Here is a 115343-nt window from a genome sequence, read left to right on the forward strand (position 1 = left end):
AATCGACGCTTACAATCTTTTAACGAACACACGTCCAGAGCGTTCAGGTCCAAAAGACAATTCATGGAAGTCTCGTTCAATGGTTATTGAGTCAGCTCACCCATACGTAGACAATGCTAATGACTCTCAGACAATCACAGTTCCAGGTGCTAAATACATCAGAGTAAAATTTGCTAAGTATGAACTTGAGCAAGGATACGATTATGTAAGAGTGGCGGATTCAGCTGGTAACACTGTTGAAAAAGTTACTGGTACAGGAACAAACTATACGACTGATTATGTTGAAGGGGATTCTCTGACAATTAACTTCGTATCAGATCGTTCAATGTCAAAATGGGGATATTTAATTCAAGAAATTGAAGTTCAATAGTCACTGTTGATGAAATCTTAAAATAGAAGGCCTGCTCTTATGAGCGGGCCTTTTTATATTTGAAGGTCAAAATAAATTGAGTGTTGGGATAGTCAGGATTATAAACCAGATCTCCAGCGTGCTCTTTCATGATTTTTTTAGAGATGCTTAGTCCTAAACCTGTTCCTTCACTTGATCCTTTCGTTGAATAAAATGGCTCAAAGATATCTACATCGTGTTCAGTTGAAATTCCAGGCCCGCTATCAGTGACATAAATAATAATATGATCGCCTCTGATTTTTGTTTCAAGTCTGATCCACGGGTCATCCAAACGTTTAACAGCGTCCATTGAATTGTTAATCAAGTTGGTAAGCACCTGAACGATTTGAATCCTGCGTGCTTCAATCCAATAGTCAGAATTGACATCACTAATGATCAACTCAATATGTTCATCAGATAACTTTGGCATGACCAGGTCTTCAACTTCTTCGAAGATCACACCTAACTCAATGGGCTCAAAGGGATCTTTTTCGCCGCTCTTAGATAGGGTTTTAAAACTTTTGATGATCCCTTGAATACGGTGTGAGCTGCGCTTAATGATCTCGACATTTTTAAGCATTTTCTCTGTCGCATGAGAGCTGGTAATTAAATCGTTCTGTAGAATTTTTAGGCGGCCATCAAGAACCATGAGTGGAGAGTTAATTTCGTGAGCAAGTTCCGCACTCATCATCCCTAGAGTCGAAAGCCTGGTTTGTAAAACAAGCCTTTCATGCTGAAGATTAATTTGCTTATTCATACGGTATCTTAAAATCGTAAAATAAATAAACATACCCTGGATGAAAATAAATGAAACAGTCAGTCCGTAAAATATATGCTTATTGCGCTCTTTAACTTTTGAGAAATTGTGAAGTTTTAAGGCCTCATCAACCCAGAGTGTGCTTTCTTCATCGTGCATTTTATCAACTAAGATTGTGGTCTTCGTGATGATTGTTTTTAGAATGTCGGGCGACTTTAAGTAATTGCTCTCATCTGTAAAAACCTTGTCATAAAGGTCTCTGATTTCAGCAAAGCTTGATTTGAACTGGGAAGAAATTCTTCCGTGATTGAGTTCCTGCTCAGAAAGCAGCATATGATAATTCGACTGGGCCCCAAGAACATTGTCTTCAGCTTCAGTGATGTTGATCTGATTTTTATTTATTAAACCTAGTAGGATGTCGGCCCTTGAGTGGTTGAGGCCATTGATGACTTTCAAAATAAGACGAGATTGAAAGTGAGTTCTGAAAGTGTCATCCTGGATGGCCGCATTTTCAGTCGTGCTTTTATACCCCAAGATAATGAAGACGATAAAAACTATCGAGACAGCAAGATTAATGAGTACCCCAGCAAAGATAGAGCTGCGGTTATAGTTATTATGTTTGATCATTATTTTATGAACTCAATGGTCTTGATTTGCCAAACCCAATACACACCAATTTTAAGTAAGAGATCTTTATTCACAATTCCATCAACCGGCGCAATGATACGAGCAGGACCCATGCGATCGACTGTTAAGTATCCAAGATTATCTTTATAGGTATAAAAAAGATTTCCTTTCATGATTTCTTCTTTGGGGATATCAACTTTATAACCATCAATCGCACCAACTCTTAAAACTTTAAAGTCAGGTGATCCATAGGCCAGTACCAGGTCTTTTAGATAAAAACCAAAAAATGTAGATTTCGTATTTTTGTCGTATGGATCGAAGATCGTAATTGAAATGGAGTTCTTAAAGTCTTCCATGTCTTTTACTGAAATAACTTTTGGGGCCGTTGGAAGTAAACTTCCTGAGAGAATAATTTTTTGTCTTGGATAAGGTGACTTGGCAGAGGCCGATACGGACAAAATGAGAATAAAAAAGAGGATAAAAAGTTGTTTCATGCGAGATCTCCAGGAAGCAACTTATACATAAAAAAAAAGGCTTCCGTAAGGAAGCCTTTTTTAATTTTAAATTAAGTTTTTTGAGGACTATTCAAAAAGGTGTGCGTTTTTCTTCACATACTTAGAGATTGATCCAACTTTATCAAGAGTACGGATTGCACTAGCAGAAAGTCTTAAACGGATAACTGAGTTTGTCTCAGGATCGAAAACTTTTTTAGTGTGAAGGTTAACTTGCTTCATAGTCTTAGTTTTATTGTTAGCATGAGAAACTTTGTTCGCTGCTAATCTTCTTTTTCCAGTTAAATCACATGTGCGTGCCATAAAAAATCCTTATAAAGATAATAGTTAATTATATAAATTCTTAAAAAGTTTCGAAAGATTAACTCAGTAGGGGCAATAAGACAAGGATCTTTCTTAATTCCTTCTCTTGACGGGCCGCAAAGGCCTTAAAATCCTTGGAAAACTACGAACACCAACCCGCAATTAAGACTCGTTTTCCCTCTGTCACAGCGCTTACCATGTGCTCAAACCCATAAATTCCGGTCTTGAAGATCAACATTTCGCCCAATGGCCTGGTCGGCAGTGAGACGAAATCGCGATTTCCTTTTTTGCGGAATCTAAGATGCCCGCCGATAATTTTATCAGGATTTTCAGTCAGAGAAAGAGTAAATCCTAAAATTCTTGAACCGTCGTCGTGCCAGATACCATCTTCATCGTCAGGAGTCGTTCTGATGGAGATGATGTGTTCGATGCTGGTGAAGGTCAGAAACGTTTTCATAAACTCGAATAAAGCGCCACCAGGTCGTTCAGCTTCCAGGAAATATCGATCGATCGCTAACCAATTTTCAGATCTCGCGTATTCGATGATATCAGGGGGAAGCGGGTAGGTTTTTTGGATGATATCCTGGTTGTTGAGTTCTGAATCGAGGATCATTCTTCCTCCATACACTCATAGATTTTATCCAGGGGAACACCAGCTTCAAAAAGCAGGTTTTTAACTTTGCCGAGAATCCACAACCTGGTCGGTTTGTTATAGCGGATTTTGTTGTCGAAGCTTTTTACAAAGTCGTCGGCAAGGAAATCTGAATCGGGATAATTTTTAATCACCTGATGGTAAACATTTTTTGTGAACCTTACGACGCCGATTGAAATATACCTGATTGCTTCCGGCGGAAGACTCATCGACATTTGGTAAATCAGATCTGTGTAGGATTCAACCAGTTTGTCGTCGTAGATAATTGGATCGAAGTGAATTCCAATCGGGAAGCCACGTTCGTGCAGGTCTCTGATGGCCGCAAGTCTGGCCTTAAGGCCTGGAGTTTTTAAATCGTTGAGCTTGGTTCTGTGCTCGGGAGCAAGAGAGAAACTCACGACGATATTTTCTGAAGGCTCAAGCTTGATGAGCTCTTTTATATTTACTGATTTGGTTCTTAGTTCCAGATAAGCATTCGGTAAACTTTTAAAAAGTTCGAAGTAGTGTGGAAGCTCACCTGTTAAGTGAGTCAGTGCCAGTGAGTCGCTATATTCACCAGCGTGGAACCAGATTTTTTCGCCAGGGTTTGTCTTAGCAAAATCATCAGCGAGTCTTTTTATTTCCGCGCCAATTTCATCGTGATTTAAAAATAAAACGATGTCAGGGGACTGGAAGTATCCTTGAAGGTAACAATAATTACATTCGTAAATGCAGTTGTAAGCGTGAACGAAATAATAATGAGGTTCACCTGATAATCCGTAAGCAGGAGGTGCTGGTTTTACCAGTTGTCCTTTTTTCTCACCGATAAACAGATTTAGATTCGTACGTTTTTGCAGATAAGGTTTTTTGACTCTGCCAAAAACGTCTTCAACTTTTTTAATGAGCTTAAATTCACTCGCTGGAAATCTCTGTTGGATCTCTAAGACTTTCGGATGATTTAAAAGGTGTTCTTCAATGAAGATTTTTTCAAACATCATCGCCTAGATTTCCTGAGAAGATGTCTTTGATTTTTTGGTAGTTGAATTGCTCAAGGGCAAGGATCAGTTTCTTTTGATCTTTGGTGCTTCTGATTTGATAGTTTAGTTGGATGTAATCTTGCTCTAATTCGGGATCGAAGTTCGCTTGAGCTCCAGTATCCGTCAGAGGGGCCAAAACTTCAGCGATCTTATTTTTAATCTGAGTGTTGAGTGGATTTAGTTTTTCACCTAAAAGATTTAAGAGCATTTTGCTGATTTCTTTAGAGGTTTTTTCTTCTGCAGTTGATTCGATTAAATTTTGTGTGAAAGTTTTAATTTCTTCATCAGTGAGAATTTTCTTTAAAGCAAGTCCACGAAGGAGAGTTGTCAATTTCCTTGCTTGAGAAGTCGTGAAGTAAAGTTTTGGATGAGTCAGAATGAAATCTTCAATTGTATTTGATTTCGGTGCGACTAATGCCACAGGGGCAACTGATTCTTGTTTCTTTAAATAGTTTTGGTATTCGGTGAAAAGTTTTTTAGATAGAGCAGGAGCTTCATCTTTAACTAGCTGACAAATGTCAGTTGAATCACTTTCATCTGAAATTAATTTTAATGCTAGAACATCGACTCTGAATAAATGGCCGGCACTGGCAATTGACCACAATTCACGATCGACAATGTCAGCGAAGCTTGAAAGGATCTTTTTTTCTTCAGGTGTTGTCACGCGAGAGTAGGCAGTAATGCAGTCAATGTTATCGTGAGTTTTAGTCGTAAAAGATTTGAACTCGCATCTCTCAGCATTTTGCGCGTAAGAAGATCTTACCCAAACATGATCTCCAACTTTTAATTTTGGTGTTAGGCTTCCAGCGATACCAATGTTTACGACTTCAGTGATTTCCTGTTTCAAGCTTGAAAGGACAGCGACAGATTTTTCACTGGCCTCTTTGGGGCCTTCGCCTGTGATCAAAACAAAGTGGTCTTTGTTTTTGAATAGTCCTGTGAAATAAAAATTCACTGGGATTAGATCCCACTCGTTGAAGAAAGCTTGCGCTTCTCCGCGATGGGCGAATATTAGGAGTCTGGCCATTGGCAATCCATATTGTGCACGTTGTTTTGAGGCTAGTCATACACACATTAACGCGAGATTTAAAGTTTAAAAAGACCTCTGGCATCCTATACAGATTTAGAAAGAGCGCTTATTAATATAAGTATTAGAAATCTTCATCAGGATGCCTTTAATGACGCAATTACTAAAGACAGTTAGTTCTCTTCCCATCGCTTTTGGTGGCGCTGCGATTAGTGGTGAAGGTGGTGGTTATGGATTCGGTGAAATCAGCGAAAACGCTTCGATTGATTTATTACTTGAAGCTGTTCATGGTGGGATAACGATTTTTGATACAGCTCCTATTTATGGTTTTGGAACATCAGAAATCAGAATGGGAAAAGCATTTAAAAATATGCGTGAGAAAGTTTTTTTAGTGTCGAAGTGTGGAGTCACTTGGCATGAAAATAAACGTGTTGATATGAACAATGATCCTAAAGTTTCTCAGAAAATGTTAGAGCAGTCGTTGCGTGATTTAAACACAGACTTCATTGATTTATACATGGTTCACTGGCCGGACGCGCGAGTGGATATCAGAAGGACAATGGAAGTTTTATCGAAAGCAAAACACGAAGGAAAAATCAAACACATTGGTTTATGTAATACGAATTTGGATGAATTAAATAAAGCATTCGAAATTGACCGCGTAGAAGTTGTGCAATCTGAATTTAATCTTTTCACCAATAAATTTGTCAGCGAACAATTATTTCCATATTTAACTGAAAAAAATATCAGCTTCATGAGCTGGGGAACGTTAGATAAAGGGATCATCACTGGTCGTGTAGATGAAAAAAGAAAAGCTTATGATAAAAGTGACTGCCGTTCATGGGCACCATGGTGGAAAGATGCAGACAACTCTGCAAAGTTTGAATCGATGAAAAAACTTTGGCCGGTGTTGGATCAAAATCACCACACAGGTTTAGAATTGGCACTTGCACATAACCTTAGTTACTCTGAACTGTCTGTTGCGATTTGTGGGGCGAAGAGCTCTGAGCAACTGCAATCATTGTTAAAAGCTGTTAAAAATTTACCAAAAAATGAAGAGTTACAAGAGTATGTCGCACTTGCTAAACCAGCTCAAAAATGATTAAAAAGGCAGACTTTGTATCTAATTAAATTGGGAGATTTACAATGAAAAAGTTAATCCTTTCAGCTGTTGCAGCTTTAACTCTGTCAGCTTCTGCTCACGCATTTATTCCTCAAACAGAAACTTTCGTTAACCGCGAAGTTGCAGTTGTTCGTGTATGGAATACATCTTTCCGTCCAATAGTTTGTTCTGGATACGCTTTCGGAAGAACTTGGAATGGTGTTGTATTAAACGCATGGGCAAATCAAGTTCTAGTTTACCCAAGTGCTTCAGTAGATATTTATGTTCACTCAAATTTCTACGATCCAATGGTACAAGCTTGGGCACAAATAGACTGTGGTTGGTTCTAGGATTTACACTCTATGATTTTCTATCATCCTGATTGTGATCTTCGATTTAGCGAATTTGGAATCGAGATCCCAATCGTGGATGATCGTGCTGCTCATGTTTTTTCTTCTCTTCAATATCTTTATCCGTTTCTGGAATACACTAATCTTTCAAAAATAGCTCCCATCACACGCGCTGATTTAGAACGCGTGCACACTCATGAATTTCTCAATCATATTTTCGGCACGCCTGCTGAATTACAAGAAGAGATTTATCAGTGTTATGAATTGAAAAATTCTGAGGGACAGTTTGAAAGATATAATCCTAAGAATCAGAAAAAAGACTGGAAGGAATTAGTTAATATCATCTTGCTTCAGACCTCGATGACTTATGCTTCTTCAAAGTATGCACTTCAAAACGGATTTAGTTATTACCTAGGCGGTGGAATGCACCACTCGATGAGTTTTGCCGGACGTGGATTTTGTCTGGTGAACGATATGGTGATCACACTGAGAAAAATGCAGGCCGAAGGTTTAATCAAAACGGCATGGATTGTGGACGTTGATGTCCATAAAGGTGACGGTGCTCCGGAAATTTTACAAAACGATCCTACGATCAAAACGTTTTCAATTCATATGAAAGAAGGCTGGCCACTTAACTCGGGAACACTGAGAGACCCTTGGTTTATTCCATCAACGGTTGATGTGGGAATTGAGGTTGGAGAAGAAGACCAGTACCTTGCTCGCCTGGAAGCAGGACTGCTGGAGCTGGAAGAGATCGCTCCTAAGCCTGACATGGTGATCGTGGTGAATGGTGCTGACCCTTATGAGTTTGATGAACTCCCAAGTGCTTCGTTTTTAAACTTATCAAAAGAGCAAATGATCGCTCGTGATAAGTTTCTTTATCAGTTTTTCAAATCAAGAAGCATCCCTCAATCTTATGTTATGGCCGGAGGTTACGGTGAGAAGTCGTGGGAGATTTACCTGCAATTTTTAAAATTCGTAGGTGAGAACTCTTCGTTCAAAAATAGTTAAGGCATTTTTCCCCAATTTTTATTTCAAATCATGCTTATCGGCCGTTTATTTGACCAAAATTCTGGCATGGGGTTTGTATATCTCCTGTAGCAACTATCAATGGGGGATTTATGAATTTATGTTTGGCCGTTATTTTATCTGCATTTTTATCAACTTCGTTTGCGCAGACTCCTGAGGATATGCAAACGACAACAACAACTACTGAAACACACACAACAAGAGAAATTAAGCCTGCGGCCATGATGAAAAAGAAAAAGACTGTGAAAACAGTAAAATCGACAGGAGTGATTTCAACTTCTGGTTGTGAAACGGTTGACGGAAGAAAACTTAATGAAGGGGATGCCGGATATCACGATTGTTTAAGACAAGTTGGAACTAAAAAATAGATTTATGGTGTTACACCATATCTGTACTCAATTGATTTAAATTCTTTTGAGTGTCTGAACATTGTAAGAAGCTTATTAATTTCAGTTATAGTCGGGCGAATATCTTTTCTCACAATAATTGTGTGAGAGTAGTTTTGATCGACTTTTTTTGAAATTAATAACTTCGCACGAGCTTCAGGATGGCGACCTAGATACCAGTTTAAAAAAGCATCAGAGACGACTGCAATATCTCCGCGCTCATATAAAATCATTTTAATGCTGCTTTCATTACTGGTTGATGACTGCATATTAAAAGTTTTACGAAGATAGGCCGGGTCAGAATTGAAGTTGGCAAATCCGTAATGGTAACCAAGCATTCCAACCATGGTTTTATTTTTAAAGTCTTTAAAATACTCTTCGGCACGGCCTTTTTTTGCTCTGGCAATGTAGACTTCTTTACCTCGCATAAAAACTTTAGAAGCGTCAGCTTTGGTTTTATCCCAGCCCCATTCAATGTTGTCGTAAAAGCTTACGTCGAAGAATTTCTTTTTGAAGTTTTCGTGGCGTCTCATGGCAGAGGCAGGGATTGCAACAAACTTATAGTCATTTTGAGCAGCATTCATGTAATCAATCGTTTCTTTGATAATTCCTGTGACTTTTCCGTCGCTACTCACCTCGATGTAAGGAGGGAATTCTGTTGCTCCGACTTTCACCACAAGAGGCCCTTTGGCCCACGATGAATTGAAAATCAAGACGTAGCTGACGAATAAGAATTTAATGAAAAGTAATTTCATGGATATCCTATCTTAACTAAAGTGAATCTATTTGCAACCTTATAGAAATATTTGCATGTAAGAAATGTTGTATTAGGGAAGTTGTTGCGGCGAGTAGGAGGTAAGATATAAAAAAGGCCGGATTTTACCGGCCTTTAGGATTTTATAATTCGTGTGGAAGAACTCTGCGATTTGGTCGGAAATAAGTACGTGGAGAATACTCAATTAAGTCCGAAACCTTTGTCATGTAGATACAAGCGTACTTTTCAACCTGATCAGCAAAGCGAGACTCTTCAAGTCCAGCTCTCATCATCTCGCCCCAGTGAGGGTTAAAGAATTTACGGTGCTGCTCTAGTAGGTCAGAAATAATAGTGTTCACTTTATCAACTTCCGCAAAAAGAGCATTGAGTTCTTCTTTTGGAACTTCTTCATTGAATTCATGCTTTCTTAAATCAAGGTGATTCAATTTTGTTTCTAAAGCTTCTTTGATAAACATTTGCTTATCGATTTCAGCTTGAATCGGTGCACTTGCTTTAATGGCATCGATTTCTTCTTTTAATGGCTCAAGCACAAGTGCTGTTCTCCAGTTAAAAGTTTTCTTGATACTCACAACGTCACCGTAAATATGATCCCCAAGATAAAGGATTTCATCACCTTCAAGACCTAAGTCTTTTTGAAGTTTACCAGCATATCCACCTTGGTAGATACCTTTTGTGATTTTACCTTCGTGGTTAGTCATGAAACCAGTTGCCGGATCAATGGCAAGGAAAGGAGTCTTCGTTGTGAAGAATCTTGGCTTGCTCGATAACGTAACAGTGATCTCGAATAACTCCGACCAGTCCTTGTTTTCTTTTAAGAAAGGATTGATTGTGTAATCAAGAAGAAGTTTTGTGTAATTGAAATCAGAGTTTGTGATAACTAATAATTTTTTACCATAACGCTTGTAGCGTTCTAGTAGAGCAACCACTTCTGGATCCTGAACAATAAATTTATCGATGTTTGCTCTTACATGGTTTTTTAAAGTTCCATCAGAGTGAGCAACGTCTAGTGCATCTTTGATTTCGATAGCAAGTGTATCGAAGTCGGGAAGAGCTACACCTTTTTCTTTCAGGTCTACAAGTTGTGAGTAAAGAACTCCGTTTGATACAGCAAAGTTTGTATCTAAACTTTGAATGTGTGGATCACTAAGATCAATCACACCGTTTCCGTACATGCGTTGTTGTTCTTTGAAATCAAGTGGAGTTAATCCGTGATAAGAAGACTTAACTTTTCCAAAGCGAGAAACTTTTAAAAGATTCCCTTTTGACTTGTCGATAACAAGACCTTGAATAACTCGTTTGAAATCAAATTCTAACTTCAGAATTTCTGCTGGATAGTTTTTATCGTTAACAAGTTTTTTTAATGTTTCTTGATGCGTGTATTGTTCAAACGCCTCAGAGTTGTAACGGACGATCGTATAATCCATGTCAAAGCCAATTGCTTTGATTTTCTTTAGATTAAGAGTACGATTAATGAAAATTCCCATCGTGGGTACCTCGTGTATTTTAGCTTTATAGGACAGCATTATATCTTATCAGGAAGGGAATATCGAAGTCAATTTCTGTCAGGAATTCATTGGAGATCACACATGCGTTTAGCAATAGGATTACTACTTTTCATTATAAGTTTTGGCTCATTTGCGGCCAGCAAGGATACTTCTTCATTAAAAGTTTTGTTAGAAACAGCGCCGATACTTAATACAAAATCACCTATTAAAGTGAAGGATCTCCAGGGGAAAATCGTTTTAGTCGACTTTTGGACATACGGCTGCATCAACTGTCAGCAGGTTATTCCAGATCTAAAATACTTAGAGAATAAATACGCGTCAGAGCTGGTGGTCCTTGGGGTGCACTCTGCGAAGTTTGAAAACGAGAAAGGAAGTTTCGAGATTAAGAAGGCGATTGCCCGTTATGGGATCAATCACCCGGTTATCAATGACTCGAAGTTTGAGATTTGGAATGCGTTTGGAGTCACTGCCTGGCCTACATTGGTTTTAATTGATCCGGATGGAAAAGTGGCCAAGGCCTATGCTGGAGAAGGGCATAGAGGTGATCTTGACCGCGATATTTTTTCGATCTCGAATAAGTTTAAAGGAAAGATTAGTAATACAAAAATTCAGATGGCCGTTGAAGATCATAAGATGGCTTTTAAGTTTCCATCGAAGATAAGTGAAGTTCAAAATTTTTCTAGTGACGGGAAACCTGCACGTGCCGTTTATTTTTTAACTGATTCAAGTCATCACCAGATTGTTGGATTAGAAAAAAATGGAAAAGAGTTTTTAAGAATTGGTAGTGGGAAAGAAGGCTTTGATGAGAAGACACTTTCGCGCCCTCAAGGTGTGGCGTTTAAAGATGGACTTCTTTATATTGCGGACACTGCTAACAATGCTCTTCGTGCTTATGATTTTAAAACGAAGAAGATTGCAACTGTTGCTGGAGATGGATCGCGAGGGTCTGTGTGGGCATCGCCTTGGGCACTTGCTGTAACGTCGCCGGATGAGATTACTGTTGCGATGGCCGGGACTCATCAGTTGGCAGGCTACAATACGAAAACGAAACAGACGAGAATAGTTGCTGGTAGTGGTGAAGAATCGATTAATGATGGGCCGTTGCCTGGGAATTCGCTGTCTCAGCCTTCTGGGTTGTCGTTAGTGGGTAATAAGTTATATTTCGTTGATGCAGAGACGAGTTCGTTGCGTGTGCTAGAAAACGGGAAGATTACGACATTGATTGGGACGGGATTGTTTGATTTTGGACTGAAAGATGGCGATAAGAAGACGGCGTTGATGCAACATACGACTGGCGTGTTTGCGACTGCTGATAAAGTTTATCTGGCCGATACCTATAATCATGCCGTGAGAGTTTACGATGTGAAGTCGGGGAAGCTGTCGACGCTAGCGACAGGGTTTAAAGAACCGAATGATGTGCTCGTATCTGATGGAAAGTTGATTGTTGTGAGTACTGGTGAGCATGCGTTGAAGAAAGTTGATTTGAAAACTGGTAAAGTTGAAAAGTTTATTCCATAATTTGATTCATTATGGGGGCTAGTAGCTCAATTGGTAGAGCGTCTCGCTGGCAGTGAGAAGGTAGCTGGTTCGATCCCAGTCTGGTCCACCATTTATTACAACAGGCGAACCATTGGACACAAGAAAGCCTGTTGGCTTTTGCAAACCAAAAAAACGGCCATCGGGTTTTGATCCCAATGGCTTAGACTGAGAGCCTTTAGTGCAAGCCCTTGGAAGTGACTACCTTTATAAGTTCAAGATTTCCAGCAATTCTAACTTTTTGACCAATCGCCAATCCACCAGCTTCAAGAACAGAATTATATTTTAATCCATAATCATATCGATCTACTTCTCCTTGAAACTTTAATCCAGCTCTTATTCCGCCCCATGGATCTTTAATAATTCCTCCAAATATCCCGTTGAAGACAACTTCTTTTTTTACTCCATGCATATCAAGAATTCCGTAAATTTTATATTTCCCATTTTTTAATTTTTCAAATTTCTTTCCAACAAACATAATTTGAGGAAATTTTTCAGCATCAAAAAACTCAGAACTTCGTAAATGCTCATCTCTTTTGCTATCATTTGTATTTATACTTTTAGTTTCTAGGACTATATTAAAAATTGCGTCTGTAAAATCTAGCTTATCTGATTTTATATCTGACTTAACATCATCAAATTTTCCTGAAACTTCTGAGACAACTAAGTGGTCAATATCAAATTTAATTATAGAATGTGATTTATCTAAACCCCAGACGATTTCTGCTGCAGAGACATTAAATGTTAAAAGTATTGTTAAAAATAAAATTTTCATATTTCCTCTTCTGGTTATTTAATTAATGGTAAATTTGCTTCGGCCCAGTCTTGTTTTCCACCTATATAACAATAGACGTTTTTGAAGCCCTTTTGAGTAAGCATGTCGGCAACTGTATGTGAGTTTTTACATGTTCTGCCTGCGCAATAAGTAATAATAGTTTGGTTTTCCTGAAGTCCTAATTTTTTATATAGCTCTTCAACTTCCCGCACATCAATATTAATGGCACCAGGGATATGACCATCGTCATAGTAATTTTTTGGAAGTGTCTCAATAAGTATTAAATCTTTGGTGCTACCCATCGAAATAATAAGTTCATTGCGGTTTATTTCTTTCATTAGTCCTCTTTGAAATGTAGTTGCAGGTGCAACTATATCATAACAGGTCTTGTTGCAAATGCAACTAAATCTGGTAAAATGAAGGAATGAGTAATAAACTATCTAAAACAGATTCATGGGCCATTCTATTAATAACTTATAACCGTGTGATTAAGGCCATCGAGAAAGAATTGAAGGATCATAATTTTCCTAACCTCGAATGGTACGATGTACTTTGGGCATTGGAACGATCTGCTGATGGTAAATTGAGATTTAATGAATTAGGTGAAAAAATTGATCTTGCCAAATATAATGTTTCTCGACTTGCTGAAAAATTGAGCAAGGAGGGCCTTATCAGAATCGAATCTTCTCTAGAAGATAAAAGAGGTCTTTTTGCAGTTATTACTGCAAAAGGGCTTAAGACTAGAATGAATATTTGGCAGGTTTACGAATCGGCCATTTTGAAAAATTTTGGAAGTAAACTTACTAATGAAGAACATTTACAATTAAAAAAAATATTATTAAAAATATAATTTTTATTTTAAAATTTAAAAGCTAAAGTTTTCTATTTTGAAAGTCAAGATGGGCGCATTGAACTTGAGCGATTGATAAAAAGTAAAGCGTCCGTCGATTTTCTAAGTCGATGGCCGGTTGTTATCTGCTTATTTTTTAATATGCCTTTTGAGAATGAACCTAGTTATTTGGAAGCAATTTTTCATAAACAAGAAACTGGCGATTATTTCTAATCCAATCTCTCTTTGTGTTTCGTTGGTACCCCAGCCTTTCATACAATCTGTGAGCACTCAGCATTTCAGGGTGAGTTGAAAGAACCAATTTTGAATATCCTAATGATTTAGCCTTTCTTTCGAATTCCATACATAACTTCTGTGCCAAGCCTACTCTTCGAGCTGAAGGATCAACTGCAAGTAGATGCGTCTCTGCTTCGTCACACTCGGCAACCTTTCGAAATAAATTATCAGGATGGGCACAAATAATTATTCCTAATAATTTTCCATTTTGTTCTCGAGCCAGAACAATCTCGCCTCTTTTTTTTACTTCATCTAGTATAAAAAATCTTTGCCCAACGGCAGGTTCAGTGAAGCCCTCTTCGCAGTAAACTTTAATAAGAAGGGAAAAAAATTCGTTCTCATCATTCTCGAAACCTTGATAGTTTTCTATATTTACATTTATTAAAACCTCTTAACTCATTATATACCAATCTCATAAAGGAACGATTGAAAACTAATTGATTAAATTCGGTTTCTGCTTTTGCCTTCTTAGCTTTTCAAAACGAAGATGCGAATAGAACTAAGTTAACGACTTTTTCCGTCGTATTCCTTAATGGTAATTGTCTTCAAATTGATCCCTTCAAGACATCTAAGATTGATGGCAACCACCTCCTTTGTCCCACCAGGGGCAATACCTTTACCAAATGAGAGTATCCCACAATTTTTGCAAAAATAATGATGAATCAATTTTTTATTGAATAAGTAATCTTGAAGTTCATTTTCTCCACATAGTAACTTGAATTGTGATTCAGGTATAAAATCGAGTAAACTACCACGCTTCATACATATTGAACAATTGCAGGAGATTGCATTTTTTAAATTCAATTCTACTTCATATTGCACTTTGCCGCAGTGACAGCCACCAAGATATTTTTTCATCCGATAATCTCCATTAATTTTTTTCCAGCGATTTGTTTCCAAGGCAAAAGCTAGAAATTTCATCTATAACCATCTGATCTGCTAATATTCTATTGTGACCTAAGCCTTGGGTCTTAATAAACCTAGCTTCTCGCCAGATTTTTTTCATTTCTTCAGCCTGACTTACTAATACCTCTTTATCATTTTGGTCATGGAAAATGAGGACGCTTTTTGAATCTATGCTTGCCATGTGGTGAGTATCGAGTTGAGTTTTGGCGTCGACCACTCCAGCTCTTTTGTCGACGATTTTCCAAAGCTCAGGAATAAGACGGGAAGAAAAACGAATTTTCTCCTCGAAAACTTCGATTAAATAATCAAATTTGGCAGGGGAGTTAATTGTTACTAGTTTCGATAGGGGGAATCCTTTAGTAAGTTTGGCGAGTGCAATAGTTAGGAATCCAGCTGAATGGCAAATGACGATTGGAGACAACAGATTCAATTTTTCATCTACTAACTTCAAAAATTCAGAGAATTCAAAAATATCGGATTCATCCCCAATGTTCTCTCCATGAGATGGCAAATCAAAGAAGACAATTTCGAATCCTTTTTGATGAAGAGCATCTCCAATTTTAATGAGTTGATCCCATCTTCCAGACCATCCATGAATGAGAACAACTTGGCCAATAAATGCTTCGTGCCGACGAACGTAAACCGGAAGTTTTTTTCCGCGATGTGAAACCTCAAATGGGATAGATTTTGAAATCCATTCGTCTCGCTTAGGATTCAGATTCGGCCTTGAAACCTTGAACCAAATGCCAGAAAAAATATGAGCAGCTACTTTTGGAAAATATTCACTTAAATATCTAATGGAAATGAGCTTAGCTAAAATTAAATTGCGATTAAAAAATGTATGAATACCGTTTCGCTTCATGTCTGCTCCTCAGATGGACTTCTTATTTGATACTGAATGAGTCCGAATTAATGTAACTATCATATCTCCGGAATCTAAAGTCAGAGAGGCATCGTTTTTTATTCGCGCTTGAAATTGAGAGCCCATTCCTTGGCTATAGATGAATGTCGATAAGGCCTTTGGATCAAAGTCCTTTCGGATTTCACCAATCTCTTGCCCTTCTACAATCTGTTGCTCGAGCCATAAAAGCCATTTTTCGACAAACTGTCGCATGCTTTTTTGAATCTCTCGTGACAAGACATGAGTATCCGTCGTTAATGCGAGCACAGGACAAACCTTTCGCTTGTCAGAAGTAAACGCATAAAAAACATCGAAAACTTTTCTGATTTTTTCAATAGGGGACAAAGAATGCACACTTTGAGACCACTCATCAAACATATTCCCATAGTTTTGAAGAATTGCGATCACCAACTTTTCTTTGCTGGCGAAGTGATCGTAAAGGCTAGGCTTTTTGATTTTCAAAATGTCTGCGATATCTTGAAAGCTAAATCCGTTGTATCCATGTTGTTGGATTAGCGCCCGACCTTCTTTTAGAATTTTTTCTTTGGTGTTGCCTCTTTTCATTTCTTGCCTACCTTTAGGAAGGATGATATCCTACCTAAAGGTAGGGGGCAATGTCTGATTTAAATTTTGATCATAAGGTAAATACGATGAACATACAAAAAATTGCGGCTTTCTCAGATGAAAATCAAGGTGGAAATCCTGCAGGAGTTTTAATCTCTGATCAATTATCTACTAACGCCGAAATGCAAAAGATTGCCTTAGACGTCGGGTTTTCAGAAACTGTTTTTGCAACTCCTATCTCTGAAGGGTGGAAAGTGCATTATTTCTCACCCGAATCAGAAGTCCCATTTTGTGGTCATGCCACAATTGCTCTTGGTGCAGCTCTTGCTTTGAGATACGGTAATGGCATATTTTCATTAACGCTCACTAATCAAACAAAGATCACTGTTGAAGGAACAATTGATGGATCTACAATTATGGCCGCACTACAATCACCTCCGACAAATAGTTTTAAAGCTGATCCATTATTAATTGCTGATGCTCTTTCTCTTTTTGGATATATGGAAAGTGATCTCGATTATCGAATACCGCCAGCTCTTATTCATGGTGGCTCTAATCATCTTGTTTTGGCCTTAAATTCTCGTTCTAAGCTGAAGTCAATGAAGTATGATCTTGATAAAGGCCGAACTCTTATGAATGAAAATTCTCTTGTTACTATTTTATTAGTTTATGCTGAAAGTGATCAGCTCTTTCATACACGTAATCCATTTGCCTCTGGTGGGATCTATGAAGATTCAGCGACAGGAGCAGCTACAGCAGCGTTGGGAGGTTATCTACGAGACTTAAACTGGCCTCACAAGGGGCACATCGACATAGTTCAAGGTGAGGATATGGGAATGCGTTCTAAGTTAAGAGCTGAAATTGGAAATATTGCTGGTAGTTCGATACGTGTATCTGGAACTGCTAGGATTATGTAATCTACAATTTAAGACATGCTAAACTGCTAAACTTCTTAAGAAAGCCCATCCATATTTAAAAATGTCGTTAATAACTCTACTTATGTCTTTTTTGACACTCGGAGAAGATCTTTCAATCGGATACAATGTAGGTACCTGGAGGTTTGAGATGTTAAAAATTCATCAAATTAGAAATGCAACAGTTGTTATTGAATGGAAAGAAAATTTTTTATTAGTCGATCCCATGCTTTCTCCGAAAGGAAAATTACCTAGCTTTAAGTATTTTACATTAAACCGACGAAGAAATCCTTTGGTTGAACTGCCAGATCTATTTCATCAATTAAAACCAAAAATTAATTCGGTACTCATTACTCATTGTCAAAAAGGGCATTTTGATCACCTCGATAGCTATGGATATAAATATCTGAATGAGACAGGTCTTCTAACTTATTGCTCTAAAAAAGATGAAAAGTTTTTATCTAAAAAAAATGTAAACGTTAAGAGTATTCAAGACAATGTTATAGCTCCTTTCCTAGGGGGGAGTATTGAAACAGTTGAAGCCCTTCATGGTAGAGGATTTATGGGAGCATTAATGGAACATGGGCGAGGCTACTTTATTCAATTTCCTGATGGGCCAGGATTATATATTATGGGTGATACTGTTTTAACCTCTGAAATAAAAAAATTTGTATTGGATAAAAAACCAGACATTATTATTGCACCAGCTGGCTCTGCCCGATTTGATATTGGTGACGAAATTATAATGACTCCAGTAGAATTAAAGGAGCTAGCGAATATTACTAGTGGAACTATTATCGCAAATCACTTGGAAGCCATTGATCATTGTAGACAGACACGATCGTCATTAAAAGAGTTTATTGATAATGAAAAATTAAGCCAAAGAATTTTAATTTTAGATGATGGTGAGACATATAGTTATCAGAAATAATCAAACTGAATTTCTAAACTCAGTTGGAGTAAGACCTGTAGATTTTCTGAAATTTCTTCTAAAGGAGCTGGTATCAAGGTACCCAACCTCGTGACAAATTTCATCAACTGTCAGCTTACTCTTTTGTAGAAAAGACTTTGCTCTGTCCATGCGGGCATCATTGATAAATTTAAGAGGGGTGGTTTTAAACTGAGTTTTAAACCATCTCAGAAATGTCCGTTCATGCATTCCTAAAAGTTTTGACATTGTTTTTATTGTTAACTCTTTTGCCAGATTGGTCTCTATTAGATCAATTAATTCATTTTCCTGATCATTCTTTGATTTAATGAGTGAGTTATCCATATAGGGAGACTGTTTGGTTCGCTGGCCATTAAAAAGAATTATTTTAGCGCATTTTTGGGCCATGGTGGGGGATAAAGATTGCTTTATGATATACAGACAAAGATCAATATAGGCCATAATTCCGGCAGCTGTAATAATTGATCGATCTTCAGTAATCATTTCATTTATGTCTAACTTAATCGAAGGAAACAATTCTTTAAATTCTTTTCTGTACCCCCAGTGGGTTGTTAGTTTTCGTGAACCAACTAATCCTGAAAAGGCGATTTGAAAGCTACCTGAACACACAGAGCAGATCTTTGTCTTGCTTAAATTGACTTTTTTTAACAGACTAATAATGGCCGGTCTCATCGTAAATGGCGCATCGATGATGGGAGGAATTATGAGATAGTCCGCATCTGAAATTTGACTAATTTTTTGAGGTTGGATAATTTTTACTTTAAAATAATCGCAACCAGTGAAGCGATTTAGGAGATTGAAAATATCTGCTATTCCCAAAACAGCTGATTCCATACACCCATCAATATTGAGCACGTAAATTGAAATTGGAAGTTTGTCTTTATTTGCACTCATAATGTCTTTTATGCCATTTTTTCCAATAGTTGTAAAGTGATAGAATAGATACATTAGAAATTGCACCCTTTAAATGGGCAACATTTGTTTTGGGGGTAGTTTTAACATGAAGCTTGAGACACTGAAAGTCTCGGTTTTGCTCAAGTAGCGAATTTTAGAGATGCTGGTTTTAAACTTAGTAAATGGTGGGATGTCGGCTATTGGCAGCTACAATTTCAAAAAACAATTAATCCCGAGCCATTAAAAAAAATTATTGTTTTTAATCCTCTAAGTGAAAATTCAAAGTTTACATAATCATATATATTAGTGAAAAATAAGGAGGTTCAAAATTAATATTTACCATAAAAACCACGCTCTTGTCTTGATTGATGCTCAAAAGGGATTTCTTGAATCTGATTACTGGGGAAAGCGCAATAATCCAAATTTGGAAAAAAATATTGAACATCTTTTGAAAATTTATCGTGAGTTAAAACTACCGGTGCTACACGTCCAGCATCTTTCGACTGAAGAAAAATCGCCTTTAAGTCCAGGTCAAAAAGGAGTCGAATTTATCTCGGAACTTGAGCCAGAATTCGGTGAACGTATTTTTCAAAAATCTGTGAATAGCGCATTTATCGGAACAAATTTAGAAAAATATTTAAAGTCTAATAAAATTAAGTCTCTCACAATGGCAGGCTTCACATCCGATCATTGCGTTTCCACCACTGCAAGGATGGCATCTAATTTGGGTTTCGATGTCTTGATTGCTCATGATGCTACAGCAACATTTGACCGAATTGGAATTGATGGAGCTATTCATCCTGCAGAGCTTGTTCATCAGATAAGTTTAGCCAGCCTCGATAAAGAATTTGCCAATATTTTATCTTGCTATGAGCTTGAAACAAATTTATTTTTCCCTACAAAATTCTAACCAACTGAAGGTCTTTAGAGATATCTTGTAAAGTGGAAAAAGTAAAAAAGATAGAATGCATGTGATAGTTTAAAAGGGGCCTTTGGGCCCCTTTTGTTTTTAGATTATATTCTTAAGAGTTTGTGAGCATGATAAGAATTGAAAGCATTTGTCTTGGAGTGACAAGTTCCCAAAATTTAGTAGATAGGCCCCCACCTAGGTGGAGGCAAGACCCTGTCGCACTAAAGTTTCAAACTGCTCGGTAACAAACATTGCTTGGCCCCAAGTCGATGACTGTGAATCTTTGATGAGATGTAATTGAGCCACATGCAGTTTGTGAAGAACCTTGGGAAGTTGTCCACTTCCTACGGCTAGTACTGCTAATGTTGCGGCGATTGCGATTAATTTGTCCATGTTATCCTTCTAAGGATCAAGTTTATTTTCTCTTATAATAATGGTGAGGATAGGGTGGTTTTCCTGTTGTATCGCGACGTCAACCATTTAACTAGATTCTTTTTAGTACTTAAGAAAATAATCATAAACATGTGAATATATTATTACCCGGGTAATATTGACAATCTAATATTACCCGGGTAATATTGGTCCATGAATAACGACAAAACGACATTTACAGCTTTTGAAGGTCACTCTCTAATTGCCTATGGAGACCTGGCAGAGGTTGTACTCAAAATTAAAAGTTCCATTGGTAAAGCATCAATCAGTACAATACTAATTTTCAGCGATATTACCGGTAAAACTATTGATTTCAATTTTCATGGAAGCAAGCAGGAAATTCTTAAAAGGCTGGAAGTCTATACGTCTGTTCAAGATGCCGGTCTTTCAAGCGGACCAGGAAGACCTAAACTTGGAGTGGTTTCAAGAGAAGTTTCTTTATTACCTCGTCACTGGGAGTGGTTGGCAACTCAACGTGGTGGAGCATCAGCAACGATTCGAATGCTAGTTGAAGATGCAATGAAAAAAGCTTCCAGTGGGCAGAGTGCTAAACAGGTTCAGGATAGGGTCTATCAGATCATGTCTGTTCTGGCCGGTGATTTAAGTGACTATGAAGAAGCTTTAAGAGCAATGTATAAAAAAGATAAAAAATCTTTTTTAGGGTTTATCGGGAATTGGCCTAACGATGTTCAGAATTATTTGTTGAAATCTTCTAAGGAAATTTTCGAGGTATAAAATGATAAAACATGTATCAGACACTTCTGCATGGGTTGCTTATTATAGAGCACTTGAAACAGAGAGAAGTGATTCCATTTTTAAGGACAATTTTGCAAGACTCCTTCTTGGATACAGATCAACTGAATTTGCAAGGGTGCAGTCTAACGTGAATAAGTGGACGAACTGGACTGTTGTCATGAGAACTTTCATTATTGATAACATGATCAGAGATTTAATCTCACAAGGTCATACAACTTTTGTGAACCTTGGGGCAGGTCTCGATAGCAGACCATATAGAATGCAGTTGGATTCAAAAATTAAATGGATTGAAGTAGATTTTCCACATTTGATTGAAGAAAAAAATAAGGTTCTATCAATCTTTAATCCAAGTTGTGATCTGGAAAGAGTTGCCCTGGATTTATCAAAACACGATGAAAGAATTGCATTACTTGAATCTTTAAGTGAGAGATTTGAAACGATTGTGGTTTTAACAGAAGGTGTTTTGCCATATTTAAGTGAAGAAGAGGTATCAGAGTTATCTGACGACATGATGAGGTTTCCATCTTTTAAATTCTGGATTTGCGAATACTTTTCACCAAAGTCTTATCATGTCTTAAAAAATCCAAAACAAATGAAAGTTCTTAAGCACACTCCGTTTAAATTTTTTCCGGAAGTATGGATGGATTTTTTTAAGAGCAGGGGATGGAAATTAGTAGAGATAAAATATTATGTTGATACCTCAGAGCAGCTTGGAAGAGCGACTCCGCTTCCAGCGATTTTTAAACTAATTTCTTTTTTTATGGGAAAAAAATGGGCACTGCCCTTTAGAAGAATGTCCGGTTATATAATGTGGAAAAGATAAACGTTTAAGAATTAAAGCTAAGAAGGTTTGGGCATTAGCATAAATCCTTTCAGTATGAAATAATGATTAAGCTCAAGAAATGACTAATTACTAATGAGAATCAAGATGATCGTTTTTAAAACAGCTCTACTATTTATTTTTACAGCTATCGCAGAAATTATTGGTTGTTATTACCAGCAAGCTTGAGTCTTGCTTTGTTTGCTTTGCTACTGACTCTTCATGATACGAGTGCTGGTAGAACATACGCTGTTTATGGGCTTTGAGGTTGGCTTGAAGAAAAATTAAGGTTTTTCTGCTGGTCAAATTTTAGTAGGTATATGGCGCAATAAGGAAACCATAAGATTCAAAGATTGAGTAAAAGTATGATGCTTATTAATTTTTCATGTGAAACAATTTTAATGAATGATTGTTAGATTAAACATTAGAGTTAACTGGTGAGCGGGAAAAATGACAAAAAATTTTATTAAAATTTTCATATTCAGTATCATTTTTATTATTGGAACATATTTTTACACAAGAAGTTCTATCTACCCAAATCTATTCGCAGTTTATGACATTACAGCTAAAATTAAAACCGATGTAAAACAAGACTTTTCAGGTGCAGTACTTATTAATTTAGATGAAGATCCTGACAATGAAATTTTCATCGCAGGTCATGGCAGCAGTAATCTTTTTCTCAAGTCCGTTAAAGATGAATTGATACCCATTAATATCCCCGAGCTTGAGGATTCAAAAGGACTTTCATTTTCTGTCACTGCTTGTGATTTAGACTATGATGGAAGAGATGAACTTTTAGTTATTAACCACTCACCTCTGGAAAATAGTGAATCGCAAAGTAAGGTGTTTAAATATTCCAACGGTAAGTGGGAAAATTTATTAACGGCGAGCGATCCTATTACATCGATTCTCAATAAAGGTTACTCTTCTACATGCATAGACAGAAAAGGTGACGGGAGATATGGCGTAGCCGTGGCCAGTGAAAATGGTAAGATCGCTTATATAGAAATGCAGAATTCTAAGTTTGTAGATATTGCTTCAGAGATTGGATTAGGTTTAACTTCAAAAGGAAGAAGTATTCTGGGTGTACCGGGGCCACTAGGATTTACAAATATTTTTGTCGGTAATGAAGGACCAAATTTTTATTTTAAAAATAATGGAGCAGGTTTTTTTACAGAAGTTGCTGAAAAAGTGGGATTAAGCGATCCTTTTCTAAATGCTCGAGGCATAAGCCTCATTGATCATAATAACGATGAAATAATAGACATCGTTTATGGAAATGATAAAGGACCTACAAGGCTTTATGAGCAAACTAGAGATGGTAAATTTATAGAGGTTACACCGGAAATAATGAAAAGGACTTATGCAGTCAATTCAGCAGTTGTAGGAGATTTTAATCTGGATGGTTTTGAAGATCTCTATTTAAATAATATTCGCGGACATAATAAAATATTTTCTCATTTCAAAGATAAATGGTTTGAACTGGATCGAGAAATATTTGAAGAAAAAGAATTATTTGGTATATCGACTATTGCTGGAGATTTAAATCATGATGGCAGCTATGATATACTTAATACTCATGGTGATAAAATTCTCTCCCCGATAACTCTGTATACAATAAAACCTGAAGGTGAGTGGATAAAGTTTTCTGCAAATTATCAATCAGGAACGATACCGAGAGGTATGACTATTGTTTTGAGAACCAATAAGCGTGTACAGGTTCGTGCCATTAGTTCAGGCTCGGGGAGATTTGCCAATTATGATCAGGAGGTCATTTTCGGTTTACTGAAAGATGAATCTGCTCAATCAGTGGAGGTCATTTTACCTTCAGGTAAAAGAGTAGAATATGGTGGGAAACTAGTTCAATCAAAGACAAATCATATGATAATTCCGTAAAAGCTTTTTACAAACAGATACGGCGCTATCCTATTGTCTTTTTTTAGTAGAGGCCGGAGTAGTGCCTTCGTCTTGATCTAGACTATCAATGGTTTTAATTTCAGATTTGTTTCGCATATCGATTTGGTTTTTAGCGTAAAGCATTCCTATAACAGCTAAAGCAATTCCAATATATCTAATGTATTTCATATTATTTTATAAACCCAGTAACTACAGCATCATCGCTTTAAACAACTCTTTTAATACTCTCATAGTTCGATAAAAAATTGATTTATTTTATCCATCTTCGTCGTTCCTTCCTTGTCTCGACACTCGGACAGGCCATGTACTTGTTTATATAGAAACTTTTAACCTATGAATAAAATTCAACATACTACATAAAATTTATCACTATGATATATAGGAAGCACTAACATACTATCTTTGGAGAATTTATGAAAAAGTTAACAACTCTTTTCTTTGCGTTCCTTATTTCAACTGGAGCTTATGCCGGGTGCTTACAAAAGGTAAAAGAAGAAATCAATAATACAAACACAACTCAGAATAAAAATATCAAATTGGTTACTCTGAAGAGTCAAATTTTAAAACCAGGTCAGGACAGTCTTGCTTACGGTGGAGAGTTTTATAATAATACAAACTCAAATGTAGAAGTGTTTTTTTTAACTGAATCAAATGGCTACTATAATAACTTTTCAGCTCTTCTTCTTGATGCTCAATCATGTACTATTGTTGCGAAACAATCACTTGGGGATGATGCCTAATTCTGTTTATAAAAGCTAAGACTTCATAACTAAACCGAGAATCTGTTGATTTAGTTATGAAGTGGTCTTAGTGTTAAGTTTGTCGGCCGCGCGACACAACCTGCAAGTGGAATATCTCATCCGTTATAATTTAATCATGCTTAAACCTATTCTTGACAAAAACCTCAATAAACTGTCAATTCAATAGGATAACTTTTTCATACCCTTTTAAAAAACTACCAAAACGTATTTTTCGGTCTTAAAAGAACTGCGTTTCGTAAACCTTAAAGGAGACGCATATGAAAACTAAAGTAAAACCCTTACTGCTTCTATCTCTAATGTCTATTTCACCACTTTCAGGACTCCACGCTCAAGAATTAGGTTCAGAACCAGTTGTGCTAACAACTAGTGCAAATGAATTTTTCGTGGCCTTAAATGGATTGAGAGTTCGCTCAACTCCTGAAGATGCCGGTAAAACAATGGGCGTATTAAGTCTGAATGAAAAAGTTCGTGTTGTAAGTCCTGAGCTTATTAATGGTAAGTATGTTCAAATCGAAATCATTGCAACTGCAAATAAAATTATTTCGGCAGAAAGATATTATGTTGTCCAAGAATATCTTTCTGCAAAAGTTATCGACTATAAAGAATTCGTTGGAAAATATTTTGTTGTCGTAAACGTTGCAACTGAAACTCTTAGACTTTATGAAAGACAATGTTTAGATAATTCTTGCCCAAGCAAGATGGTAATGGAAACTGAAGTCGTAGTAGGAGAAGACCGCGACCATCCAGCTGCTGAAAAAGGAAAAGGGCGATCAATTGTTGGTTCGTACCGTGTAACAGGTTGGACAAAATTCTATCAAGATGGCGGGGGACATTACCCATCATGGTATAAAGATGGATATCCGATGCCTCCAGAGATTGGAAATAACAATTGGAACGATTGGTTTAAGAAAAAATACATGCCAGAAGATGCTAACGGTGACAAACATGGGGCCATGAGAGGGGCCTTTGGTTGGTACACTGCTTTTGTTGCACCTGGGGCATTTGGGCAGTGGACTCATGGAACAATTGGTTGGGGAGAAAACAAAGATGAGTTTATCCAGCAAACTAAGAAATTTGTGGCAAACGTTGTTTCAAATCCAAGAAGCTCTGGATGCACAAGAAACAATAATGAAGCGATCGCTTTTCTAAGAGAGATGATTGAGACAGGAACGCCGATTATTAAAATTTATGCAAAAGAAGAACTTCTTGATAAAAAATTATCTGATTACACAGAAGAAACAAAGCCGTGGCAGTATATTTTAACTAAGAAAGCAGGAGAGAGATCTGGACGTGCAAGCGTTTTAAAATCTCTTGGAGTAACTGGCGCTGAAGCAGATATGTTCTGGAGCGCGAAGCGTGCTGGAAGCGACATGATTATTGATCCGGCAAGTTCGCTAAACCAGATTTTAGAAGTTGGAACTTATGATGTAGATGTAATGCCTACAGTGATTAAATACACTCCAGGTGAAGACATGGGAAAAATCAAGAGATCTGTAGGAAGAAAAGGGAATGTTTATGGAGTTAAATCTAAAGACATGTCTTCTGGTGTTTTTTATGTAGATGCTGGAGTTCTTGCTGATTATCATCACCCGAAAACGATCTTAGAAGTTTCTGGATTTGAAGATGAAGAAACTCCACCGTGGATGGATTCAAAAAATATTAAATAGTTAGTCAAAAGACCTGTTATCCAAGTGTAAAGAATACTTTGCACTTGGATTATTCGGAAGTTCGAAGCTTGTTCTATTTTTTAGTAACAGTCTCTTCTCTGAGAACTAATTTCGAGATGAAGAAAACGACAAGAGCGACAATAATAAAATCGACCAATGTACCTAATACTTTTCCATAGAAAATGCCGTTGTAACTTAGCTTTCTCACGTCATCGACATTGGCAGCTTTAAGGGCCGGTTGGAAAATAAGAGGCATAAGCAAATCATTAACAAGACTACTGATGAGGTCATTGAGTTTTCCTCCAATGACAACAGCGATGGCCAGGCCGATTACACTATACGCTTTTAGAAAATTATAAAATTCTTTTACCATACCATAAATCCTTAGAATAAAATTGAAGCTAATTTTAATATTGCTTGGACGCTTTTTAAATCCTTATCAGTCTATCGCTGGTGAAGGGGAAGCAAAAGAATATTATCAATTGAATTTTGATTTATTTCCTTGGAGTATTACTTTTTGGGGAGATGAGTTAAATTTGTCGATCACGCCCAGTTGAAAATCCATTCACTGCCTTTAACAGTGCCGGCACGACACAAACTACGACAACATTTAAATGTGCTCTTTGGAATAAATCCTATTTCTTTCTATTACAATTTAGTAATGATCAAAATCCCGTTTGAGAATAAAGACTATTAATGCTTTAATTCGCTAGAACTAATTAATACTTGTTCTGGAGATAATCATGAACACTGAAATTGATTCTAATAAACTTCCGCCGGTTGATATTTACTTTTGGATTATGATTATCACTGCGACGACTTTAGGTGAAACAGCAGGGGACTTACTTTCAATGACGATGAAAGTTGGATATGCATGGAGTTCGGTTATTTTAATTGCCCTCTTTGTTATTGCTTTAGGTGTCCAGCTTGTTTCAAAGAGCAAACACCGTGGTCTTTTTTGGACAGTTATTATTCTTACTAGTACAGCTGGAACTACGGTTTCAGACTATATAACAAGAAGTCTGGAACTGGGCTATACGCAGGGGTCATTACTCCTTTTGGCAATTCTAGTGGCAGTCTTTGGTTTATGGCGAATCAAAGCTAAAACACTTTCTATAGATAGTGTGAAAACTGTTCAGGTTGAAGCACTTTATTGGGCGGCGATTTTATTCTCCAGTACTCTTGGGACATCATTAGGAGATTTTTTATCTGATGATACCGGATTAAATCTTGGGTTTGGAGCAGGGACGGCATTGCTTGCTGCTTTATTGCTTTTGATTGCAGTCTTAACCCTTTTTACTAAAATGTCCCGCGTATTTTTATTCTGGGCCGCTATCATTGTGACTCACCCAATTGGTGCGTGTATGGGGGATTATCTCACTAAACCAACTGCCCTAGGGTTTGGACCTTTGTCATCTACCATTGGGCTGCTGCTATTATTTATTATGGTTGCTACAGCTATTGGGTATAAAAATAAAACAGTATAAGTTACTTCATTTAAATTAGATGGCCATGAGAACTGCACCGATGCCCACGAATAAAGTTCCTAGCCCCACTTTCCATGTTAATTTTTCTCCCAAGAAAAGTAATGCAAAAATGACTACAAAGACTACGCTTAGTTTATCGATAGGGGCCACTTTTGAAGCTGGCCCCATTTGTAAAGCTCGGTAATAGCATAACCATGAAAAGCCTGTAGCAATACCTGATAACACTAAAAAAATAATACTCTTAGTAGGCAGTGTATCTGGTTTAACCCATTCATTACGAGAGGTAATAAGCAAAGCACTCATTATGAGAATGACGATTGTTCTCAAAAATGTAGCAAGATTAGAATTCATATCATGAACTCCAATCTTTCCAAAGATTGCTGTAAGAGCTGCAAAAAAAGCAGAACCAAATGCAAATAGTTGCCATGAAAGTATCATGTGAGCTCCTTTGATTATTCTCAGTATAGTTTAAGTAATTTTATAGATAAGTAAATCTTCATATAACTACATTGCTTTCATTACAAGAATGCCATCTTTGTAGAAAAAAGAAGTAAATTTTTCTAAGCATGTTTAAAATATATTATTAATAGATCAGGAGTCATTATGAAATTTTTTAGCTTGCTATTATTTTTGAGTATCTCTGGGACAGCATTTGGGCAATTTGATTTCATGGATAACGGCGATCAACTCGGTCCATATCCGGTACTTGATTCAGTTGAAAATAAACAAGAAGTCGAACAGATGCTCTACCTTCAAAAAGTAAGAACCGGTGCCGATTGTGCAGAAGCTCAAGTGCAGGCCACGGCCAATCTGGCAACTTTGTTTGGTGGGAAAAATGGAGTGCTAAGTGACAATGAAATTGCTAAAGTTAAAAAGAAATTAACTATGGTTACTATTAAGACTGGTACTGAAATTTATTTTTCAAAGTCAGAGTTTAAACGTCCAAGGCCTTATTTAACTCATCCTGAAATTAAGCCTTGTGTAGACCTGGAAAGCAGTACCGCCTATCCAAGCGGACATTCAGCACTTGCTAGGGTTTATGCACGTATGCTGTCCGTTATTTATCCGGAAAGAAGCCTGCAATTTTTTGAAAGAGCCGATAAAGCGGCCTTCAATAGAGTGTTAGGTGGAGTTCATTACCCAAGCGATATTGTTGCTGGAAAAAAGTTAGGGGATGTTTTGGCCGATGGATATCTTTCAGACAGTGGATTACGCGAAGAGCTTGAAAGATTGGGCAGATAATTAACATTGCACGTTTGTAATTTATAATACCTAATTTTATTAATGAAAATTAGGTATAGTTTTACCAGCGTAAGCAATTTCAAAACCACAATTTACCATCCGGTTTAAATGCTGGCCTTATTTTTGGAATGGTCCATCAAATTTGTGATGCTCCTTCATGTTTTATGATTTTGCTGAAGTTTTGATAAGTATTTTGTCTTCACTCATTACAATGTTAATTTATTCCTACTATAATAAAAATATGAAACTAAAAATTACCCAATTTAAGCTTACCCTTCTTATCTCTATCTTGTTCACGTTATTTTATAACTTTACCTTCTTTAAGAAAACGCTGGCAATTTATCCTTTGACTCTACACAATGCTTTTTTTCTGGCTTCATTAGTCATTATTCTTACTACCGCTACAAATTTGATTTTTACTTTGCTCCTTTTAATTATGAATTCGGTTTTGAGACTGTTTAAAATTAAAGTGATCTATAAAAGATTTTTTTTGGTTATATTTTTCCTGGCAATGGCTGCAGCTTATGTAATGGATAGTTATGGAGTCGTCATAGATGACACGATGTTGTTAAATATCGTTAGAACTGATGCTAAAGAATCTTTGGACCTAATCACCTATAAACTATTATTTTACACTATTTTCCTTTTAATCATGCCAACGATCTTGATTTATAAAACTAAGATTGAAGAGCAATCGTTTAAAGAAGATGTCATTATACGATTAAAAACTCTAAGTATTTCTCTTATTCTTGTTTTTGTCATGCTCGTTGCGAATGGGAAGTTCTATGCTTCTTTTTTTCGTGAGCAAAAGCCATTGAGATATTATACCAATCCGACATATTGGATATATTCGATGGGAAAATTTGGAAGCAGCCTTTTTAAAAATCCAAACAAAGTTCTTCAGGCATTAGCTAGGGAATCAGTGATTTCTGCCCATGATCTTGACCGTGACTTGGTCATTCTTGTTGTTGGTGAAACTGCAAGAAGAGATAGATTTTCATTAAATGGCCATAAAAATGAGACAAATCCACTTCTTAAGAAGGAGGATGCTATAAGTTTTACAAATGTAACTTCATGTGGAACTTCAACGGCCATTTCTGTTCCTTGTATGTTTTCTCATTTTGGACGTACTAAATTTTCAGCGGATGAAGCAAACTCCACAGAAAATCTTTTAGACGTATTATCTCATACCAAAGATGTAAGTATCCTTTGGCGAGATAACAATTCCGATTCTAAAGGGGTTGCCTCTAGAGTTCAGTATGAAGATTATAAATCAGCGGCCACTAATAGTATTTGCGATCCAGAGTGCCGTGATGAGGGAATGCTGGTTGGTCTTCAGGATTATATTGATAAGACCAAGGAGAAGGATATTTTGATTGTTCTTCATCAAATGGGAAATCATGGTCCTGCCTATTATAAACGTTATCCTAAAAAATTTGAAATATTTACTCCCGTGTGTCAAACAAGTGAATTAGAGAAATGTACTAATGAAGAGATTGGTAATGCTTATGATAATGCAATTTTATACACGGATTTTTTCTTATCCAAAGTGATTAGTTTATTAAAAGATAATTCGGTTAAATTTAGTACATCGATGTTTTATATCAGTGATCATGGTGAATCTTTAGGGGAAAATGGAATTTATCTTCATGGTCTTCCTTATATGATGGCCCCAGATGTTCAAAAAGAAGTCGCTATGATTATGTGGTTTGGTGGAAAAATGGCCATAGAAACGGATTATGTTTCTCTTAAGAAGATCCTAAATGCCCCATATTCCCATGATAATGTTTTCCACACAGTTTTGGGAATGATGGAAGTTGAATCTTCTGCTTACAAACCGGAATTGGATATCTTACATGGAATTCATGTTCAACCAAGGGCAGAGGTTAAAAATTAGATCGTTGAAATTTGAATTTGTTAAAGCATAAAGCTACAATCCAAAATGAGGGATCATGAAAATACTATTTATTGAAGATGATATAAAATTATCAAGTTTTGTCATTCAAGCTTTGAGTGATGAGGGCTTCAGTGTAGATCATGCTAGCGATGGAGAATTAGGCCTTAAAATGATTGATGATCATGCTTATGACACAATCATTTTGGATTTGATGTTACCAAAGGTGGATGGCTCAAGCATTCTTGCTCACTTGCAGACAAAAACGAATCCACCTCCTGTTTTAATTTTAAGTGCAAAGCAATCAGTTGCCGATCGAGTAAAAGGCCTAAGAGAAGGCGGAGATGACTATCTAGTGAAGCCTTTTTCATTCACTGAACTTTTGGCCAGAGTTGAAGTCCTTCTCAGAAGAAACCATCGCAATATTCGTACAGCTCATTTAAGTTTCGAAGATATCGAGATTGATATTGATACACGCGAAGTAAAACGAGGTAATGTCAAAATTGAACTTCATCCAAGAGAGTTTGTTTTGTTGCACTACTTTATGACTCGACCAAATATTGTTGTAACTAAAACACAAATTCTCGAAAAGGCATGGGGTTATAATTTTGAACCTCAAACTAACGTAGTTGATGTGCTTGTTTGCAGACTAAGAAATAAGCTCGATAAGGACTTTGATATAAAAACGATACATACAATTCGTGGCGTGGGTTATGTTCTTAAAAAGGGTTAAGGCCCGCTTCAGTCAACTCAGTTATCGATTGGCCTTGACCTATCTGTTATTTTTCATTCCCTGTTATCTCATCACATTCGGTATTTTTTATGCATGGACTTCTGATTTTCTTCAAACGAGAGATCGTGACTTAATTGAGTCGAGAATGGGGCAGTATCAAGAAATTGTTGAAAGAGAAGGGATTGTAGGGCTAAAAAAGATCTATTTTGATACAAAGATGCGTTCTGGTTCTTCAAGATATCTTATTCAGCTCTACGACTTAAAAGGAAATGATTTATTTCTACATATGAGTGAGGAGCTTAATAAAGAATTTTCTAATATTGATTTTCAGTTGAAAAAATCTCTTGATTTAAAAAATGACAGCTGGTTTTACCTAGAATCTAAGGATCATGATGAAGATGCTGTTGAAGTTAAAACAGTTCTTCTGGCTAACGATCTTAGATTAAATGTAGGAGCTAGCACTGAAGAAAGAGATGAACTACTAGAAAAATTTCAAGTCATTTTTTTAACGATCTTTATACCTTTGCTTATTTCTTCAATTATATGCTCAATTCTAATCGCACAAAAATTTCTCAAACCAATTAGTAATCTTTCAGGACTCATAAAAAAAATTAAAGATGGCAACTTATCTCAAAGAGCAGTTGTCCCTAAGTTTAAAGACGAATTACATGAACTTGCAACTGCTTTCAATGATATGCTTTCCCAGATAGAATTTTTAATCGAGGCCATGAAAGACACTCTGGATAATGTGGCCCATGACTTGAGAACACCTATCGCCAGAGTAAGACTTGCAGCAGAGCTTGCATTAAAAAGTGAATCTCCTGAACAGTTAAAAATTGCAGCAGAAGAGAGTGTTGAAAATCTTGATGTCATTTTGAATATGATTCAAACGATTATGACAATGTCTGGATTAAATTCAAAAACTTTACAGTTAAAGAAAGAGCATTTTTATGCACTTCATATTATTGAAGAAGTGGTGGATTTATATCTTTTTGTTGCAGAAGAAAAACAAATTACGATATCAATTGAGTGCTCAGACAGTATTCAGGTTTTCGCAGACCGCTTTATGATACGGCAGGCCCTTGCTAATCTTATCGATAATGCAATTAAGTATTCATCAACTAATACCCATATTTCGATAGTGTGTTACGAAGAAGATCAAAGAATAATTTTTTTAATTAAAGATCAAGGCACAGGAATTTCAAGTGATGATACTCCTCGTATCTGGGAGAGACTATACCGCGGTGATAAGAGTCGCAGTGAAAAAGGTTTTGGCCTGGGACTAAGTCTCGTTAAGATCTTTATTGAATCAAATGACGGCAACGTCTCTTTAGAAAGTACTTCAGATAAAGGTAGTGTTTTTAAATTTTCTCTTCCTAATGACTAGAGTGACGATTACTGCACAATACTCACAAAAAGCTTAGATGCAATAAAGAGCACCCTTCTTTAAACTTGCGAGTAATAAATTTGATTGAGAAAAAGAAATTGCTGCGCAGACTTTTTACATGTTTAATAAAATCAATAGATTGAGGTCTGGCTTTAGATAACACCTTCATTGACAAGAATCCTTCTTAGTTTAAAATTATGGAATGAAGCGATTAAAATTTTCAGCGGCACTATTCATCTTATCTACAACTGCTTATTCTCAGCATTTTGATCCAGGAGTTATCCATCTCTTAAATCCTGAAAATTATCCGTCTCCGCAAGCGATCCGTTGTAATCTTCTTGGAGATAGCACTGATAAAAATAAAACAGCTTCCAGAGATTTAAACGATTGTGCCATGGCCCTTTGTGGTCTTCCGTCAAAAAATCCGAACGTGTTTATCACAAATAATAATTTTCAAAATTACGTCACTCCTGAATTGGAAAAAACACTCAGCAAGAAAATTAACCCGAAACTTGACCTTGCTTTAAAGAGAATTAAAAAAGACAGGATTGAGCAGATTAAGAATATTGAAAAGAAGCTTCTTTCAAATGGAGTGGTGAAAATCAATATGAAGGGGATGGATCCATTATTTAATACCTCTTTGTCAGATGAAGTTTTTTTTCCCTATGTGAAAAAAGATATAAGTATGAAGCGTCCTCTCAAAGAGAGAGTGAAGGTCATAGTCACTCCTCCTCAGGATGCTTCTGAAGAATTCAAGAATCAGTTGAATAAGTATGCTCAGGGGTATGAAAAATTTATTAAGTACAATTCGGGATCAGTGCAAGAGTATGCAAATGAGAAAGAAGAGTCTGTTATCGCAAAAGAGTACTACTCATTAGTTAAAAAATCTTATATGGATATCAGGAAATCGATTCCAGCTGATCAAAGAAAAGAATTGGATGAAAGAGTTAAGGATTTTGATCGCAGAGATATTTCGCTTTATGATGTGAGTGATTTTGAAGTTGGGCTAAGTAATAGCAGTGCCGGATACAAAACAGTCAATGCTCCTGCCACTTGTAAAGACGAAGTGGCCTGCCAGAAAATATTTGAGGACTACTTATCTTCTAATAAAAATATTAGCAATATCCTTTCATCGTTAAAAAAAGATTTAAATGACCCTGAAGTGCTTAAACAAGAAAAGTTAAAATGCAATGCCGGGATTATCAATGCATCTTCAAATGCTTCTAATGAAAAAAATGCCAAGGCCATATTTGCTAAAGTAAAAAAGCAGATGGAAGAAAAAGTTTTCTCAAAATTTTCAGCTCATTCAAGAGGCATTATTAAAAGACATTTTGATAATAGTATCAATGCCAATAACGAAAAATCGGATCCACTCCACAGAGAAGAAGGAGAGGACGATTCTACTTTAAGAGAGCTTGACGTTGCGGCGAACGAAAATCTCACACAAAATATTGCAACTCAGGAAGATGCCTATAATGAATTGGTAAAACTCCAAGACTCTGGCGTCTATGATGTGGGGATGAGTTTATGTCAGGGGGCACAGAATATCGCTTGGGATGCCTTTATGCCTTATAAGAACTTTGAGGAAGACGAGACACTTTCTTCAGTTTATGGAGGGATGGATCAGATGTTTGTTTCTCCTTTTACAACTCTTAATGAAAAAGCGGGTAGAGCTATTGTGGCCCATGAATTAGGGCATGCTATGTCTTATGTTTTTCAGGATGCTGACATGAGTGAATCATCGGCAGCAACCTATAAAAAAATCAGAATGTGTGCGACAGAAAATTACCTGGAAAATACTAAAAAAGATGGAAGCGAAGGGCGCAATACTGAAGAGGACACTGCCGACTTAATTGCTTACATGACTTATCAAAATGAAAAAGAAGTTTTTCTCTGTGCACTTTTACAACCGTCTAGTGATGCAAAGTCATATGTTAATTTAGAGTTTTTGGAAAAAAATACTCAAGATACACATTCAACAAGTTTGTACCGCGCTTACCTTGAAGCGATTAATAAAGGTCTGCCAACTCCTATTTCCTGCCAAAAATCGTTTGAACGCCATGCTGATGTGTTGAGTGCAAAAAAATGTATATAAATAAATTTTTGATCTTTTGTTTTTTTTCACTTTTTTCATGGACGATAATGGCCCATGAGCTTGAAGTTAAAGATAAGTTTTTCACTTACAATTTAAGTGTTGAAGAAGGTTTTATTCGTTTTAAGACGGTAAATAGCAATGTTTCAATCGAAAGGCAAAAGTGCAGTGCTCATATTGTTGATAGATTTGGAAAGTTGTTTGATCGTACTATGAAAGATCCATTGGCCCAGGCCCAACGTTCAGGTTCGCTTGAAGTAAAATTCGATTCGACTTCAGGTTATGTTCATCCAAAAGGGCAGCGCGCGAAGTTTCTAAGATCGATGCCTAATCAGATTAAGCAACTGAAGATTGAAGAAGGACTTAATTGTCGTAAGTAGCTCTGAGATGGATCAAATATGAAAAATAATAAATACATTCAAATGGTAAAGTCACTTATGTCTATACCACTTTTCTTTGGAGTTTCTGCTTTAGTCGCAAGCTATTTAAAGAAATTTGATATTGTCGGTCCAGTTGGTAGCAATGGTAAGCCAATCTTTTCTCATTACTCTCATTTCGTTTCTTATGGTTTACTTGCTTTAATAGGGATCAGTTTAATTTACTGCCTCTTCCAAGCACTGAAAGTTAAGGGGTGGCAGAAATATGCACTAATAACTTTTATTGTTTTATTACTACCGGTTCAATATATATGGGTAATTGCTATGCAAGTATCTATCTTTGGAAAATAACTGGTCCATTTCACACTTAGGTTGCTTTAGAACGAGTTTTAGATTTGTGATCTAAGACTTCTTTTAAAACGACAGCATGATTGATTTTTTCATCATGAGCAGCATAAAGCAAAGTGACATTTCGTTTTGATGCGAGTTTTGCCAAGAATTCAATTTCTTTTTTTGCTTCTTCACTTTTCAATTCTTTTTTATAATCTTCTTTAAATTCACTAAACTTCGCTGGATCATGTGCAAAAGTTTTTCTAAGCTCCGAACTTGGACAAATTTCTTTTGGCCATTCATCAAAACTTAATTCGGTTTTTTTCATTCCTCTTGGCCATAGACGATCAACTAAGACGCGGTAGCCATCACTTTTATCTTGTGCTTCATAGACGCGTTTAATTTTTATCATAATAAACTCCATCGTTGAAAAACGAGACTATGCCATAGGCACAAGTCTCGTCCTCTAATAAATTATATTAAGAATTTTGTTCTTTAAATTTTCTCAGAATAGTTGGGTAAAGAACAAATGATAAACCAAAAATTAAGTGAGCAACCCAGTCCCAAAGAATGGGAACTTCACGATTCCAAATATCCACTCCCTGAAGAGTGTGGAAGACGGAAGGAATGACAACGTAAGGACCTACCATGGCCACAATTCCGAGAATAAGACCTGCAAAGAGTGCAGATTTAGGAATGGATAAATCCACCTTACTCGCAACCACGGCAAAGACAATACTCCAAAGAAGTGTTGGGCCGAGCTGGTGAAGAACAAGTCCGACTAAAACGGCCTTGAAGTTAAATCCTTGTAATGCGCTTTCTCCTAAAAGAGATGAGCCAATAACTTGAACTGGAAAAAGTGGGTTTTTTCCATAGACGAGCGCGAAGACGGCCATCATAGCGACGGCCATAACAAGACCTGCAATTTGTCCCGTCACGATAGATGATATAAATGCTTTTTTCTCAGTATGACTTTCTATTCTTGTCATCGTACCTGTATGCATAATTTTCTCCTGTTAAGTTCTATATAATTCTTTTGCAAATTAAGGACCGAGTTTAGATTCTGTCTTTTGAATATTAGCGAAGTATTCCTTCGCCAGTGTCTTCTATCTTCTGTAAAATTAGTGAAGCATGGATATTTTTTGAGGACAGGGTTTGGCCATTCATTTGCTTTTATTTTTATCTTTAATCAGTGCGAGTGCCTTCGCATTACCTGTTTATACAGTCGGCGTTGAAGACATTGATTATATGCCTATCTTTTCAAGCACACATAATCCAGAAAACTTTAAAGGTTATGCTCGTGACGTTCTCGACAGATTTGCGAAGTCAGAAAAAATTGAATTTCGATATGTTGCTCTTCCTGTCAAAAGGTTTATTTATGTTTATCAATCTGGAAAACTAGATTTTGCTTTCCCTGATAATCCCAACTGGAATCTTCCTAAAAAGGATAATTTAAATATCATTTACTCTAATCCTATTATTACTTTTCAGGATGCTATTTTTGTACGCCCGGAAAAACTAGGATTAGGAATAGAAAAAATGAAAGTATTGGGAACCTTAAAAGGTTTTAGTGCTTGGAAATTTCAGAAGTATATTGACTCAGGCAAAATGAGGGTAGAAAGCACCCATGCTCCAGAAAGTCTTATTCATATGGCCCTGCTTGGAAGAGTTGACGGAATCAATATGGCCCAGCAAGTAGCTCGTTATCATTTAAAAAAGATAGGTAATGAAAAAGGTCTCGTGCCTGATCCTCAACTTTTACCATCACAAGATAGTTATTATTATTTTTCGACTTTACATCATCCTGAAATTATCAAAAAACTAAACCTTTTTTTAAAAAAAGATGCGGCCAATATCCATGAGCTAAAAAATAAATATGGTCTTTGATCTAAAAAGTTCCAGCAGCTTTATTAGCGTTCTTCAATCTTTTTGAAAGAGTTTGCATAAGTGCTTTCGACCAGGCAGGTCTCTTATAAAGAATTTTATCTACCAACTCAATAGGGACTTCGATAAGTTGAGCATTAGAAGTTGCTTCAATCGTCGCTGAACGAGGTTCGTTATTGATGTAGGCCATTTCACCTACAAATTCCCCCGATTCAACATTACCCAAAATAACTTTTTTATCATTGATATAGTTAAAGGCCTGAAGGTGTCCGTGTTTTAAAATGTAGACGAACTTGGCTTCTTCTCCTTCTTTGATAAGGATGTCCCCTGTGGCAAGATAACGAAGTTGAAAGGAAGCTGGTTCTGTGTGAGTTGTATAGTTTAAGGCCTTGGCCAGGAGATGTGAAAATTCACTTTCTTGAAAGTTCTCATCAAGGAAATAAATTTTTCCCATAACAAGTTCATCGATAAATTTTTCTTCTGGTGGAATCCCTACAATCAATAAGGCCTGGTATGGATTTTTGTTTTCATGCAAAATCACATCGACCATATTATAAATATCGGTTGTGAAATGTTCTGAGTCAGCTATGACGATATCAACGTTTGCATTTCTTGTTTTCAGCAGCCCGACGTTCCCGCTAGGGGCCGTGTAAATGACAACATCTTTATGATGACGTCTTATCATTTCACTGATGAGTTCCAAGCGAGCGGGTTTCCCCGATACTATAAGATAGACATTTTTTTTATTTAAGTTGGCCATATTTGAATATTATGCCAGTTGGCGAGAGAGATGCAATATTTTTTATCGAAGTGAAATTGTCAGTTAGTAGGGAGCAATTTGGTGTACTTACAAAGTTGGCCTGGACTGCTCCAGGCCAAACGGTACTAGTCTTCTTGTTCTTCAAATTCTTTCAACACAATCTTATGTAACTTATGTTTTTTATCGTAATCTATTTTATATTCTTGAGGAAAGTATCCACCGACATAGGGGAACATTGCTGGTTGTCTAATTTGCAACTCACTTTCTTCTTTGGACTGTAAGTATTCAAGAGTCACCATTGGTTCAAGAAAAGTGGTCTTGCCTCCATAATAACCATAGATAAAAGTTCGTGTAAAAATGCCCCCGTTAAATTCAGGTGAGAGTAAATCTACCCAATGCCATCCCATCTTTGGAACGCCTGCTGGTGTTGGCGCGTAGTCTGATACTAAATACTCCTCTGGAATAGTTTGCATACAGATAGGAAGATCATCATCCATGCAAGTGATCGCTTGTTGCTCTTGTGCAGATATAAAGTAGAAGTGGATATCAAAGTGCGGTTTATCGTAAACACCATCTGGTTCATGACCGTGTGGGTTCCAGTCGAAAGTGACATGCTTATATGGAAAGATTGCGACCTCGGTTGGCATTGGCAGAATATACTCTTTCATGTCGTGCATCGGAAGGTTTGTGAGTCCGTCTTCAGAAACAACAACACCAATCTCTTCTGGTTTGGTGTGATGCATTTTTATAAAGGTTTGAGCATAACCATTACCGACATCAACCTTGGCACCCCAATAGGTTTTTGAATGACTGGCGAGAGCGACACTTAAATTTAAACTTAAGATAAGAGATAAAAATAATTTCACAAATCCTCCTTTAGGTTTGATTTTTTAAATTAGGATTGCAAGTTGAAGGCCTCATAAAGAAAGGGTCTATCTCCGATAAAGACAGTCAGAAAATGATTTTTTTTTGAATAGATTAATATTAAATTTGTAATACGGCCGATACTTTTTGATTCAAGACGTTCTGTTGGTGGGGCCAAAAAAGTGATAAGGCTATGCCTTTTGCAACTTCCCAGCTCTGAAATTTTTCTTCCTAACAAATTCATCGAAAACATAATGGGTAAAGTTTGAAGAAAGCATAAGTGCAAGACTCAAAGGAAGAAACATATCGCGATGAAGAATGAAATAAAAACCGGCCGCGAGTAAAACGTATAATCAATATATCGTTCCTTGGTCGTTCTATCTTTTGTTCTCCAAATCCTAATCCCCATATTCTGTTTGGTGTAATGAAACTGTTGCCAGTAAAAATAAAAAGAGTAGATAGTCACAAATCCAATTCGTGCCATCATCTCCTTTAGTAAAAAAAAAGACTAAAAAAAGGAGGGAAGTTCTATGCCCCTTCGAGAATGGGATATTTTATTATTGAATAATCGCTCATTTTACCTGTCATATCTTACTTCGCCGCTGAGTATATTTGCCTTTAATTGAGGTGTTTATGTACTCGGCAATAATGATCATTTCGATCAAGTCACAGGGATTACACAACTTATATGCCCAATCGAATAATCACTCTCAGGCTGAGTTCTTGCACTCTATGACTGAGAAGGGAATATTTTATACCAACATATTTCACTTCACTGAGGTCGTATTAATAAAATATTTTTTTTATTATCTATTCTTCTTTTCACTTCAACAAGCTTCGTAAAAGCTTCAGCTGCCATTTCGTTTCAATTAAGGGGAGTCGTTCATTCCAGCATGAGAGTGAGAGTTAACCACGAAGCAGTTGCAGAAGCTCTGGATTTAAAAACTTCGCAAATTGATTTAAAGATCGCCACCATAAAAGAAGATTCAGCTTCAAGAGGTGGATATAAAGTAACGATCACTTCTTTAAATAAAGGAGTCATGGTTGCTGAGAATGCTCCAGAGGCCGCAACTCATGCCTATGAAATAAAATATAATGGAAGATCTATTAATTTAGAAAATCATTCCGGTACAACAATTCACTTAGTAAACAATGCTTCGGGAAAGGATAAAGAGCTTAGCATCTCTTATAGAGGTTCTGACAAAATCTCTAGGGATTCATATTCAGATACAGTGAAGTTAACTTATACGGCCAACTAGACCGCTTTAAGGATCTGTTTAGAAAGCTTCCCAATTCGCTCCAGAGCATTTTGAATACTTTCATTCCATTCAGTAATATTTAAACGAATACAGTTTTGGTATTTACCCGTGCACGAAAAAACAGGCCCTGGAATAATACTGATCTTATGCTTAAGTGCTCTCTGATGTAATTCCAGCGTATCAACCCCTTTTGGAAATTCAACCCACAATAAACAACCACCAGATGGTGCTGTTAATTTTGTTCCTTCAGGAAAGCATTCCAGAACTTTCTGAGAGTAAAGATGCATGTTTTGCGAAAGGATCTGTCTGATCTTTCGAAGATGGCGGTCATAGTTACTGTTTTTTAAGTGATCAGCAATGGCCATCTGTGCAGCTGAATTGGCCGATACTGTGTTGGAGAATCTTAACATCTCAATTCTATCTGAAATTTTCGCCGGAGGAATGATCCATCCAATTCGAAATCCAGGAGCAAGTGTTTTAGAAAAAGAAGAGCAGTAAATAACCTGGTCTTTTTTATCAAAAGATTTTAATGAGCGAGGTCTATTGCCTTCAAATTGTAATTCAGCATAAATATCATCTTCAATAAGAGTTACATTATGTTTATAACAAAGCTGAATGAGCTTCTGCTTATTTTCATCACTCATAAGACTTCCAAGAGGATTGGAAAACGAGGGAGTGATAAGAAGTGCCTTGATGGTAAATTTGTTAAGCTTCTCTTCAAAGTCATTCAGATCAAGGCCGGATTGGGATGAAGAAGAAAGTTCTAAAATTTGAAGTCCTAAGCTTTCAATTGCATGAATATGGCCATGATAAGTAGGACTTTCGACAGCGACAACATCACCAGGTTTTGTGACGGCCTTTAAGGCAAGATTGATGGCCTCCATGCAACCAGTAGTGATCTGAATGGCCTCGGCACTTATGTCACAACCCATCTCGATTGATCTTTTAGCGAGCTCTTGTCTTAACTGCCAATTGCCAGCACCAAATTCGTAGTTCACACACTCAGGCCCTTTTTCTCTTGCGACTTTTATTAAAGAGCGCTGCAAGCTTTCCATCGGAAGCATAGTGTGAGGAAAAACAGCGGCGCCAAGTGGGGCCAGCGTTTTATCACCGCATGCGCGGATAACATCAAGATAAGTATTATTAGTTTGAATAAAACGTGGAGCAGAGGTGGGTCTGGTTTTTATTCCTGCTTCATTAAGATAAGGACGAATTTTTACATAATAACCAGACTGAGGTTTTGCTTCAAGAAAACCAAGCTGCTCTAAGAGTTGATACGATTGAATAACAGTAGAGACACTGACATTTAATTTTTTACTAAGCGTTCTCATTGAAGGAATTTTAGAGCCTGGAAGATAGGTTCCTTCACTGATCCACGACTTTATTCTGTCTGCGATCTGTATATATAAATGATTTTTATCAACGGATGTATCAAGTGTTTCCATGTATTGATTTTCTCATAGGTCGCTGAAAATGCCGTATACAGTTGCTATAAAAATCAACCGTAACAGTTTTTGAAATTATAACTGTTATGGTTACAAATATCAATTTCTGAATCTGTATTGGTTTTTTAAAAAGGAGCATAATGTCTTTAAAGTGACTTGGAGGTATCGATGAAAACAGATCAATTAAATAAGCAAGAATCTAAGGCAGTTTGTCTGGAAGCAAATCAAATTGTCAGTTTTAAAAGGCCGCAAAACCTTTTTATCACCAGTGGAAAAGTTTGGGTTACGATTGCAGGTGATTCACAAGATTACATCTATACTGAAGGGCAGTCGGTGAAATTACCTCGTGATAAACACACCGTTGTTCAGGCCTTAGGTAAAGCGAGCTTCTGGTTTTAAAAAAAGATTACTGAGTATGACTTAATGATTAAGGAATCACTAAGGTTGTATCCATGTAAAATTGATTTAAATCATCACTTCATTACATAGTAATGTCTGCTTTAGTATTTTCAACCATAACAAGGAGAGAGGTATGGTTACAACTAAAGCAGGGCTTAAAGCATTACTAACGCCAGATGAATGTGTTCTTGTTTTAATCGATCATCAAGCTTTTCAATTCACAAATCTTCATAGTCATGAGCCGACTATGGTTGTGAACAATGTTGTTGCTTTGGCGAAAGCTGCAAAAGTTTTTAACATTCCAACTATTCTCACTACGGTATTGGAAGAGCGCGGTGGATTTTTACTAAAGCCACTTCAAGATGTTTATCCTGATCAAAAACCAATCAATCGAACATTTATTAATACCTGGGAAGATAAAAAAGTTACAGATGCTGTTAAAAAAACAGGTAGAAAGAAAATTATCATGGCCGCACTTTGGACAGAGATCTGTCTTGCTATGCCTGTTATTCAGGCACTGGGAGAAGGTTATGAAGTTTATATCGTTACAGATGCATCAGGTGGCGTATCACTTGAAGCCCACGAAATGGCCGTTCAGCGTATGATGGCGGCAGGTGCTGTGCCTATGACATGGATGGCGGTAGCAGGTGAGCTTCAGAGGGATTGGGCACGTGAAGAGACTGGAGAGCTATTCGCACAGATTTTAACTGAGCATGGTGGAGCTTCTGGAATTGCTTTTAATTGGGAAATGCAACTTCTGCAAACCAATGCAAGACCAGAGACGAAAGCTAAGCTCAGTCCAGAAGCTAGAGTTCATTAATTTTTTAAAGGAGACATGAAAATGTCTCCTTATTCACCTGACTTTATAAACTCCGCAACGAATTCATTTTTCGGTGAGTTCTGAATTTCTTCAGGAGTTCCAACTTGTTGAATTTTTCCTTTATTCATAACCACTATTCGATCACTCATTTGAAAAGCTTCTTTTTGATCGTGAGTCACATAGACCATTGTGAGTTTAAATTCCTGCTGAATTTTCCTGATGTCCTTTCTCATTTTCTCTCGCAGTTTTGCATCGAGATTTGAAAGTGGCTCATCTAATAATAAAATCCTTGGTCTCATAACCAGTCCTCTGGCAAGAGCGACTCTTTGTTGCTGACCGCCTGAGAGTTCGTGGGATTTTCTCAGCTCTAAACCTTGAAGTTCAACTACATTTAAAATGTCCATGACACTTTCATAGATTTTTTCTTTGGACATCTTTTTAAATTTTAAAGGGTAGGCGACATTTTCAAAAACATTCATGTGCGGCCATACAGCGTAGGATTGAAAAACCATTCCCACATTACGTTTTTCTGGAAGCAGAAATGTTTTACTTGTCGGATCTGAAACAATCTCATTATCAAAGAAAATTTTTCCGTGAGTATTCTCTTCAAGGCCCGCGATCATTCTTAGTGTCGTCGTTTTTCCACATCCAGATGGACCTAAAAAACTTATAAACTCAGCATTTTGAATTTCTAAATTAAAATCTTCCACGGCCCATGCATTTTTTGCATAAAGTTTTCCGACATTTTCAAAACGTACATGACTCATAGACCATACCTGCCCTTCGAGAGGGTTTTAAGAGTAAAATTTAAAATAAGAATAAACGAGATGACGATCACTGAGAGCACAGAGGCCCCGCCGCCGCCGACATCTGAGTATTCTTGAAATTGAAAAATAAGAGGACCAATTGTATCAAGACCAGGGCCAGTTAAAAGAATCGTCATTGTTAATTCACTGATGACCGGCATGAAAACTAAAAAGGCCGATGCCATAAGTGCAGTTGAAAGTAGTGGCCAGTAAATCGTGCGCATGATGGCCCACCAGCCAGCACCTGAGATACGTGCAGCTTCTTCGAGTGAAGGATGGATTTGTTGATATCCATCTCCGATGGTTTTTATACTTAAGCTCATATATTTGATTATGTAAGCAAGCAGGATAATCCAAAGCGTATTGTATAAGCTTGGGCCAATTCCAAAAAATCCACGGCTAAAAGATAAGATCAATGCCAAGGCCAGGACAGTTCCTGGAGTCGAAAAAGGAATACTGACAGCAATACTTCCGAAAGTTCGGCCGAACCATTTTGTTCTGGTTAGAAAGTAATTAAAGAAAAAAGAAAAGACAGTGCAAATAATCGCAGCTGATAATCCTAAGAATAGTGATTGTGAAAGAGCGCGCACAGTTTCTTCTGTTTCAAAGAGCACCCTGGTGAAATTAGAAAAACTTAGTTGTAGTAAATTCCATGATCCCTGCACTGGGCTTAGGGATGAAAGAAGTACTCCAAAGATAGGAACGATTAAAATAACGAAAAGCAGAGCTGACATTGTGATTAAGACAGGGATCTTCCATGAATTAAGTGGAACAAGAGAAGGCCTTGCCGACTTTCCACCTACTGTGTAGTTCTTATTTAATCCTAAGAAATACTGTGATCCATATAATAAAACCAGTGTTGAAAAACCAAGGATTGCAGAAACCGCAATACTCATTTGCATGCCATCTGCCGTTCCCATTCTTTGGTAAGTGTAGATCTGAGTGGTCATTAAATAAATGCGGGCAGGCCCGCCAATAAGAGCTGGAACACCAAAGCTTGCAGCAGTAGCAAGGCATGAAAGAATGAATCCATTGATCATGGCCGGTTTTAAGAGTGGTAGAGCGATATCAATGAAAACGCGGAGACCATTGGCACCAGAAAGTCTTGCCGCTTCTTCCAGTGATGAATCCATACGATCGAGAATCGTCAGTGCGGTTAGAAGAACAAAAGTAAAAAGGAAACTGGTTTCAACCCAGACCAGTCCCCAGAATGTATAAATATTTAAATGCAGTCCAAACCATTGGTTGAGAACACCACTTGTCGGATTTGCCAGAATAATCCAGCCAATCGCTCCTACAAAGGGAGGAATCGCATAGGGAAGACAGAACCATGAACGAAAGTTCTTTTTCATGGGAAGGTCTGTGCGAGTCAGAATCCATGATAAGGGAATTCCTAGAATCAAACACAATAACCCAACACTCCCGGAAACTAGAATTGTATTCTTAATCGCTTTGAGAGTGTTTTCATTACTTAGGACAGAAGTGTAGTCTTTTAATTTTGGAATCAAAAAGAGATAGGCCTGAGGTGCAATAAAAAAACATGCAATTAAAATCAGGCCTAGAATATAAAAAACTTTTTTCATTAAAATACGATCTTAGAGAATTGATCTTTAATTTGCTCTCTCGTTTTCATTGTTTCAGAAATAAATTCTGGAGACCATGGTTGAGCAGTTTTTAATAGATCACTTAATGCCGGAGCCCCTTTTGGTTCTGTGTGCCCTGGAATCGTTGCATACATGAAAGACTGAACCATTGCTTCTTGTCCAACTTGTGCGAACATCCAGTCAGCAATTTTCTTTGTCGCTGCCTGGTCTCCTTCTTTTTTTACGATGGCCAGAACGTTGGCCTGGATAACGGCACCATCACTTGGAATGATTGTTTTAATTCTTGGGTCGCTTTCAGTCAGACGTAAAAGGTTTTCAAGAAGCACGATTCCTACCGGGCGCTCTTTACTTTGAAGACGACGGATAACACCAGAGTTTCCACCTTCAGCAATGAAGTTATTCTTTCTTAGAGCTTTGAAGTAATCCCATCCGTATTCTTTTACCAGGAAGGCCACTGTTGTGAAGCTTGTACCAGATGCAAGAGGGCTTCCAGAAGAAGCTTTGTCTTTCCATTTTGCTTCAGTTAATTCTTTAAATGATTTTGGTGCGTCTTTTTCTGAAACTGATTCAGAGTTATAGGCCATGACCATAACTGGTAGGCTTACTGCTGTATAGAATCCTTCAGATTGTTTAAAAGAAGCTTCAACTTTTTCAGTACCTGCTGGTTTGTATGAAAGCAGAACGCCTTGAGCGCCCATATCTTCATACCAGAAGCGATCAGATGAAATAAGGATATCTGCTTGAATGCTTCCTGCCAGTTTTTCGGCCTGAACTTTTGCTGCTACTTCTTCAGAGCCAGCTTGGTAAAATTGAACATCAATATTAGGAAAATCTTTTTCCATTTTCTTCTTTAAGTCATTAACAGTGTCTTTGTATAAAGAAGTGTAAATCCATACTTTCGCTTTATCTTCTTTTTTGGCACAACCAAAAGAAACAACGAAAATTAAAATCAGTAATAAGACATTTCTCATTTTTTAGCTCCAGCTTTTTTATTTTTTAAAAATGTTTGTTTTGCAAGTACGGCCTGATCAGCAAAATCAGAGAATAATCCATCTACACCTAGTTCAAAAAATTGCAGGTATTCTTTTTGAGGGTCACCTTGATAATCTTTTAACAGGTATTGAGCTTCGCTTCTAAATGTATAAGGGTGAACTTTTAATCCCAGAGCGTGAGCATCCTGAATTAAAGTCGTTGGTGGCTGCATTTCACCTTTATCGTTAGCAGGAACGATGTAGCGTTTATAAGGGCCAATTCCATAAACTGTAGCACTTAATTCTTTCAACGACTCTGGTTTTACCATGTCCTGGTATGTTCTCTTATCTCCACTTGCCACATGATCAAATGGTATTAGCTCAGGATCATCTATTAAATAAATGAGTGGTAAAGAAGTCAGTTTTTTGATCTGCTTTAGATTCGCTAGTTCGAAAGATTGAATGAAGACAGGTGAATTCTTTTTATTGAATCCTTGAGCAGTCAATTCTTTTACGAGAGCTGTTTCTAGTGGCAAACCAATGCTCTGGAAATAAGTAGGGTGTTTCGTTTCAACATAAACTCCAACTTTTCGTTTTTGTTTTTTTACGAAAGCTAAAATCTCTTTAAATGTTGGAACGTCGAATTTTCCATCGAAAGAGTGATCTCTAAATTCCAGTCTTTCTTTTGCTTTGAGTGTTTTGATTTCTTTTAAAGTGAAGTCTTCAATGAACCATCCAGTGATTTCTTTTCCATCAACTTTTTTGGTTGTTTTTCTATCGGGGAAAATTTCTGCGACATTTGTTGTGCCTGAGATTTCATTTTCATGACGGGCCATTAAAACACCGTCTTTAGTCATTACTAAATCGGGTTCGATATAATCAGCACCCATTTTAATCGCAAGCTCGTATGAGGCGATGGTATGCTCAGGGCGATAACCACAAGCTCCACGGTGACCTACAATGAGTGGTGACTCAAAGGCCTTAAGGGTTGGGCTAAAGAGAGTCGATAAAAATAGCATTGAGCAGACAGTCCATTTTTTAGCGGCCATAAACACCAACTTTTTTTAAAATTTAGAAGTGATTTCATAGCAATTTTTAATCGGTTGAGGTGGGACGTCAAGTTTGACGGATGTTTTAATGAAAATCAAATAATCGACGACGCGTTACTTCCATTCATATTTGAAAGTGAAAAGGAAACTTGGCTTCGCTGATTTTAATTCAGATTCAAAGCGTCCTGCACCAACGACATAATTCGTATGCCCATTCTGTTTCTTAAGTAGAAGATACTGTCCATTTTGATTTCCATCACCTTTTTGAAGTTCAACATTTTGAATCAAAACTCCAGTGAACCAAGCGTCAGTAATAGGAGTACCAACAATTGCTTCAATTTGATTGGCGATTTCTTTATTGGGAGAAATAAGAGTGTAAGTTGAAGGGTCTACCAATTTTTGACTTTTATCGTCTTTGTTATCGTAGAAAGCTTTGGTGAATTTAAGATTTCCCATGATCGCAGAAACTTTAAAAAGGGCATTAATGCTCACATCAGTTGAGTTCAAGCTCCCAATGCAATTATTGTATCTACAGCTGTCATCATCAAAATTCGTAAATCTTCTCAGAAGTTTTCTGGCAACACTAAGTTTAATGAAAGTCACAGGTGCGAATTCTAATTCTGCTTTTCCACCATAAGTGGAAGGTGAAACCTCTGTGCTGATTTTAGGTCTAATGGCCCCTTCCAGAGGAGAGTCTGATTCGCCCCATAGTGAAAACTTGTAGGCCACTGTAGGAGTGACTGAGAGTCCCGACGAGTAAGAGCGAGCTGCTGAGTCGAGAGTGTATTCAAGTTCATTTGCATGAAGAGCTGAGCTGATAACTAGTAATGTCGTGATGAAAAAAGAGCGCATATTTAGTCCTGAAATATTATTTACTACATTCATAAGAAGAGTAACTTCAGGCCTTTAAATGAGCAATGAATAAGTCATGAATTTCCCGAACACATGTTTGATTGGAAGATATCAGTTACACATGAGTGCCACTAATGATGGCCATAAAAAGATAAAGCTTCTAAGTTCACTTCTTCTGTTATTCATCACTTAAAAAATGCTGGAATTTTTTAAGTAGTGGCTATATATGAAAAGTCTAAAGTTAGTACTAATTGTTTTTTGATCTCAAATTATAATTAGAGAATGAAAACAATAATTATTAATTTTACCAATAGAAAGGACAAAGAATTAATCTTTAAAGTGGCCCTGCTTTCTACGCTGGCAGTAGGCGTGTATCTTCAAAGACCAAAAAATTTAAAAATAGAGGCCATAAAGATAAACAGTATCTACAATGACAATTATGGTGATTTTGATAGGGAGAATATCCCGAATAAACCACCAGTGATTGCGAAGATGATTTCAGCTTTGAAACCTGGACTTAGTTCTGCCGAAAGACATGATGTGGCCATGAAGATTCACCATGCCCTAAAGAAGCATAATATTGCTCCACAGATTGTCGTGGCCATCATCGATACAGAAAGTAGTTTTACCCAGAATTTGGTCTCATCGACGGGCGATTTGTCTATGGCACAAGTCAACGTGGAAATTTGGAATAAAGAGTTTCAACGCATGAATTTAGAGTTAATAGATGTAGAAAGAGTGAAAACAGATGAAGTGTACTCTCTGGAGAAAATGGCACAGATTTTAGAGATTCTCAAAACACGTTATGAGAAAAAAGATCGTAGATGGTACGCTCGTTATCATTCGAAAACGAAAAAGCATAAACGAGTTTATCTTGCGAAACTTGAATCTCGAATGAAGCGCCTGGAAAAATTAAATCTTGCGCTTAAGAAGCCAACCGAACCACGTCTGGTTGCTCAGGTTAACTAATAATCTTATTTCGATTTTTAAAGCGACGAATAATGATAGGGATGATGACCATACAACCTAAAATGATAAGTGTTGTCGTTGTCCCATCTCCTAAAAGGTTATTCAGCCATAAAGTAGAAACCATCAACAGAGTGAAAAACATCATATCGCCGGCAATGGCGATCATCCATCCACTAATAAAACCATGTCCGGCCGCAACTGCGACTGCTCGTCCTGTCATTGGGTCTACGCCAAAGGCAATAAGGATAAGAGCGAATGGACCTGTATTGTTACCATAATGCTCTGTCGTTTTTTTAACCATCGCTTTAAAGGCTAAACTCAAGCGCTCCATTGAAGGTTTGTTTTTCCCAAGTTTGATAAAGAGAATCAGAAGAGGCTCAAACACACAGGCGAGTATGATATCAGAGATGAAGTACAAAAACATCATCATGGGCCAGCCAATGCCGTACTTGCGGGCAAGAATAACTCCCGCGGGAATTCCTCCACCGATAGGAACCAGGAAAATAGCTAGGACTTTCCATAGATGCGGTAGAGAATTGGGGTTGGTCATTGCGATGTTCATGTTGCCTTAGTTTTTTAAATTGCTAAACTTATGATATTGGCAGGACAGGGAATAATCCACAAGAATTCAAGGTGAAAGATGACTCGACCAGATTTTATCAAAAATGTTTCAGAATTAATCACAAATGAATCGTTTTCTTATCCGGGTGATACTGAAACGTTTGGTACTGGTGCGGCCATGGGAAGAAAGCTGGGGCTTAAGAAGATTGGTGTGAACTACGAAATCTTACAACCAGGGGATCGTTCCTCGTGGCCACATGCTCATTCACATGATGAAGAGTTCATTCATATTCTCGAAGGGCATCCTGAAATGTGGATTGACGGCCATATTTATCAGCTGGCGCCTGGAGATTGTGTAGGATTGCCACCAGGAACCGGTCATGCGCATACACTCATTAACAATTCAGACAAAGAAGTGAGGGCCATCGTTATAGGTGATGCTGAAGGTCAGGAGGACAAGATTTTTTATCCTCTTCACCCTAATCGAAACCAGGAAATGAAGGAAAAGGGCTTCTTTTGGGATAACCATCCAGTGCACAAGCAGGGTGACCATGATGGTTTTAGTGATAAAAAACGAGTTAAGTAAGGGCAAAATTGTGATATATAGCTCTATAAATAATAACTAAGCAGGAGATACATATGACTTCAACTAAAGAAGTAAAAGCAAATAGTGAAGAAACTCACGACCACGATCATGGACACGTTCATGGGCCAAACTGCAATCATGGTCACAGTCACGAAGCTCTAAAGCCTATCGTTCGTGATGCTCCCAAAGTAGGTCGTAATGATCCTTGTATTTGTGGAAGCCAGAAAAAATATAAAAAGTGCTGCGGTAATTAAGTTCTTTATAGGTCGAGGCTTTACCAGTCTCGGCCTATTGTTCAGTGGGTCTACCTTACTTTTTATTAGAGAAAAGTAAGAAACGGTTTCTTCATCTTCCATGTTCTCATTTTATTTCTCCAAATAACGTTCAAACTCCCAATAAAATTTTGACCTAAATAAACTGATGATCCATACTAGCTATAGATTATTTAATTAAAAATAGAACTGTGATTATAGTGATATTTATATTTTTAACGGGAGATTTTAAATGGCATCTAAAAAACCAGTTGCTAAGAAGAAAGTAGCAGCTAAGCCTGCTGCAAAGAAAGCTGCAAAAAAAGTAGTAGCTAAACCTGCTGCCAAAAAAGCTGCAAAAAAAGTAGTAGCTAAACCTGCTGCCAAAAAAGCTGCAAAAAAAGTAGTAGCTAAACCAGCTGTTAAAAAAGTTGCAAAAAAAGTAGTAGCAAAACCTGCTGCTAAAAAAGCTGCAAAAAAAGTAGTAGCTAAACCAGCTGCTAAAAAAGTTGCAAAAAAAGTAGTGGCAAAACCTGCTGCTAAAAAAGCTGCAAAAAAAGTAGTAGCAAAACCAGCTGCTAAAAAAGTTGCAAAAAAAGTAGTGGCAAAACCAGCTGCTAAAAAAGTTGCAGCAAAAGTAGTAGCAAAACCAGCACCAGCTCCAAAGGCCCCAGTTGCTAAGGCACCTGTAGCAAAAGCTGCTCCTGTAAAAGCAGCTACTCCAGCTCCTAAGAAAGTTGAAGCGAAAGTTGTTGTTCCTGCAAAAAAAGAAATCGCTAAGAAGTCTCCGACTACAAAAGCACCAGCTGTTGTAGATCATGAAGCTCCAAAGCCTCTTGTGAAAAACGATTTCCTTAACTTAAAGATTGCGAAGAGCATGCACGAAAACCCACCTCTTTATGATTACAAAGAAGAAGATGAAGTAGAGCATGAGCCTCTAACTCCGATCGTAAGAGAAACTCCAAAGGTCGGTCGTAATGAACCATGTCCTTGTGGAAGTGGATTAAAGTATAAAAAATGTCATGGTAAAATTTAAGCTTTGATATATAAAAAAGGCCGATTTATGATCGGCCTTTTTTTTTGCTTAATTATTGAACTAACGTCAGATTCGCACGCGACTTTCTAAACACCGTCAAATCCAACAAGTAACGATCGTACTTATCACCATGATACATGCTAGAAATTTTTGTCACAGGCGCATTGATATTGTACTGGAACATCGTCATCGAAGAGATAATTCCGGCACGAGATAGAGAAGAGGGGCTACTTCCAAATTGGTGAGGTTGCACATTCAATTCCTCCATAACGGCCTGTTTCGGAATGGCCGCAATGATAGCGTAGTCTCTGTTTAATACTTCTAAAGAGTAATCACAGTTTTGATCGAATAAGTGAGTGCACTCGTCAAAGAAGTAAGTGAACATTTTCTGAACTGATGTATGTCCGGTTAATCTGCTTTTTAGAAAATGGTTATCAGTCACAAAGGGAGTCGTTTGCCCCATCAGGACAAAGTCATTATCGCTAAATTTAAATGTCGACTGGATATAAGTCGCAATATCTGAAACTAAAAAGATATTTGCTTTATGTTTATCGTTCAGTAGAAATTCTTCTGATAGTTGGAACTTCCTTAGAACGTTCACTTTTGCCCTAGGGCCGCGTACTTGTTCTAAGTAGTGCATGATGCTCATGATGGGCTTAGTCTGGCTGTAGCTGGCGTGAGTGTAGCGATCCAGTAGTGCTGTCGTTTCCGATCCTGCCTTTAATTTAAAATCTTTTTTAAAGAGGTCTTCAAAGTGAAAATTGAACTTTTCAGCAAAAACGAAGGCCACGTCCAGTGGAAGCAGGGAAGTCGACCCACGAATCTTTAAATAGTCTTTTAAGTCCATTTGAAGTTCTTTGGCGAACTGAGCGTCATCGAGGAGTTGGTTGTCTTTTACTTTTTCGATATTGCGCCAGAAGATCTGGCTTTCATTAAGAGGCATAGGTCACTTTCCATCTTTGGTCTTTTTTGACTTCATGAATGTGAGGTGTCGCACCCTTAATATTTTTTGTAGATTTTAAAACATGGAATGGGTAGAGAAAATTATAGTTCATGATCAGCTCTGAATTCTCCAGAGGGTGAATCAATTGCTGGCCTTTTTTATTCAGGTTGATAAAGTACTCGCCATTTGTCCCATCGAATTCATAGACAAGAATACTTTCGTTACTTTTATTAAGAATTGAAAAGATATCTGAAGAACCAGATGAAGCAAGTTCATGCTGTTCTCTTCCAAGTGAATGCTCAAAATTTAAGTTTAATAATGAAACTGATTTAGCATTGATTTTATTTTCATTTAAAAATGAAAAGAAAGTGTCCACAAACTCAGAAGTTAAAGGGTGATTTAAGATATAGAAAAGCTCTTTGCTGATCTTGTTATCTTTTAAAAAACTCTCGAATGACTTCGCATGATTGAGCATTAAGAAATCATATAAAGGACGAATTTTTTTTACCGTGAAGAGGCAATCATCTTTTTTATAATCAAAAGTCGGCACAAGTGGAGAGCCTTCTGTTTTAAGCTTTAAAAAAGCAGCTTCATTTAATTCCAGAGCAACATAGGTAAAACAATAAGGATCTTGAATGTCGAAAGATTTTAAAAAATTAAACCACAAACTTAAATCAGGCGCCATCACAGCAGCTTCGATTTTAGAAATAGTTCCTTGAGTGACACCAAGAATGGCGGCAAACTCAGTTTGCTGAAGTCTATGAAACTTACGTGTAGCTTTAAATAAAACGCAAACGCTGTTGTTGATACTTTTATTCATATGACGACTCTAAAAAATCTATTTGTTTATAAATAGATATTATAATACCGTGCATTCAATTAAAAGGGATATTTATAATGGCGCATATCGTAAGACAGTAAGCTGTCTTACGTATATGCACTATGATGTTGAATTGTGGAAATATTTACTCGGGAACTTTTCAAGATCTGATTAAGTTTTTTTGCGGGCCTTGATCAAAAACTTGCTCGATGAAAGAACGTTGCAGTCGTCATTCAATTCGTTCATATAATTGTCTACGAAAAGTTCATAGTCTTTCATTGAATCAAAGTAACGAGAAAGGTTTTCACGGCCTTGTTCAAATCTCATTTTTGAGTTTGTTTTCTCAAGTTCCAGACGCTCACCTTGGAAGAAATAAGTAACGGCCTGCCATTCAACTCTGTCATAACCATTTTGTTTTAAGTACTGAGGAAGTTTTCTTCCCACTTCAAGATCCTGAGGGATTCTCGACTTGGCCTTCTTTAATTCTTTATTGAACGCTTCGTTTTTAGTGTGAAAATTAAAAACCATATCATCAAAATTGATGATGTTGATTTCGCCATCTGGTTTTAATAAACGGTTAAGCTCTTTTAAAACAGTTGTAGGATTAGTTAAGTGTTCATAGATATATCTGCATACGATTGTATCGTAAGAAGCAGCTTCTAAATTCGTTTCTTCAAGAGAACCTTGAAAGAAGCGGACATTTTTTAAGTGAGAAAATCTTTTTTTCGCATCGGCAATGCGGTTATCACTGAAATCAAGACCATCAATATGTTTAATTTCTTTTTGTAAAAGCTTCTCAACTAAGTTTCCATTTCCACAACCAGCATCAAGCACGCGATGTTCTTGATTCCATTTATAGTGAGCAAGCTCCTGGTCCAGATCGCAAATATCCATTTTGTTTTGAAAGTTTAAACGTTCACTTTCTTGTTTTCCATCAATCAAATAATTTTTCATATTCCCTCATCCTTTTTTTTGAATTTCCGATCGTGATTCAGTTCGGAATTTAATCAAAGGAGGTTTAGATGAAACTTGATTTAAAAAATTATAAAGTTGTGGTGATCGATTATCCGGTGTTTGGATTAGATGATCCGAATTGTGCAGTATTGCTTGGTAAGGCCTTTAAGATGAAGCTGGATGGGTATGCAGCTACTTATAGTGAACGTGCGCTTCCCTTTGATAAAGCAGATTTCTTTGGTACCCATATTATGTTTTGTGAGCAAAAGGGAGAAGAGTTGGTGCCAGTGTTTGCTTACAAGTCGACACCTCTTGATCGTTGCTTAAAATTCCACTACGAATTTCCTGCGACAACAATCATGAACAATGGACTTCTTCCAGCATCGTGCTTAACTGATCTCAACGCAATCATTGAAAAGGCCGGAGACCCTAGTTTGGTTTCTTTTGATTCATCTTGGGCGCAGGATTTAGATTACCGCTTTAAAGATGATAAAGAATTAAAAGAGCACTTAAGAGAAATTATGATGATGGTTATTGTAAAACATCATCAGGATCACAACATTCCTCACATGCTGACTTCTGGAGCAGTGAAGGTAAAGACTGATCTATTTTTTCAAAGAATCGGTATGAATATGCTTAATGAGCATGCAAGATTTAAAGAAAAAAAATTAGATGATTCAGAAGGAATTATTTTTTATACAGACACTTTTTCTTTTGAAGCATTAGCGATGGCAAAAAAGTATCAGGATCTTTGGGATAACAGAATTGTAATGGACGGAAGAAAGTACGTCAGAAAAACGACAAAAGTTGCTTAACACATATGCGCCTGCGAGGTTTTGTACCTGGCAGGCGTCTATTTGGCATTATCGTCAGTTTCATATAATATTTTCCAGGACACTCAATCACCCTGGAGAATCACAATGTTAAATTTTAAATCTTCTTATATTGCGACAATTTCAATTTTAGCGGCCATCTCTTTTACAAGTGTGGCAAAAGCAGAAGACAAGGTTACTATCATTGCTAAAAAACAGGCCGACAGTGAATTAACTGTTCTTGGTTTTACGATTGGAAAATCAAAGCTGGAAGAAGTTCAAACAAAATTTAAAAGCAAAGAGATTAATCATGAGGCCGACGTCGCTTCTGGGATTAAGTTTTTATGTTATAAAACATCAAATGGAACAACCATTGCTTTTGAGTCTGGTGATAAAGGGCGCGAAGACAATGTCATCACTGGAATTTCAATCAATAGTTCGGCCCGTCCATACAGACTCGCAAAACAGTGTGAGGCAACTTCTTTAATCAAAACAAAACTTGCTATCAATGGTGTGAGTCTTGGTATGTCTTCAGACTTAATCAAAAGAGTGAAAGGGGCACCAAGTAGTGTGTCACCTGAAAACATTGTTTATCAATATGAGGTCAAAGAAGATCAGACTTCCATCATCTCGAGCTTAAATATTAGATTCGATCAAAACGCAGTGTCGTCAATCACTGCTGGCAAGAGCGAATCAAAATATATTCTTCAATAAAAATTAATGCCAAATCATTAAGCTCATAAAACAAGTGATCAATGATAAAAGCACAGTGAGCGGCAGTCCTATTTTTAAAAAGTCAGCGAAACGGTAACCGCCGGGACTTAAAATTAATAAATTCCCATGATGCCCGATTGGTGTGAGGAAAGAGGCAACAGCACCCATCGTTACACAAACAACCGCAGCTGTCGGTGAGATGTGTGCACTTTTGGCGAAGGCCACTGCGATGGGGGCGAGGAGAACAGTTGTCGCGGCATCAGAAAGAATTTGAGTTAAGAGAGCTGAAATCCAATAAAAAATTAACAGCATTGCGACTGGTGACCAGTCACCTGTAAAGTTTTTAATTTGGGCCGCGAGAATTTTATCAACTCCTGTGTGCTCCATTGCAATCCCGAGAGGGATTACACCTGCAATCATGACATAAATTTTAACTTCGATGGATTCATAGGCCTGCTCAATGTTGACACATTTCGTGAGGATCATCGCCATGGCCCCGGCCATGAAGGCAAGGTAGGCAGGCAAAGTCCCGGTTGCGGCCAGAACAATCGAGACCAGCATAATGGAAGTTGATAGTTTGCTTTTACCTCTCTTCATCGAAGAAGCAAAAAATGGCAACACCATTAAAAAGCCACGGTGATTTGTAAGTTCATTTAGCTTTTCTTTTGGTCCCCAGATCACAAGCATATCACCAGCGCGGATTATCACGTCAGCCACACCAGTTGAAATCCAACCAGACTTTCTCCAGATTCCTACGATCGCGACACCAAAGCGGTTATAAAAATCTATTTGTGCCACTGTACGGCCAACGAAGATAGAGTTATGAGCAATGACGGCCTTCAAGATTCTTTTTTCTTCTCCGGCAAGTGTGACGAGATGTTCTTTGCCGTCACTAAATTTATGCAGGGCCTTTAATACTAAACCATGCTCTCCATCGAACGAGACTAGCTCATCCGGAGTTGTTCTAATAATAAAATTATCTCCAACTTCCAGCGTAGTGTCTTTTTTTGTACAGTCTTGAATCTTGTCTCCACGCACCCATGAAAGAAGGCTAAACTGCTTTTCTTTTTCAGTGATCATTTGCTCAAGGGTTTTGCCTATCCATGGACTGTTTTCAACAACGATTAACTCTGTCGTAATATCTGTCAGTTTAAATTTGTCATCTGAATCATCTTCACCGGATGTTTTAGGAAGAATCCATTTCATTAAAATACAAAAAGCAATTCCACATAAAACAAGAGGAAGACCAATTTTTCCTACAGTGAAGAGTCCAAGACTTGGTTCGCCAGCGCGTTTTAAAATGTTATTGGCCAGTAAAAAGGCCGGAGCACCAATGAGAGTCATTGTTGTCCCCAAGGAAGCTGCTGTGGCCATTGGGATAAGCAGGCGGGAAGCATGCAAGTCTTTTTCATCCTTACAAATTTTCATAATAATTGGAAGCATCATCGCCGTGACCATTAAGTGGTGAGTAAAGGCCGACATCGCTGCCACTGAAATCATAATAACAAAAATTGCCCGCACTTCACCTTTGCCGGAGAGTTTTGTAATCCATTCACCAATCATGTCGGTGACACCGGTGTGGGAGAGTCCTGCGGACAGAACAAAGACGGCCGCAACGATAATGGCGGGCTCGCTTGAAAATCCTGAGAAAGCTTCTTTGACTTCAATAAGTCCCGTAATGGATAAAGCTAAAATAATTAACATCGCAATAACATCAACCCGCAAATACTCTGTAATAAACAAAACAATTGAGATGATCATAATCGCGATAAAGATTAACTGGTCATGGGTCATGCCTAAAATCATAATTTAGTCTCTTTAGTAGGATCCTCATTGAAGACGTGAATCTCTCGTTGAGGATAAGGAATGCGGATTTTATTTTCTTTGAAAACTTTTAGAACGCCAAAATTAAGTAGACTCTTTAATACACCTAAACGATCAGTGTATTCCTGTGTCCAGACGAGAAGACTAAATCTCAAACCGCTCTCAGCAAACTCCGTCAGTTGAACTTTAGGAGCAGGGGCCTTGAGCACTCCTGGTTCATTGTCTGCCACTTGTAATAAGAGTTGCTCAACTAATACAGGGTCAGAGTCGTAAGAGACTGGGACTGAAATTGTGACTCTTACCCGATTGCCTGAATGACTCCAGTTGATAACTTGTTTTGAAATGAAATCAGAATTAGGAACAATAATTGAAACATTATCATTGGTCACAATCGTTGTCGCACGCACTGAAATGTTTTGAACATTTCCTGCGATTGTTCCGACTTCAATTCGATCACCAAGCTTAAGTGGTTTTTCCAAGAGAATAATGATTCCACTGACAAAATTGCTGAAGATCGTCTGCATTCCGAAACCGACACCAATACCGATAGCACCGGTTAGGACGGTGAAGAAACTTAGATCGAGTCCTGTGGTTTGAAGAATTCCAACCAAACCAATTCCAATAAGAGCGTAGTAACTAAGAGTGATAGTTGCACGCCAGTTGCTCGTATTGACACCTCTATTTTTAGTGACAGAGGCCAGAAGCCATTTTTTTAGTTTAGAGGAGACGATAAGAAAGGACATTATCAAAATCATGTTGAGGAGAATTGCCCATACGGTTATGGAACTTTTACCTATTTTAATGAGCGGATAATCGAGTACTATCCAGACAGAGGCGGCAAATTCAGTTAGTTCATCCATTTTTTATAAATTCCAGTAAGAGGTAGAACTACATAGGATGTAATACTGCAAAGAGGCGGCCAAGTATTAGACAAAATCAATTCTAGGGTAATTCATCATTCAAATTTTCTATAGCTTCATAGAATTTAACGATGAAACCAATCTTATGAAACATGATAAATTAGGCCATGTTTAATAGGAGAATTTATGAAACATGTAGATACAAGTAACTTTGAAGAAATCGTCTTAAAATCTGATAAACCAGTCGTTGTAGATTTCTGGGCAGAGTGGTGTGGACCTTGTAAAGTCCTAGGCCCGGTACTTGAAGAAGTCTCAAAAGAGATTGGTGATAAAGTTGAAATCGTAAAATTGAATGTTGATGACTCGAGAGAGTTAACAGCGAAATACGGAATTCGTGGAATTCCAACCATGATCATGTTCAAAAATGGTCAATTAGTTTCTACGTTAGTAGGAAGCCAGCCAAAATCAGAAGTTCTAAAATTTGCGTTAAGCTAATATCTTTTTGGGAGCAAAGAAATTTGCTCCCAGTCTTTATGTCAGAAGATTCTTAAGTGTTGTCGCCATGATTTCTAAAGTCTGCTGAGTGTAATCCAAAATTTCTTTTACCGATGTCTGAGAAGAAGCAAATCTAATTTTTAAAGTGTTTTTCGATAATTCAACTTTATCGATTCCTTTAATATTCTTTGGAAAGAATGAAAAGACATTATCTTTTTGTTCAAACGTCCCCTGATTGTCATCTTCAAGATCGTACAAAGCGTCTTCCAGGGCATCTACATCCAATGTCCCTTTGATCGGGAAGGTGATCGTATCAAAACCCTCTGTGAAGATTTCATCAATGGGCATAGGGAAGCTGTTGAGTGGAACTCTTAGCTCCAGCTCTCTTCTGATCGTGACTTCAGTAAAATCATTGTCAGATTGCTGAGCGCTGATATTGTACCTGAAGTACTCTGTGTGAAGAGCGCCACCTTCAGGGTCTTTTACTGTGTTGCTATTTTTTAAACGCAGAGTTCTTCTGGCATTATCAAAAAGGCTTTCAATTTCTTTTTTTAAGAATTCATCCTGAGCAAGCTCAGTGGCAAGCTTTGAGGCAAAGCTGCTGTGATCTTTTGGGATTTTATGTTTGGCCTTATTAAAAGCTTCCAGGTTCTTAAAAGGGATGTGTTGCTCCCTAGAAAGAATGTACTGAGTGAATTGGATTTCAACATTCTTACTTTCTTCTTCATCGTCACTTTCAAAAGCGATTAACGGAGTGGAGTTTGAAAGATCGACAACGGCATAAGGGCTTTGTCTGTCATTGATAAACATTGTTTTCGTAATATACTGAGGGATTTTTGCAGACAAGTACTTACTTAAAGAAAGATTGGAAATAATATTGTCTTTTCCAATGGCCGCATCATCTTTACCATTTAAGGCATTTAATAATTGCAGGGCCCAGATACCGTGTTTGGCCTGAACAGAGACAAATGATTTTTCTCCGGGGTAACATGATAAGAAAAATGAATAACCTGGAGTTGAACGTATGAACTCAGAGTATTCTTTTTCTACCAGATTACTGGCCGCAGACTTCATTTTATTTTTTGATTTTAATTCTTCAGCAGAAGAGTCGATAAAGATAAACCCTTTTTTACTTTTGCTGGCCTTTAATGGTGCAAGAAGAATTTCTTCAAGAGAAAGTGATGTTTCCTCAAGATTAGAATTATCAGTATCCCAACAAGTGATTCTGTTTTGAGACTTAGTATTGAAACCATGACCTACGTAATAAAAGTAGAGTTCATCTTCCGAAGTCAGGCGTGCGAAAATATTCTGCATTTTCTTTTCGATTGAAGCTTTATTAGCGTCTTCATTTGTTAGAAAAAGCAATTCGTCTTCTTCAACATAAAGTTGATCAGTGAAAGCTGTTTTGATTGAGTTGGCATCATTAACTGCAAACTCGATTTTTGCCAACTCAGGCAAAACTTGTGTCGAGTACTCTTCAATGGCAATGATAATTCCGAACTTTTTCATTAATTTACCTCAGGCTTGGTGAACTTTTGAATTATAACTTTTTATATCAATTAATGTATAGAGTTTATGGTCTTTAGCGGTACTTTTTCATTATTAAATCGTATATAATTTGTTTGTTACTCAGAACCTTTTGTTCTCAACTCAAAGGATCGTCAATGAAGCAATTAATCCTCATAACACTTATGACTTTGTCCTCATGTGCAACTCATCAGGGTGCTCCATTAAAATCTGCCACTGAAGAAGTGATTGCTCCCGAATTTTATATAACCCCGAAAACTATTGAAAAGGCCGTGTCGAGTCCTTACCGCACTCCTGAATTTAAAGAGCGCGATATGTATCGTCATCCTGAGGATACGTTAACTTTCTTCGGTGTAAAACCTACAATGAAGGTTTTAGAAATTACTCCGGGGACAGGCTGGTATACTGAAATCCTTGCACCATTTTTAAATGAGAGGGGACAATATATAATGGCGACTCATCCTGCAGGAAGTGCTGCCCCTCAGTCAGGCCATATTGCAGAGTGGTCAAAAAAATATCCAGACATTGCTAAGAATATGAAGTCCACAATTTTTGATCTTAGCAATCCTAATCTTGAATTAGGTGAAGAGGGTTCCATTGATATGGTATTAACTTTCAGAAATGTGCATAACTGGATGGCCAAAGACAATGAAGATGTAGCTTTTAAGGCCTTTTTTAAAGTTTTAAGAAAAGGCGGAATATTAGGAGTCGTTGAACATAGAGCTCCTAATGATCGCACTGATCCCAAGGCTTCCACAGGATATGTAAGGGAGAGCGATATGATTAAAATGGCAAAAAAAGCAGGGTTTAAGTATTTAGGTAAATCTGAAGTGAACTCTAATCCAAAAGACACAAAAGATTATGAAAAAGGTGTGTGGACTCTGCCACCAACATTTGCACTAAAAAAAACAGACCGTGAAAAGTATCAAGCGATTGGTGAAAGTGACAGAATGACTTTGAAGTTTTCCAGACCTTAAATTTGGAGTGCAAGTTCAAATAATTGTGTCGATGGTGCTAGTGGGATTTGACGTAATATCTGTTAGTGGAAAAAAACTTATTTGAATTTCATAAACAGCATCTCTCGTCGTACTATTTTTGCCAATATAGTTTCCCAGTGAGCGACGAAATTTTTTAATTTTGTCTTTAATCTCAGGCATCAGTTTTGAATCTACTGCTATTGTCAGCCCAGAGTGATCTCTTTCGGCAATGGCGATAGCATCAATTTTATCTTTGCTCAGGCATAGGATTTGCTTTTGTCTTTCTCTCATGGCCGCAGAAGAGTAGCTATAGTCGAGAATAGAAGTGAAGCGGTCTACACTTTCCATTTTTCCATCGGCATTTTTTTGAAGTAAGTTAAGTTTGATCAAGCGCTCAATCGCAAGTTCTATTTTTTCGACATCTGCAATCCCAAGCTTTTGAGCAATCCATGCAGGATCAGTCTGGTGATTTTTTAAGCTGAAAATTTCCAGGATAGCGTAGTGGTACCAGTCTGAAATAAAGCTAAACTCATCCATTTCAAGTGCTGAATGCCCATCGTTGTCGTAATTAACAAGAAGCTTTTTACTTTTATTATTAACAACAATATCTCTATAATAAGCAAGTAGATCTGGATCCAGATTGAGTTTTGCCGAGATAATTCCAAATATTTTTGGCGACAATTCTATTTTTTTTGTGAAATAAAGCGAAAGTGTCGCAGGAGAAACTCCCAGGAACTGGGCATATGAGCGCAAAGAGTAACTAGCGACGTTTTTACATCTTAGCTCGAAATCACCTTTGACTACTTCAAGGAAATCTTTTTTTTGTGTGTTTTCCATTTTTAACTATCCTTATTAAATATGAATACCATTTGCTTCAAAGAGAGACCTTGGAGTTTGCTCACAAGTATTTTTTTGATCAAGAGAAAAGCCTAGAGTGGCAAGTCTATTGATAAAATCTAAATCACTAGCAGTGAAGTATTTCCTTGTCGCTAGGAGATGCATAATCGTCGAGCCTTCAAAACATTTTGAATCCAAGTCGTAAGCATTAGAGTCCATCCATACAAGATCTTTAAATCCTAGTTTGACAAGCGATGGCCATTTGTTAGTTAGGATTTTTAGTGTGTTAAAAACCTTTTCATAGGTTGTGGGCGAATGTTCTTCCAGGGCATCTTCGATAAGTGCGTAATGGCCAAAAGGCGGGCCTAGGTCGTCATTCACTACGTATTCAAGGCCGGTTTCAATGAGGTCTTGAAGAATCGTATCGCATGAAAAAGCGGCAGCAATTTGAAGAAAGTTAATTCCACGTGGAGTTACAAGAAAAAGATTTCCACCTAGGTCAGAAAGCCTGCGGAAGTTTTGAAGGTTGCAATTTGTAATGGTCGCGATCATTTCATTCATATTAAAATTTGACGAATATTTATATCGCGTAAAGAAGGTAAACATTTCTTCGGAATAGGCATAAGAAGAATCATCTACTTTTGCCAGAGGAAGATATTCATGAATGGCGAGTCTGTATTTTTGAGCTGTCGATAAACCTGAATTCCATTTATTGCAGTCAATAGTAATACGTTGAGGAGTTTCATTGGGATGGTTGATAGCATCTTTGGGAGCGCCATCCAAAATCAGATTAGTTCCACATTCAACAAATGAAGAGTTGATGATTTCTTTTAAAGAAGAAATCTGTAGGCCAAAATTATTTTGAAATTTTTTATCATTTAAAACGTAAGAGACTTCTTTTGCTAAATGCTTAAACTCCATAATTGAGCCGTCACCACCGTATGATTCTCTCCACCCGCCACCGCTACCTTTTGAAGGTTTGTTACTTTCTACAGCATGTGAATTGAGAGTGAGAAATGAAGCTAGGATGGCAAATAATACGTATTTGTTCATTTATGTTTTCCTAAATAATTTGATAAAAAAATACTGTAAAGGAGACTATTTGAGAAGCGTTCAAGAGATTTCTTTCTAAGTATTTTACTTTGATGTGTTTACAATGGAGATATAAACATTATGTAAGAAATAGTGAGAGTTAAATGAAAGATTTAACAATTTGCATTGATGAATAAAATAATTGATTCCTAGATTTGGGTACTTATGTTTTAGTAATTTTCAATGTCATCAATGGCACTTTGTGCGATAGATGTAAGTAAAGTTTTAATTAACAAATCGCACGCATCGTTTAGCAAGAATCATAGAGAATTCACCACTTAAAAGAGGCACCCGTTATAGGTGTTTTCGACCTTTTTACCATTGGAATGAAAACACTAAGTGTTTGAAAGTATTGAGTTGTGCTAAAAAAGTAGCTTCTTTTTGGTCAGAATAAGAAGAACAAACCGATAATGAAGTATGGAATAAAGCTTCTTAATAAAAGGGTGTATTTTATGACTTTTAAAAATAATTCATCAGGGTTCACATTGGCAGAAGTCGTTATTGCTATGGGAATTTCATCGGTTGTGATTTTAGGAGCAGGTGGATTTTTAAAAACATCTTTTGATTCAAGTGTGAGCACAAATAAACGCATTGATAAAAATGAATATTTTGATGAGATGTCAAAAACGATTAGCAATCGTCTGACTTGTGGAGAGACACTTAAAAATTTATCTGTGGGAAGCAGTGTGACTGGTATCAAAAAACAAGGGCAAAATATCTTTGCTGTCGGACAGTCGTTAGCAAAGGATACAACATTAAGCTCTATCACTTTAGAGCAAAATCCTAATTGGACTCCGGTTGCTGAAAAGTATGGGCCGGCGAGATTAAAGATTCAGGTGGCCGCCAATGGGGTGACGACGACAAAGTATTTTCCTATTAGTATTCAACTCGATAAAGATAAAAAGGTTATAGGTTGTAGTCAGAAGCTAGAACTTGGTTCTGTTAAAGAAGATATTTATAATGAAGTTTGCACGACTGTAGTCGGAGGTTCGTTAAATAGTAAAAAGTGTAATTGGACTAAACCGATTCATTACGATTATGTCTACATTCCAGCACCTCCTCCAGCTCCAGTAGGACCTGAGTGTTATGGGCCAATCTGTGCAATGTACGCCTCTGAGTTAGGACGTATGCCAGATGCAGGTGGAAAGGCCTATTGGGAAGCTCAAGTCGCAAGTGGAGCATCTCTGGCAGAAATCAGTGCAGGAATTGCCAATTCTAAGGAAGCCAATGGAATCGCATGGGGAGTGCCTGAATGGGATTACTATGCACGTGATGTGGCCAGTAGAGGAATGACTTTTGACTACGCGGTTAAACAGTGTGGTGTTGATATGAGCTGTTAGAATTCAAAAAGGATTCTAGTTTTTTGAGCACTGATATTCGTTTCTTTTAAGATCTTAAGATATTTGGCATAAAGATCCTTACCAATTATTGAATAGAGTCTGTTGTGATATTCAAAATTAACTTTGATTGTAGAAGCACGAGTTCTATCAGTTTTCATGAGCTCAGATAAATGTAACATTCTTTCTTTTTGCAAATTCAGATAGTCGTCCATGTAAGACTCTTTGTTCTCACTTTTAAACATGGCCCGCAGATTGGCCTCATGCTTATTGGTAAGTTCTGCGTGAAAAATAGAAATTTTAACGAGAAGAGGATCCATCTTCTTTGCTGAGTTCGTACTAACTTGCTCAATCTTTACAGTCTGAATATTTTGAGGAGAAGGTACATTGTCCGGAGATTTCTCAGGTGAAGGCAAAGGAGCTACATTATCGAGCAGAATAGGGGCCGCTGCAGGAGTTTCAGTAGCTGGAGAATTTGGTTTATTAGAATTTCTCTTAGATTTGAAGTAAAAGAACATACCGGCAATAACAACCAGAAAGAGAGCGACCTCTGAAATTTTTTTGTTATTATTTTTTCCATTTTTCATAAAGTCTCAAGTGCCTCGTTTTTTTTATTAAGTCATTTTACCTGTGATTATGATTTAAGCTCAACATATATTTGATCAAAATAAGTATTTATCTATGTATGTTTATTGAGCATCTTCATAAACAGAAATCTCAGACAAGACTTGTAAATATTCTAAATGCAATTAATATTGTTTTAGAGGATATATGCATAAAATATTTTTTGGATCCAGGTCTCAGTCTGGGAATATGTTGGTTTACATGGTGGTGATTCTTGCAATCATTACCGGATTATTTGTGTGGAATCAGCAGCGTTCTACCAATGTGATGAAGAGTATTAATAAGACGATCAACTCTTATACGGTTGATGCTAAACTTCTTGAGGTACGCTCGTTTTTAACTAATGTGGCCATTTGTGAAAGCTCTTTAAAAGGTCAGGCCATTGATCAACCAGGAGTTTTCACTCTTCGTTCTGCTAGTGGAATCATCGACATTAATTTTCCTGATGATGATTTAAAGGTAACGAAATACCAGTTCGTACCAGTTGCCGGTGGACTGAGTGAAGTTATGAGTGCGCAGATCAACGTGACAATTCAAAGTATTGTGAACACCAAAAAAGTCGAGAATGTTTACTCCGTTAATTATAATTTTATTGTCGATACAAGCACTCGTGCTATTAAAGAATGTCTGGGTGAAAAGACAGAAGAGAGTGATGAGCTTTTCAAAACGACTGTCGCACAAAAACGAGAAGATATTTGTAAGGATGCCTTGAAAGGGACAATTCAAAATGGGAAGTGTGTGTGGCCATGGTAAATAAAGGTTTTTCTTTTGTTGAAGTCATGGTCAGTGTGGCCATTTTAGCTATCGGGGTTGTGGCCTTTATCAATATGAGTAAAGTTGATAGCAATAGTAATAAACAAGTCGTCTCTCAGGATGCCAAGGCCTATATAACAAAAGAACTCCTGACAAGTCTGGAGAGTAAGGCGAACTGTGAAACTTTGCTTAAGAATAAGGCGGTAGGTGCGAATCTTAACTTTCTATCAACTGATGGGATTAATATTACGGCCGGTACGGTTATTAATAAGACTCACAGGATTGCAGAATTCAAATATAAGTTTTTAAGTGCACCGAATTTACCAAGTGAATATAAGTTCATTAACATCTACTTTGTTTTATCACCAATTAGTGATGCAACAAAAAAAGTCATTCAAAATATCAGGATTATCGGTAAAGCTTCCTCTACAGTAAGCAGTTGTGTTTCACCAAGAGAAGATGGTGGGCTCTTAGTTCAACAGAAGGCCATTCAAATTGCGAAGGTGAAAGTCTGCACCGAAGATTTAAAAGGTACGTTACAAGCTTCCGGCGTTTGTAGCTGGCCGGAACCTTTTACGACTATTGTTGTTCCGATCCAGCTCTAGCTAATGACAAAATGGAGCGGCAGGGTCTTTGGCACACAGATAACCCTTAAGCATTTTATTCTCGCTTTCAAGAGCAGTAATTTTTTCATCAGTTTCTTTTGTTGATTCAATTAAAAGCGAAACCATGTTTGCGTATTTAACTGATTTGAAACCTTTTGAATTCGTCATAACTAAATCAGGAACAATTTTTTCAACTTCCTGAGCAATCACCCCAATTTCGTGGACACCCGTTTTGATCCAATCAAATTCGACACCGCGAAGTTTTAAAACTTTTTCAAGAGCGTTTTGAACAGTGACAATATTTTTCTTTAGTCTTCTGTCTGAAGTGACAGGAAAAGAGGTTGCAGAGATGGTTCCCGTTGCAGTCACGTTTCCAACGATGGATAATTTATCAGCAGGTGCCGTAGTACCCAATCCCATATTACCGTTAGTATCAATTCTCATTCTTTCAATGGCAGTGGCCCCTGCTGTCGCGAGAACAATTGTATTAGTCAAAGAATTTAAAGAAGCTAAGTTACCACCAATGATAACATTGTTATTTCCTGCTAAACTGATTGCTCCGCTGTTACCAATAACGATGTTACTAGTACCAGTTGTTGGCCCTGCTGAATTACCAATAATAATATTTTCTTCTCCAGAACTCATGGTTTGGCCAACACTATAACCAATCATAATGTTGCTTGAACCAGTTGAAACCTGAACACCAGCATTTTTACCGATGATAGTATTATTTGATCCGGTAGTTAAAGCGCCAAGAGAGGCTGCACCAATTGCAGTGTTGCTTTGACCAGTTGTCGCCGACATCATTGAATTAGACCCAATGGCCGTGTTGAAACTTTTTACTCCACTTGCAGTTAAAGTTCCGTTTCCTAGTCCTGTATTATTACTTCCCGTTGTGCTCATCCTTCCACTTTCAAAACCTACAAACGTATTGCTTTGACCTGTGCTATTGGAATTTCCGGCATTCGTTCCAATAAAAGAATTGGCAGTCCCAACGTTGGCCGCATATGAAGAAGAGGTGAAACCAATTCCGGTAAAAGTTGAATTAGTGGCCTTTACATATTGAAGAGCTGTATCGACATACATTTTATTAACAGCATCTGATGATACTGTAGGGGAAGGAACGTTTATGTTCACTTTTCCATTAAGCTGAGTTTGAAGATTAGTATTTAAACCAGCAATAAAATTTAATTCGTTTGTTGTTATAGATGAAGGCTCAATTGCACCAGAAATATTCGTTACAACCACACGATTTGTCATCCCTAAGTTAAGTCGAGAAGGATCTATTGTCGGAACCCCTGGAGTACTCCAATCGACAAGTGACCCAGAGTTAATTTTTGTATTTAACTGTGCCTGGATGCCTGAAGTCACACCCGATAGATAATTTAATTCAGATGCTGTAACCGGTGAGGTTAGTAGTTCACCTGTACCATTTGTGACAACAACTGTGTTAGCGCTTCCGGAAAAGATAGGAGCACAGACAAAAGTACTTCCAGAAGTTCTTAGTGCCTGAGAACCTGAACATGTAGGTAATGCTGTTTTGGCAAATGCCATCACTGTAGGGTCTGTTTCAGTGATTACAGGTAATGTTCCAGGAAGCCAGTTCGATCCGTTGAATTGTAAAACTTGTCCTGCATTAGGAGGAGTCGTTAATAAATCAACATCACCAAGATCAGTAAGAACGTAGTCGCCTTTCGCTTTTAATATAGTACCTGTTCTGCCAAAGACAGAAGAGACTCCTGAGATATTTTGAATTCTACTCCAGGCCGTTCCATTCCAGATGGCCCAGTCGCCAATACTGTAAGCAATAGAGTTGTGAGTTCCTGCTGTTGTGACAACATAATATCCACCAGACATCGGTGGAGCTACATCAATATCTGGAAGGTTGCTCGAAGCATTCCATGTTCCGATAAAAGTTTGTGACTGATTATCTTCTATTAACTGTGCAAGCTTATCAAAGTTGCTGTTGACCTGTGATGAAGAAATGACCTGACCTGTTGTGAAGGTAAAAAATCCAGGAATGTTATTGGCCGCAATACCTACGACAGAAGTTAAAGATACAGCGAACGCAGCTCCTTGAGCAAAGCTTAGTCGCTTATAAAATTTCATTAACTTTTTCATCATTGACCCCATTTGCCTTGATCGAACTTCGCCGAATCCCAATTTGAATTTGAATTGCCGATTATTTTTGTAATTAATTCTGAATATTTACTTTCGCTACATTGAGCAGTGCTGATCGAAACAGAAACAGTGGTTGCTGCTGATGTAAATGGAGCATTAGTGACAGAGCCGCAGTACATACTCCCAAGGTGCTCACCAGGGCCTGTAAAAGTGACAAACAACATATTGTAAGTCCCAAGAGGGATAAGAGCAGAGTTCTCGGCGTCGAGTTTTATAAGAGTTTTTTTAAGGGAATTATTGTCTTCAGTTTCAACGTAGGCACCACCATTCATAGGAGTGGCAACACTATTACCCAGGATCAGCTTAAAGCTGCCCTTTGCTTTTTTGCCTTGAGAGCAGGAAGCAAGAGTCAGGAGAATAAATAGAAGTATTAAAATCTTTTTCATCAAAAGAATTATCGGCAATTTTATTTATAGACAAATTTTTGATGAAGATTTTTTATAGTTCACTCAATATTGCCTAGATCAGGCAACCTAACTATTAAGGAGGATGGAAATAGTCGGATTTTCTTTCTTACTGGTTAAGCCAGGTTAAGATATTTTTCACGCTATCCTTATAAAAAGTCTCATACAGGCCTTGTGAAACATACCCGATATGTGGAGTCGCTAAAACATTCTCTAAAGAGCGAAATGGGTGGTCTTTTTGAAGAGGTTCCTGGTCGTAAACATCAATAGCTGCACCGGCAATAAGGCTCTTTTCAAGTGCTTCAATCAGAGCGGCCTCTTCAATAATTGGGCCTCGAGATGTATTGATTAAAAAAGCAGTGGGCTTCATTAATGCCAGCTCGTTCTTGCCAACGAGTCCTTTGCTTCTCGGACTTAAAACTAAATGCACTGTAAGAAAGTCTGCTTGTTTGAATAACTCTTCTTTGGTGACTAGAGTTGTTCCGGCCTCCTGCGCTTTTTCAGCAGTTAAATTCTGGCTCCAGGAAATAACATTCATTCCAAAAGCTTTAGCAATAATCGCGATCTGAGATCCGATATTACCTAAACCAAGAACGGCCAGAGTTTTTCCATGAAGATCGGCCCCAATCTTTTTTTGCCAGCCATTAGTACGTAATGAAGCATTCTCTGAAGTAATGTTTTTGGCAATTGATAAAATAAGCGCCCATGTTAATTCAATCGTAGGTGTCGCAAAATAATTAGTATGAAGGATTTTGATCTTTTTCTTTTCACAGGCCTCTACATCAATAGAAGCATTTCTTGATCCAGTTGAAACAATAAGTTTTAAGTTGGGAAGTGCCTCGAGGATAGCGGCAGTCATAGGAGTGCGCTCCCTCATCACGCAAATGATATCAAAAGGCAAAAGTCTTTTTATTACAGCTTGAGGATCGGGCAGATGATCATTAAAGACTGTCACTTCAGCTTTTTTTTGGACTTCAGACCAGTCAGCAAGTTCTAGTGCTTTATTTTGATAGTCATCAAGGATGGCGATTTTTTGCTTGCTCATAAAAAAAGGAACTCCATAGAGTGTAGTAGGGGCACCTCTATGGTAGTTCCAGATTTGATTATTCGGCCAGAAAAATTCAACTACGAGGTTAGAATCTTCTAATCAAATAACTCTTCGAGAAATGATTTTTTTCTTTTGTGCTTATAGTGATCTTTTTTATAAGGGTCTGAGTCGCGATAAATAACTTCTTGTATTTTTTCGCGAGGAAGTGTTTGAGTTTCAGTGACAGGAACTTTTTCCACGAGAGATTTCTCAATGATTTTATCCAGCTCCCCACGGTCTAACCAAACGCCACGGCAGTTAGGACAATAATCAATTTCGATTCCATTGCGCTCAGACATTGAAAGGACTGTATCTTTACAAGCAGGACATTTCATAAAAGCTCCTCGTTTTAGACATCATAGAGGAGTTTTATATATTCATAAAATTGATAATTAGTATCTTGTTGTTCGTTTAAATGAATACTAAATGGCCAATTCCAGCTCGGAAATCAGTTTGTTGATAAAATGCGGCTTGGTTTTGTCATTTCTGGCAACCACATAGAGTTGATGCTTCCAAAGTGATGCCATCTTGGGCAAAACTTCCAGCGTGTGGTTTTGTAATTCTTTTTTTATGTATGGTAACGGAATTATACAAAAGCCGATACCATCAGTTGCGGCCCTGATGACAGATGCGAGAATATCACTTTCAAAGAGAGCGCTGTATTTCAATTTATTCTTAAGATAGAAATGATTGATCTCAAGTCTTAGTTTGGCAGGATCAGATGGCAGAGATAAGTAAGATGACGCTTTTTTTAAAATCATTTCAGATGTTTTTAAATTTTGCATCTTTAATTGTTTTATAAAGTCATGTTTACCAACAAGCCCGACGGGCATAGAAAAACTCTTAAGAACTTTAAGATCCGGCTCATTGGGAAGATGATTAGTAATAATAAAATCCAGCTTCTTGAGTTTTAATCTTTCAATCAGGGATTCATTAATACCTGTATCGAGTTTTATTTTCGGACGGTTTTCAAGTTTATATTTTTTCAAAACTTGTCCTACAATATTCGTAGTGAAAGGGCGTGAGATCCCGCTGGTCACACCAATATTTATTTTTTCATTTCCTGAAAGCGAAGGATTGAGAAAACTTTCCAGCTCTTCATAAACATCAAACATGCGTGAGCATATATCAAAAATACTCGAACCATCAGAAGTCAGCTCCAGGTACTTTCCTTTTTTAACGAACAGAGATTTATCGAGATTAAATTCGAGAGTTTTTATCTGTGTACTTAAGGAAGGCTGACTTGTATTTAGGAATTTTGCGGCTGAGGTAACATTCTTTAGTTTAGCAACGATATAAAAGTAATATAGGTGGTTGAAGTTTTGCATGATAAAATCTTAGTGGAAAAAAGGCATAACTCCAATGAAAAACGACCTTTTTTAATTTTATCCATACTTTTTTCGTATAGATGTATTTGGATTTTGTATTATTCATGAGATCAGATTTTGTTAGAATAATTTTATAACAATGCTTTTTATAGATTAGTTCTCTCAAGAACGGAATTAGTCTGAAGTCTTATTGTCATTCTCCTTAGTTTTAGAGGAATCGGTTGTAGCGATTCGATTCCTCTTTTTCTTCTACAAGTAGGGAAGCGATGAAATGAAATATTATCAATCACTAGGGGAGATGCTTTATAAAGCACGACTGGCCCAGAATATCACAATTGAGGATCTCTCAACTCGTACAAAAATCCACAAAACGCTTATTCATTCACTTGAAAGTGATGATTTCCCCAATCTTCCCAATAGAGTTTATATTTTGGGATTTCTTAAATCAATGTCAGAAGAGCTTAGATTCAACGTCAAAGATGCAGTAGCACTTTATGATTTACTTTTATTGCGAGAGCAACATGCGACTCCAGTAGAGGTAAAAGTTGATGCACCTATTCCTGATAAAGTTGTTTTTTTTAAGAAAAGGAAAATCAAACTGAAATGGTTGGTTGCGGCCGTCTTGTTGTTTGTACTCTTGATCATTATTTCCCCACTTTTAGTTGAAATGAAAGCTTCAGACACTCCTCATGTTGTCACAGAAGTAAAAAAGAAAACGACGCGTACTCAAGCGAAGAAAAAAGTCTCAACAGACAACACAGTTATACTCCAAGGCTCAATAAAAGTTTCCATTAATGCTAAAAATGGAAATTCATGGGTTTCTTTTAAAGTAGATAAAAATCCCATCAGGCAACTTACGTTAAAGAAAGGTTCATCTATTGTTTTGACTGGGGAAAAAATCCGTCTGACATTAGGAAATTATAAGGCCTTGGAAATTTATGACAGCAATGAAATTGTTTCAATCGCAAAAAATAATAAAGGTAAGGCCGTCGTCGTTTCATTTCCACAAAAGAAAAATGAAAAAAAATCGGAGTCAGATCTTATTTTTAGTCTCGAAGGGATACCTCAACTTCAAAATCAAAGATTATAAGGTTAAAAATGAGAAAAATCACAGTGGTGTTTTTGGCCTTAGTCTTAGCTTCATGCACCACAATTAAAAAAAATACCATTCACAGAACAAATACAGTTTCTTTGGCCGCGACTGATTTTCAGATCGCGCCACCACTTACTCCCTTGAAAGAAGAAGTGGCCGAAATTGAAGTGGTATCTGATGATGATGACGATATCGAAGAAGATATGGGCCTGGAAGACGAACATAAAACACTTTTGGCCGAGACACCGACTGTCGAATCGCTCATTCCAAATTTTGTCATTGATGGCGTGGCCTTTCCTGAGCATAAAATAGGCAAAGGTAAAATCTTTTATCTGGAAGGCGCTGAAGAATTAAATCTGGAGAATAATTTTTTTGACATCCCGGTGGTTTATAATCCTCTGGTGAAAAAATGGGTAGAGTACTTCACTACCCGAGGAAGAAAATTCTTTTCACTGTATGTTGAAAGGGCCGGACGTTACGCTCCGATGATTGGATCAATCCTTGAAGAAAATGACCTACCTCGTGACTTAATATTTTTAGCGATGGCGGAGAGTGGATTTAGCAATCACGCCAAGTCTGTTGCGGCCGCAGTGGGCCCCTGGCAATTCATGCCAGCAACAGGAAAGAATTATAGCCTGAATCAGAACTGGTATGTTGATGAGCGAAAAGATCCTATTAAGGCCACCATTGCGGCCGCTCAGTATTTGGGAAAATTGTATAATGACTTTGGTGCTTGGGAGATTGCAACGGCTGCTTACAATGCAGGCGAGGGAAAGCTTGGCAGGGCCATTAAAAAATATAAGACAAATGATTTTTGGGAACTGTCGAAAGGTAAATATCTAAAAAGTGAAACAAAGAATTATGTTCCAAAGATCATGGCATTGGCCATTATTGGAAAAAACTTAAAAACATTTGGATTTACGGAAATTGATTTTAGAGCTCCGCTTATTTATAAAGAAGTTCAGGTCGGGCCGATGACCGATATTCTTAAACTTTCTAAAGCACTTAATTTAAATCCTGAAGAAGTACAAAAACTCAATCCTGAAATACTGAGATGGTTCACACCGCCTGATGTTCGAAGTTACACACTCAGACTGCCTCCTATGAGTGCTGAGAGTTATGCGAATTGCTGCCTGAAGAAAGATTTCAAGTCTACAAACTTTCAAGAGTATATTGTTCCGAAAAAAATGAGCCTTCTGCAAGTTTCTAAAAAATTCAGGTTGAAAAATACTCTTATTTTATCGCATTTAAATTCTTTATCTCCCAAAGCAAAACTATCAAAAGGGGTAGTGATTAAGTTGCCTTTTAGAAAAGAAGATAAGTTAGTCTCGACGAATCGCTATTATGCAGATCTTTTTGATAAGACAATTGTAAAAAAGAAGAAAGTCTTCGCTCGTTTTTATAAAGTTAAAAAAGGTGACTCACTTTTTCATATAGCTAAAAAACATAAAACAACTGTCAGTAGAATCATGGCCTCTAATTCTGACATACCCAGATCTGGAAAAGTTTATCCAGGATTAAGGCTAGTCATTAAGTAGTGTTTTAATCAAGGGTTCGAAATTTGCACTTATTAATAGAGGAGCTATTAAAGGAGGCATATATGGAAAGCATTAAAAGAGTCGACTCATCAGATCCAAAAGAGCATGCTCAAAATATTGAGCGCTATATTTATGAACTAAAACTTTTTTGTCATGAGGAAATTAGCGTTGTGACTGATCCAAAAGCAAAAGCGCTTTTTGAAACGACGGCAGAGGTTTTAGGAGGGCTTGAGAAAGCTTTTAGTGATTATCAGTCAGAAGATATGGGGGCCTGGGTGAACGATGAAAATCGTCCAACGCCTATGTAAATTTAAAAAGGAAGAAGACTAAATTGCTGCAGTCTTAATTCACATCCAGCTTTTTGCTCGAGGTAGATACTTTTGGCGCTTAAAGCATAAGCTTCTTTATAATAATTGCAGGCCTCAGAAAAATAACCTAAGGCCTCATACACCACGCCCAAGTTATAGAAGACATCGCTTCTACGTTCCTGTGCATTTAAATAATCCAGATAAATAACTGCACCAGTTAAATCGTTTTCCTTAAGGAGACTTTTTAACTCTTCCATGTCATCGCGATCATCTTCCAGTTTGATTTTCACAATATTTTTAACGGGAGTGATTTTAGATTTGATAGCTTCAAAAACTCTTGCCTTGGCCTCAATCAGAGCTTCCATTGAAAGGGTCTTGTCCTGTTTCTCAATGATATCTGCTTCGCTGTTAGTCCCCATTAAGGTGCTAAAAACGCCAACTCTACTATAGGCACCAAGAATATCTGGCAACTCAACTCTTGAGGCCACAATGGTATTAGAAGAGATATTAAATTGAGTCGGGGACTCTTCATCAAGCCTCTTAATGCTAAAGCTTGCGTTTCCAATGGCGCGGTAACTGGCCGTGCGATAAGTTCGCTTGTCTACAGTTTCTGTCGAAGGAAGTTTTGCTTCGGAGTTGATTTCAAATTGATTGATGACAATTTCATAAAGTTGTTTAGGACTTTTCTCTTTTTTGTATCTAAGCCATCCATCGTTGTTCAGTTCAAGGCCCAGGTCTTCTGCTAAAGTAAGTTTCTGTGCAGGAGTAAGGGAAGACTCTTTGTTGATGATAATTTGAACGTATGAATCTTTCTTAGCAGAGTATTCACTTGGCGTACGGTATTCAACTGGCACGTAAGTGCTACAACCAGCAAGCAGTAGTAAGAAGAAAAAGTATTTCATATTGAAAGTTTAACGAGACTCCCTATGGAAGTCGAGAGGGTTTTTACTTTAATGGCCTTAAAGATGTTGAGCTTTTACGCCCGATAAAATTAAAGAGACTGATTTCATAACGGCATCATCCGAAAGTTCAGGTGCCCAGACAATTCCTAAAAATAAAGCAAACAAAGCATCGACTTCAGTGTGAGAGAGACCCGGAAAAAAAGAAGAGATCTTTTGCTTAAAAGATTCTTCAAAATCTAAGATCGCACTTCCTAAAATTGTTTGCTCGTTTCTTCTTAGAAAATAAAAAACGCGGATATCAGGAGCCCTTGCAAGAAGAGCTCTGGAAGCACAAAATGTTGAAGCAAGATCACCTGCGGCCCAGGCGGTAGTTCTTGTCGCTGTATTGCCGGATAGCTCCTGGCCAAATAGTTTAATGGCCTCAAGAAGAATATTTTCTTTGGATTTTCCAAAATAGTAATAAATCAGTGTGCGGGAAACTTTACTGATTGTTGCAATATTAGTGATAGACCATTTTAAATGGCCCTTTTTAATATCGAGTGCGATGGCCGCATTTAATATCTTCCAATAGATCTCATTTTTGTCTGTTGCTTGCACTTTATTGTCAGTCATACTTAAGGTTTGTCAGAATGGGCCAAAAGTGTCAACGAACTTTATTGCAAGGGCATATTGCCACGAGCTAAATTGTCACAATTCACCTAGCATGAGAGGAAAAAATGCGCTTACTTATTTTGACTATGGCCTTGGCAATGACTTCTTTAAGCGGACATACCGCTGACTTAACATTTGCTCTACCTCTATGTCCACAAGATGGGCGCAATACGATGGAGGCCTTCCATACGACAGCAATCAGTATTAACGATGGGTCGGTCAATCTTGGAAGTGGTGGAACAGAACCTAATTTTTCAAGTGAAATACAGTGGCTTGAAAATGGTGACGTGGTCTTGGTGAGAAAAAATAAAATCAATATCCTTCTTGGAAATGGGCAGAGACCTGACTTGCGTTCAGCTTGTGGCACTTTCTCTTTTGAGCAAAACCCTGAACTCGATATGTCGTTAAAAACAAAAACTGGAATGCCTTACCCCGTTTGTGGAGAAAGAGGCTGTATGATTGTTCATCCAAAGACTGATACGTTGACTATAAAATTTGAAGATGAAGTTATTGTCTATGTAGGGCGTAAAGCTTAAAGTTATTTTATGACTAAAAAGATTTTAATTCCTCTGCCTTCATTTGATTTCGATCCCACGGAGTGTTCAGTTCCGTGGAAACTTCTGACTGACAATGGAGTAGAGGTTGTCTTTGCCACACCAGATGGTAAGGAAGCTGTTTGTGATTTAAAAATGCTGGATGGTAATGGGCTTTGGATATTTACCAATATTTTAAAAGCAGACGCCCAATCTAGAAAAAATTATGAAGAACTAAAAGAATCAAATGCATTTAAGTTTCCCAAAAAATGGGCCGACATAAAGTCCGGCGATTACGATGGAATTCTTCTTCCGGGCGGACATGCTAAAGGAATGAAAGAGTATCTTGAATCAAAAAAATTACAAAAAATTGTCAGTGAATTTTTTAAAGACAACAGGCCTGTGGGCGCCATTTGCCATGGAGTTGTGCTTGCGGGACGAAGCCTACAAGACGATGGCAAAAGCGTTTTGTTTGGTAAAAAAACAACGGCCCTATTAGGTTCCCAGGAACTATCGGCCTGGGCCATGACGTGTTTATGGTTGGGAAGTTACTACCGTACTTATCCTGAAACAGTCGAGTCCGAAGTCAAATTGAAACTAAAATCACCAAAAGATTTTATCAAAGGACCGCTGCCTTTAAAGAGAGATCAATTCGATAAACTAGAAAATGGATTTACAGTGATTGATGGGAATTATGTGTCGGCCAGATGGCCAGGAGATGCCCATAAATTTGCTGCAGATTTTTTTAGTTTACTCAACAAATAGATAAGTGTTCAAAAAGATAATGGTCATTCTCAATATGGCGTATTCCTTAGTATTTACAAGTATGTAAATACAATAGATGTTATGGCCTTTTTGCACATGAGTGCGTAAGAATTCATTCATAAACTCAATTAAGGAGATTTTATGAAAGGCCTATTAATTCTTGCACTAGCTTTTACAACTTCAAGTGTATTCGCCAAAGATATCAATCTTTCAGGACTGACAGCAAAAGCAGTTTATGATTCATTGTCGATTGAAAAATTACAACCTTTCTTTGATGGTGGAATGGGAAAAATGTACGTCAATATTGGATCGATTGTTTGCGATAAAAATGTTGATAAAGAGCTTATGACTTGTCTCTTTAAAACTGAAGGTGGATTAAACGATGCTGAAGTTCTTTTGTCATCAAATGAAGACTACATTGCTGTAGGAATTATCAGAATGGCACTTTCAGAAGCGACAGGCGCTGAAATTCAAACATCTGCAGTCTCTAAGAAATTAGTTATTAAATCACTTTCTTGTCACACTGCTGGTTATTCACATGTGCTGGATAGCATAGAAATTGAAACGAGATACGAGTGTAAGATTACTATTTAGACAAATAAAAAAGGGCCTCTTTTGAGGCCCTTTTTTTATTCTTTATTTTGCAAATTCTTTAGTAATCATTTCAAAAACCGGCTTAGGGTTATTAAGATCGTACATCATCCCAAAGTGCTTTTCATGAGTCACAGGGTGAGATGGCTCATCTAACATTTCATAAAGATTGATCTCTTGAACAATGTCTTTATAGTTAGTGTTAAGCTCAGTTAAAAGTTGTTTTAAACTGTCATAACAACGTTTATCACCAGCATATCCACCATCTGTTACGTTACCAGTTGTGACTGACCATGGATAGATCTCAGCACAGTTGGTTTCGTTGAAAAGAATTTTTACATTGTATCTTTCTGCAAGAGTTCTCATTTGTCCCAGATACATTTTATAGTAGTAACCATTGTTGTCAGCTTTATCTGTGTAGTATGGGTAGTAGTGAAAGCTGATGTAGTCAAACTTAAAACCAGCAGCATAGGCCGCATCTACAAAGTATCCTGACCCATCGGCCTTTTTATAACATCTACCACCTTGAGCAGTCGTAGCGTCACTGTTACATGCCATAATATTAATAGTTGTTTTAATTTCAATACCCATTTCAGCAGCAGCTCTCTTGATTCCTTTGTAAACCTGAACCATTTGAGCAATGTTTTTTGCTTCGTTACCAACGTCACCGTCAACTTCGTTACCAATTTCCCAAACTCTGATATCCGGGAAGCGTTTTGCAATTTTGTAAGCTTGTGCTTCACCTAACCAGTGATAGAGAGCTGGACGGATGATGACGTTATGTTTTTTACCAGCAGCGATTAATGCATCCATAGAGTCCCATAGAGGCTCCTGGCTTGAAGAGTCTCCACCGTTACGGAAGCTTCTGATGTTTCTGTCGGCAAGAACTTTTACACGCGCTTCGATTTCTGAAGCAGGGTAAGCATCGAAGTTATCGTGTCCGTTAATACCCATCATAATCTTTGAGGAAACAGGAGGTATTGGATCATTATCAACAACAGGAACGATTAAAGAAGCAAATGCTCCAACTTTAATTTCGAGTTTCATATCAGCATTGTAAACACTATCTTCAGGAGCAAGGATTGAAATTGTTTTAGAGGTATCGTTAGCTGCAAATACTAATGAACCTGAACTAATTACTGCTTTTGAAGCATTGTTGAATACCTGGTACGCCATTGTTCCAGCAGCAGTTCCTGCTACTTTGTTAACAGTTAATAAAGAAGCGACACCTTCTTTCACTGAAGCTAATACTCCTAGAGTAACAGCTAGGGCCGGAGCAGGTGGTGTAACAACTGCCGTTTTTTTAATCACGTTTACATATTTGTTAACCATGACTCCGTTGACTTCCTGAAATGCTCTGACGTTGATGTTTCCATCTTTAAGAGAAGTCATGTTGATCGGTCCCCAAAAGTTTGAGTTCTCACACATGATCCAAGTGATCTCTGAAAGTTTATTAACAGAGTCAGTCGCTTGAAGCTTCATAACTAACTTGTCAGCACATTTACCCGAAATTTCTACCGAGGCCTGATTGGCAGTTGTGACAGCGAAGTCTTTTACTGGTGAAAGAATATTAAGTGTTGTTGGAGGAGTCACCACTGCAGTTGTTTTTACGACATTAACAGTGACAGCTTTCGATGCACCATTAAGATCCTGCATTGTTTTAATTGTGATGCTGCCATCTTTAAGGGCACCCAAATTAAGTTGTCCATGAAAGTCTGAATATGAATTACAACCGGTCCATTGAATCTCTGTCGATTTATTTGCAGAGTCTGTTGCGATAATTCTAACAGGTGCACCTTGAGAGCAAACACCATTGACGATGACTGCTTCTTGATTCACTTTAGTAATAGGCGCATTTACTTTTGGAGTTTCGATAACAAGATTAATAACCGTAGTTTTCTTAGCTGTAGCGGCCCAGGTCGTGTTCAAAACAAGCATCGAAAGCATCAGGTAATACGTCGTCTGTTTAATCATTCTTGTCTCCCTTTAAGTAAGCATGTACTTACTCTATCGGATGTGAATAAATAAAAGATAAGTATTTAAAAAAGACTGTTATGTAATTGTTTTTTAGACGATTTTACTAAGTATAACTTAAAAAAGATGCCAACAGAAAAGGCCATCTCTGTTTAATCAAAATTTGTAAACAAGGCATTGCAGACTTAACAAAAATATCCAATTGGGCATAATAGAAACAAATTTGTTCCTAACCATCATCTACGTTCGCTATAAAAAATAAAATCTTTAATTGTGATCTACTTTTATTAGGCTTAAATTTTAGTGTCCCTTTTTTATTTTAGGAGTTCACATGCAAATTCAAAATACAAAAATGATTCCAGCAAAAGGAATGGCAGTATTAAAAGCAAAAGCACCACTTGTCCCATATTCTTTTGAAAGAAGAGTTCCGCGTGAGCACGATGTCTTAATTGATATTAAGTTCTGTGGTATTTGCCATTCAGATATTCACCAGGCCCGTGATGAATGGGGAGCTTCTAATTTTCCGATGGTACCAGGCCATGAGATTGCGGGTATTGTGAGTGAAGTCGGAAGTAAAGTGACGAAGTATAAAGTCGGAGACAAGGTTGGAGTGGGTTGTTTAGTTGATTCATGCAGAACATGTGTTTCTTGCAGAGAAGGGCTGGAGAACTATTGTGAAAATGGATCGACTGGAACTTATAATTCTACTGATCGTTTAACAGGAGACCCGACTCAAGGTGGGTATTCAAATAAAATTACAGTTGATGAGAATTTTGTTTTAAGAATTCCTGATAGCATTCCTCTCGATGTAGGAGCGCCTTTATTATGTGCAGGGATTACCTTGTATTCTCCGTTGATGCATTGGAAAGCAGGCCCGGGTAAAAAGGTGGCAATCATAGGTCTTGGAGGCCTTGGACATATGGGAGTTAAAATTGCTCACGCATTAGGAGCAGAGGTCACAGTTTTAAGTCAGTCCTTAAGCAAGATCGAAGATGGAAAACGCATGGGGGCCGATCACTATTATGCAACATCAGATGCGACTACATTTGAAAAACTTCAAAGTCATTTTGATTTAATCATTAATACTGTTTCAGCAAAAATGGATTGGAATCAATACCTGCAACTTTTAAAGAGAGATGGAACATTAGTGATTCTTGGAATTCCTGAAGAAGAAGTCGCATTGGGTGCTTTTCCGTTGATTGGAAAAAGAAGAAACCTTGCCGGTTCTTTGATTGGTGGAATTAAAGAAACTCAAGAGATGCTAGACTTCTGTGACAAACATAAAATTGCTTGTGAAGTAGAAGTTATTCCTGCACAAAAAATTAATGAAGCTTATGAGCGCGTTTTAAAAAGTGATGTTCGTTATCGTTTTGTTATTGATATGAGTACACTTCAATAAAGAATATTTCATAGGGAACTAAGGACAAAATCCCTTAGTTCCTCAATATGGCCTAATTGTTGGCACATTTTCACCATGTGTTTATAATCTAGGAATAAACGCTCATCTTTTGTACAATAATTTCAGCAACATATAAGTCTAAATGACCTTACCTTAAAGATACTCATCTGCCAGAAGACAAGATGTTAAAATTACTTCGGTCTCCAATGAAAAATTATAAGGACATCATGAAGTCTCTTTTGCACTACTTAGTGTTGAGTTTAATGGTTATTTTGATTGCTTCCTGCAAAGGTCAATTGGATGTGTCGTTATTTAATTTAATAACAGCAAAAAAATCAGAACCTCCCATCATGACTGCGGCCAATGTTTCAGTTGCAGAAGAAGCGGGAACAGGAACATTCACAATTCTTTTAGATAAGGCCTATACCGATACTGTGACAGTGGATTATGCACTCTCAAGTACTAAAGCAAATAGTGCAGAAGATTATTCAGGAGTGCTGCCTTCTGGTACATTAACTTTTTTGAGTGGAGAAACTTCTAAGACTATTTCTGTGACGTTGCTCAATGATATTTATCCAGAAAATCCTGAACCGATTAATTTGGTTCTTTCAAATCCTTCAAGCGGGCCAAGTGGTACTGCGACGGCCACGATGACGATCACCGATAGTGATACTAATTTTTTTGGTGCTGCGATTGATGAAATCTCAGCGGTCATCGGAAATTTAGTCGCACCAATTTATTCTTTTACAACGACCAACACTTTGACTGTTGATGCTTCCGGTGGTGGGGGCTTTACGACTATTCAAGATGCTATTAATGCCGCTGTTCCTGGAACAGAAATTGTTGTTAGCAACGGATTTTATCCAGAAACAATAAATATGAATGCTCTGGGAAGTATGACTGGAAATCCTATCGTTTTAAAGGCAGCGCCTGGGCATACACCATATCTTAGTGCAGCTGATATTATCGGTTATGGCCTGCTTTCAAATGACAACATAGACGGTGCAGAATCAGGCCCACACACATTTGGTTTTGAAGCTGGAGCTTTAGATGGATTTTCTACTTATGAAGAATTAAATAACTCAGTTACCAATGTGACAACGGCCGCGAATGTTTATCAGGGGACACATTCAGTTCAAATGAATTTTGGCGGAGACCGCTCTCAGTCAATGATCTGGAGTACATTTTCCAATCTGGGTAATTTAAATGGTGGAGAGTACCGCGCGAGATTTATGGTTAAGCTTAATGCCGCTTTTGCTTTGGATGGAAGTACGTCCAGAGGGATAACACTAATGAGAGTGGAAAGAGAAACAAATACTGCTTCACGCGTGAACATAAAACTTTTTGCCATGGCAAATCCTAATCAGTTTAGATTAAGGCTACAAAAAAATAATACTAATACCGCTGCGACAACAATCATCACTCGCGATACATGGGTGAAGATTGATTTTTATTATAAGAAGGCCACGACAGGAGTCTCGAATGACGGTATCTTGAAAATATTTGTCGATGATGTCGATATAGGTGGAGATACGGCCTATGCATTAACTGATGAGCACGACCGTTTTAGATTGGGGTCAATCACTTCAGTATACGCTCCCGGTCCTCCTGTAGAGACGAACTGCCCAGTAAGTACCTTGTCCAATAATGCTTGCGTGACCGCAGGTTCAACAATTAATTTTGATGCGATTAGAATTGAAGAGGGTGACACTGTTCCGGCGATTGCCGATGCTAAGGTTCAAACCATTTATGAAAATGGTTTTGAAACAAACCTTGCGGACTTTACGCCAACAACAGCTGGATCAAATCTTTCTTCTATCGCTGCAAGTAACTCTGGGGATGGAACAAAGGCAGTGAGGATGCAGTTTGCGGGAACATCGGCCAATAATTCTATTAGCAGGACACTTGTTACTGCCAGCAATGATATTTATGCCCGTGTCCTTTTTAAGGTTAATGCGTTTTTTAATTTACTTGAGGACTCGGTGAATGTGACCTCACCAATAGGAACCAGTGAAAAAGTAAAACAGTTTGACTTGATTACTTTGTCCGGTGCAGGTGGAACAGCTGGCAGGTTAAAAGTTTCTATCATGAAGCGAGGACTGCGATTATTCCTTGTGGGGAAAATTATTGAAGCAAAGGACGAATCCAATATTCCCTTATCCTGGTCGAGTGAATTAGATATCGCCAATTACTTACAGATTTATAAAGGGCGCTCAAACGAGTTTTCTAGAGATAACTATCATCAATTAGAAGTTCGCTATATAGGAAATAAAGGAAGTGGAGCTGGTGTAGAAATCTGGCTCAATGGTGTTTCTATTGCTTCTAATATTAATCGTACGACAAAAAAGTATGCAGGGATTTCAACTGAAGGTCTTTTGGTTGACACTGTTCAATTAGGAACCAACGCCGACATTAACACTGGCGGAACTCCAACAGTGACCATGCAAACAACTCCCCCGAGTTCGGCAAGTGAAATAGAATTTGATGCATTAAAAGTCACAACAGGAGGCCCTGCCGGTTATTCCCTGACTGGAGTGACACCTACTATCTATAGTTATGCTTATACGGCGCCAGGAGCAGGAGAGAGCATTCCTAAAAAGTTAATGATAGACACTCTTTCATTGAAAAATTCTCCTTCATTGGAGCAGATGACGAGTGGATCTTTCTTTGTCAATACTTACAAAAATCGAGTGTATTTCAGAATGCCAAATGAGGGTGCCATTGTTGCTCAAACGATTTTGTCGGGAAGAAGAAATAGTATTTTAAATTTAACAAACTCTTCTAATGTTGTTGTCAGTGGATTAACTTTTTTTGCTAATAACAATGAAAATAGTGGGTGTATTAATATTGTTAACTCGAACAAAGTGAACTTATTAGCGAACACAATGAAAGGCTGCCTTGGATCTGGAATTAAGATTGCTGATACGTGGAATGCAACCAATAGATCTGCGGATGTTTTAATTTCAGGAAATACGATTGAGTCTTCAGGGAATGCCAACAATGCGGCCATTCATATTAATCATATGGGCGGCGTAAAAGTAGAGAACAACTTTATCTTTCAAAATTACGGACCTGCCGTAAGTGTTAACTGCACATATGACAGTGCCGGAAGCTTCAATCTGGTTTCCAATTTCTGTAACGGCTATCAAATTCTTCGTAATTATTTTCTTGAGCCAGGCAGTAGCGGTATTGAGCTGAATGGGAATGTTCAAAATGCAAGAGTGCACTCGAATGTTATAAGTGAGACGAAAGACTCTGGGTATCAGCTTCAATCAACAAATGGGGCATGGACGACTAATGGTGGATCGGGAGTTGAAATTTCTCGCGGCAGTCATCATAACTATATTTACGATAATTTAATTTATCTAGTTGATCGTTCAGGTGTTCTTATTCGTAGTGGCGCTCAAAGTAATTATGTTTTTAATAACACTGTGGCCGAGACGGGGACTTATATTGGTTCTACTGACGCTTCGTTGGATTTTAGAAAAGACAGTACTGAGCCTAATCCGGATCACAATGATCCTACAAAAAATAATTTGGCCTATAATAACGTTCTCTCAATTACTTATCATTCAACGGCATGTGTGAACTATGAAGGATATGGTGTCGGTGAAGATGAAGACAATATGTCAGACCACAATTTATTTTATTCGTGTGCTATTTTAGGAAAGTATAATTCGACAAGCTACTCAACTCTGGCAACGCTCATTACGGGAATGGGGAGTAATTATCCTGCTCGTGAAACTCACTCGGAAGAAGGAGCTTTTTACGATCCTAATAGATATGACTTCGCTCTTGATCCAGCTGCAACGTTTACGACGACTCCGAAAGAGATTAGACCTTACATGCCATAAATAATTAATTAGGCGTGTTTAATTTTGGGACTAATGGCAAAACCCTCAATCATCTTACGATTAAAGTTTTCATTCTCATTAGGGCAACGACTTGTAATGATACCTTTATGAACTACCACTTCATCATCTTTCCATTTGGCCCCGGAGCTGATGACATCATTTTTTAAATTAGACCATAATGTAATTGTTTTTCCTTTTGCCATTCCAGTATCGAGCAATACTCGAATTCCATGACAAATTGAAGCGACAGATTTTCCGTCATAGACAAAGTCTTTAATAAAGTTTGCAACATTTTTATCATGCAATAAAGTTTCAGGATTTTTCTCTCCACCAGGAATGACTAATCCATCAAATTGTTCAGAGTTGCATTCATTTAGAGTTGTATCAACATCAATACTCTTTCCCCAATGATCTTTCGACCATGCTTTGATTTTTCCTTTATGATTCGAAACAATGACAACTTTGGCACCGGCCTCCTCAAGAGCTTTTTTAGGAGAGAAAAGCTGTGATTCATCAAAACCATCAGTGGCCAGAATCGCGATTCTTCTGTCGTGAAGGATTTTATTTTCAAATGACATTTTTACTCCAAATTTGGGTGTGAGACTTGCAGTAATTAGGTGCATGAACAATGCCAATGATCATTGCCTATAGTGCGTGGATGGTATCGTGAATATTTGTCTCATTAATGTATTTTGTTGGGGCAAATCAGGACTAAATTCGTAGAGATTAATTTTCATTTTAATAAGAGGCCATGGTGCCCTTAATCAATAGTCTATCAAAAGGAAGAATAGTGGCATTTAGAAAAAGAAAAATCCCTCGTAACACTTTTATTATTTTTGAAGAACCGATACGCGATGAATTATTCAGTAGTGCGCATTTAGAGAGATATGCTGAAACCCTGGCCATTGGTCATAAAGTCTCGGCCAAACCAAGCAGTGGAGTTAACTTAGTTAAACGAGTCGCTGACAACGAAGAAGTTTTACTAGAGTCATTTCGCTTAATCGCAGAAACGATTCGGGCCGAGCGATCAATCACTCCTGCAGCTGAATGGTTAATTGATAATTTTTATATTGTAGAAGAGCAGATTAAAGACATTCGTGATCACTTGCCGGCAGGATATTATAAAGAATTGCCTAAACTCGTGGAAGGACCTTTTAGTGGGTACCCTCGCATGTATGCTATTGCCTGGGAGTTTGTTGCCCATACAGATTCACTTTTTGATCCTGAATTATTAAAGCAAGTTTTAAAAACGTATCAGCATGTTCGACCATTAACTATGGGAGAACTATGGGCCACCTCTATTACTTTGAGAGTGGTGTTGATTGAAAACTTGCGCCGATTGGGCGCCAGAATTGTAGGCTCACAAATCGCCAGAGCAGAAGCGGATAAAATTGCGGATGAGCTTTTAGGTTTAGATATAACCAGCAAACGAACAAATGATGAGATTATTGAAAGTGTTAGTAAAAAACCACTCAGCATTGATTTTGCTGTTCAGTTAGTTCAGCGTTTAAGATTTCAAGAAGGTGTTGTTGCAAGTTTTTTAAACTGGCTTGATGAGCGCTTAACTTCAGAAGGTCTTTCTGCGGACAAAATTGTTCAAGATGTCCATAGCAGTCACACGACGGCCAATGTTACTGTTCGAAATATTATTAATAGCATGAGACTTTTATCTTCACTCGATTGGCGAGACCTTTTTGAAGAAGTAAGTTTAGTTGAGCAGAAGTTACAAGAGAATCCATTGTATGGGCATATGGATTTTATGACGAGAGATAAGTACCGACATAGTGTTGAGCAACTTTCGCGTGGATCAAAGTTTTCAGAACTCGAGGTATCGCAAAAACTACTGGAGAAAACTCAACGAGAAACAGTGCGGCATCCGAAAGATTTAAAAATGCAGGACATGGGGTATTATCTTATTTCTCATGGACGTTATGAATTTGAAAAAGAAATTCAATTTAAAGTAAAGGTACGAAGTAAATTCTTACGCTGGTATATTTCTCAGAGAACATTATTGTATCTTGGAAGTATTTTCCTTCTCCCTATGCTTTTGGTTGCTTGGTGTATAGGCGAGACAGAGGCCCAGAGTTCCATTTTATACTTGCTAGGGGCCATGGCCATATTTCCCGCTTCTGAACTGGCCATTACTCTTGTTAATCGTTACACGGTTCACGTTTTAGTTCCTAGGCATTTGCCTCGTTTAGATTTTTCAAAAAAAATACCTGCCAATAATAAAACCTTTGTTGTTGTGCCAACGATGCTGGTAAATATTGATGAAATTATTAGTCAGGTTGATCAGTTGGAAATTCATTTTCTTTCTAATCCTGATGACTCAGTATCTTTTGCACTTTTATCTGACTGGCGAGATGCTTTGACTGAAAATCTGGATACAGATGAAATCTTTTTATCAATCGCGATTAAACAAATTGATCATCTTAACCGTAAGTATGGAAAAAATAATTCTGGCAAAGACCGCTTTTTCTTATTTCACCGTTTTAGAAAATGGAATGAGAGCGAACAAAAGTGGATTGGATGGGAAAGAAAACGCGGTAAACTTCAGGAGTTTAATCACTTCTTAAGACATAAATCAGGTACATCGTTTATTGTTTCAGATGAACTTAAACTGGATATCCCTGACGATATCGTTTACGTCATCACACTGGATGCTGATACTAAGCTTCCACGCGGAACTGTGGCCCAATTAGTAGGGACCTTTGCTCATCCATTAAATCATCCTAAGTTCGATTCAAAGTTAAATAAAGTCGTCGAAGGTTATGGAATTTTACAACCGAGAATTACTCCCACACTTCCGGCCACAATTGATAGTACGATTTTTCAGAGACTCTCTTCCGGGCCCGGAGGAATTGATCCTTATGCAGCTGCGATCTCTGATGTTTATCAGGATCTTTTTGGTGAAGGTTCATTCACAGGTAAAGGAATTTATAATGTAGATGTCTTTGAGCAATCGCTGAGAGGGCGCACACCAGAGAATAGACTTTTAAGTCATGATCTCTTTGAAGGGAACTTTGCCCGCTGTGGTCTGATCAGTGACGTTGAATTGTTTGAGGATTTTCCTTCAAACTTTGAAGTTGCAGTAGCGAGAAATCACCGTTGGACCAGAGGGGATTGGCAGCTTCTACCTTGGATATTGGGAAGAGAAGGTCTTGCTATTTCTGTGATTGGCCGCTGGAAAATGCTTGATAACCTAAGACGCTCGCTTTTAACTCCAATGACGTTTTTTCTATTCGTCACTTTGTTTTGTATTAAAGGACTGAACACGCTTCCATGGTTGGTGTTAATTTTTTCAGCTCAGTTACTAGGACATGTTCTACCTTTTATTAGCGGTATTTTTGCCTATCAAAAAAAAGTTCCTTTCATGGTTCAGGTTCGTTCATTGTTTGAAGATTTGTCTCAGGGGATAAGCCGTTTTATTTTAAATATTATTTTTCTTCCTTATCAAAGCTGGGTTTTGCTTGATGCAGTCGCAAGAACTCTTTTCAGGTTATTTATTTCTAAGCGAAAACTTTTAGAATGGACGACAAGTGCTGCTTCAAAATCCAGTGCAAGCACGGCCCTTGAAAGTTTTACTAAACGTATGATGAAAACAGAAATCGCTGTTGTGCTGATTGGAGTTTTTGTTATCTGGAATGGGCAGGTGGATTGGCCACTCTTTGCCCCATTAATGGGGTTATGGCTAATTTCCCCCATTGCTGCATGGAAGATTAGTCTTCCGCCATCGATGGAGATGATTGTCCCTCTTTCAGAAGATGATGTCTTTGTTCTGAGAAATAGTGGACGAAAAATATGGCACTTCTTTTCAACGTTTGTAAATGCAGATGAAAATTTCTTACCACCAGATAACTTTCAAGAAGACCCGCTACCGGTGGTGGCCCATAGAAGTTCACCGACTAACTTCGGTCTATATCTATTATCGACGGTGACAGCTAGAGATTTTGGGTGGATTGGTCTTTGTGAGATGATTGAGCGACTTGAAGATACACTTTTGAGTATGCAATCGCTTCCTCGTTATAACGGTCATTTTTATAACTGGTATGAAACTACTGATAAACGTGCTTTAGATCCAAAATATATTTCGTCGGTTGATAACGGAAACCTTGCCGGGCATTTACTTGCACTTGCTCAAAGCTGTGAAGAAATGGAAATTGAGTCTGATTATTCAGAAAAAATGTTAGGAGGGATTCAGGATAGTTTGAGATTATTTGCTGAAAGTATGTCGACTAAAAAACATGCATCTTATAGAGAGACTTTTAATGACTTGGCCGAATCTCTTATTAATCATTATCACTCATCAACGGATAAAAATATTTTTTGGGCAACAGTATTAGAAAAATCTCAAAAATTATTTGAAGAGACCAAGAGTGCTGAAGTCGAAATCCATAAGTTGGCACGAATGATTGATAATGAAGTTCAAAGTCATGGCAGAGATTTTACTCATTTTAAAGAAAATCCTAAAGAAGGACCGAGAAAGAGACTTAAAGCGATTGCCGCTTTATCTAGAGAATTGGTTTATGAAATGGATTTCTCTTTTTTATATGATCCAACAAGAAAACTTTTTTCTATTGGTTATCGTATGTCGGACTCTTCGTTAGATGCCAGCTTCTATGATCTTTTGGCCTCTGAAGCAAGACTTTTAAGTTTTGTGGCCATTGCTAAAGGTGACGTTCCGGTTGAGCACTGGTTCAGGCTTGGGCGCTCACTTACTCCTATTGATAATGGAACGGCCTTAATTTCATGGTCAGGATCAATGTTCGAGTATCTAATGCCATCACTTGTGATGGAGACGCCAACTTCAAGTTTACTGGAGCAAACATGTCGTTTGATTGTAAAAAAACAAATTGAATATGCTGATGAAAAATCTATTCCATGGGGGATGTCTGAGTCGGCCTACAATGTAAGAGATTTGCATCTTACTTATCAGTACTCGAACTTTGGAGTTCCTGAACTGGCCTTCAAGCGTGGTATAGGAAAAGACTTGGTTATTGCTCCTTATGCAACTCACTTGGCCGGAATGTATGATCCTGTCAGTGCGGTGAAAAATTTAAGGCGCCTGGCCTCTTTGAACATGGTCGGTGAATTTGGTTATTATGAATCAATCGATTTTACAAAATCACGCATACCAGATACGAGCAAAGCAGATTCGGCCATTGTTAAAAATTATATGGCCCACCATCAAGGGATGGCCTTAGTCTCAATTTCTAATATGCTGTTTGATGGATTAATGTTAAAGCGATTTCACCGTGAGCCAATCATTCAATCAAGCGAATTATTGCTTCAGGAGCGCACTCCTAAAAATATTGCTGTGGCAAAAACCAGAACTGAGTCAGTCAAGGTTGAGCACGTGAGTGATATGGGAGAAGCTACGATCAGAAGATACACGTCTTCTAATCATAAAGTTCCTAGAACTCATCTCTTATCAAATGGAAATTATGCCGTCATGATCACGGCCGCAGGATCTGGTTACGGTCGCTTTCAGGATTTAGCTATCACTAGATGGCGTGAAGATGTGACTCGCGATCACTGGGGGAGTTATATATTTCTCAGAGATATTTATTCAAATGATATCTGGTCAGCAGGTCATCAGCCAACTTGTGTCGAAGCTGACCATTATGAAGTGATCTTTACAGAAGACCGTGCAAAAATCAGACGTGAGGATAATGAAATAATTTCTGAACTAGAAGTGTTTATCTCTCCGGAAGAAAATGCAGAAATTAGACGTCAAAGCTTAAGCAATAATAGTTCTATAGTTCGGGTTGTCGAAGTGACAACTTATGCCGAAATTGTTCTTAACACTCAGGGAGCAGATATTGCTCACCCAACTTTTTCTAATTTATTTGTTCAGACAGAATACCTGCCAGAGATTAATACCATACTTGCAACCAGAAGGCCTAGATCAGCAATGGAAGCTCCTTTATGGATGGCCTATATTATTTCAACGGATGCCAATGCCATCGGAGAAATTGAATATGAAACTGATAGAGCAAAATTTATTGGGCGTGGACGTACAGTTCATAACCCGATCTCTATCGAGACAAAACATTTATCTAATACAGTTGGTTCTGTATTAGATCCAGTCGTAAGTTTTAGGTCGCGTGTACGTATTGAACCTGGTGCCACGGCCAATATTACTTACACGACAATTATTGCTAAAAGCCGTGATGAAGTTGTTAACCTTGCTGAAAAATTTCACGAACCGATTGCTTACGAGAGATCGTCGAATTTAGCATGGACTGAAGCACAGGTTAAACTTCACTATTTGGGAATAGAGCATAGTGAAGCCATTCTTTTTCAACAATTGGCCAATAGAGTTTTATACCTTGATTCTAGTTTAAGAGTTTCAAGCGATATTTTAAAACGCAATGATCGAAATGCGACGAATCTTTGGGCCTATGGTATTTCAGGGGATCATCCGATTGTTCTGCTTCGTATTGATGATATTGAACAGCGCTCACTACTCAAACAACTTCTGCGTGCACATGAGTACTGGGGAACCAAACGTCTGGTAGTTGATCTGATTGTTCTCAATGAAAAGGCGAGTTCGTATTCTCAAGAACTTCATAATGACCTTGAGGCAATGATTGGCCATAGTACAGCGACGTCAGGAACTTATCTTCCGCAGTCAAAAGGAAGAATTTTTCTTTTACGTGCTGATATTATCCCTCAGGAAGATAGAAATTTATTGCAAACAGTGGCCCGTGCAATTCTTGTCGGGCAGCAGGGGAACCTGGCCGAACAAGTTAAAAGAATGGTCAGAAAAATTGAAAAGCCTATATCTAGAGCCAATGTTCAAACAACAGCGGCCAAGGATTCGCGAAAATCACTAGAGGCCCCAGCATTGGAATTTTTTAATGGGTTCGGTGGATTCACACTTAAAGGTTTAGAATATGTGATTCATCTTAAAAAAGATGAATCGACTCCGGCACCCTGGATTAATGTAATTGCAAACCCAGGCTTTGGGTTTCATGTTTCAGAGAGAGGAGCTGGGTCAACGTGGGCAATGAACAGTAGAGAAAATCAACTTACTCCTTGGTCGAATGACCCGGTCTCTGATCCATCTGGAGAGTGTTTTTATATTAAAGACGTAGACTCTAATGAATTATGGAGTCCGACGATTTCTCCTATCAGAGTAAAAAATGCCGAATACCTTATCAGGCATGGACAAGGATATAGTCAGTTTGAACTTCGCCACGCGGGAATTAAAAGTACATTGACTCAATTTGTGCACAAAGATTTACCAGTTAAGATCTCTAAGTTAGTGCTCAAAAATGAATCAGGTACAAAGAGAAATCTTTTAATTACTTCTTATATCGAATGGGTTTTAGGTTTTTCCAGAACGGTGAGCTTACCGTATTTGATTACTGCATTGGATGCAACAAGTAAAAGTCTTGTGGCCTACAATCCTTGGAATCATGAGTTTGGAACAAGACAGGCCTTTGCAACTTTTATTGATGGGAATGATTCATGGACAGGCAATAGAAGAGAATTTATTGGTAGAAATGGAAATCTCAACCGCCCTGAAGCATTACTTACGAAGTCTAAATTAAGTGGAAGAGTCGGAGCAGGAATGGATTCATGCTCGGCCTTACAAAAGAGCATAAGCATTCCTGCTAATCAGGAAGTGACCGTTATTTTTATTTTAGGACAAACAGATACCCGTGAGCAAATTCAAGAGCTGGTGAATACTGTCACTCTAAAAAATGTTGATTCACTATTTAGTGATGTCGTTGCTGAGTGGAATAACATTCTTGGGAAAATTCAAGTTGAAACTCCGGATAACTCAATGAACATGATGCTCAATCGTTGGCTGCTCTACCAGACAACTGTTTGTAGGTTGTGGGCAAGATCAGCTTTCTATCAGGCCGGTGGAGCTTTCGGTTTCAGAGACCAATTACAGGATTCAATGGCCGTGATCTGGACTAAGCCTGAAATGATCAGGGCACAAATTGTGCGGGCCTCTGCCAGACAATTTATTGAAGGGGACGTTCAGCACTGGTGGCATATGCCAACAGGACGTGGAGTGCGCACGCATTTTTCAGATGATTTATTATGGCTTCCTTATGTGGTCACTTATTATTTAAATAGAACAGAAGATGCTTCAGTCCTAGATGTTGAAGTCCCATTTTTAAATGGGCCAGAGTTAAGACAAGACCAGGAAGATTCTTATTACACTCCAGAAGTGACAAAAGAAAGGGCGAGTGTCTTTGAACACTGTGCTCGCGCCATTGATTTAAGTCTTGAAGTCGGTGTTCACGGACTTCCTTTAATGGGAGGTGGTGACTGGAATGATGGAATGAATCGTGTCGGGCATGAAGGTAAAGGAGAGAGTGTCTGGCTCGCATGGTTTTTAATATGCAACCTTCGGGATTTTTCGGCCGTGGCAGAAGCTCGAGGAGAAATTGAGCGAGCGACTAAATGGCGAGATCATATAACATTCCTGAAAAAATCGATCGAAGAAAATGCCTGGGATGGCCAATGGTATAGACGGGCCTTTTATGATGATGGAACTCCTTTGGGGTCTTCGCATAGTGATGAATGTCAGATTGATTCTCTCGCACAGACTTGGGGAATTATTTCTAAAGCAGGCGATAAAAACCGCTTAAAAATAGCGATGGATTCAGTAGAAAAAAATCTAGTTAAAAAAGATAATAAGATGATTCTACTTTTCACTCCTCCATTTGATAAATCTATAAATGATCCAGGTTATATCAAAGGTTATATTCCTGGTGTAAGAGAAAATGGCGGACAGTACACCCATGCGGCCATCTGGTGCATTCTGGCCTATGCTGAACTTCAAAATGGAAAGCGCGCAGTAGAGCTTTTTTCTATGGTGAATCCACTTAATCATAGTCTGACAAAAGAAGAGGCCATTAGTTATAAGGTTGAGCCTTATGTTATTGCTGCCGATATTTATTCTGTTGACCCAAATGCGGGAAGAGGTGGATGGACATGGTACACGGGATCTTCTGGTTGGATGTACACCGTGGGAATTGAAGCGATCTTAGGATTTAAGTTAAGTGGAAATACTTTAAGGATTGAGCCTCGTATAGATCCTGAGTGGAAATCTTATAAATTAATTTACCGCCACATGAGTACAAATTACGAAATTACAGTGAACAATCCTAACGGGCTTTCCAGTGGAAAAACGCAGGTGACGATTGACGGAAAATTAATGGAAGAAAATTTTATTGAATTGATTGATGATAAATTCACTCATTATGTTTCAATTGAATTGTATGAGTTTGAAGCACCTGGAGATTTACTAAGAAAAAATAAAAGTGGGATAGATTCAGTACAGTTAATATAATTTTTTATTGCAGTCAGGGTAAATTTATCCTGACTGCAATCTTTTTAAGCTCGCCAGTATCCAGTGGCCTTTATCCAGGTCTCATCAAAATGATAGTCTTCAATAAAGACACGCTTTAATTCCTTAACAACTGAAATCTCTCCACTGATAATCGTCAATACATCTTCTGTCGGAAGATTGAGGGCCTTAATTTGTTTAGCGAATAACTTTGAATCGCCGGCCTTTTCTCCATCGCGATAAAGCCACAGAACTTCAACATCTGCTTCTGTTTCAAAGACGAGTTCAGCACTCTCATCGTCGACTTCTAAAATAGCGATGGCACGGCCGTTTTTAGGAAGCTCTGATAATCTTCTGCCGATTGAGGGAATGGCAGTATCATCGCCGATGAGAATGTAGTTTTTGAACTCTGGGTAAATCGTTGAAGCGCGAGGTCCGCCAATACCTAACGTATTTCCAGTTTGTGCACGAGAGGCCCATAAGCTCGCTGGCCCTTTTTTATGAAGAGCAAAATCGAGCACCAGCTCTTTGTCTCCATTATTAAAGCGGGGAGTGTAATCTCTCATGGTGACATCATCAGTAAAGACCGGGCCCTTGTCTGTCATTGTGGGAAGAACCGGCAGTTCATCATTCGTTTTAGGAAAAAAGACCTTCACATGATCTTCTGGTGACATCGTCACGAAGCCTTCAAGCTCGGGGCCAGTGAGTGTAATTCGTCTCATATGAGGTGAAAGGTCTTCCACTGATTTCACAGTCAGAAGTCTTAGTTTTAATTCGTGCATGACTTTTTTTATTTCTTTTGTGCTCATGAAGTACAGCCTATTTTAAAAAGTTTGAGCAGTCAAACACTTTTACTCATTGGTAGATGTATCCATTAATTAGATAGAGTTCATTTATCTATATTATTTACAAGTTTCAAGATCATTTTTAAAGAATGGTTTATTGTCGTCTCAATTAACAAATACCCCGGAGACAATTATGAAAATCATCACACTTATTCTTGGAACTCTTCTAACTTTTTCTGCACACGCATCTATCAACAACTTCGAAGGACATTTCACAGTTGTTTCTGGGGATACTAATTATGGTTCTTGTCAGAACTTTGATGTTGTTTATGATACTTCATCTGAAAGCTTAAAAGTGATCAACTCAGAATCTAATTACGTAGTAGTAGAGCTTGGGAATATTAATAAAGGAAGAATGCCGTGGATGTCTGATTTAGGAGACATTGTTCTGAAAGGAACTAAGAAAGTTGTTTACGATGGAGAAGGACATATTAGCTACGTGATCAAAAGAGGTTTATTTACTTATAGAAAATTCGATATGAAGATTGTGAATGATACGTTAACGCTGGATTATGATGGCGATAAAGTTTGTGTACTAAAAAGATAATTTTTAGGAGGCCCGCTTTAAGCGGGCCTTTTTTATAATCTTTGGTGAGTTGTATTTTCTGAGCTGATCACTTCATTTTTGTTATTGTACACAGTTGTATCGATAGCAAGATTGCCTTTCCAGTCAATCGTATAAAGCGTGACATATTTTGCAGGAATCATATCGAGAGGCATTTCTGGTGGAAAAGGAGTTTTGTAATCAACAATATTTTCTACTTGAAGATAGTAGTCGATAAAAGAAGCAGCAGAGCTGATTTTAATGGCCGCTGTTTCTTGTTGGGTCCTGAACTGTCCATCTGCAATATTTGATTTCCCGGCGAGTGTAAAAGATTCGCATCCCGATTGAACAATTGAATAGGGATTTGAGTCATCATCAAGGTAGTTGCCCGCAAAGTCTGTACAAGCAAAACTGGCAGATGCAAAAGTTAGTAAAACAAACGTCATTAAAAATTTCATAAATCCTTGGGGGAGAGTCTATGTGAGTCTCCCTTATAGATTTTGAAGTGAGTGCTTCTAAGAGTAAAGAATTATCTCTGTGCCAACTCTAAATTTGTGAATCCTGAGAACGAAAGCGAGTAGTGATCGCGCTTAGATTCCAGTGTTTCGTTTAAAGTCAAAAGAGGTAATTCTTTAAAAAGCTCTTCAAATAACAGGCGGATTTGTAAGCGACCTAATTTTGCTCCCAGGCAGTAGTGGGGGCCATGGCCGTAAGCAAAGTGGGCCGCTTTTCTCTCAATCCTGATTTCATCAGGTTTTTCTTCTAGTGGTAAATCGCGATTCACACAATGAGTAGAAATAAAAATCACGTCCCCAGTTTTGATTGGCTGAGAGTTCAGCATGCCATCGGCCCTTGCCACTCTAAAAATGAAAGTAACGGCCGGATCAATGCGTTTTAATTCTTCAATCGCGTTGGCAATCAGCAGGGGGTTCTTTTTTACTTCAAGTTGAATATCAGTATGCTTAGCAAACAGGTACATAATGTTATTGATTTGATCAGTTGTCGTGACCTGACCCGCGACTAACATCATAATCATTTGAGAGACTAATTCTTCATCAGTTAATTGAGTCATCTTTTGAGCGCGGACTAAGATCGAAACATAATCTTCGCCATTGCTGTTTCTTCGACTCACGATAAGGTTTTCAAAATAGCTCTTCAAAGCTTTGGCAGCGTTGTTGACTTCTATACCATCGGCATTTTGGTAATTAGAGGCCCCTCCAAAAAATCCAGTCATCGTATTGGCCAGTGTGAAGAAGTTTTCTCTGTCGCTTTCAGGAATGCTAAACAAGTCAGCAAGAATAGTAGAAGGAAGCCTTTTGCTGATATCGACGAAATCAAATTGATTCTTGTCTTTGACTTCATCTACAAGTTTTTTTACAGTTTGCTGAACTGTCTTAGCAAAGCGGTCGATAATATGGTCTTCGAATCCACTGGAAGCAATCTTTCTTCTTTTGCTATGCTCTTCATCATCACTCATAACCATCATCTTTTTTACGACACCAAAAAAATCCTGGATAAGAGATAAGTCCATATCAGGCATTCTGGAAATGAAAAATCCACCGCGGTCAGCGCTGAAGATGGGGTTCGTGAGAACATTTCTTGCATCTTCTGCTTTGGTTACAACATGGAAGTTTCCTTTTTCCCAAAAGTAGATATCGCCCAATGATTTTAGGTAATGAGAGAATTGATCCGGGAAGTCTGCTGTTGTGCTTGCTTTTTTAAAGTCGAGAAAAGAAATACCTGTGGCCGTTTTCATATAAGATGCTCCTAGAGAATTTGTATACGTTTAAATGAACGAGTGAGATTTCCTTCCAGTGCTTTTCTTCCGTGCAGGTAAGTAAAGTTGTCACAAATCACCACATCGCCTTTTTTCCATGCATGGGTGTAGAGAAATTTGGGATCGCTTAATTTTTTCTCCATTCTCTGGTAAAAATCTGCTGCATCGCTGGCCCCCAGAATAGTCAAAGTCACAGGATTCAGTGTCGTCTCAACTTTTTGGGCAATTCTTAAAATCGTTTTGCCGGTAAGTGGATGAGTCTGAACTAGAGGAACAGTAATTTCTCCACCGTAGTGGGCCTTTTTCTCCGTTGAGTATTTTAAGATAATCTTACTGCATTCTTCTTTTTCGTCAGCAGTTAGCGAGTCCCAAAGTAATTCAGTGTTTAAAAAAAGTGTCTCTCCACCTGTGCCACTTGTTTCTGTACAATAAAAAAGCAAATAGCTTGGCTCTTTGTAAAAAGCACCATCCCAATGAAGGGGAACATTTTCACTGGAGAAAAGATAGTTCGGCGCTGCAGGATTAAATTTCATATCCATGATCGGGCCGAAGTCCCAATGAAGAATTTTATCTTCAAGCTCTCCTAATTTTTCACTCAGGCCTTGAGCAAAATTTAGTAATTCTGAATCTGAAAATTGCTGATCTCTTATTATTTTTAAACCACTAAGCTTGGAAGTAGACATATTTACCTCTGAATAATTCTTTTTTTGCACCCAGTTTTTCAGCTTCTGATAAATGCATCAACTCAAACTGCTCACCCTTTTTTACCGTGACGTTGTGCCAAGGAGTGGCCCATTTTTCTGATGAGTGAACGAGCTTCACGCCAAATTTTTCATGAGTTAACGGGTAAGCATGAATTGATAAACGAAGGGAATCGTCGAAATAATCAAGCAGGAGAGTTGACCAGGCATCAGATCTTCTAATTAACTCGTAAGTTAAAAGTTTTGTTTTTTTGTTAAGCTGGTTCTTGCTGATTGTTGCGTTCTCAGGAAGCCCCATCTGATCTTCTAGCATAAACTTATGAACACCATTAAAGAGACCGCGGAAGTCGTCGTCGTTGATGACAAGAAAGCGCACTTCATCCAGTGATTTAGCGTATTGCCAAACCAAGCGCTCTCTTAGTTCAGGCCCGTTCATCTCCTGATGAATGTCATCCATGGCAAATGTTGAAAGATGCTTTAGATCAAATTCAATAATGATGGATTTAATCCATTCAGAGTACTCGTCGATAATCTTGTCTGAAACCATAACAACGTCACTAAAGATTCTCCCATCAGAGCAGATAATCACTTCAGCACCTGGTTCATAGAGACTAGTAATCTTTTTACACATTTCATTTAAGTTATTTAATGCCAGAACTTCACCCAGGTCCGGGTGATGGCCTGCTGTCTTTAATGGACTTGGGCTTTTGGCCGGGAATGCTGGCAAAAGAAATTGAAGAGTTTTCCTTTGAACCATTTGAGCTTCAATCTTTTGCATAATAGGAATTTGGTAATAATCTTCAATAACGTTCCCGTGATTCGAAAGTTTGCTAAGCTCTTTACATGCCGTTGAAATCGCCAAACTTAGATCTTCAAGATTCTCATTACTTAGTTCCATCATACAAATTCTCCTTACAATTAATTCGATGGACTATTGATAAACTAGAAAGATTCATTTAAAAATTAGATATAAATAATATTCAACATAGGTAAAAGACTATATGTCGATCACATTCAAAGATTTAGAGAACTTCATTGCCGTTGCTCATTCACGTACTTTGTCTGAAGCTTCGGAAAAGTTAGAGATGGCCCAGCCGTCTTTGTCCCTCGCTATCAAGAAGCTGGAGACTGAATTAAACCTGCCACTCTTTATTCGTGGAAGAAATGGGATCAAGCTTACACCTCAAGGACGAATGATCCTTCCTGAGGCCCAGAGCGCTTTAAAACTGCTGTTTAAGATTAAGGGAGCTCCGGTTAACTTATCTTTTAAGATCGGATGCCATCCTTCAGTTGGAATGTTCTTATTAGGACGATTTTTAAAATCAATGAATCAGTTTTCTTCTAACTTAAGCCTGTCAGTTGTTAACGGGTCTTCAGCTGAGATTAATAAGAAAGTTGCCGAGGGAGAAGTGGACTTTGGACTGGTGATGAACCCGCTTCCGATTCCAGGTCTGATCACAAAACTGATTGGTGAAGATGACGTTGCAGTGTGGGAGTCGAGTAAACGCTATAGCGACCGTTTGATTTACAATCCGGATATGATCCAGTCTTCAGCGATCATTTCCAGATGGAAAGGAGTGCCGGTCGAGCGAATTGAAGTGGCCAATCTTGAACTCATTGCCAATCTGGTAGAGTCAGGAGCAGGGCTGGGGATTCTTCCTTCTCAGGTAGTTAAAGCTCAACGTCTGGGACTTCATAAGGTGGAAGGAACTCCTTCTTATAAAGACCGCCTGGCCTTGGTTTGTTACCCCGAAATTATTAAGTCTAAAGAAGGGAAGATCATTTTTGATGAACTCAAGAAGTCTTTTATCCAACTATAGCTTTTTACCTATATTAGTTATTCGAAGCATTGATTGTGTAATAATGAGCTAAAAGCTATTTAGTACGCATGAAAGCAATTTATTATAATATTTTTGGACTAGGACATATCAATCCCACTCTGCCTGTCGTTAAGGTCTTGAAGGAAAGTGGGGTTGAAATCATCTACCACTCATCACCTGAGCGTCGCGAGCTGATAGAGTCTGCTGGTGCAGAATTTATCAATTACGGATACGACGACTACAAAGCTTCTGATTTTAATCCAGGACAAAATTTTGTTTTGCAAACCATTCCGGCAACGGTTGGGCTCCTTCCATTTTTAACTGAAGAGTTTGAAAGAGTTCGTCCGGATTTTATTATCTACGACTCTATGGCGATTTGGGGTTATGTCCTAGGACTTATTTATAATATTCCTGCTTTTTGTACAGTGACGACATTTGCTCTTAGTGAAGAAGCAAAGCAGGAAATGTTCAAAAAACATGGAGTGGTGATAGATGAAGCGAACTTGCGCTCAATAGAATACTTAAAAGAAAAATACGATATTGAACTCTCTTTGAGTCAGTGTTTGGGTGCTTATGGAAAACATAATATTGTTTTTACCTCTAAAGATTTTAATCCGCCAGTGAAAGAAGATTTTATATACGCGGGAGTCGTGGCCAAAACTAATCAAGAGAACACGATATTTTTAATCGGGGTCTTAAAAGAAGTAGCAAAAAACAAAAAAATTATCACGATGGCCTTCGGAACGATTCTTTTGAAGCAAGACCCGGAACTCCTTTGTCTCTATAAGAAACTAATAGAGGCCTTTGCTGACGATGCAAACTATCAGCTTGTTTTAGGCGTTTCTTCAGAGGAGAATGTAAGGGCCTTGGGGGAACTTCCTGCCAACATTTTAGCATTTCCGCATATCCCTCAAATTGAAGTTCTAAAATACACTGACTGCTTTATTAGTCATGGTGGAATGAATAGTATCAATGAGGCCCTTCATTTTGGCGTTCCTTTGGTGGTCATTCCCTATAACAATGATCAATTTGGAAATTCTAAACGAGTGAATGATTTAAAGCTTGGTATTGAATTAAAAAAAGAGGCCATTTCAACGGAGTTGTTAAGACAAGCTGTTCTTACAGTCTTAGACAATGCCGAGATACAGAAAAATGTGAAGTTAATGAGTAAGTCATTTACTTCATGCAAAGGATTGGATGGAATTGTTAACTATATTAAAGATAATCTCTTCGACCATAGATCACATTAGCTGTGACTGCCTTTAAACGAGCAGGAGATTGGTGTCCATCGGCCAGAAGTAAACAGTTAAGCCCAAGTTCTCTGGCCACTTCAAAATCATGGATGGTATCGCCAATGAGAATTGTTTTTTCCGGCCTGAGATCAGCGTGTTTAATTAATTCCATACCACGTGAAATTTTTCCAGAAGCGTAGTGATCATTAACTCCAAATCTTTCATTGAAGAGATGATCGACTTTAAAGTGGGTCGTGATGGAGTCGAGATGCCATTGAGAGACAGCAGAGAGAATAAACTGATTTTTTGTTTTTTTAATTTCTTCCAGAAGGTTTGCAGTTTCTGGAAATAAGGAAGAGTTAAGAACGATGTTGAGATTATAGTCTTTTACGTATTGGTCTCTGATTTCTTCAAACGTATTTTTTTCAAGATCAAGACCCAGATGAGAGTAGTATTTTCTGACAGGGAAATCAAAAATCTCTCTATACTTTTGGGCCGTAATAACTGAGGCATTGTACTTAGGAAGAAGTTTATTAATACAGGCAACGGCCGTATCGACGTCGTCAATCAAAGTGCCGTTCCAGTCCCAGATGATATTGTCGTAGTTTTTTACGAATTCTAAAATTTGGTGATTCACTTCTTTAAAATTGGCCATAGTCAGTCTTGGTTAAAGGACGATTCTCAATAATCTACTGAATAAATTGATCATCGTCAAAAGGCCAGGCCTGAAACCTGGCCTTCGCTTTTTAGTAATCTGTATATCCGGCCTCATCATTAGCATAAATCGTCGCCATATTCGTTGGCGTAAGAGGAATGTCCTCTCTTAACTTTCTAGCTAAATCTGGGTTTGAAATAAAACTCATTCCCCATGAAGCCGCAGTCGCGCGACCTTCTTTAATTAAAGTTTCGGCCGTTTTTTTATCTAAACCTTGGTTGATAATATATGGACCACCAAAGGCCTCTTTAATTTTATCACCTAAATATCCTGGACCTTGCGCTTCTCTTGAGAAAATAAAAGCTAATTTTCTTTTTCCCAACTCAGACGCCAGGTATGTGAATGTCGCTTCAGGATTTGAGTCTCCCATGGTGTGAGAGTCCATGCGAGGAGCGATATGGTATCCAACATTTTGTGGATGCCACACAGTCGTAATAGCATCGACAACTTCTAGTGCAAGTCTTGCTCTGTTTTCAATACTACCACCGTACTGGTCTGTTCTTTTATTTGTACTGTCTTGAAGGAATTGATCAAGCAGATATCCGTTAGCACCGTGAATTTCTACACCATCAAACCCAGCAAGTTTTGCATTAAGAGCACCAACTCTATAGGCCTCAACGATGCCAGCGATTTCTGAAGTTTCAAGAGCGCGTGGAGTGACATAAGATTTTTCAGGACGGACTAAACTGACATGTCCAAGGGCCGCGATCGCACTCGGTGCAACTGGAAGTTCACCATTTAAAAACATCGGATCAGAAATACGTCCTACGTGCCAAAGTTGCATCACGATGATTCCACCTTTTGCGTGAACAGCTTCAGTTATTTTTTTCCAACCTTCAACTTGTTCCTGTAACCAGATTCCTGGAGTATTTGCATAGCCCACACCCATTGGCGTGACAGAAGTGGCCTCAGTAATAATAAGACCTGCAGTCGCTCTTTGAGCGTAGTACTTGGCCATAAGATCATTGGGAAGTCTTTCAACTCCTGCACGCGCACGAGTAAGAGGTGCCATAATAATTCTGTTAGCTAATTTTAAATTTCCAAGATCGATTGATTCAAATAGTACTGACATATGTTTCCTTTGAGATATGTGGATTCTAGTCTTGTCATCTTAATCCTAATTTTAAAAATAGGGAATGTTGTATAGGGGAATGTTAGTGGCAACGATTCTGTAGTCTAGTAACAGAATTGTGCCTAATTTGAGCAGAGGAGAAGTAAACTCGAGGTAACTTGCTAAGTGAGAATTGAATCTCTGCCATTGTAGAGAGTCGTAAAATTTCTATTTTAACGGGGCATAATAGGAATTTTTTACTAAAGAGCTTTTGTTACCAATTTGTTATCTACTTAACATCAGAAGCATTCTGCTCCAGTAAATGTTGGCATGAATTATGTAATAGTAATGATGTGAATAAACCACTGGAATGGAGCTACTATGAATATTCAAATCAACACAGACAATCACATTGATGGAGGTCAGAAATTTTCTGATTATGTAAGCGGAGTTGTCTCATCAGCATTTCACCGTTTTAGTAATCAGCTTACTCATGTTGATGTGCACTTTAGCGATCAAAATAGTTCGAACAAAGCTGGATCGAATGATAAGCGCTGTATGATTGAAGTCCGTATTACAGGAAGAAAATCAACTGCTGTCACAAGTGATGCAAGTTCAATTGATGAGGCGCTGATCGGAGCAACTGAAAAAATGAAACACTCTATCGAGAGCACTCTCGGTCGAGCTAACTACTAGAAAGGAAAATGTATGGACACTTTAGAAGACTTAAGAATTAAGAGTCAAAAAATTAGAGAAAGAATTGAACAGATCGAGTTGGAATTAAGACAACCGCTTATGACCAATCCTGATGACAGCGCAGCTGAAGAGGGAACTCGTGAAGTCACATATAGACTTTATCAGGTTGAAAAAGAAAACTTAGCAAAAATAGAAGCTGATATTTTAGAATTAGCATAAAAAAAAGGGCGATTTAAATCGCCCTTTTTTATAGTGAAACTAGAAGCCTCTTAAACGATTTTCGATAACTGCCTTATAGATCATTTTGTCTTGTGTTGTAGCTGTTGGAGCAATGATTTTTCTTACTTCAGCTGCATTTCTAAAACCATTAGCTAATCTTTTTTTATCCAGAGCTGTAATCTTATTCTTTAGAATATTGAATTCTTTCTGGCTCATTTTAGGTTCTAGTACAGTTTGAATCATAACAACTTTTGTTCTTTCAAGTTCATCTGTAAGAGCAGTATGTTCAGCGTGAGCTTTTTCTTCAAGTGCCATTAGCTTTTCTTTTTGTTCAGCAGAAAGAGATGAAGCTGCAATTTGCTCCTTAATTGTTCCTGTGATTGATTTTGTTTGAGAAGATGGAACTTCTTTAATTTCGTTTTCAACTTTTTGTTCAGTTGCTTTATTGTGAGCACAGCTTGAAATAATCAAGGCAGCTGCCAGAGTTGTTAATAGAGTAAGGTTCTTTTTCATACGATCTCCTAATAAAAGTTATGAAACTAATATAGTCGATAATAAGAGAAAAAGAAGAGAATAATATTCCGAGTGTAATGCTCGGGATACCTTAGAAAGGTGGATTGGTGATTAATTTGGCGCAAGCGGCAGGACCATCTGCGGCCCATGCAACCCCATAGTAGACGTTCATTATGTAGACGAAGACATCAGAACCAGAATAAAAACTTCCGCTTTCAACATCGAGCATCTGCAGGTTCGGCCTGCAAAGAAGCCCAAGGGTTTTCCTGAAAGCACTTGTGTCCGCACCGCCATCAAACATTATTTTCATATGTTGAAATTGAGCTTCATAAGTACTGCGTGCAAAAGAAGTAACTCTTGTTTGAGTAGGATCAGTAAGTTCTGTAATCAGGAAATGGTAATTCCAGGTTAAGGTCGTAGCGTAATCAACCTGATGAAGCCCAGCTTGAGAGTGGTTTAGAATAAAAGTGTCGTAATCAATCGCTGTTGGATGGCGTTGGTAATAGACATATTTATCAGACAAAGTCATAGATGTGAAAAGGTTGTTCGTAAATCCGACGGGAACTAACGTATCCCAGTCATCATGAATAACAAAAAGTGAGGCATCAAGCGATGCTAACTCTGGCCTTGAATACTTATCGTATCTGGTAGGCTGGCCAGCGAGTGCTTCAGTCGCTTTATCAAGACGTCTTTTATAAGGATCAAAAAAGGCCACATACTGAGCTCTCTTCGTTACGTCTGTAGTTAGTGTAGGAATTGAATCCATGTAAGCGGAAAGTGCTTTTAAATCACTTACAGGATAAGACAGAGATATGGTTTTTGGTTTTAAGTTGTAGTTTGTAGCAGCGGCCTTTGATCCATAAAGAACCCCAACGCCACCCCATGAGCCGCTATAAATACCAATCTTAGTTTTATCGACTACCGTTTTTGAATTTAAAAACCTGTACCCATCAACAACGGCCTGAACATCGCCGGCCACAGTTGTTCCAGAATAATAGCGTCCATAGACAATTAATGTGTGAAGCTTATTTGATGTGAACAAAGACATATTTTGAGCAGCAGTTAAATGCGAGATAGGTGTGTTGGCAATTTGCGAAGAAGTAGCAACGTTATAATAAGGCCCGTCTTCATCAGGTTGTCCGCCGGAAGCGAGAGCTGACCATTTGGTATCTATAGCTTCACCACTCCAGTCAATACTCTCGTAAGGATAATAAACAATGACGGCCCCCGCAGTCGTATTAGTATCGTTAGGAATCCATTGCATATAAGTCGGAGTGTTGGACCCTGAAGTGGCCTTAATTAATTGGTATGTATGCGTGCCACTTGAAACATAACTTTCATCAGAAAGAACTGAGCTTGTAAATTGATCAGGGTCTACAACTGGGCCTGCTGGAGTGTCTATTTCTGTTGGTGTTGGTTTAGACGTAAAATTTAACTTACATGAAGTCACAAAACATAGGAGTGAGATAACTGTAATAAGCCTTTTCGTTGTCATGTAAGTCTTTTCGGACTTACAAAACAAAAACTGAAGTATAGGGCCTTCTTAACAAAGAGGGTGTTTACCTAAACTTGCTGATTAGGCAGTCTCAAGACAAAACAGGTGTTTGGAGAGTCGTTATCCAGGAAAATTTCTCCTAGATGGTTCTTAATAATAGTCAGGGAAAGACTTAATCCAAGTCCAGTCCCTTTACCAATCTCCTTCGTTGTGAAGAATGGTTGGAACATTTTACTTTGAGTTTCCAGAGGAATCCCATTTCCACTATCAGTGATTTTAATTTCCAGGAAGCTGCCATTATTTTTAGCAGAAATTCTGATCCATTTATTATCACCAGGAAGAGGATCCACGGCATCGATGGCGTTGTTAAGAAGATTTAAAATGACCTGAGAGATTTCAATTTGTCTTCCTTCAAAAACTAAATTGGGGTCTAGCTCATCTTTGATCAGTGTAATCGAATGGTGCTTAAGTCTTTCTTTACAGAAACTCAAAATATCGTCGATCAAATGATCGAAAGAAACAATTTCAAAAGGATCATTTCGTCCATCGCGCGAGAAAGTTCTTAATCCTTGAATGATTTTAGAAATGCGATCAACAGTAGAATCAATTTTCGATATTCCATTTTTAAAGATGGTACTTTCATCAGTCACATTCTTTTGCATCTGCAGAGCAGTCATTTTAATAATCGCCAGTGGATTATTAATTTCGTGAGCGATACCGCTGGCCATTTCACCCAGTGAAGCCATCTTGTTTGACTGAATCATCTGCAACTGAATTTTAAAGCGTTCAGTAATATCCTGAGTGGTTCCGATAATCTTAATAATTTTTCCGTTCTCATCCAGGATAGGGCGACCCTGTTGACTGACTTCGCGAATTTCTCCATTCGCTCTGGTAATTTTGAAGTCCAGGAAGAATGTTTTATGTTGAGCTATCGTTGCATCCAGCTCTTTTTTAACTATGTCGTAATCAGTAGGATGGACTTGTTGAATGAGTTCCCCAAGGTTGAGTTCAGAGCCTAATTCAAGACCAAAGATGCGATAAAATTCATCAGAAGCAATGACATTATAATTTGCAACATCAAGCTCCCAGCTACCGATATGGGCAAGTTCCTGAGCTTCAGATAACTGCTTGGCGCGCACTTCAAGTTTTTCTTTTGCGATATCTCTTTCGCTGATGGCCTTCTCTAAGCTCTCAGTCATTTTGTTAAATGAAATCGCCAGCTGAATAAGCTCATCTTTTGTATCGAGTGGAGAAGTGATTTCAATCGGCGTCGTCAGTGTTCCTTGCTCTACACGAATCGTTCCTAATTTTAAAACTTCAATGCGTTTTAAAATTTCTTTGGCGATGGAGAATGTAATCCAGACGGCAAAGATAAATCCCAACATGGTGATGGTGAAACTTACGTAGAAGAGCCATGATGTGGCCCAACGAACACCCTTACCTAAAACATTTGAGTACTGTTCTTCTAAGTAAGTTAATTTTTTATTGAGTTCATCAATTTTTAACAGGTAGGCATTGGCCAATTCAGGAGTCAGTTTTTTTTGCTGAACGAGAGAGTGAATTTCTTCGGCCACATCAATTAACTTTTGAACTTCGGCATCGCCTAAAGTCCAAAAACCAATAGATTGTTTGAAGTAACCTATATTTTGAAATCGTTTGAAAAGCTTGGCAACATCACGGGTTTCATCAGGATAGTTTTTTGCTTGAATAAGTCCGGCATCAACTTTTAGATAATCTGTATCGTCTTTTAAAAGTTCTTCGCGAACAATGCGATCACCGACAGGAATTTTTACGTTCTCTAAAAATAATTGGTATTCTTCATCGCGCAGAGTGCTGGTGTACCTTGCTAAAAAGTAAGTCGCATCTTTTTGTCCCTTCGAATAAAAAGCTTCTCCGGCCACAAAAGCACGCACTGTCGAAAGAGTGCTCATGACGAAGTAATTCATTCCCATTAAAACAATAATGAGTGTTGAAAACACCAAAACAATGTGAATAAGTTTCCTTCTAATTGACAATGACAAACCCCAGCAAAATCGTAAACGCATTTTATGTAAGCAATGAGTTAGAGTCAAGTATTAGAGACAAAATAAGAATCATAGAAACATGATGAAGAATTATGATTTTCTTTCAATGCGTTTGTATGAAAAATAATCACTGTAAGTGCCTTATTTTTGTCTCTTATAGATCATCGCAATATGAGGGAGATCTGCCTCGTAAAAAACCTCTCCTTCTGAAGTCCATCCCAGTTTCTCATAAAAGGCGGCAGCTATCGTTTGCGAATGCATATAAGGCGTAAGATTAGGGTGCGCGCTTAGTGCATGCTCAAGCATTTTTTGCATCAGGTTTCGTCCAACACCAGTACCTCGATAGTTTTTTAAACAGGCAATTCTTTCGAATTTAATAGTGCTGTCTTTAATTCTTAAACGTCCGGCCGCGGCAGGAATACCGTCCACTTTTGTGAGGAAATGCTCACAGTTTTTTTCATACTGATCCACTTCAAGCTCTTCCGGAATATTTTGTTCGATGACAAAAACGTCTTTTCTAATTTTGACAGCAGCAAGGTATTCAGGAGAATTAAAAGTCACCATTTTTGTCTCGGTCATAAAGTCATATCCTCTTCTTTAAATTTAAAAATCCAGAACAGATAAAGCAGGCTTGGGATGATAAGAACTAATCCGACAATCAAAGCAACGACTAATTGAAAGAGCGTGGCCTCAGGAGCTGCTGTATTTTGCATTGTCAGGTTTCCCGTGGACATTGAAATAATGGTGGGGGCCTGAATAAAGAAAAACCCAAGTAAAATAAAAACCACCTGACCGACAACCAGGATTCGTCGGTGTAAAAACTTCAAATGTTTTCTAAAGACTTCCTGACAGCACCAGAATAGAGTCGCCAGGATCATCATGATAATTGAAAATGTATTCTGGAAGAATTTCTGCATTAAGAAAAATCCTTCATACTGGGCAGTAAGAAAAACAGCACCACCACTTAAGATGACTGCGATATTGGCGATGAGAGATCTTTGTCTAAAATAATTTTTGATCAGTAAGTTGTCCGTTTCTCCAATCAGAAATGAAGAAGCAAGATAAGTAAAAACGCTGGCAACAAAAATTCCTACTGAAAGACAGAAGTAATTAAACCAGGGATGAATATAGAGATCGTAAACAGTCTGTGCAGTGGGATCGATTCGGCCTAAGATAACGGCGCCGGCGATAATCCCCAGCCATAAGCTAGTCCATAAACTACTTAGTGAAAATATTCTGGTGTAGAGTTTGATCGGTCTTCCTTCAAAGATGTCGTAGTGCCTGAAAGTGAAGGCCACTCCACGCAAGACAATTCCCATGAGCACAGCAACTAATGGCAGGTGAAGATGGGTTGAGAGAATGAGAAATAATTCCGGAAATCCATTAAAGAGAATCACGATAATTAAAATGAGCCAGATGTGATTAGCTTCCCACACGGGACCGATGGCCTTATTGATGATATGTTCGATTTCGGTATCGATTTTTCTAATCTTGTTGGGTTTGAAAAATTCTAGAATACCAGCCCCGTAATCAGCACCACCGAAAATGATGTAGAAAACTAAAGCAATAAAAGAGATGACTTCAATGATGTTAATCAACATTAGTGTCTCCCTGATAACTTTTTATCAAGCGGTACAGAAGGTAAGTGCAGGCACCACCAACGATAATGTAGAGAACAACAAAAAAGAGAAAGTGAAAACCTAACCCAGGCACAGTGCTGACGGCCTCTTTAGTTCTCATAATATTGTAAATGATCCACGGTTGTCTGCCGACTTCTGTAACCGTCCATCCAGCTTCAAGAGCTAAAAATCCAGCGGGGATAAAAGCAATCAGGGTTTTTAAAAGCCATTCCGGAAGTGGGGCGCGTTTTAGCTTGTAAGAATAGTATAAGAAAATTGAACCAACTAAAATAAGTAATGAGCCCAGAGCAACCATGATTTGAAAGGCCACATGGACAATGAGAACAGGAGGCCAGTCTTCCTTGGGAAAATGATCCAGACCTTTCACCTCAGCATCGAATGAATTAAAAGCTAAGAAGCTCAGACCACCAGGGATTTTGACTGCGTAATCGACTTTTTCGGTTTCCATATTGGGAATACCACCGATAACGAGTGAAGCTCTTCTTTCTGTTTTGAAGTGCGCTTCCATGGCCGCCAATTTCAATGGTTGGTTTTCTGCGACTTTTTGCGCCGATAAATGTCCACTGAACGGCTGAAGAATGGCGGCGATCGCTCCAAAAGTTAAAGCAATCTTTAAGGCCTTCGCATTGAGAACAGTTTTTTTATTTTTTAAATAGAAGTAGGCATGAATTCCACCAACGGCAAATCCAACGGAAACGAAAGCGGCAAGACTCATATGCAGTGCTTGTTGAAACCAGTGTTTGTTAAACATGGCCGCGACGGGATCAATATTGATTGCTTTTCCATTCACCCAATCAAATCCTGCAGGAGTATTCATCCATGAGTTGGCAGCAACGATAAAAATACCTGAGAGTAATCCTGAAATCCCAACCATGAGTCCTGAAAACCAATGGACCCATTTAGGGATGCGATTCCATCCGTAGAAAAAGATTCCGATGGCGATGGCCTCAAGAAAAAAAGCGGTCCCTTCCCATGAAAAAGGCATACCGAAAATCGGGCCAGCATGTTTCATAAACGCCGGCCATAAAAGACCCAGTTCAAAAGAGAGGACTGTTCCGGTGACAGCACCCGTGGCAAATAATATCGCGACACCTTTTGACCACATCTTAGTGAGCTTCAAATAAACAGTGTTGTTGGTTTTTAAATAAAGGTAGTGGCTTGCGGCCATAAAGAATGGCATCACCATTCCGATGCTGGCAAAAATAATATGAAAGCCTAATGAAAAGGCCATGGTTCTTCTTGCTGCTAGCAAATCATTTGTAAAAAATTCCATTATTGTTTGTTCTTGGTTGAAAACGTCAATGGATTAAAGCGACCCTAATTTTATTCCCCTGAATTTGATATGTAAAATGAAAGAGGAGAAATTAATTTTCTTTGCAGATGAAAGATTTAAGTGGGTGATCTAATGAATTCCATACTTGAGTAAAGTAAGTTTCAACGTCTGCCATTGTGACTTCTTCAAGCGTTGCTGGTTGCCACTTTGGGCTTAAATCTTTATCGACTAGAAGTGCTCGTACACCTTCTGGAAAATCAGCTCTTAGAGAAAACTGAACAGAGAGATTAAGCTCTGAGCAAAAGACTTGTTCAAGGCTTAAATTTTTTCCTCTTTTAAGTTGTTCGAAGATCACCATGGCCGAAGTGGGAGAGCCTGCTTTAAAACTTTTATATCCGAGGGCCAGCCATTCATCATGCGCTGATTCACTCGCGAGAAGATCATTAAATTCTTTGACTGATTTTATTTGTGACAGTTTTTTTGCGAAAGAAGCATGCTCTTTTACTGGTGAAGAAAAGTTGGAGCTATTTAGACTTTTAAAAATTTGATCTAAGAGAATTTTATTTTTCTCAGAGTTCTCCTCCCATTTTTGCGTCATCATTTTTTCAAGGACAACATCTTTTAATTCACTTGATAAGAAGTGATCAGCAAGGCCCAGGTAAAGAGCATCTCCTGCATTCATGCGAGCACCGGTTAATCCAAAATAATCTCCCCATCCGTCAGGCATGCGGTTTAAAAACCATGTGCCGGCGACATCGGGGTAGAGACCAATGGTAATTTCAGGCATCGCCAGTTTACTTTTTTCAGTGACAATCCTGTGACTGGCACCAACTAGTAAACCAATTCCTCCTCCCATGACGATACCGTCGCCCCAGGCAACGATAGGTTTCGGGTAAGTGTGAATGGTGTAGTCTAATGTATACTCTTGAATAAAAAATTCCAAAGCGTCGCTGGAGATTTTTCCTTTTTCAGTTTTAATTAAAGCTTGATAAAGACGGCGGACATCACCACCGGCACAGAAGGCCTTTTCATTTCCTTGTAAAAAAACGCAATGAACGTTGTTGTCTTTTTTCCATTCATTAAGTTGGGCCGTCATAGCAAGCGCCATCTCAAGACTGATGGAATTTAAACTCTTGGGAGAGTTAAACGTTATGATTCCAACGCCATTTTTAATTTCTGAAAGAATGATATTTGTCATAGGGGAAGTTCCGTTTAAATTTCAACTTACTTAGTAATCATATTTTGCAAATAGTTAAAGTCAAGTATTCACGAATGACTTTGGTTTTTTATTTATCTCAGTTAAAATAACCTAAAACGTTTAGAGGAGTTTCTCATGTCAGAATTTTTTCAAGCAGGCCCGGTTCTTCGCAATCAATTTGATGATGATGAACTTTTGAAATCATATCTCAATGAAAAGCTTCCGACCAAAGTTAAAAAAGAGATTACCGATGACTTAAAACGTTTTGGCGATAGAGTCGTAAGCGATGTTCTTGAAATGGCAAAGAGTGCAGAGGCGAACCCACCACAGCTGCAACAATTCGATGCATGGGGAAATCGCATTGATAAAGTTGTTGTCGATAAAGGATGGACTGATCTGCATAAAGTAAGTGCAGAAGAGCAGATTGTTAAACTCGGATATGAAAGAAAGTACGGGCCCCACTCTCGCATTGTTCAATTTGCAAAATTATATTTATTTCACCCTTCAAGTGCTTTTTATTCATGCCCATTGGCAATGACGGATGGAGCGGCAAAACTTCTTGAGCTTTACGGTGGTGAAGCCTTTAAAAAAACGTTCAATCATTTAACCAGCGATAAACCAGATCAGTTCTGGACTTCAGGACAGTGGATGACGGAAAGAGCTGGTGGCTCAGATGTTTCGAATTCAGAAACGATAGCTAGAAAAATTAATGGAGAGTGGAGACTCTTTGGTACAAAGTGGTTCACTTCAGCAATCACTAGTGAAATGTCGATGGCCCTGGCAAGAATCGAAGAAAGTGATGGAACGACTGTCAAAGGCAGCAGAGGGCTTTCACTTTTTTATATTGAGATCAATAAACCAGATGGATCTTTAAATAATATTGAAGTGCTTCGCTTAAAAGATAAATTAGGAACCAAAGCTCTTCCTACTGCTGAATTAAAATTAGTGGGAACCAAAGCAACTCTGGTTGGAAATGTTGGAGAGGGTGTTAAGCAAATCTCTTCAATGTTTAATGTGACCAGACTTTATAACTCAGTCACCTCAATTGCAGCATTCAGAAGAATTCTCACACTCGCAACTGATTACTCATCTAAGAGAAAAGCTTTCGATAAAGTGATCGGGCAACATCCTTTAACCGCTTCACTTTTAAAAAATGCAAATGCAGATTTTCAAGCATGTTTTCATTTTACTTTTTTGATTGCTGAAATCTTTGGTAATGAAGAAGTTTTTGAAGTTAATAATTCACTGAATTTAAATCGTGAAGATCTAAATCGCATTCTAAGACTTCTGACTCCTGTTTTAAAACTTTATACAGCAAAAAGAACTGTTCAATGGACTAGTGAGCTTCTGGAGGTATTCGGAGGAGTTGGATATATCGAAGATAGTGGTATCCCAACACTTTATAGAGACAGCCAGGTTTTTTCTATCTGGGAAGGAACAACAAATGTTCTAAGTTTGGATTTACTGCGTGCTTTGAAAAAAGATCAGTCATGGCCGCTTTTAGTTCAATTCTTGAATGCAGAATTAAGTCGTACAACTGATTCTGATTCAAAAAAACAAGTTGAAGCAGAACTTAAAAAATTAAATGAGTGGGTGATGGCAACATATAAGTTAGGTGATGAGGGCCTAGAAGCTGAAGCACGTGAAATGGCATTTAAGATTGGTAATCTAGTGTCAGCAGTCTCATGGCTTCGTGGAGAAAGTGTTGATTATGAACTACTTAAAATTTTTATGAAAAAACATTTTTAATTCTAGATAAATTTGAGGGCGCTTAATTGGGTCATTTCTTAATCAATATCTCTTTATTGTAAGATAATACGAGCAGTACGTTTAATGAAATTTTGCATAAACACTCCTTTATCCGCGTTAAGCTCTTGATAATCTTAATATTAATATTTGCGAAATAAGACAATCTTAAAAAAACAATTTTATCAATAAATGATATTTACAACGAAAAATATCTTCGTTACGCTTTTTTTCTCTAATACTTTGTCGTGCAAGGATCGCTTTATGACATCAATTAAAATTGGATACAGCTTATCGTTAACCGGGGCCTTCGCAGCATACGGTCAATCAGCTTTAATTGCTCATAAGATTTGGGAAGAAAGAGTGAACAAAAAAGGTGGGCTCTTAGGAAAAAGAGTTCAACTGATTTGTGTTGACGATAAATCTAATTCTTCACTTGTTGCCGATATCTATAAAAATCTTATCGAGGTAGAAAAAGTTGATTTAGTGATTGGTGGGTATGGAGTAAATTCTGTGGCCCCTGCCATTCAAGTGGCCCTTGAGTATGATAAATACTTTGTGAGTCTGATGGGAAAAGTGGCCAATTCATTTAACTGTTTTTCAATGATTCCTATAGGGGTTAAGCCAAATACAACTCTTGCTGAAAACTTTTTTAAAACCGCTGCAAAAAATAGCTCCGTTGCTATTATCTCGGCCGATGCTGAATTAACGAGAAATTCTGTTCTTGGAGCAAGAGAGAATATCGCCAGAAATTCTCAGCGAATTATTTTTGAATACAATTACTCTCTGGCGACATTTGATTTTTCATCTCTGGCACAAGAATTATCTGATTTAAGGCCGG

At 37.9% G+C, this 115343-nt stretch carries 117 protein-coding genes, 1 tRNA gene and 1 pseudogene (2 of these 119 only partly in view); 57 read left to right on the forward strand and 62 right to left on the reverse strand.

Annotated elements, in window-relative coordinates; all coding sequences use genetic code 11:
• Positions 1-370: the final stretch of a S8 family serine peptidase gene (locus SHI21_RS07045; RefSeq protein WP_323575591.1), read on the forward strand. 1319 nt of this gene lie to the left of the window's left edge; 370 of the gene's 1689 nt are visible here — the last part of the coding sequence; the start codon falls outside the window, past its left edge; it ends in the stop codon at positions 368-370.
• A gap of 37 nt (positions 371-407) precedes the next feature.
• On the opposite strand, the gene SHI21_RS07050 is transcribed toward SHI21_RS07045, so the two are convergent.
• The 6 genes from SHI21_RS07050 to SHI21_RS07075 all read right to left on the reverse strand — a co-directional run bounded on the left by SHI21_RS07050 (position 408) and on the right by SHI21_RS07075 (position 5282).
• The gene (locus SHI21_RS07050) at positions 408-1772 is read right to left on the reverse strand and encodes a sensor histidine kinase (RefSeq protein ID WP_323575592.1); all 1365 of its coding nucleotides are present in this window, start codon (positions 1770-1772) and stop codon (positions 408-410) included.
• The gene (locus SHI21_RS07055) at positions 1772-2266 is read right to left on the reverse strand and encodes a hypothetical protein (RefSeq protein WP_323575593.1); all 495 of its coding nucleotides are present in this window, start codon (positions 2264-2266) and stop codon (positions 1772-1774) included. The genes SHI21_RS07050 and SHI21_RS07055 overlap by 1 nt, the downstream gene beginning before the upstream one ends.
• 87 nt (positions 2267-2353) lie before the next feature.
• Entirely contained in the window at positions 2354-2587 is a 234-nt protein-coding gene (gene rpmB, locus SHI21_RS07060) for a 50S ribosomal protein L28 (protein ID WP_323575594.1), read from the reverse strand.
• A 142-nt stretch (positions 2588-2729) separates the two neighbouring features.
• Positions 2730-3044, reverse strand: a complete 315-nt coding sequence (locus tag SHI21_RS07065) for a 2OG-Fe(II) oxygenase (protein WP_323575595.1) — start codon at positions 3042-3044, stop codon at positions 2730-2732.
• A gap of 152 nt (positions 3045-3196) precedes the next feature.
• Positions 3197-4216 (reverse strand): SPL family radical SAM protein, encoded by a 1020-nt coding sequence (locus tag SHI21_RS07070; protein ID WP_323575596.1) that lies wholly within the window; start codon positions 4214-4216, stop codon positions 3197-3199.
• Positions 4206-5282 (reverse strand): phosphorylase family protein, encoded by a 1077-nt coding sequence (locus SHI21_RS07075; protein ID WP_323575597.1) that lies wholly within the window; start codon positions 5280-5282, stop codon positions 4206-4208. The genes SHI21_RS07070 and SHI21_RS07075 overlap by 11 nt, the downstream gene beginning before the upstream one ends.
• A gap of 151 nt (positions 5283-5433) precedes the next feature.
• Between SHI21_RS07075 and SHI21_RS07080 the strand changes: the two genes are divergently transcribed.
• From SHI21_RS07080 to SHI21_RS07095, 4 genes are all read left to right on the forward strand, one after another.
• The gene (locus SHI21_RS07080; protein ID WP_323575598.1) at positions 5434-6384 is read left to right on the forward strand and encodes an aldo/keto reductase; all 951 of its coding nucleotides are present in this window, start codon (positions 5434-5436) and stop codon (positions 6382-6384) included.
• Between the two features lie 44 nt (positions 6385-6428).
• The gene (locus tag SHI21_RS07085; RefSeq protein ID WP_323575599.1) at positions 6429-6734 is read left to right on the forward strand and encodes a hypothetical protein; all 306 of its coding nucleotides are present in this window, start codon (positions 6429-6431) and stop codon (positions 6732-6734) included.
• Positions 6735-6746: 12 nt separating this feature from the next.
• Positions 6747-7745, forward strand: coding sequence for an arginase family protein (locus tag SHI21_RS07090; protein WP_323575600.1), 999 nt, complete (start codon positions 6747-6749; stop codon positions 7743-7745).
• 110 nt (positions 7746-7855) lie between these two features.
• Entirely contained in the window at positions 7856-8131 is a 276-nt protein-coding gene (locus SHI21_RS07095) for a hypothetical protein (RefSeq protein ID WP_323575601.1), read from the forward strand.
• 2 nt (positions 8132-8133) lie between these two features.
• On the opposite strand, the gene SHI21_RS07100 is transcribed toward SHI21_RS07095, so the two are convergent.
• Positions 8134-8904: a substrate-binding periplasmic protein gene (locus SHI21_RS07100; RefSeq protein ID WP_323575602.1), complete on the reverse strand. Its 771-nt coding sequence runs from the start codon at positions 8902-8904 to the stop codon at positions 8134-8136.
• 142 nt (positions 8905-9046) lie between these two features.
• On the reverse strand, positions 9047-10408 hold the full coding sequence (locus SHI21_RS07105; RefSeq protein ID WP_323575603.1) for an HAD-IG family 5'-nucleotidase: 1362 nt from the start codon (positions 10406-10408) through the stop codon (positions 9047-9049).
• A 102-nt stretch (positions 10409-10510) separates the two neighbouring features.
• On the opposite strand from SHI21_RS07105, the gene SHI21_RS07110 reads away from it, so the two are divergent.
• Together SHI21_RS07110 and SHI21_RS07115 are read left to right on the forward strand one after the other, a co-directional pair.
• On the forward strand, positions 10511-11947 hold the full coding sequence (locus tag SHI21_RS07110; RefSeq protein ID WP_323575604.1) for a thioredoxin-like domain-containing protein: 1437 nt from the start codon (positions 10511-10513) through the stop codon (positions 11945-11947).
• Between the two features lie 15 nt (positions 11948-11962).
• Positions 11963-12038, forward strand: a tRNA-Ala gene (locus SHI21_RS07115).
• A 105-nt stretch (positions 12039-12143) separates the two neighbouring features.
• Here SHI21_RS07115 and SHI21_RS07120 read toward each other — a convergent pair.
• Positions 12144-12740, reverse strand: coding sequence for a YceI family protein (locus SHI21_RS07120; RefSeq protein WP_323575606.1), 597 nt, complete (start codon positions 12738-12740; stop codon positions 12144-12146).
• 14 nt (positions 12741-12754) lie between these two features.
• Entirely contained in the window at positions 12755-13078 is a 324-nt protein-coding gene (locus SHI21_RS07125) for a rhodanese-like domain-containing protein (RefSeq protein ID WP_323575607.1), read from the reverse strand.
• An 86-nt stretch (positions 13079-13164) separates the two neighbouring features.
• On the opposite strand from SHI21_RS07125, the gene SHI21_RS07130 reads away from it, so the two are divergent.
• On the forward strand, positions 13165-13590 hold the full coding sequence (locus tag SHI21_RS07130; protein WP_323575608.1) for a MarR family winged helix-turn-helix transcriptional regulator: 426 nt from the start codon (positions 13165-13167) through the stop codon (positions 13588-13590).
• A 160-nt stretch (positions 13591-13750) separates the two neighbouring features.
• On the opposite strand, the gene SHI21_RS07135 is transcribed toward SHI21_RS07130, so the two are convergent.
• From SHI21_RS07135 to SHI21_RS07150, 4 genes are all read right to left on the reverse strand, one after another.
• Positions 13751-14248, reverse strand: coding sequence for a GNAT family N-acetyltransferase (locus tag SHI21_RS07135; protein WP_323576262.1), 498 nt, complete (start codon positions 14246-14248; stop codon positions 13751-13753).
• A 122-nt stretch (positions 14249-14370) separates the two neighbouring features.
• On the reverse strand, positions 14371-14787 hold the full coding sequence (locus SHI21_RS07140) for a GFA family protein (protein WP_323575609.1): 417 nt from the start codon (positions 14785-14787) through the stop codon (positions 14371-14373).
• On the reverse strand, positions 14738-15634 hold the full coding sequence (locus SHI21_RS07145) for an alpha/beta hydrolase (RefSeq protein WP_323575610.1): 897 nt from the start codon (positions 15632-15634) through the stop codon (positions 14738-14740). The genes SHI21_RS07140 and SHI21_RS07145 overlap by 50 nt, the downstream gene beginning before the upstream one ends.
• 9 nt (positions 15635-15643) lie before the next feature.
• Positions 15644-16237 (reverse strand): TetR/AcrR family transcriptional regulator, encoded by a 594-nt coding sequence (locus SHI21_RS07150; RefSeq protein WP_323575611.1) that lies wholly within the window; start codon positions 16235-16237, stop codon positions 15644-15646.
• 86 nt (positions 16238-16323) lie between these two features.
• On the opposite strand from SHI21_RS07150, the gene SHI21_RS07155 reads away from it, so the two are divergent.
• A complete protein-coding gene (locus SHI21_RS07155; protein WP_410198813.1) occupies positions 16324-17154 on the forward strand; it encodes a PhzF family phenazine biosynthesis protein in 831 nt (276 codons plus the stop codon).
• A gap of 148 nt (positions 17155-17302) precedes the next feature.
• Entirely contained in the window at positions 17303-18082 is a 780-nt protein-coding gene (locus SHI21_RS07160; RefSeq protein WP_323575613.1) for an MBL fold metallo-hydrolase, read from the forward strand.
• On the opposite strand, the gene SHI21_RS07165 is transcribed toward SHI21_RS07160, so the two are convergent.
• Positions 18083-18994, reverse strand: a complete 912-nt coding sequence (locus SHI21_RS07165; RefSeq protein WP_323575614.1) for a GlxA family transcriptional regulator — start codon at positions 18992-18994, stop codon at positions 18083-18085.
• 361 nt (positions 18995-19355) lie between these two features.
• On the opposite strand from SHI21_RS07165, the gene SHI21_RS07170 reads away from it, so the two are divergent.
• Complete coding sequence (locus SHI21_RS07170) at positions 19356-19904, forward strand: cysteine hydrolase family protein (RefSeq protein WP_323575615.1); 549 nt, start codon at positions 19356-19358, stop codon at positions 19902-19904.
• Positions 19905-20099: 195 nt separating this feature from the next.
• Here the strand turns inward: SHI21_RS07170 and SHI21_RS07175 are convergent, their stop codons facing one another.
• The gene (locus tag SHI21_RS07175; protein WP_323575616.1) at positions 20100-20297 is read right to left on the reverse strand and encodes a hypothetical protein; all 198 of its coding nucleotides are present in this window, start codon (positions 20295-20297) and stop codon (positions 20100-20102) included.
• A gap of 192 nt (positions 20298-20489) precedes the next feature.
• Between SHI21_RS07175 and SHI21_RS07180 the strand changes: the two genes are divergently transcribed.
• From SHI21_RS07180 to SHI21_RS07195, 4 genes and pseudogenes are all read left to right on the forward strand, one after another.
• Complete coding sequence (locus tag SHI21_RS07180; RefSeq protein ID WP_323575617.1) at positions 20490-21071, forward strand: DUF2239 family protein; 582 nt, start codon at positions 20490-20492, stop codon at positions 21069-21071.
• Position 21072: 1 nt separating this feature from the next.
• On the forward strand, positions 21073-21915 hold the full coding sequence (locus SHI21_RS07185) for a class I SAM-dependent methyltransferase (RefSeq protein ID WP_323575618.1): 843 nt from the start codon (positions 21073-21075) through the stop codon (positions 21913-21915).
• Positions 21916-22020: 105 nt separating this feature from the next.
• Positions 22021-22172: pseudogene (locus SHI21_RS07190) on the forward strand (YnfA family protein); the annotation flags it as partial.
• Positions 22173-22362: 190 nt separating this feature from the next.
• The gene (locus tag SHI21_RS07195; RefSeq protein WP_323575620.1) at positions 22363-23808 is read left to right on the forward strand and encodes a CRTAC1 family protein; all 1446 of its coding nucleotides are present in this window, start codon (positions 22363-22365) and stop codon (positions 23806-23808) included.
• 30 nt (positions 23809-23838) lie between these two features.
• On the opposite strand, the gene SHI21_RS07200 is transcribed toward SHI21_RS07195, so the two are convergent.
• Entirely contained in the window at positions 23839-23997 is a 159-nt protein-coding gene (locus SHI21_RS07200; RefSeq protein WP_323575621.1) for a hypothetical protein, read from the reverse strand.
• Positions 23998-24242: 245 nt separating this feature from the next.
• On the opposite strand from SHI21_RS07200, the gene SHI21_RS07205 reads away from it, so the two are divergent.
• Both SHI21_RS07205 and SHI21_RS07210 read left to right on the forward strand, forming a co-directional pair.
• Positions 24243-24569, forward strand: coding sequence for a hypothetical protein (locus SHI21_RS07205; protein WP_323575622.1), 327 nt, complete (start codon positions 24243-24245; stop codon positions 24567-24569).
• 278 nt (positions 24570-24847) lie between these two features.
• A complete protein-coding gene (locus SHI21_RS07210; RefSeq protein ID WP_323575623.1) occupies positions 24848-26257 on the forward strand; it encodes a L,D-transpeptidase in 1410 nt (469 codons plus the stop codon).
• A 73-nt stretch (positions 26258-26330) separates the two neighbouring features.
• On the opposite strand, the gene SHI21_RS07215 is transcribed toward SHI21_RS07210, so the two are convergent.
• On the reverse strand, positions 26331-26630 hold the full coding sequence (locus SHI21_RS07215; RefSeq protein WP_323575624.1) for a large conductance mechanosensitive channel protein MscL: 300 nt from the start codon (positions 26628-26630) through the stop codon (positions 26331-26333).
• Positions 26631-26652: 22 nt separating this feature from the next.
• On the opposite strand from SHI21_RS07215, the gene SHI21_RS07220 reads away from it, so the two are divergent.
• Together SHI21_RS07220 and SHI21_RS07225 are read left to right on the forward strand one after the other, a co-directional pair.
• Complete coding sequence (locus tag SHI21_RS07220; protein ID WP_323575625.1) at positions 26653-26814, forward strand: hypothetical protein; 162 nt, start codon at positions 26653-26655, stop codon at positions 26812-26814.
• A 186-nt stretch (positions 26815-27000) separates the two neighbouring features.
• Positions 27001-27744 (forward strand): COG4705 family protein, encoded by a 744-nt coding sequence (locus tag SHI21_RS07225; protein ID WP_323575626.1) that lies wholly within the window; start codon positions 27001-27003, stop codon positions 27742-27744.
• A 15-nt stretch (positions 27745-27759) separates the two neighbouring features.
• Here SHI21_RS07225 and SHI21_RS07230 read toward each other — a convergent pair whose 3' ends face one another.
• Entirely contained in the window at positions 27760-28182 is a 423-nt protein-coding gene (locus SHI21_RS07230) for an EamA family transporter (protein ID WP_323575627.1), read from the reverse strand.
• Positions 28183-28347: 165 nt separating this feature from the next.
• Between SHI21_RS07230 and SHI21_RS07235 the strand changes: the two genes are divergently transcribed.
• From SHI21_RS07235 to SHI21_RS07265, 7 genes are all read left to right on the forward strand, one after another.
• A complete protein-coding gene (locus SHI21_RS07235) occupies positions 28348-28986 on the forward strand; it encodes a phosphatase PAP2 family protein (RefSeq protein WP_323575628.1) in 639 nt (212 codons plus the stop codon).
• Between the two features lie 241 nt (positions 28987-29227).
• The gene (locus SHI21_RS07240) at positions 29228-30883 is read left to right on the forward strand and encodes a phosphoethanolamine transferase (protein ID WP_323575629.1); all 1656 of its coding nucleotides are present in this window, start codon (positions 29228-29230) and stop codon (positions 30881-30883) included.
• A gap of 55 nt (positions 30884-30938) precedes the next feature.
• The gene (locus tag SHI21_RS07245) at positions 30939-31613 is read left to right on the forward strand and encodes a response regulator transcription factor (RefSeq protein ID WP_323575630.1); all 675 of its coding nucleotides are present in this window, start codon (positions 30939-30941) and stop codon (positions 31611-31613) included.
• Positions 31594-33000 (forward strand): HAMP domain-containing sensor histidine kinase, encoded by a 1407-nt coding sequence (locus SHI21_RS07250; RefSeq protein ID WP_323575631.1) that lies wholly within the window; start codon positions 31594-31596, stop codon positions 32998-33000. Before SHI21_RS07245 ends, SHI21_RS07250 begins: the two co-directional genes overlap by 20 nt.
• 202 nt (positions 33001-33202) lie before the next feature.
• The gene (locus SHI21_RS07255; RefSeq protein ID WP_323575632.1) at positions 33203-35095 is read left to right on the forward strand and encodes a hypothetical protein; all 1893 of its coding nucleotides are present in this window, start codon (positions 33203-33205) and stop codon (positions 35093-35095) included.
• Positions 35096-35142: 47 nt separating this feature from the next.
• Positions 35143-35472 (forward strand): hypothetical protein, encoded by a 330-nt coding sequence (locus tag SHI21_RS07260; protein ID WP_323575633.1) that lies wholly within the window; start codon positions 35143-35145, stop codon positions 35470-35472.
• A gap of 18 nt (positions 35473-35490) precedes the next feature.
• Complete coding sequence (locus tag SHI21_RS07265) at positions 35491-35820, forward strand: hypothetical protein (protein WP_323575634.1); 330 nt, start codon at positions 35491-35493, stop codon at positions 35818-35820.
• A 16-nt stretch (positions 35821-35836) separates the two neighbouring features.
• Here the strand turns inward: SHI21_RS07265 and SHI21_RS07270 are convergent, their stop codons facing one another.
• Positions 35837-36211 (reverse strand): DUF488 domain-containing protein, encoded by a 375-nt coding sequence (locus SHI21_RS07270; protein WP_323575635.1) that lies wholly within the window; start codon positions 36209-36211, stop codon positions 35837-35839.
• Between the two features lie 67 nt (positions 36212-36278).
• On the reverse strand, positions 36279-36803 hold the full coding sequence (locus tag SHI21_RS07275; RefSeq protein ID WP_323575636.1) for a hypothetical protein: 525 nt from the start codon (positions 36801-36803) through the stop codon (positions 36279-36281).
• 163 nt (positions 36804-36966) lie between these two features.
• On the opposite strand from SHI21_RS07275, the gene SHI21_RS07280 reads away from it, so the two are divergent.
• On the forward strand, positions 36967-37686 hold the full coding sequence (locus SHI21_RS07280; RefSeq protein WP_323575638.1) for a substrate-binding periplasmic protein: 720 nt from the start codon (positions 36967-36969) through the stop codon (positions 37684-37686).
• A gap of 1 nt (position 37687) precedes the next feature.
• Here the strand turns inward: SHI21_RS07280 and SHI21_RS07285 are convergent, their stop codons facing one another.
• Together SHI21_RS07285 and SHI21_RS07290 are read right to left on the reverse strand one after the other, a co-directional pair.
• Positions 37688-38443 (reverse strand): Crp/Fnr family transcriptional regulator, encoded by a 756-nt coding sequence (locus SHI21_RS07285; RefSeq protein ID WP_323575639.1) that lies wholly within the window; start codon positions 38441-38443, stop codon positions 37688-37690.
• A 125-nt stretch (positions 38444-38568) separates the two neighbouring features.
• Positions 38569-39309 carry a DUF5602 domain-containing protein gene (locus SHI21_RS07290; protein WP_323575640.1) on the reverse strand — a complete coding sequence of 247 codons (741 nt, stop codon included), beginning with the start codon at positions 39307-39309 and terminating at the stop codon, positions 38569-38571.
• 891 nt (positions 39310-40200) lie between these two features.
• Here SHI21_RS07290 and SHI21_RS07295 point away from each other — a divergent pair.
• A complete protein-coding gene (locus SHI21_RS07295; RefSeq protein WP_323575642.1) occupies positions 40201-40566 on the forward strand; it encodes a hypothetical protein in 366 nt (121 codons plus the stop codon).
• Here SHI21_RS07295 and SHI21_RS07300 read toward each other — a convergent pair.
• Entirely contained in the window at positions 40563-42011 is a 1449-nt protein-coding gene (locus SHI21_RS07300) for an aminotransferase-like domain-containing protein (RefSeq protein ID WP_323575644.1), read from the reverse strand. The genes SHI21_RS07295 and SHI21_RS07300 overlap by 4 nt on opposite strands.
• A 168-nt stretch (positions 42012-42179) precedes the next feature.
• Here SHI21_RS07300 and SHI21_RS07305 point away from each other — a divergent pair, with 168 nt between their 5' ends.
• Positions 42180-42410, forward strand: coding sequence for a DUF2917 domain-containing protein (locus SHI21_RS07305; RefSeq protein WP_323575645.1), 231 nt, complete (start codon positions 42180-42182; stop codon positions 42408-42410).
• Between the two features lie 133 nt (positions 42411-42543).
• The gene (locus tag SHI21_RS07310; protein ID WP_323575646.1) at positions 42544-43230 is read left to right on the forward strand and encodes a hydrolase; all 687 of its coding nucleotides are present in this window, start codon (positions 42544-42546) and stop codon (positions 43228-43230) included.
• A gap of 29 nt (positions 43231-43259) precedes the next feature.
• Here SHI21_RS07310 and SHI21_RS07315 read toward each other — a convergent pair whose 3' ends face one another.
• The 5 genes from SHI21_RS07315 to SHI21_RS07335 all read right to left on the reverse strand — a co-directional run bounded on the left by SHI21_RS07315 (position 43260) and on the right by SHI21_RS07335 (position 48512).
• Positions 43260-43997, reverse strand: coding sequence for an ABC transporter ATP-binding protein (locus SHI21_RS07315; RefSeq protein ID WP_323575647.1), 738 nt, complete (start codon positions 43995-43997; stop codon positions 43260-43262).
• Positions 43994-45619: an ABC transporter permease gene (locus SHI21_RS07320; protein WP_323575648.1), complete on the reverse strand. Its 1626-nt coding sequence runs from the start codon at positions 45617-45619 to the stop codon at positions 43994-43996. Before SHI21_RS07320 ends, SHI21_RS07315 begins: the two co-directional genes overlap by 4 nt.
• Positions 45619-46611 (reverse strand): extracellular solute-binding protein, encoded by a 993-nt coding sequence (locus tag SHI21_RS07325; protein ID WP_323575649.1) that lies wholly within the window; start codon positions 46609-46611, stop codon positions 45619-45621. Before SHI21_RS07325 ends, SHI21_RS07320 begins: the two co-directional genes overlap by 1 nt.
• The gene (locus SHI21_RS07330) at positions 46608-47660 is read right to left on the reverse strand and encodes a glycerophosphodiester phosphodiesterase (RefSeq protein WP_323575650.1); all 1053 of its coding nucleotides are present in this window, start codon (positions 47658-47660) and stop codon (positions 46608-46610) included. Before SHI21_RS07330 ends, SHI21_RS07325 begins: the two co-directional genes overlap by 4 nt.
• A gap of 114 nt (positions 47661-47774) precedes the next feature.
• Positions 47775-48512 carry a hypothetical protein gene (locus SHI21_RS07335; protein ID WP_323575651.1) on the reverse strand — a complete coding sequence of 246 codons (738 nt, stop codon included), beginning with the start codon at positions 48510-48512 and terminating at the stop codon, positions 47775-47777.
• 282 nt (positions 48513-48794) lie between these two features.
• Between SHI21_RS07335 and SHI21_RS07340 the strand changes: the two genes are divergently transcribed.
• On the forward strand, positions 48795-49481 hold the full coding sequence (locus SHI21_RS07340) for a transglycosylase SLT domain-containing protein (protein WP_323575652.1): 687 nt from the start codon (positions 48795-48797) through the stop codon (positions 49479-49481).
• On the opposite strand, the gene SHI21_RS07345 is transcribed toward SHI21_RS07340, so the two are convergent.
• A complete protein-coding gene (locus tag SHI21_RS07345) occupies positions 49474-50043 on the reverse strand; it encodes a hypothetical protein (protein WP_323575653.1) in 570 nt (189 codons plus the stop codon). The two genes, SHI21_RS07340 and SHI21_RS07345, sit on opposite strands and share 8 nt — an antisense overlap.
• 78 nt (positions 50044-50121) lie before the next feature.
• On the opposite strand from SHI21_RS07345, the gene SHI21_RS07350 reads away from it, so the two are divergent.
• From SHI21_RS07350 to SHI21_RS07360, 3 genes are all read left to right on the forward strand, one after another.
• Positions 50122-50628 carry a cupin domain-containing protein gene (locus SHI21_RS07350; RefSeq protein ID WP_323575654.1) on the forward strand — a complete coding sequence of 169 codons (507 nt, stop codon included), beginning with the start codon at positions 50122-50124 and terminating at the stop codon, positions 50626-50628.
• Positions 50629-50681: 53 nt separating this feature from the next.
• Entirely contained in the window at positions 50682-50882 is a 201-nt protein-coding gene (locus tag SHI21_RS07355) for an SEC-C metal-binding domain-containing protein (RefSeq protein WP_323575655.1), read from the forward strand.
• Positions 50883-51132: 250 nt separating this feature from the next.
• Positions 51133-51915 (forward strand): SEC-C metal-binding domain-containing protein, encoded by a 783-nt coding sequence (locus SHI21_RS07360; RefSeq protein WP_323575656.1) that lies wholly within the window; start codon positions 51133-51135, stop codon positions 51913-51915.
• Positions 51916-51967: 52 nt separating this feature from the next.
• Here SHI21_RS07360 and SHI21_RS07365 read toward each other — a convergent pair whose 3' ends face one another.
• The 3 genes from SHI21_RS07365 to SHI21_RS07375 all read right to left on the reverse strand — a co-directional run bounded on the left by SHI21_RS07365 (position 51968) and on the right by SHI21_RS07375 (position 54632).
• Entirely contained in the window at positions 51968-52858 is an 891-nt protein-coding gene (locus SHI21_RS07365) for a hypothetical protein (RefSeq protein ID WP_323575657.1), read from the reverse strand.
• Entirely contained in the window at positions 52848-53678 is an 831-nt protein-coding gene (locus SHI21_RS07370) for a helix-turn-helix transcriptional regulator (RefSeq protein ID WP_323575658.1), read from the reverse strand. The genes SHI21_RS07365 and SHI21_RS07370 overlap by 11 nt, the downstream gene beginning before the upstream one ends.
• A gap of 171 nt (positions 53679-53849) precedes the next feature.
• The gene (locus SHI21_RS07375; RefSeq protein ID WP_323575659.1) at positions 53850-54632 is read right to left on the reverse strand and encodes a class I SAM-dependent methyltransferase; all 783 of its coding nucleotides are present in this window, start codon (positions 54630-54632) and stop codon (positions 53850-53852) included.
• A 68-nt stretch (positions 54633-54700) separates the two neighbouring features.
• Here SHI21_RS07375 and SHI21_RS07380 point away from each other — a divergent pair, with 68 nt between their 5' ends.
• Positions 54701-55447: a hypothetical protein gene (locus SHI21_RS07380; protein WP_323575660.1), complete on the forward strand. Its 747-nt coding sequence runs from the start codon at positions 54701-54703 to the stop codon at positions 55445-55447.
• Between the two features lie 105 nt (positions 55448-55552).
• A complete protein-coding gene (locus tag SHI21_RS07385) occupies positions 55553-56158 on the forward strand; it encodes a hypothetical protein (protein ID WP_323575661.1) in 606 nt (201 codons plus the stop codon).
• Between the two features lie 3 nt (positions 56159-56161).
• Here the strand turns inward: SHI21_RS07385 and SHI21_RS07390 are convergent, their stop codons facing one another.
• Both SHI21_RS07390 and SHI21_RS07395 read right to left on the reverse strand, forming a co-directional pair.
• Positions 56162-57964 carry an SLC13 family permease gene (locus tag SHI21_RS07390; protein ID WP_323575663.1) on the reverse strand — a complete coding sequence of 601 codons (1803 nt, stop codon included), beginning with the start codon at positions 57962-57964 and terminating at the stop codon, positions 56162-56164.
• Entirely contained in the window at positions 57961-58725 is a 765-nt protein-coding gene (locus SHI21_RS07395) for a mechanosensitive ion channel family protein (RefSeq protein ID WP_323575665.1), read from the reverse strand. The genes SHI21_RS07390 and SHI21_RS07395 overlap by 4 nt, the downstream gene beginning before the upstream one ends.
• Before the next feature lie 291 nt (positions 58726-59016).
• Between SHI21_RS07395 and trxA the strand changes: the two genes are divergently transcribed.
• Entirely contained in the window at positions 59017-59337 is a 321-nt protein-coding gene (trxA, locus tag SHI21_RS07400; RefSeq protein ID WP_410198814.1) for a thioredoxin, read from the forward strand.
• Between the two features lie 36 nt (positions 59338-59373).
• Here trxA and SHI21_RS07405 read toward each other — a convergent pair whose 3' ends face one another.
• A complete protein-coding gene (locus SHI21_RS07405; protein WP_323575669.1) occupies positions 59374-60846 on the reverse strand; it encodes a caspase family protein in 1473 nt (490 codons plus the stop codon).
• Between the two features lie 155 nt (positions 60847-61001).
• Here SHI21_RS07405 and SHI21_RS07410 point away from each other — a divergent pair, with 155 nt between their 5' ends.
• On the forward strand, positions 61002-61841 hold the full coding sequence (locus SHI21_RS07410) for a class I SAM-dependent methyltransferase (RefSeq protein ID WP_323575671.1): 840 nt from the start codon (positions 61002-61004) through the stop codon (positions 61839-61841).
• A 15-nt stretch (positions 61842-61856) separates the two neighbouring features.
• Here SHI21_RS07410 and SHI21_RS07415 read toward each other — a convergent pair whose 3' ends face one another.
• Both SHI21_RS07415 and SHI21_RS07420 read right to left on the reverse strand, forming a co-directional pair.
• Positions 61857-62678, reverse strand: a complete 822-nt coding sequence (locus SHI21_RS07415; protein WP_323575672.1) for a DUF4423 domain-containing protein — start codon at positions 62676-62678, stop codon at positions 61857-61859.
• Positions 62679-62693: 15 nt separating this feature from the next.
• Entirely contained in the window at positions 62694-63731 is a 1038-nt protein-coding gene (locus SHI21_RS07420) for a hypothetical protein (RefSeq protein ID WP_323575674.1), read from the reverse strand.
• A gap of 491 nt (positions 63732-64222) precedes the next feature.
• Between SHI21_RS07420 and SHI21_RS07425 the strand changes: the two genes are divergently transcribed.
• On the forward strand, positions 64223-65110 hold the full coding sequence (locus SHI21_RS07425; protein WP_323575676.1) for a DUF4214 domain-containing protein: 888 nt from the start codon (positions 64223-64225) through the stop codon (positions 65108-65110).
• On the opposite strand, the gene SHI21_RS07430 is transcribed toward SHI21_RS07425, so the two are convergent.
• Positions 65107-65694, reverse strand: coding sequence for a hypothetical protein (locus tag SHI21_RS07430; protein ID WP_323575678.1), 588 nt, complete (start codon positions 65692-65694; stop codon positions 65107-65109). The genes SHI21_RS07425 and SHI21_RS07430 overlap by 4 nt on opposite strands.
• A gap of 184 nt (positions 65695-65878) precedes the next feature.
• Between SHI21_RS07430 and SHI21_RS07435 the strand changes: the two genes are divergently transcribed.
• Positions 65879-66484, forward strand: a complete 606-nt coding sequence (locus SHI21_RS07435; RefSeq protein WP_323575680.1) for a hypothetical protein — start codon at positions 65879-65881, stop codon at positions 66482-66484.
• Complete coding sequence (locus tag SHI21_RS07440; RefSeq protein WP_323576264.1) at positions 66478-67089, forward strand: prepilin-type N-terminal cleavage/methylation domain-containing protein; 612 nt, start codon at positions 66478-66480, stop codon at positions 67087-67089. Before SHI21_RS07435 ends, SHI21_RS07440 begins: the two co-directional genes overlap by 7 nt.
• Here the strand turns inward: SHI21_RS07440 and SHI21_RS07445 are convergent, their stop codons facing one another.
• The 5 genes from SHI21_RS07445 to SHI21_RS07465 all read right to left on the reverse strand — a co-directional run bounded on the left by SHI21_RS07445 (position 67090) and on the right by SHI21_RS07465 (position 72089).
• The gene (locus tag SHI21_RS07445; protein WP_323575683.1) at positions 67090-69210 is read right to left on the reverse strand and encodes a tail fiber domain-containing protein; all 2121 of its coding nucleotides are present in this window, start codon (positions 69208-69210) and stop codon (positions 67090-67092) included.
• The gene (locus tag SHI21_RS07450) at positions 69210-69656 is read right to left on the reverse strand and encodes a lipoprotein (RefSeq protein WP_323575686.1); all 447 of its coding nucleotides are present in this window, start codon (positions 69654-69656) and stop codon (positions 69210-69212) included. The genes SHI21_RS07445 and SHI21_RS07450 overlap by 1 nt, the downstream gene beginning before the upstream one ends.
• Before the next feature lie 127 nt (positions 69657-69783).
• Entirely contained in the window at positions 69784-70719 is a 936-nt protein-coding gene (locus tag SHI21_RS07455) for a D-2-hydroxyacid dehydrogenase family protein (RefSeq protein WP_323575688.1), read from the reverse strand.
• 98 nt (positions 70720-70817) lie between these two features.
• Positions 70818-71096: a TFIIB-type zinc ribbon-containing protein gene (locus tag SHI21_RS07460; RefSeq protein WP_323575691.1), complete on the reverse strand. Its 279-nt coding sequence runs from the start codon at positions 71094-71096 to the stop codon at positions 70818-70820.
• A gap of 87 nt (positions 71097-71183) precedes the next feature.
• The gene (locus SHI21_RS07465) at positions 71184-72089 is read right to left on the reverse strand and encodes a LysR family transcriptional regulator (protein WP_323575692.1); all 906 of its coding nucleotides are present in this window, start codon (positions 72087-72089) and stop codon (positions 71184-71186) included.
• A gap of 271 nt (positions 72090-72360) precedes the next feature.
• On the opposite strand from SHI21_RS07465, the gene SHI21_RS07470 reads away from it, so the two are divergent.
• From SHI21_RS07470 to SHI21_RS07480, 3 genes are all read left to right on the forward strand, one after another.
• Positions 72361-73179, forward strand: a complete 819-nt coding sequence (locus SHI21_RS07470) for a helix-turn-helix domain-containing protein (RefSeq protein ID WP_323575694.1) — start codon at positions 72361-72363, stop codon at positions 73177-73179.
• Positions 73180-73187: 8 nt separating this feature from the next.
• On the forward strand, positions 73188-74720 hold the full coding sequence (locus SHI21_RS07475; RefSeq protein WP_323575697.1) for a lytic transglycosylase domain-containing protein: 1533 nt from the start codon (positions 73188-73190) through the stop codon (positions 74718-74720).
• A 62-nt stretch (positions 74721-74782) separates the two neighbouring features.
• The gene (locus tag SHI21_RS07480; protein WP_323575699.1) at positions 74783-75028 is read left to right on the forward strand and encodes a hypothetical protein; all 246 of its coding nucleotides are present in this window, start codon (positions 74783-74785) and stop codon (positions 75026-75028) included.
• Positions 75029-75030: 2 nt separating this feature from the next.
• On the opposite strand, the gene SHI21_RS07485 is transcribed toward SHI21_RS07480, so the two are convergent.
• Together SHI21_RS07485 and SHI21_RS07490 are read right to left on the reverse strand one after the other, a co-directional pair.
• The gene (locus SHI21_RS07485; protein WP_323575701.1) at positions 75031-75930 is read right to left on the reverse strand and encodes a tetratricopeptide repeat protein; all 900 of its coding nucleotides are present in this window, start codon (positions 75928-75930) and stop codon (positions 75031-75033) included.
• A 57-nt stretch (positions 75931-75987) separates the two neighbouring features.
• Positions 75988-76542, reverse strand: a complete 555-nt coding sequence (locus tag SHI21_RS07490; RefSeq protein WP_323575703.1) for a TetR/AcrR family transcriptional regulator — start codon at positions 76540-76542, stop codon at positions 75988-75990.
• A gap of 104 nt (positions 76543-76646) precedes the next feature.
• Between SHI21_RS07490 and SHI21_RS07495 the strand changes: the two genes are divergently transcribed.
• The 3 genes from SHI21_RS07495 to SHI21_RS07505 all read left to right on the forward strand — a co-directional run bounded on the left by SHI21_RS07495 (position 76647) and on the right by SHI21_RS07505 (position 78473).
• Positions 76647-77117, forward strand: a complete 471-nt coding sequence (locus SHI21_RS07495; RefSeq protein ID WP_323575705.1) for a hypothetical protein — start codon at positions 76647-76649, stop codon at positions 77115-77117.
• A gap of 9 nt (positions 77118-77126) precedes the next feature.
• On the forward strand, positions 77127-77879 hold the full coding sequence (locus tag SHI21_RS07500; RefSeq protein WP_323575707.1) for a type 1 glutamine amidotransferase domain-containing protein: 753 nt from the start codon (positions 77127-77129) through the stop codon (positions 77877-77879).
• Between the two features lie 141 nt (positions 77880-78020).
• Entirely contained in the window at positions 78021-78473 is a 453-nt protein-coding gene (locus SHI21_RS07505) for a hypothetical protein (RefSeq protein WP_323575709.1), read from the forward strand.
• A 42-nt stretch (positions 78474-78515) separates the two neighbouring features.
• Here SHI21_RS07505 and SHI21_RS07510 read toward each other — a convergent pair whose 3' ends face one another.
• A complete protein-coding gene (locus SHI21_RS07510) occupies positions 78516-80444 on the reverse strand; it encodes a hypothetical protein (protein ID WP_323575711.1) in 1929 nt (642 codons plus the stop codon).
• 352 nt (positions 80445-80796) lie between these two features.
• Between SHI21_RS07510 and SHI21_RS07515 the strand changes: the two genes are divergently transcribed.
• The gene (locus tag SHI21_RS07515; RefSeq protein WP_410198815.1) at positions 80797-81843 is read left to right on the forward strand and encodes an NAD(P)-dependent alcohol dehydrogenase; all 1047 of its coding nucleotides are present in this window, start codon (positions 80797-80799) and stop codon (positions 81841-81843) included.
• A gap of 206 nt (positions 81844-82049) precedes the next feature.
• Positions 82050-85697, forward strand: a complete 3648-nt coding sequence (locus SHI21_RS07520) for a Calx-beta domain-containing protein (protein WP_323575714.1) — start codon at positions 82050-82052, stop codon at positions 85695-85697.
• An 8-nt stretch (positions 85698-85705) separates the two neighbouring features.
• Here the strand turns inward: SHI21_RS07520 and SHI21_RS07525 are convergent, their stop codons facing one another.
• Positions 85706-86275: a DJ-1/PfpI/YhbO family deglycase/protease gene (locus SHI21_RS07525; protein WP_323575715.1), complete on the reverse strand. Its 570-nt coding sequence runs from the start codon at positions 86273-86275 to the stop codon at positions 85706-85708.
• A 212-nt stretch (positions 86276-86487) separates the two neighbouring features.
• On the opposite strand from SHI21_RS07525, the gene SHI21_RS07530 reads away from it, so the two are divergent.
• Positions 86488-95016: a GH36-type glycosyl hydrolase domain-containing protein gene (locus tag SHI21_RS07530; RefSeq protein WP_323575716.1), complete on the forward strand. Its 8529-nt coding sequence runs from the start codon at positions 86488-86490 to the stop codon at positions 95014-95016.
• A gap of 44 nt (positions 95017-95060) precedes the next feature.
• Here SHI21_RS07530 and SHI21_RS07535 read toward each other — a convergent pair whose 3' ends face one another.
• On the reverse strand, positions 95061-95822 hold the full coding sequence (locus SHI21_RS07535) for a siderophore-interacting protein (RefSeq protein WP_323575717.1): 762 nt from the start codon (positions 95820-95822) through the stop codon (positions 95061-95063).
• Between the two features lie 169 nt (positions 95823-95991).
• On the opposite strand from SHI21_RS07535, the gene SHI21_RS07540 reads away from it, so the two are divergent.
• On the forward strand, positions 95992-96405 hold the full coding sequence (locus SHI21_RS07540) for a hypothetical protein (RefSeq protein WP_323575718.1): 414 nt from the start codon (positions 95992-95994) through the stop codon (positions 96403-96405).
• Positions 96406-96437: 32 nt separating this feature from the next.
• Here SHI21_RS07540 and SHI21_RS07545 read toward each other — a convergent pair whose 3' ends face one another.
• From SHI21_RS07545 to SHI21_RS07560, 4 genes are all read right to left on the reverse strand, one after another.
• On the reverse strand, positions 96438-96860 hold the full coding sequence (locus SHI21_RS07545) for a hypothetical protein (RefSeq protein ID WP_323575719.1): 423 nt from the start codon (positions 96858-96860) through the stop codon (positions 96438-96440).
• Between the two features lie 71 nt (positions 96861-96931).
• Complete coding sequence (locus SHI21_RS07550) at positions 96932-98158, reverse strand: cytochrome P450 (protein WP_323575720.1); 1227 nt, start codon at positions 98156-98158, stop codon at positions 96932-96934.
• A gap of 11 nt (positions 98159-98169) precedes the next feature.
• Complete coding sequence (locus tag SHI21_RS07555; protein WP_323575721.1) at positions 98170-98862, reverse strand: TauD/TfdA dioxygenase family protein; 693 nt, start codon at positions 98860-98862, stop codon at positions 98170-98172.
• A complete protein-coding gene (locus SHI21_RS07560) occupies positions 98843-99781 on the reverse strand; it encodes an L-tyrosine/L-tryptophan isonitrile synthase family protein (RefSeq protein WP_323575722.1) in 939 nt (312 codons plus the stop codon). Before SHI21_RS07560 ends, SHI21_RS07555 begins: the two co-directional genes overlap by 20 nt.
• A gap of 100 nt (positions 99782-99881) precedes the next feature.
• Between SHI21_RS07560 and SHI21_RS07565 the strand changes: the two genes are divergently transcribed.
• Together SHI21_RS07565 and SHI21_RS07570 are read left to right on the forward strand one after the other, a co-directional pair.
• Positions 99882-100700, forward strand: a complete 819-nt coding sequence (locus SHI21_RS07565; protein ID WP_323575723.1) for a LysR family transcriptional regulator — start codon at positions 99882-99884, stop codon at positions 100698-100700.
• Positions 100701-100768: 68 nt separating this feature from the next.
• A complete protein-coding gene (locus SHI21_RS07570; RefSeq protein WP_323575724.1) occupies positions 100769-101950 on the forward strand; it encodes a nucleotide disphospho-sugar-binding domain-containing protein in 1182 nt (393 codons plus the stop codon).
• On the opposite strand, the gene SHI21_RS07575 is transcribed toward SHI21_RS07570, so the two are convergent.
• Together SHI21_RS07575 and SHI21_RS07580 are read right to left on the reverse strand one after the other, a co-directional pair.
• Positions 101916-102587, reverse strand: coding sequence for an HAD family hydrolase (locus SHI21_RS07575; protein ID WP_323575725.1), 672 nt, complete (start codon positions 102585-102587; stop codon positions 101916-101918). The two genes, SHI21_RS07570 and SHI21_RS07575, sit on opposite strands and share 35 nt — an antisense overlap.
• 91 nt (positions 102588-102678) lie before the next feature.
• Positions 102679-103719 (reverse strand): alkene reductase, encoded by a 1041-nt coding sequence (locus tag SHI21_RS07580; RefSeq protein ID WP_323575726.1) that lies wholly within the window; start codon positions 103717-103719, stop codon positions 102679-102681.
• A 360-nt stretch (positions 103720-104079) separates the two neighbouring features.
• Between SHI21_RS07580 and SHI21_RS07585 the strand changes: the two genes are divergently transcribed.
• Both SHI21_RS07585 and SHI21_RS07590 read left to right on the forward strand, forming a co-directional pair.
• The gene (locus tag SHI21_RS07585) at positions 104080-104394 is read left to right on the forward strand and encodes an HPF/RaiA family ribosome-associated protein (RefSeq protein ID WP_323575727.1); all 315 of its coding nucleotides are present in this window, start codon (positions 104080-104082) and stop codon (positions 104392-104394) included.
• A gap of 12 nt (positions 104395-104406) precedes the next feature.
• Positions 104407-104613 (forward strand): hypothetical protein, encoded by a 207-nt coding sequence (locus tag SHI21_RS07590; protein ID WP_323575728.1) that lies wholly within the window; start codon positions 104407-104409, stop codon positions 104611-104613.
• Between the two features lie 39 nt (positions 104614-104652).
• On the opposite strand, the gene SHI21_RS07595 is transcribed toward SHI21_RS07590, so the two are convergent.
• The 7 genes from SHI21_RS07595 to SHI21_RS07625 all read right to left on the reverse strand — a co-directional run bounded on the left by SHI21_RS07595 (position 104653) and on the right by SHI21_RS07625 (position 112756).
• Entirely contained in the window at positions 104653-105126 is a 474-nt protein-coding gene (locus SHI21_RS07595) for a hypothetical protein (protein WP_323575729.1), read from the reverse strand.
• Between the two features lie 91 nt (positions 105127-105217).
• Entirely contained in the window at positions 105218-106621 is a 1404-nt protein-coding gene (locus tag SHI21_RS07600; RefSeq protein ID WP_323575730.1) for an alpha/beta hydrolase family protein, read from the reverse strand.
• Positions 106622-106689: 68 nt separating this feature from the next.
• A complete protein-coding gene (locus tag SHI21_RS07605; protein ID WP_323575731.1) occupies positions 106690-108636 on the reverse strand; it encodes a sensor histidine kinase in 1947 nt (648 codons plus the stop codon).
• Between the two features lie 150 nt (positions 108637-108786).
• A complete protein-coding gene (locus SHI21_RS07610) occupies positions 108787-109224 on the reverse strand; it encodes a GNAT family N-acetyltransferase (RefSeq protein ID WP_323575732.1) in 438 nt (145 codons plus the stop codon).
• Positions 109221-110246, reverse strand: coding sequence for a cytochrome d ubiquinol oxidase subunit II (locus SHI21_RS07615; protein WP_323575733.1), 1026 nt, complete (start codon positions 110244-110246; stop codon positions 109221-109223). Before SHI21_RS07615 ends, SHI21_RS07610 begins: the two co-directional genes overlap by 4 nt.
• Positions 110236-111558 (reverse strand): cytochrome ubiquinol oxidase subunit I, encoded by a 1323-nt coding sequence (locus tag SHI21_RS07620; protein ID WP_323575734.1) that lies wholly within the window; start codon positions 111556-111558, stop codon positions 110236-110238. The genes SHI21_RS07615 and SHI21_RS07620 overlap by 11 nt, the downstream gene beginning before the upstream one ends.
• 91 nt (positions 111559-111649) lie before the next feature.
• On the reverse strand, positions 111650-112756 hold the full coding sequence (locus SHI21_RS07625) for an enoyl-CoA hydratase/isomerase family protein (protein WP_323575736.1): 1107 nt from the start codon (positions 112754-112756) through the stop codon (positions 111650-111652).
• Positions 112757-112891: 135 nt separating this feature from the next.
• Here SHI21_RS07625 and SHI21_RS07630 point away from each other — a divergent pair, with 135 nt between their 5' ends.
• Positions 112892-114505 (forward strand): acyl-CoA dehydrogenase family protein, encoded by a 1614-nt coding sequence (locus tag SHI21_RS07630; protein WP_323575737.1) that lies wholly within the window; start codon positions 112892-112894, stop codon positions 114503-114505.
• A 261-nt stretch (positions 114506-114766) separates the two neighbouring features.
• On the forward strand, positions 114767-115343 hold the 5' portion of the coding sequence (locus SHI21_RS07635; RefSeq protein WP_323575738.1) for an ABC transporter substrate-binding protein. Its footprint extends 428 nt past the window's final position; only the first 577 of its 1005 coding nucleotides appear in the window; the start codon lies at positions 114767-114769; its stop codon lies beyond the right edge, outside the window.

The organism is Bacteriovorax sp. PP10 (assembly GCF_035013165.1).
In the GTDB taxonomy this organism is placed as follows: Bacteria; Bdellovibrionota; Bacteriovoracia; order Bacteriovoracales; family Bacteriovoracaceae; genus Bacteriovorax; species Bacteriovorax antarcticus.

Coding starts and splice junctions, on each gene's coding strand:
- SHI21_RS07050 (WP_323575592.1), bottom strand. CDS start 1,772: ATGATCAAACATAATAACTATAACCGCAGCTCTATCTTTGCTGGGGTA.
- SHI21_RS07055 (WP_323575593.1), bottom strand. CDS start 2,266: ATGAAACAACTTTTTATCCTCTTTTTTATTCTCATTTTGTCCGTATCG.
- rpmB (WP_323575594.1), bottom strand. CDS start 2,587: ATGGCACGCACATGTGATTTAACTGGAAAAAGAAGATTAGCAGCGAAC.
- SHI21_RS07065 (WP_323575595.1), bottom strand. CDS start 3,044: ATGAAAACGTTTCTGACCTTCACCAGCATCGAACACATCATCTCCATC.
- SHI21_RS07070 (WP_323575596.1), bottom strand. CDS start 4,216: ATGATGTTTGAAAAAATCTTCATTGAAGAACACCTTTTAAATCATCCG.
- SHI21_RS07075 (WP_323575597.1), bottom strand. CDS start 5,282: ATGGCCAGACTCCTAATATTCGCCCATCGCGGAGAAGCGCAAGCTTTC.
- SHI21_RS07080 (WP_323575598.1), top strand. CDS start 5,434: ATGACGCAATTACTAAAGACAGTTAGTTCTCTTCCCATCGCTTTTGGT.
- SHI21_RS07085 (WP_323575599.1), top strand. CDS start 6,429: ATGAAAAAGTTAATCCTTTCAGCTGTTGCAGCTTTAACTCTGTCAGCT.
- SHI21_RS07090 (WP_323575600.1), top strand. CDS start 6,747: ATGATTTTCTATCATCCTGATTGTGATCTTCGATTTAGCGAATTTGGA.
- SHI21_RS07095 (WP_323575601.1), top strand. CDS start 7,856: ATGAATTTATGTTTGGCCGTTATTTTATCTGCATTTTTATCAACTTCG.
- SHI21_RS07100 (WP_323575602.1), bottom strand. CDS start 8,904: ATGAAATTACTTTTCATTAAATTCTTATTCGTCAGCTACGTCTTGATT.
- SHI21_RS07105 (WP_323575603.1), bottom strand. CDS start 10,408: ATGGGAATTTTCATTAATCGTACTCTTAATCTAAAGAAAATCAAAGCA.
- SHI21_RS07110 (WP_323575604.1), top strand. CDS start 10,511: ATGCGTTTAGCAATAGGATTACTACTTTTCATTATAAGTTTTGGCTCA.
- SHI21_RS07120 (WP_323575606.1), bottom strand. CDS start 12,740: ATGAAAATTTTATTTTTAACAATACTTTTAACATTTAATGTCTCTGCA.
- SHI21_RS07125 (WP_323575607.1), bottom strand. CDS start 13,078: ATGAAAGAAATAAACCGCAATGAACTTATTATTTCGATGGGTAGCACC.
- SHI21_RS07130 (WP_323575608.1), top strand. CDS start 13,165: ATGAGTAATAAACTATCTAAAACAGATTCATGGGCCATTCTATTAATA.
- SHI21_RS07140 (WP_323575609.1), bottom strand. CDS start 14,787: ATGAAATTTCTAGCTTTTGCCTTGGAAACAAATCGCTGGAAAAAAATT.
- SHI21_RS07145 (WP_323575610.1), bottom strand. CDS start 15,634: ATGAAGCGAAACGGTATTCATACATTTTTTAATCGCAATTTAATTTTA.
- SHI21_RS07150 (WP_323575611.1), bottom strand. CDS start 16,237: ATGAAAAGAGGCAACACCAAAGAAAAAATTCTAAAAGAAGGTCGGGCG.
- SHI21_RS07155 (WP_410198813.1), top strand. CDS start 16,324: ATGAACATACAAAAAATTGCGGCTTTCTCAGATGAAAATCAAGGTGGA.
- SHI21_RS07160 (WP_323575613.1), top strand. CDS start 17,303: ATGTTAAAAATTCATCAAATTAGAAATGCAACAGTTGTTATTGAATGG.
- SHI21_RS07165 (WP_323575614.1), bottom strand. CDS start 18,994: ATGAGTGCAAATAAAGACAAACTTCCAATTTCAATTTACGTGCTCAAT.
- SHI21_RS07175 (WP_323575616.1), bottom strand. CDS start 20,297: ATGGACAAATTAATCGCAATCGCCGCAACATTAGCAGTACTAGCCGTA.
- SHI21_RS07180 (WP_323575617.1), top strand. CDS start 20,490: ATGAATAACGACAAAACGACATTTACAGCTTTTGAAGGTCACTCTCTA.
- SHI21_RS07185 (WP_323575618.1), top strand. CDS start 21,073: ATGATAAAACATGTATCAGACACTTCTGCATGGGTTGCTTATTATAGA.
- SHI21_RS07195 (WP_323575620.1), top strand. CDS start 22,363: ATGACAAAAAATTTTATTAAAATTTTCATATTCAGTATCATTTTTATT.
- SHI21_RS07200 (WP_323575621.1), bottom strand. CDS start 23,997: ATGAAATACATTAGATATATTGGAATTGCTTTAGCTGTTATAGGAATG.
- SHI21_RS07205 (WP_323575622.1), top strand. CDS start 24,243: ATGAAAAAGTTAACAACTCTTTTCTTTGCGTTCCTTATTTCAACTGGA.
- SHI21_RS07210 (WP_323575623.1), top strand. CDS start 24,848: ATGAAAACTAAAGTAAAACCCTTACTGCTTCTATCTCTAATGTCTATT.
- SHI21_RS07215 (WP_323575624.1), bottom strand. CDS start 26,630: ATGGTAAAAGAATTTTATAATTTTCTAAAAGCGTATAGTGTAATCGGC.
- SHI21_RS07225 (WP_323575626.1), top strand. CDS start 27,001: ATGAACACTGAAATTGATTCTAATAAACTTCCGCCGGTTGATATTTAC.
- SHI21_RS07230 (WP_323575627.1), bottom strand. CDS start 28,182: ATGATACTTTCATGGCAACTATTTGCATTTGGTTCTGCTTTTTTTGCA.
- SHI21_RS07235 (WP_323575628.1), top strand. CDS start 28,348: ATGAAATTTTTTAGCTTGCTATTATTTTTGAGTATCTCTGGGACAGCA.
- SHI21_RS07240 (WP_323575629.1), top strand. CDS start 29,228: ATGAAACTAAAAATTACCCAATTTAAGCTTACCCTTCTTATCTCTATC.
- SHI21_RS07245 (WP_323575630.1), top strand. CDS start 30,939: ATGAAAATACTATTTATTGAAGATGATATAAAATTATCAAGTTTTGTC.
- SHI21_RS07250 (WP_323575631.1), top strand. CDS start 31,594: ATGTTCTTAAAAAGGGTTAAGGCCCGCTTCAGTCAACTCAGTTATCGA.
- SHI21_RS07255 (WP_323575632.1), top strand. CDS start 33,203: ATGAAGCGATTAAAATTTTCAGCGGCACTATTCATCTTATCTACAACT.
- SHI21_RS07260 (WP_323575633.1), top strand. CDS start 35,143: ATGGCCCATGAGCTTGAAGTTAAAGATAAGTTTTTCACTTACAATTTA.
- SHI21_RS07265 (WP_323575634.1), top strand. CDS start 35,491: ATGAAAAATAATAAATACATTCAAATGGTAAAGTCACTTATGTCTATA.
- SHI21_RS07270 (WP_323575635.1), bottom strand. CDS start 36,211: ATGATAAAAATTAAACGCGTCTATGAAGCACAAGATAAAAGTGATGGC.
- SHI21_RS07275 (WP_323575636.1), bottom strand. CDS start 36,803: ATGCATACAGGTACGATGACAAGAATAGAAAGTCATACTGAGAAAAAA.
- SHI21_RS07285 (WP_323575639.1), bottom strand. CDS start 38,443: ATGGCCAACTTAAATAAAAAAAATGTCTATCTTATAGTATCGGGGAAA.
- SHI21_RS07295 (WP_323575642.1), top strand. CDS start 40,201: ATGAGAGTGAGAGTTAACCACGAAGCAGTTGCAGAAGCTCTGGATTTA.
- SHI21_RS07300 (WP_323575644.1), bottom strand. CDS start 42,011: ATGGAAACACTTGATACATCCGTTGATAAAAATCATTTATATATACAG.
- SHI21_RS07305 (WP_323575645.1), top strand. CDS start 42,180: ATGAAAACAGATCAATTAAATAAGCAAGAATCTAAGGCAGTTTGTCTG.
- SHI21_RS07310 (WP_323575646.1), top strand. CDS start 42,544: ATGGTTACAACTAAAGCAGGGCTTAAAGCATTACTAACGCCAGATGAA.
- SHI21_RS07315 (WP_323575647.1), bottom strand. CDS start 43,997: ATGAGTCATGTACGTTTTGAAAATGTCGGAAAACTTTATGCAAAAAAT.
- SHI21_RS07320 (WP_323575648.1), bottom strand. CDS start 45,619: ATGAAAAAAGTTTTTTATATTCTAGGCCTGATTTTAATTGCATGTTTT.
- SHI21_RS07325 (WP_323575649.1), bottom strand. CDS start 46,611: ATGAGAAATGTCTTATTACTGATTTTAATTTTCGTTGTTTCTTTTGGT.
- SHI21_RS07330 (WP_323575650.1), bottom strand. CDS start 47,660: ATGGCCGCTAAAAAATGGACTGTCTGCTCAATGCTATTTTTATCGACT.
- SHI21_RS07335 (WP_323575651.1), bottom strand. CDS start 48,512: ATGCGCTCTTTTTTCATCACGACATTACTAGTTATCAGCTCAGCTCTT.
- SHI21_RS07340 (WP_323575652.1), top strand. CDS start 48,795: ATGAAAACAATAATTATTAATTTTACCAATAGAAAGGACAAAGAATTA.
- SHI21_RS07345 (WP_323575653.1), bottom strand. CDS start 50,043: ATGAACATCGCAATGACCAACCCCAATTCTCTACCGCATCTATGGAAA.
- SHI21_RS07350 (WP_323575654.1), top strand. CDS start 50,122: ATGACTCGACCAGATTTTATCAAAAATGTTTCAGAATTAATCACAAAT.
- SHI21_RS07355 (WP_323575655.1), top strand. CDS start 50,682: ATGACTTCAACTAAAGAAGTAAAAGCAAATAGTGAAGAAACTCACGAC.
- SHI21_RS07360 (WP_323575656.1), top strand. CDS start 51,133: ATGGCATCTAAAAAACCAGTTGCTAAGAAGAAAGTAGCAGCTAAGCCT.
- SHI21_RS07365 (WP_323575657.1), bottom strand. CDS start 52,858: ATGCCTCTTAATGAAAGCCAGATCTTCTGGCGCAATATCGAAAAAGTA.
- SHI21_RS07370 (WP_323575658.1), bottom strand. CDS start 53,678: ATGAATAAAAGTATCAACAACAGCGTTTGCGTTTTATTTAAAGCTACA.
- SHI21_RS07375 (WP_323575659.1), bottom strand. CDS start 54,632: ATGAAAAATTATTTGATTGATGGAAAACAAGAAAGTGAACGTTTAAAC.
- SHI21_RS07380 (WP_323575660.1), top strand. CDS start 54,701: ATGAAACTTGATTTAAAAAATTATAAAGTTGTGGTGATCGATTATCCG.
- SHI21_RS07385 (WP_323575661.1), top strand. CDS start 55,553: ATGTTAAATTTTAAATCTTCTTATATTGCGACAATTTCAATTTTAGCG.
- SHI21_RS07390 (WP_323575663.1), bottom strand. CDS start 57,964: ATGATTTTAGGCATGACCCATGACCAGTTAATCTTTATCGCGATTATG.
- SHI21_RS07395 (WP_323575665.1), bottom strand. CDS start 58,725: ATGTCCTTTCTTATCGTCTCCTCTAAACTAAAAAAATGGCTTCTGGCC.
- SHI21_RS07405 (WP_323575669.1), bottom strand. CDS start 60,846: ATGAAAAAGTTCGGAATTATCATTGCCATTGAAGAGTACTCGACACAA.
- SHI21_RS07410 (WP_323575671.1), top strand. CDS start 61,002: ATGAAGCAATTAATCCTCATAACACTTATGACTTTGTCCTCATGTGCA.
- SHI21_RS07415 (WP_323575672.1), bottom strand. CDS start 62,678: ATGGAAAACACACAAAAAAAAGATTTCCTTGAAGTAGTCAAAGGTGAT.
- SHI21_RS07420 (WP_323575674.1), bottom strand. CDS start 63,731: ATGAACAAATACGTATTATTTGCCATCCTAGCTTCATTTCTCACTCTC.
- SHI21_RS07425 (WP_323575676.1), top strand. CDS start 64,223: ATGACTTTTAAAAATAATTCATCAGGGTTCACATTGGCAGAAGTCGTT.
- SHI21_RS07430 (WP_323575678.1), bottom strand. CDS start 65,694: ATGAAAAATGGAAAAAATAATAACAAAAAAATTTCAGAGGTCGCTCTC.
- SHI21_RS07435 (WP_323575680.1), top strand. CDS start 65,879: ATGCATAAAATATTTTTTGGATCCAGGTCTCAGTCTGGGAATATGTTG.
- SHI21_RS07440 (WP_323576264.1), top strand. CDS start 66,478: ATGGTAAATAAAGGTTTTTCTTTTGTTGAAGTCATGGTCAGTGTGGCC.
- SHI21_RS07445 (WP_323575683.1), bottom strand. CDS start 69,210: ATGAAAAAGTTAATGAAATTTTATAAGCGACTAAGCTTTGCTCAAGGA.
- SHI21_RS07450 (WP_323575686.1), bottom strand. CDS start 69,656: ATGAAAAAGATTTTAATACTTCTATTTATTCTCCTGACTCTTGCTTCC.
- SHI21_RS07455 (WP_323575688.1), bottom strand. CDS start 70,719: ATGAGCAAGCAAAAAATCGCCATCCTTGATGACTATCAAAATAAAGCA.
- SHI21_RS07460 (WP_323575691.1), bottom strand. CDS start 71,096: ATGAAATGTCCTGCTTGTAAAGATACAGTCCTTTCAATGTCTGAGCGC.
- SHI21_RS07465 (WP_323575692.1), bottom strand. CDS start 72,089: ATGCAAAACTTCAACCACCTATATTACTTTTATATCGTTGCTAAACTA.
- SHI21_RS07470 (WP_323575694.1), top strand. CDS start 72,361: ATGAAATATTATCAATCACTAGGGGAGATGCTTTATAAAGCACGACTG.
- SHI21_RS07475 (WP_323575697.1), top strand. CDS start 73,188: ATGAGAAAAATCACAGTGGTGTTTTTGGCCTTAGTCTTAGCTTCATGC.
- SHI21_RS07480 (WP_323575699.1), top strand. CDS start 74,783: ATGGAAAGCATTAAAAGAGTCGACTCATCAGATCCAAAAGAGCATGCT.
- SHI21_RS07485 (WP_323575701.1), bottom strand. CDS start 75,930: ATGAAATACTTTTTCTTCTTACTACTGCTTGCTGGTTGTAGCACTTAC.
- SHI21_RS07490 (WP_323575703.1), bottom strand. CDS start 76,542: ATGACTGACAATAAAGTGCAAGCAACAGACAAAAATGAGATCTATTGG.
- SHI21_RS07495 (WP_323575705.1), top strand. CDS start 76,647: ATGCGCTTACTTATTTTGACTATGGCCTTGGCAATGACTTCTTTAAGC.
- SHI21_RS07500 (WP_323575707.1), top strand. CDS start 77,127: ATGACTAAAAAGATTTTAATTCCTCTGCCTTCATTTGATTTCGATCCC.
- SHI21_RS07505 (WP_323575709.1), top strand. CDS start 78,021: ATGAAAGGCCTATTAATTCTTGCACTAGCTTTTACAACTTCAAGTGTA.
- SHI21_RS07510 (WP_323575711.1), bottom strand. CDS start 80,444: ATGATTAAACAGACGACGTATTACCTGATGCTTTCGATGCTTGTTTTG.
- SHI21_RS07515 (WP_410198815.1), top strand. CDS start 80,797: ATGATTCCAGCAAAAGGAATGGCAGTATTAAAAGCAAAAGCACCACTT.
- SHI21_RS07520 (WP_323575714.1), top strand. CDS start 82,050: ATGAAAAATTATAAGGACATCATGAAGTCTCTTTTGCACTACTTAGTG.
- SHI21_RS07525 (WP_323575715.1), bottom strand. CDS start 86,275: ATGTCATTTGAAAATAAAATCCTTCACGACAGAAGAATCGCGATTCTG.
- SHI21_RS07535 (WP_323575717.1), bottom strand. CDS start 95,822: ATGAGCACAAAAGAAATAAAAAAAGTCATGCACGAATTAAAACTAAGA.
- SHI21_RS07540 (WP_323575718.1), top strand. CDS start 95,992: ATGAAAATCATCACACTTATTCTTGGAACTCTTCTAACTTTTTCTGCA.
- SHI21_RS07545 (WP_323575719.1), bottom strand. CDS start 96,860: ATGAAATTTTTAATGACGTTTGTTTTACTAACTTTTGCATCTGCCAGT.
- SHI21_RS07550 (WP_323575720.1), bottom strand. CDS start 98,158: ATGAAAACGGCCACAGGTATTTCTTTTCTCGACTTTAAAAAAGCAAGC.
- SHI21_RS07555 (WP_323575721.1), bottom strand. CDS start 98,862: ATGTCTACTTCCAAGCTTAGTGGTTTAAAAATAATAAGAGATCAGCAA.
- SHI21_RS07560 (WP_323575722.1), bottom strand. CDS start 99,781: ATGATGGAACTAAGTAATGAGAATCTTGAAGATCTAAGTTTGGCGATT.
- SHI21_RS07565 (WP_323575723.1), top strand. CDS start 99,882: ATGTCGATCACATTCAAAGATTTAGAGAACTTCATTGCCGTTGCTCAT.
- SHI21_RS07570 (WP_323575724.1), top strand. CDS start 100,769: ATGAAAGCAATTTATTATAATATTTTTGGACTAGGACATATCAATCCC.
- SHI21_RS07575 (WP_323575725.1), bottom strand. CDS start 102,587: ATGGCCAATTTTAAAGAAGTGAATCACCAAATTTTAGAATTCGTAAAA.
- SHI21_RS07580 (WP_323575726.1), bottom strand. CDS start 103,719: ATGTCAGTACTATTTGAATCAATCGATCTTGGAAATTTAAAATTAGCT.
- SHI21_RS07585 (WP_323575727.1), top strand. CDS start 104,080: ATGAATATTCAAATCAACACAGACAATCACATTGATGGAGGTCAGAAA.
- SHI21_RS07590 (WP_323575728.1), top strand. CDS start 104,407: ATGGACACTTTAGAAGACTTAAGAATTAAGAGTCAAAAAATTAGAGAA.
- SHI21_RS07595 (WP_323575729.1), bottom strand. CDS start 105,126: ATGAAAAAGAACCTTACTCTATTAACAACTCTGGCAGCTGCCTTGATT.
- SHI21_RS07600 (WP_323575730.1), bottom strand. CDS start 106,621: ATGACAACGAAAAGGCTTATTACAGTTATCTCACTCCTATGTTTTGTG.
- SHI21_RS07610 (WP_323575732.1), bottom strand. CDS start 109,224: ATGACCGAGACAAAAATGGTGACTTTTAATTCTCCTGAATACCTTGCT.
- SHI21_RS07615 (WP_323575733.1), bottom strand. CDS start 110,246: ATGTTGATTAACATCATTGAAGTCATCTCTTTTATTGCTTTAGTTTTC.
- SHI21_RS07620 (WP_323575734.1), bottom strand. CDS start 111,558: ATGGAATTTTTTACAAATGATTTGCTAGCAGCAAGAAGAACCATGGCC.
- SHI21_RS07625 (WP_323575736.1), bottom strand. CDS start 112,756: ATGACAAATATCATTCTTTCAGAAATTAAAAATGGCGTTGGAATCATA.
- SHI21_RS07630 (WP_323575737.1), top strand. CDS start 112,892: ATGTCAGAATTTTTTCAAGCAGGCCCGGTTCTTCGCAATCAATTTGAT.